Origin of the sequence: Methylobacterium sp. XJLW (assembly GCF_003254375.1) — a bacterium.
Classification (GTDB): domain Bacteria; phylum Pseudomonadota; class Alphaproteobacteria; order Rhizobiales; family Beijerinckiaceae; genus Methylobacterium; species Methylobacterium fujisawaense.
Genome location: NZ_CP016429.1, coordinates 2,893,313 through 3,007,310, shown reverse-complemented (window position 1 = coordinate 3,007,310; position 113,998 = coordinate 2,893,313). Strand labels below are relative to the sequence as shown.

Here is a 113,998-nt window from a genome sequence, read left to right as displayed (position 1 = left end):
TCGACCGGACGCCGGGCGGCCTCAAGCCGACCGATGCCGGCCGCGAGATGCTCTGGGCGATCGACAGCATCAACACCGTGCTGGAGACCTGCACCGACCGCCTGCGCACCCTGCGGGGCGCCGAGGGCGGGCGCGTGGCGCTGGGCGTCGTCTCCACCGCCAAGTACTTCGCCCCGCAGGTGATCGCGGGCTTCGTCAAGAAGCATCCCGGGGTCGAGATCAGCCTGTCGGTGCGCAACCGCGGCCAGACCGTGGAGGCTTTGCGCGGTTACGAGATCGACTTCGCCCTGATGGGCCGCCCGCCCCGGGACTTCCCGATCGAGGCCGCGACCTTCGGACCGCATCCGATCGTGCTGATCGCCCCGCCAAGCCATCCCCTCGCGGGCAAGACTGGCCTGAACCGCGAGGATCTCGCCGACCAGCCGTTCTTCCTGCGCGAGGAGGGCTCGGGCACGCGCATGGTCTTCGAGGAGTTCATGAGCGGCGTCCTGGTCAAGCGGGCGCCGCTGGACATCGACACCGGCTCGAACGAGACCATCAAGCAGGCGGTGATGGCCGGGCTCGGGATCGCGCTGCTCTCGGTGCACTCGGTGGCGGCCGAGCTGGAGAGCGGCCGCCTCGTCCTCCTGAACGTCAAGGGACTGCCGATCCGGCGCGACTGGTACGCGGTCCGGCGCGCCGACAAGGTGCTGGGTCCGGCCGCTTCCGCGGTCTGGTCCTATCTGATGTCGGAGGGTGCGCGCAGCCTGCCGGGCGTCGCGCAGAGCGGTCTCGTGCCGGCGGGAGCCAAGGCGTGAGTCCAGTCGGAATCGTCGTCGCGGGCGCCGGCCAGGCCGGCTTCCAACTCGCCGCCTCCCTGCGCGAGGGTGGGTTCAGGGATCCGATCACCCTGGTGGGCGACGAGGCCGCCCTTCCCTACCAGCGCCCGCCCCTGTCGAAGGCCTACCTCGCCGGCAAGACAGACCAGGAAGGCCTGTTCCTGCGCCCCCCCGGCTTCTTCGCCGAGCACGCCATCGCGCACCGGCCGGGGCTCCGCGCCGTCGCAATCGACCGGGCGGCACGTCTTCTGCAGCTGTCGGACGGCGGGCACCTGCCCTACGACCACCTCGTGATCGCCACCGGCGCCCGCAACCGGCCCCTGCCCGTACCTGGAGCGGAGCTCGACGGCGTGCGCCAGTTGCGCGGCCTCGCGGATGCCGACGCGCTCCGGGCGCAGATCGAGGCGGCCCGGGCGATCGTCGTGGTGGGCGCGGGCTTCATCGGGCTCGAATTCGCCGCCGTCGCGGCCGGTCGCGGCCTCTCCGTGACGGTGATCGAGGCGGCCGAGCGGCCTATGGCCCGGGCGGTCTCGGCCGAGATGGGCGCGTTCTTCCGCGGTGCGCAGGAAGCGATGGGCGTGCGCTTCGCCTTCGGGGCCGGCGTAACGGCGATCCTCGGGCGGGACGGCCGTGCCGTCGGCGTGGCCCTCGCGGACGGCCGGGAACTGCCCGCCGACCTCGTCCTGGTCGGCATCGGGGTACTGCCGAACCGGGAGCTCGCCTTGGAAGCGGGCCTGCCGGCCGAGGATGGGGTGCGGGTCGACGCGTTCCTGTCGACACCCGATCCGGCCATCTCGGCGATCGGCGATTGCGCCCGGTTTCCCAGTTCCTTCGCTCACGGGCTCACGCCGGACGGCACCGTGCGGATCGAGTCCGTGCAGAACGCCATCGACCAGGGGCGCTGCCTGGCGGCGCGGCTCACCGGCAAGCCGGCGGCCTACGGCGCGCTGCCCTGGTTCTGGAGCGACCAGGGCCGGCACAAGCTGCAGATCGCCGGATTGGCGGGCCCCACGGATGCCAGCGTGGTCCGCGGCTCCGGCTCCGCCTTCTCGGTCTTCCGATTCCGCGACGGACGCCTGAGCGCCGTCGAATCCGTCGACCGGGCGGGCGACCACATGATCGCCCGGCGGCTGCTCACGGCCGGAACGCCGCTGAGCCCGGATCAGGCGGCGGATCCGGGCTTCGACCTCAAGGCGCTGGCGCTGCAGCGGCCCTGAGGGTGCTCAGCCCGGGAACGCCACCGGGGCCGGCTTCTGCCGCAGGGCGATGGCGGTGCCGATCCCGAGCGCCAGGATCGTGACGGCGCATCCCAGGAGCGCGCCGAGCTGGCCGAACCCGAGCAGCGCCTGCCCGATCACCGCGACGCCGAGCGCCTGCCCGCAGAAGAACGAGAAGGCGTGGAGCGCCACCGCGGAGGCGCGGGCCTTGGGCGCCACCTCGGTGACCTGCGTCTGGTAGGTGTTGTGCAGCATGTAGAAGCCGAGCCCCATCGCGGTGAGCGCGGCGCAATCGACCTGCCACGTGCCGGCGAGCCCGACGACGGTGAGGGACGCACTACAGATCAGGCCGCCGCCGATGAGCATGCGCGGCAGGCCGAGCAGCCGCACCAGCAGCCCGACCAGGGCCGAGTAGAGCAGGCCGCCGACCGCGAACCCCGCCAGCACGAGGCCGGCCTCGCGCGGTCCCCCCTCCCCGCGGGCCTCGATCAGCGGGGCGAGGTGCGGAAACACGCCGAAGATCGCGATGGCCTCGATGAACACCGCCGAGAACAGCACCCGCGCCCGGGGATTGCGCAGGATCGTCCGGTAGCGGGTCACCGCCTCGCCGAAGGCCGGACGGCGCGCGGCGGGCCGGCCGGTCCGGTCGAACCCGAACACGGTCGCCGCGCAGGCGATGGCCGCCACCGCCGCGGTGACCGCGAAGACACCGCGCCAGCCGATCGCCGCCTCGATCAGGCCCGCGAAGGTCGAGCCGGAAAGCTGGCCGAGGATCACCGCCACCAGGAACCGGCCGATCGCCACCTGACGGCCCTCCATCGGCACCCGGTCACCCAGCAGCGCCAGGGACAGCGGAATGCAGCCCCCCGCCGCCGCCCCCGCCAGCATGCGCAGGCCGAACAGGCTGCCGATATCGGGGGCGATGCTGCACAGGGTCAGGGCGACGGCGAGCACCGCGAGGCAGGTGCTCATCACCCGCTCCTTGCCGAGCGCGTCGCCGATCGGGCCGAGCACCGGCTGGATGAAGGCGTAAGGCAGCGCGAAGGCGGTGGAGAGGAGCGCCACCGTGTGGGCGTCGCTCGCGAGATCCCGGGCGAGCACGCCGACGAGAGGCTCGACCGAGCGGAGCGCGAAGGTGCTGCCGAACCCCGCACAGGCCAGGACGACGATGAGACGCGGGATCGACGTCGGCGGCGACTTCGGCAGCGTCGCGGCGGGGACGAGAGCCGGCTCTGTGCTGTCGGTCATGAGGGACGCTGCGCGACGCGGGCCAAACCAGACTCGCGACATCGCATCTCCCCCGCCGGAGCGGAACCCCGTTGCGCGACAGATCCGTGCGCGTCGAACGCCGGATCCGGTGCGGGGGATCGCTGCCGCCCGAGCCCGGCGGCGCTCAGGCCGAGGCGGCCGCCTGATGCGCCTCCGCGAGCTGCGCATCCTCCGCCGCGACCATCCGGGCGGCCGGACGGGACCGGATGCGCTCGACATAGGCCGTCAGGACGGGCGCGGGCTCCACGAGGCCGAAGCCCGTCGTCCAGCCGAGGGCGCCGCCCCACAGGATGTCGGCGGCGCTGAAGCGCTCGCCGAGCAGGTACGGCCCCGGCGTCAGCGCCTCCTTCACCCGGGCGATCACGCTGTCGTAATCGGCATAGGCCGACATGGCGCGTGGGCCCGGCTCCCGCTTCAGGTGCCGATCGATCACCGCGGGCTCGAAGCAGGAGCCGTAGAACACCATCCAGCGCAGATAGGTGCCCCGGTCGGGCTCGGTGGGCGCCGGGGCGAGCCCGGCCTCGGGGAACAGGTCGGCGAGGTAGAGGTAGACGGCCGCCTGCTCGGTCACCACGGCCTCGCCGTGGCGGATCGCCGGCACCTTCGCCATCGGATTGACGGCACGGTAGGCCCCTTCGAGGTGCTCGCCGGCGCGCATGTTGAGCACGTGCAGCCGGTACGGGACACCGAGTTCCTCGAGCAGGACGCGCACCCCCGACGAGCGGGTATTGGGCGAATGAAAGAACTCGATGTCAGGCATATTGGTGGCTCCGCCCCCTGAGAGGATTGTCGATTCGCCGAAGCACACGCTCATACCGGCCGGAGGACGGGTCAACCTCGCACCGAAGCGCCCCTTCTCCAGGGACCGGAATCGGGGCAGGAGCGTTGGGCGATTGTGCGATGCCGCGCGTTGAGCTGCCGTCCGGCACGACGCGAGCCGGGGGTATGAGTTCTGATGGCGAAGATTCTGCTGGTCGAGGACCACGAAGAGATCTGGGACTTCCTGTCCCGCCGCCTCAAGCGGCGCGGGTACGAGGTGATCCTCGCACATGACGGCGAGGCCGGGGTCCGACAAGCCCGCTCGGGTCAGCCCGACGTGATCCTGCTCGACATGAACCTGCCGGTCCTGGACGGCTGGTCGGTCGCCCGGACGCTGAAGTCGGGCACCGACACGCGGGCGATCCCGATCATCGCGCTCACCGCCCACGCCATGTCGGGCGACCGCGACAAGGCGATCCAGGCCGGCTGCGACGACTACCACCCGAAGCCGGTCGATTTCTCGAAGCTTCTCAGCCAGATCAGCACCGCCCTGGGCGAGACCGCCCCGGCGAGCTGACCCGACCGCGGACGCGCGAATTGCGATCCCGAGACCTGATGTGAGTGGAGCGTGTCCGTGAGCGAGGATCCCGTCACTGCCCAGCGCCTGCGGCAGGGCCTGCCGGTCTTCGTGGCCTTGGCCTCGATCCTCCTCGTGGTCGCCACGCTGGCGGCCCTGTATCTCGGGCGCGAGATCCTCGTTCCGGTGACGCTGGCGATCCTCCTCAGCTTCGTGCTGGTGCCGGCCGTCCGGGTCCTGCGGCGGCTGCGCGTGCCGCGTGCGCCGGCGGTCCTCCTCGTGGTGGTGATCGTCTTCGGCGCCCTGTTCGGGATCGGCAGCCTGATCGCCAGCGAGGCGTCCCAGCTCGCCTCGGACCTGCCGCGCTACACGCAGGTGATGCGCACCAAGATCAAGGATCTGCGCGGGGCGACGGCCGGGACCGGCACCCTGTCGCGGATCGTCGACATGGTGCAGGACCTCAGCGCCACCCTGCAGCCGCCCCCGGCCGCGGAAGTCCGCGGCGAGCCGGGGTCGCGCACGCATCCCCTCACCGTGGAACTCACGCCCGCCCGCGCCAGCGTGGTCGACACGCTTCAGACCTTCGCGGGCCCGATCCTGCACCCGCTGGCCACGACGGGCCTGATCCTGATCTTCACGATCTTCATCCTGCTCCAGCGGGAGGATCTGCGAAACCGGGCGATCCGGCTCGCCGGCGGCTCGGGCGACCTGCGCCGCACCACGGCGGCGATCGACGATGCCACGAGCCGGCTCAGCCGCTTCTTCCTGGCCCAGCTCGCCCTCAACATCGCCTTCGGCCTCGTCATCGGCTTCGGACTCTGGATGATCGGCGTCCCGAGTCCGACCCTGTTCGGTGTCCTCGCGGCGATCCTGCGGTTCGTGCCCTATATCGGCGCGGCGATCAGCGCCCTTCTGCCGCTGATCCTCGCCGCCGCCGTCGATCCCGGCTGGGGCATGGTGATCGCCACCGCGGTCCTGTTCCTGGTGGTGGAGCCGATCTGCGGCCACGTGGTCGAGCCGCTCCTCTACGGCCACTCCACCGGCCTCTCGCCGGTCGCCGTCATCCTCGCGGCGACGATCTGGACGTTCCTGTGGGGGCCGATCGGCCTCGTCCTGGCCACGCCGCTCACCGTGTGCCTCGTGGTCCTCGGCCGGCACGTGGAGCGCCTCTGGTACCTCGACGTCCTGCTGGGCGATCAGCCAGCCTTGTCGCCGCCCGAGATCTTCTACCAGCGCATGCTGGCCGGCGATCCGGTCGAGGCGATCGACCAGGGCTGGCAGTTCCTCAAGGAGCGCGCCCTCGTCACCTACTACGACGAGGTCGCCCTCGCCGGCCTGCTGCTCGCGCAGGAGGATCTCTCGCGCGGCACCCTGGACCGCGAGCGGCAGGCGGAGGTCGGGGCGGCGATCCGCACGGTCGTCGACCGCCTCGGGACCGCTCCGATGACCCGGCGAAGCCGTCGAGGCTCCGGGCGCGGTCCCGATACCGAGACTGCGGCGGCGCTGGCCGCCATCGGGCCCGACCGGCAAGTGGCCGGAATCGTCCTCGAGCGCGAGGATCTCGCCCCCAACTGGCGCAGCGAGACGCCGGTGCTGTGCGTGTCGAGCCGCGGCCCGTTCGACGAGGCGGCGACGCTGATGCTGAGCCAGATCCTCGCCCGCCACGGGCTGGCCTCGCAGATTCTCTCGATGGCCGCGATCCGCGCCGGCGAGCGTCCCGACAATCCGGAGGGGCTCGCGCTGATCTGCTTCTCGTATCTCGAGCCGGTGAGCCTCTCGCAGATCCGCTTCACCGTCCGGCAGGCCCGTGCGGCGGTGCCGGGCGTGCGCATCCTCGTGGGCTTCTGGCGCGAGCGCGATCCGGCGACCCTGGAACGGCTGCGCCGGGCAACCTCGGCAGACTTCCTCGTGACATCGCTGAACGAGGCGCTCTCGGCTGTGCTCGGCGCCTGCCAGGAATCCGCACCCACCCGGCTCGTCCCGGCACCCGTGACTGCCCGCTCCAGTTCGGCGCAGCCGGCAGTGGCATGACGCGCCGTGCGACACCACCTCTGAGGACGGGCCGTCGACATCGCGCTCTCGACCGCTAGTGTTCCGTCCGCTTTTCGTGATCGGGCGCGCGCAAAATGCTTTTACGTCCCGGAGGCTGAACATCACCGCGCATGTCTGAGACCCCAGAAACACCGCCCTCCGGGCCGAGCCCTCCGATCAGGGACAGCGCGCCGAGTGACCTGACCGACCGCCGCAGCGATATCTTCTTCGCGGCGGTCGAGACGACGCGCATGCCGATGATCGTCACCGATCCGCGCCAGCCCGACAACCCGATCATCTTCGCCAATCGGGCGTTCCTGGCGATGACGGGCTATACGCCGGAAGAGCTGATCGGGCGCAATTGCCGCTTCCTTCAGGGCCCCGAAACCGACCGCGAGAGCGTCGCGCAGGTCCGGGCCGCGATCGCCGAGAAGCGCGAGTTCGCCACCGAGATCCTGAACTACCGCAAGAACGGCTCGACCTTCTGGAATGCCCTGTTCGTCTCGCCGGTCTACAATGCCGACGGCGAGCTCGTGTACTATTTCGGTTCTCAGCTCGACGTCTCGCGCCGCCGCGACGCCGAGGAGGCGCTGGGTCAGGCTCAGAAGATGGAGGCGCTGGGCCAGCTCACGGGCGGCATCGCGCACGACTTCAACAATCTCCTCCAGGTGATCGTCGGCTACGTCGACATCCTGGCGGCCGGGCTGGAGAAGCCCGATGCCGACCGCGCCCGGCTCGGCCGCGCCACCGAGAACATCCGCCAGGCTGCGGAGCGCGCGACGACGCTGACGCAGCAATTGCTGGCCTTCGCCCGCAAGCAGCGGCTGGACGGGCGCGCCGTCAATCTCAACACCCTGATCGAGGGGATGGGCGAGATGGTCGCCCGCTCCGTCGGCGAGGCCGTGAAGGTCGAACTCGATCTTGCGGAGGATCTCTGGAACTGCCGGGTCGATCCGACCCAGGCCGAGGTCGCGATCCTGAACGTCCTGATCAACGCCCGCGACGCGATGCCGGAGGGCGGCACCGTCCGGATCTCCACGGAGAACAGCGAGGTCGCCGCCCGCGGCCGGGAGCTCGGTCCGCTGCGCGACGGGCGCTATGTCAGCATCGCCATCAAGGACACGGGTACCGGCATCCCGCCGGCCGTGCTCGCCCGGGTGATGGACCCGTTCTTCACCACCAAGGAGGAGGGCAAGGGGACGGGGCTCGGCCTGTCGATGGTCTACGGCTTCGCCAAGCAGTCGGGCGGCGCGGCGCAGATCGAGTCGGCGGTGGGTGCGGGCACGACGGTGCGCCTGTCGTTCCCCGCGACCGACGGCGACGTCAATGCCCCTGCCAAGGTTTCGCTGCGGTCCGTTGATCGGCAGGGCTCCGAGACGATCCTCATCGTCGACGACCGCGAGGACGTGGCCGAACTCGCCCGCACCATCCTGCGGGACTTCGGCTACACGACGCTGGTGGCGAGCAATGCCCGCGAGGCCCTGGAGATCCTGGATTCGAGCGAGCGCATCGATCTGCTCTTCACCGACCTGATCATGCCCGGCGGCATGAACGGCGTGCTGCTGGCCCGCGAAGCCCGCCGCCGCCAGCCCAAGCTCAAGGTGCTGCTCGCCACGGGCTACGCGGAGGCGAGCCTGGAGCGAACCGATATCGGCGGCTCGGAGTTTGATCTCCTGAACAAGCCCTACCGGCGCACGGAGCTGGTCCGCCGCGTGCGCGCCATCCTCGACGGTCCGACCGGGGTGGGCTGAGCTTCGGGAGACGGCCCATGTCCCAGGGCGACAAATCGAAGTACACCGACAAGCAGAAGCGCAAGGCCGAGCACATCGCCGAGTCCTACGAGGCCCGCGGGGTGCCGGAGAAGGAGGCGGAGGCCAGGGCCTGGGCCACCGTCAACAAGGACGACGGCGGCGGCAAGAAGCCGGGCGGCTCGGGCCGCGGCAAGGCCACCGGACATCCGGCCGCCCACAAGGGCGGCGAATCCGGCGGCAAGGCCTCGGCCGGGCGGACGGCCGCGGAACGCTCCGCCTCCGCCAGGAAGGCCGCCGCGACCCGCAAGGCCAACGCCGCCGCACGGGCGTAGCCGGTCCCGTGCGAACCGGGCCGACCCCGCCTTCGCGAGGGCAGCGCAGCAATGCAGCGGCGCCGGACTCTCCGACGTCGCGCCACCCCGGGCCGCGTCGCTGCGCTCGGGGTGATGGTCCGGGCGCCGGAGAGCGATATCAGTCCTTGTGCTCGGCGAGCTTGACCAGCGTGTGCAGCAACCGGTTCGCCGGTGTCGGAATGCCGAGCGCCGCGCCCTTGCGCACGACGAAGCCGTTGAGGTGGTCGATCTCGCTGGCCCGGCCGCGGGCGAGGTCCTGGGCGGTGGACGAACGCTGCCCGGACATGGTGACACCGAGATCCAGCACGGTGTCGAGGATGTCGGGGGGCACCGACACCCCGTCGGCTTCGGCGACGGCGACGCATTCCCGAACGACATCCGTGATCGCCGCGACGACGCCCTCGCCCTGGAGCAGGCGACCGTAGGGACGCTGCGTCAGGGCCGAGAGGGCGTTGTAGGCGCAGTTCGTGATCAGTTTCGCCCAGAGCGCGTCGACCGCGCGCGCCGAGACCGTGGTGGGGATGCCGGCTGCCGTGAAAGCGGCGGCGATACGGTCGCTCGTCTCCGAGGCGCCGAGGATCAGGTCGCCGCGCCCGTTGTGCCGGACATGGCCGGGGCCGGCCATCGCGGTGGCGACGTAGACCGCCACCGGCACGACCGGCCGGTCCAGCACGGCGGCGAGCCGCTCCGCGTTGTCGACGCCGTTCTGGAGGCTGAGGATCGTCGCGGCAGGATCGAGATGGCCTGCGATCATCGCACCCGCCGCTTCGGTATCGCCGGACTTCACGCAGACCAGCACGAGGTCGGCGCCGGACACGCCGTCGCCGGCCTCGGTCGCCCGCACGGGGACCGAGGCCGTCCCGGCCGCGCGCTCCAGCACCAGCCCGGCCGCCCCCACGGCCTCGACCAGGGCGGGGCGTCCGATCAGCGTCACCGCGTGGCCGGCCTGCGCCAGGAGAAACCCGTAATAGCAGCCGACAGCGCCGGCCCCGACGACAGCGACGTTCATGGCAGATCTCATGGCGCCGCAGCCGCGGCGCGGGCGGGATGGAAGGCCGCAGCGCCGCCGGCATCCGCACGGACATGCTCAAGGAGCGCCTGGGCCGGGTGTCGCAGCCGCACGCCGTCGACCAGCGTGGCTTGGGACCGGCAGGAATATCCGTCCGCCAGCAGGGTGCAGCCGGGCGCCTCGGCCACGTGGCGGGCCCAGCTCAGGCCGTAGATCGCCTCGGAGGTGGCGCGCTGGCGCGCCTCGTGCCCGTAGGTCCCCGCCATGCCGCAGCAGCCGGCGGCCGGCACTTCGAGCCGCAGGCCGAGATGGGCGAACACGGCCTGCCAGTCCCGCACCGCGCCCGGAGCGTTGGTGCGCTCGGTGCAATGGGGCAGCAGCCGCATCGTGCGGCCGCCTTGGCCCGGCGCGATCCGGTCGAGCCGGGCGGCCAGCCATTCCTGGAGGAGATGGACCTTCGGGAGATCGTCGCCCAGAGCCTGCGCGTATTCGGACCGGTAGGTCAGCGTCATCGACGGATCGATCCCGACCAGGGGCACGCCGTGCCTGGCGAGATCGCGCAGCATCGCGGCATTGGACCGGGCGACGGCGGCAAACCGCGCCAGGAAGCCGTGCACGTGCAGCGGCTTGCCGTTCGGCCGGTAGGGCACGAGCCAGGGCCGGAAGCCGAGGGCGATGAGGAGTGCGCAGCTATCGGCCACGACGTCCGCGTCGAAATGAGTGGTGAAGGCGTCCTGCACCACCAGCACGGCCCGCGCCCGCTCCTGCGCATCCAGCCGGGCCAGGGCGTCCGGCGTCGCGACGGCGACCCCGAGATCCCCCAGCCGCTCCGTGAGAGCGACGGGCGACAGGGCCGGGATCGCCACCAGCCCGGCCCGGGCCAGAAGCAGCCGGGCCACCGGATTGGTCAGGACGACGTTGCTCAGGCGCGGCATCCGGGCCGCCAGCGGCAGCAGCGGCTCCAACGCCGCCACGAGGTGATCCTTCAGCGGCCGGGCGTAGCGCGTGTGATAGAGCGCCAGGAACTTGGCCCGGAAGGTCGGCACATCGACCTTGATCGGGCAGGACCCCGTGCAGGATTTGCAGGCGAGGCAGCCATCCATCGCCTCCTTGACGGCGTGGGAGAAATCGTCGGCCTCCGACCGGCGGCGGATACCGCTCCGCAAGGTCGCCGCCACGTCGTGCAGCCACCCGGCGCGCTGCCGCGCCAGCTCGGCGGCCGGGTCGATCCCCGCCTCCGCCGCACGGCGCAGCCACTCGCGCATCAGCGAGGCGCGACCCTTGGGCGAATGCCGGCGTTCCCGCGTCGCCTTCCAGGACGGGCACATGGCCTCGTCGGCATCGAACGAGAAGCAGGCGCCGTTGCCGTTGCAATGGAGCGCCTCGTCGAACCCCCGCCGGACCGTTGCCGGGATGGTGCGGTCCTGCTCGCCCCGGCGCGGCACGCCGTCGATCCGGGTCAGCCCCTCCCCCTTGGCCGAGGCGATCTTGCCCGGGTTCATCCGGTCGCCCGGATCGAAGGCGCGCTTGACCGCCTCCAGCGCCGGCATCAGCGGCCCGAAGATCGCGGGCACGAACTCCGACCGGAAGCCCTTGCCGTGCTCGCCCCAGAGCAGGCCGCCATACTTGGCGGTGAGCGCGACCACGCCTTCCGTGACCTCGCGGATCAGGCCGTTCTGGTCCGGATCCTTCAGGTCGATGGCCGGCCGGACATGCAGCACGCCGGCATCGACGTGGCCGAACATGCCGTAGCGCAGCCCCTTGCCGTCGAGGAGCGCCCGGAACTCCGCGATGAAATCGGCGAGCCGTTCCGGCGGGACGGCCGTATCCTCCACGAAGGGGATCGGGCGGGCATCGCCCTGGGCGGCGCCGAGGAGGCCCACCGCCTTCTTGCGCATGGTCCAGAGCCGCTCGATGGCGTCGCCCCGGGCGATGGTGAAGCCGAGGCGCTTCGTGTCGGTGCCGCGCTCGGCCTCCAGCAGGCCGGTGAGCCGCGCCAGGGCGGCCTCCACGGACGCCGCGTCGTCGCCGACGAATTCCACGAGATTGATGCCGTCCACCGGCCGTCCGGCCGGATCGTCGGGAAAGAAGGCCCGCACCTCGGCCCAGATCGGATCCTTGCGGGCGAGCGCCAGCACCGTGGAGTCGATGGTCTCCACCGAGGCGGCGCCGAAGGGCAGCAGCGCCTGCGCGTCGCGGAGCGCCGCATCGAAATCGACGTAGGACAGCGCGACCAGCACCGCGGCCTTCGGGATCGGCAGCACGTTGAGCCGCGCCTCGGCGATCAGCGCCAGGGTTCCTTCGGAGCCGCAGATCACGCTCTTGAGGTCGAACCGGCCGCTTGCGTCGCGCAGATGGGCGAGGTCGTAGCCGGTGAGGCAGCGGTTGAGCTTGGGAAAGCGCTCCGCGATGAGTGCCGCATTCGCGGTGACGACGGCATCGATGGTGCGGTGGATCGCCCCGACCCGGTCGTTGCGCCCCTTGGCGGCTTCAAGGCCTTCCGCGTCGAGGGGCTCGGCGGTCCAGACCGTGCCATCGGTGAGCACGCAGGTCAGCGCCAGGACGTGGTCCCGGGTCTTGCCGTAGAGGCACGAGCCCTGCCCGCAGGCATCGGTGGAGATCATGCCGCCGATCGTGGCGCGGTTCGAGGTGGAGAGTTCCGGGGCGAAGAACAGGCCGTGCTTGGCGAGCTCCCGGTTGAGCTGGTCCTTCACAACCCCCGGCTCGACCCGGACGAAGCGGTTCGCGACGTCGATCTCCAGGATGCGGTTCATATGCCGCGAGGTGTCGACCACGAGGCCGTGGCCCAGCGACTGGCCGTTGGTACCGGTCGCCCCGCCCCGGGGCCGGATCACGATCTCGGAAAAGCGCGGATCCTCGAGGAGCTTGGCGATGCGCACGAGATCGTCGCGGCTGCGGGGAAAGGCCACGGCCCCCGGCGCCACTTGGTAGATCGAGTTGTCGGTGGAGAAGACCGTGCGGTCGGCGTCCGACAGCGTCAGATCGCCCTCGAAGCCGCGCAGGCGCAACTCGGCGCAGGCGGCAACATAGAGCGGCACGGCCTCGGTGTGGCGGGTCAGGACCGGGATCATCCGCGCCTTCTACACCCGGCGGAGCGCGGGAGACCATCGGCGACTGGATGACGCGCGCGCTGGCATCCGGCTTGCCACGCACCCGCGATCTTCGGGACGGATACCCATGAACGCGAGCGTCGAACGGGTCAGGGATGCCCTGGCCGAGCTGATCAAGGCCGCCCTTCTCTCCGACGACGGCCTGAGCCGCGCGTGCCGCGATGCGGGTCGCGCCAAGCTCAGGGCCCTCGCGGACGATCCCCCCGAGCCGGAGAGCCTGCGGATGGACGGCGCCTGGACGCTCGCCATCCGGAAGGCCGAGACGCCGGAGCTGGCGCCGCAGGAAGGACGGGTGAACCTGACCCTGCCGCGCGCCTGTCCCTTCACCCTGGACGAGTTGCTCGCACCCGGCCTCGACATGGACCAAGCCGTGGCACGCATCCGGACGAGCGCCTCGACCGGCTGATTGCGCCTGTTGAGGAAAGCCGGGGCGGCGTTGCCGCGGGCGGGCGGGACCCCCATGTTAGGCCTACAGGACCGACGCCTCGGTCCCGCGCCCGCACGCGGGTCCCGTCTACCGCAGAACCGTCCGGCATCCCCCTTTTGGCACGACGCACCACCGCCCCCGCGGCCGAGCCCGATGCTCCTCCGCCCCTCCCCACCCGCGAGCAGATCCTCGCCTTCGTGGCCGAGTCGAAGGAACGCGTCGGCAAGCGGGAGATCGCCCAGGCCTTCGGCATCAAGGGGGCCGCCAAGATCGACCTGAAGCGCATCCTTAAGGAGATCGAGGCGGAGGGCGCCCTCGACCGTGGCCGCGGCGGCCTCGCCCCGGCGGGCCATCTGCCGCCGGTCGTGCTGGCCGACATCCGCTCCCGGGACCGCCACGGCGATTTCCTGGCGATACCGGTGGAATGGACCGGCACGGGCAAGCCGCCGGCCATCGTGCTGACGCAGCCGCGCGGCCCCCGCAAGGGCAGCCGGCCGGCCCCGGGCATCGGCGAACGCGCCCTGATCCGCGTCGAGCGCGACGCCGAGGGCGGCTACACCGGCCGGGTCGTCAAGGTCATCGGGAAGAACAAGGCCGAGGTCATCGGCGTCTACCGGGCCGGCGCGCAAGGCGGCCGGATCGTGCCCGTCGAGAAGCGCTCGCAGGGGCGCGAGATCCTGATCCCGCCCGGCGAAGAAGGGCAGGCCCGCGACGGCGACCTCGTCAGCGTCTCCCTGGAGCGCGAGACCCGCTTCGGCCTGCCGCGGGGCCGGGTCCGCGAGCGGCTCGGCTCACTCGGGTCCGAGAAGGCCGTCAGCCTGATCGCGCTGCACCTTCACAATATCCCGCACGTCTTCGCCGACACGACCCTGGCCGAGGCGGATGCCGCCGAGCCCGCCACGCTGAAGGGCCGCGAGGATTGGCGCGACCGCCCGCTCCTCACCATCGACCCGCCGGACGCCAAGGACCACGACGACGCCGTCATGGCCGAGGCCGATCCGGATCCGGCCAATGCCGGCGGCTTCATCCTCACCGTCGCCATCGCGGACGTGGCAGCCTATGTCCGCCCCGGCTCCAGCCTCGACCGCGAGGCGCTGGAGCGGGGCAACTCGGTCTATTTCCCCGACCGGGTCGTGCCGATGCTGCCCGAGCGGATCTCGAACGATCTCTGTTCCCTGCGCGAGGGCGAGGACCGGCCGGCGCTCGCCGTGCGCATGGTCATCGCCGCCGACGGCGAGATGCGCCGCCACGGCTTCCACCGGGTGATGATGCGCTCCCGGGCCAAGCTCGCCTACGCGCAGGCGCAACGAGCCATCGACGGGCAGCCGGATGACACGACCGGGCCGCTGCTGGAGACGGCGCTCCGCCCCCTCTGGGCGGCCTATGCGGCCCTGCGCGCGGCCCGTGACCGCCGGGGCCCGCTCGCCCTCGACCTGCCCGAGCGCAAGGTTCTCCTGAGCCCCGAGGGCGCGGTCGACCGGGTGATCGTGCCGGAGCGCCTCGACGCCCATCGGCTGATCGAGGAGTTCATGATCCAGGCGAACGTCGCCGCCGCCGAGACCCTGGAGCACGCCCGCCAGCCGCTGATCTACCGCGTCCACGACGAGCCCGCCCTGGAGAAGATGCGGGCGCTGGGCGAGGTCCTGGCCTCTGTGGGCATCAAGCTGCCCAAGGAAGGGGCGCTGCGACCCGCCCTGTTCAACCGGATCCTCGCCACGGCGGCCGAGACCGAGCACGGGGTCTTCCTCAACGAAGTGATCCTGCGCAGCCAGGCCCAGGCCGTCTACGCCCCCGAGAATCTCGGGCATTTCGGCCTGAACCTGCGCCGCTACGCGCACTTCACCTCGCCGATCCGGCGCTACGCCGACCTGATCGTGCACCGGGCGCTGATCACCGCCTGCCGGCTCGGCTCGGACGGGCTCGCGGGCGACGTCTCCCTCGGCGAGCTGGCGCAGATCGGCGAGCAGATCTCGGCTGCGGAGCGCCGCGCCATGGCGGCCGAGCGCGAGACCATCGACCGGCTGATCGCCCATCACCTCGCCGATCAGGTCGGGGCGACCTTCGCGGGCCAGATCGCTGGCGTGACCCGGGCCGGCCTGTTCATCAAGCTCGACCAGACCGGCGCCGACGGCTTCGTGCCGGTGTCGCAGCTCGGCGCCGACTATTTCCGCCACGAGGAGGGCCGCCACGCCCTGGTGGGGGAGCGGACCGGAGAGACGTTCCGCCTGGGCGATCGGGTCGAGGTCCGGCTCGTCGAGGCCGCGCCGGTGGCCGGGGCTCTGCGCTTCGAGCTGCTCAGCGAGGGGCGGACCCGCTCCGGCGCCCGGAACGCCGGGCCCGGCAAGAAATCCGGCGGCCGGCCCTTCAAGCCCGCGCCGCCCGGCCGCCCCCCCGGCATCCGCAACACCGGGTCGCGCCACCGCGGCTCGCGCCGCTGACCCGGCCGATGTACACCGATTCCATGACCGCCGATGCGATCCCGGCCCGCACCCGCCTGATCCCCGCGCTGGCCCGGGGCTTCGTCGGACGCTGCCCGCATTGCGGCCAGGGCCGGATCTTCGGCCGCTTCCTCAAGGTGCGGCCGGAATGCGACGTGTGCGGCCTGGAGCTGCACCACCACAGGGCCGACGACCTGCCGCCCTACGTGGTGATCTTCATCGTCGCCCACATCGTCGGCTACCTGATCCTGGAGACCGAGAGCGCCTACGACGTGCCTCTCTGGGTGGAGATGGGGGTCTGGCCGATCTTCACGCTCCTGTTCGCGCTGGTTTTGCTCCAGCCGGTGAAGGGCGCCGTCGTCGGACTGCAATACGCCCTTGGCATGCACGGCTTCGCCACGCTACCGCGGAGCCGCCCCGCCCCGGGGCCGGAGGAGACGCACCTTGCCGCTTCCGCAGCAGGAGCCCGAGATCGCCACAGCTCCTGAGGGCAAGCCGGCCGCTGCGCGCCTGCGGCCGCGGGACGCCGCGACCATGATCGTCATCGACCGGCGCGGAAAGGGCGGCCCGAAGGTCCTGATGGGCCGTCGCAACCCGAACCTCGCCTTCATGCCGGGGAAGTTCGTCTTCCCGGGCGGCCGGATCGAACTCGGCGACCGCCACATGCCGGTGGCCGGGGCGCTTCCCGATTACGCGGAGGCGGCGCTGACCCGGCAGGTCTCCCGGCCGCCGCACCATCTCGGCCGGGCCCTGGCGCTCGCCGCGATCCGCGAGACCTACGAAGAGACCGGCCTGCTGCTCGGCACGACCGAGCACGGCGCTCCCGAGGATCCCCCGGCGGGCTGGGAGGGCTTCGGCCGCCACGGCGTCCTCCCCGATCTCGAAGCGCTTCATCTCGTGGCCCGCGCGATCACCCCGCCGAAGCGCGTGCGCCGGTTCGACACGCGCTTCTTCGCGATCGACCGCCGCGGGGTGGCGGCCGAGGAGCCGGGACGGATTCAGGCCGACGCCGAGTTCACCGAACTGGCCTGGGTCCGGCTCGACGCCGCCCGCAAGCTCGACCTGCCGTACATAACCGGCGCGATCCTGGACGACCTGGAGGCCCAGATCGCTGCCGATTTCGCGCCCTACCGGATGATTCCCTTCCACTACGAGCGCTACGGGCGGCGCGAGCGGGTGGCCTTGTGAGCCGCCCGGACGGCTTGCAGCAGAACCAGCCGCGCGGGATCAGGTCGGAGGAGGTGGCGGCGATCGCGGCGGCCGTGACCTGCGTCACCGTCGTCGGCATCGGCCTGAGCCTGTCGATCCCGCTCCTCTCGATCGAGATGGAGCGGCGCGGCGCGTCGAGCACGCTGATCGGGCTCAACACCGCGGTGGCGGGGATCGCCAGCATCTGCACCGTGCCGTTCGTCCCGCGGCTCGCGGCACGCATCGGCGTCGCGCCTCTGCTCGGACTGGCGCTCGTCGTCGGAGCGGTCAGCCTCGCCCTGTTCCCGCTCCTGCCGGGCCTCGCCCTGTGGTTCCCCCTGCGCTTCGTCTTCTCGATAACGCTCGGCGCGCTGTTCGTCCTCTCCGAGTACTGGATCAACGCCGCCGCCCCGCCGGAGCGCCGCGGCCTCGTGATGGGCATCTACGCCACCGTCCTGGCGGCGGGCTTCGCGGTCGGTCCGCTCCTGCTGGCGCTGGTCGGGACCGAGGGACCGGCCCCCTACGTGACGGGAGCCGTCCTCATGCTGGCCGGCGGGTTGCCGATCCTTCTGGCCCGGGGGCTGTCGCCGACGATCGAGACGGGCTCCGGCCGCGGCATCCTCGGATACGTCCGGCTCGCCCCCGGCGCCCTGGCGGCGGCCCTCGCCTACGGCGCGGTGGAGACCGGCATCTTCGCCATACTGCCCCTGTACGGCCTGCGCCTCGGCTACGACGCGCAAGGAGCGGCTGGTCTCGTCAGTCTGATCGCGCTGGGCAACGTGCTGTTCCAGATCCCGTTCGGCTGGCTCGCGGACCGTCTCGACCGCGGCGCGGTGCTGCTCGGCGCGGGCCTCGCGGGCGCCGCGGGGTCGGCCCTGATCCCATTCGCGGCCGGCAACCCGGTGGCGTTCGGCCTGCTCCTCCTCGTCTGGGGCGGGATTGCCGGCACCCTCTACACGGTCGGCCTCGCGATGCTCGGCGACCGTACCCCCGCGAACGATCTCGCGGGGGCCAACGCGGCCTTCGTGGTGCTCTACAATGTCGGTCTGATGCTGGGTCCGCCGGTGATCGGCGGCGGGCTCGACCTCGTGCCGCCGCACGGCTTCGCCCTGGCGCTGCTCGCCCTGTTCCTGGCCTTCGCCGGCTGGCTCGCCGCGACGGAGCGATCGGGCCCACGCTCTTGACCTGCCGGGCCCGATCGGGCATTCACCCGCCCGTATTCGGCCGGGCTCTCCCGGCCATTTGCGTTTCGCTCACGCGGAATGCCGCACCCTGCAGGAGCGCCGCGCCATGGCCAAGGCCGTCACCGTCAAGATCAAGCTCGTCTCCACCGCCGACACGGGCTATTTCTACGTCACTAAGAAGAACTCCCGCACGCAGACCGAGAAGCTGACGATGCGCAAGTACGACCCGGTCGCGCGCAAGCACGTCGATTTCAAGGAAACCAAGATCAAGTAAGGTCGCTGGCTGCATCGCAGCCTGACCGCCGACGGGAAGCCGCTCCGGAAACGGGGCGGCTTTTTCTGTTCGGCACCGCCTCGCGCGACGATGGCGCGCGTTTCCGGCAGCTGTCCGGCCGCCGCCCGAGCGGCCGACAGCCTGGCGCCAGCACGACTCATTAACCCTCACTCGTCCCGGACGCTGCGCGATTCGCCGGCCGATTTCCGGCCCGCGGTTTCGGCCAGCCTGGCGGGCGGAGGGCGGGTTCGATGCAGCGGATCCTGCTGGCGATCCTCATCACCGGGGCGGTACTGGCGATCTGGCTTGTCCTGACGCTGCCGGTGCATGCCCTCGGCGCGGCCCGCCGATGGCTCCTGGAACGCCCCGCCCCGGTTCGGGCACGGAGCCGACCGCTCAGGCGGTCCCCGACGCGGCCAGATCCGGATCGAGCGTCCGCGCCAGGGACCGCGCGATAGCTACGAGGGCCGTCACCATCGGTGTGGACGGCTCGCGCCGCGGAGCGACCAAGCCGATCGTGTGCTCCAGGTCCGGGGCGGTGATCGGTATGGTGCGCACGCCCTCCATGGGCCCCAGGGCGTCGACCAGGATCTCCGGCATGATCGAGGCCCAGCGCAGGGTGCGGACATGGGTCAAAAGCACGATCATCGAGTTCGATTCGAGCGTTGCGGCGGGGTCAACACCCGCCTCCCGGATCTGGTGATCGATGATCCGCCGGTTCTGCATGTTCGGCGTGAGCAGGCAGAGGGGCAGGCTGCCGGTCTCGGCCCAGGTGACGCTGGACCGGCCGTCGAAGGGGCCGCCGATCGCCGTCACGAGGCGGTAGCGCTCCCGGTAGAGCGGCACGGAGACCACCCGCCCCAGGGGCTCGTTGTCGAGGTAGGTCAGGCCGGCATCCGCCTCCAGGTTCTCGATCAGCGAGAAGATGTCGGTCGAGGTGGCGGACTCGACCGTCAGCCGCACGTCCGGGTGGCGCTCGCGGTAGGGCGTGGTGAGGTTGACGATCATCGGCAGCGCCGTGGGGATGGCGGCGATGCGCAGGTGTCCGGTGAGGCCCCGGCGCAGGCCGGTGACCTCCTCGTGCATGGCCCGGGCATCGGCCACGATGCGCCGTGCCCATTCCAGCACCCGCTCGCCCTCGGGCGTGAAGCCCTGGAAGCGGGAGCCGCGCAGCACGAGCTGCACGCCGAAGCGGTTCTCCAGCTGCTTCACGCCGGCCGAGAGGGTCTGCTGGGTCACGCCGCAGGATTCGGCGGCGTGCCCGAAATGCTGCTCGCGAGCGAGCGCGAGCAGGAAGTCCAGCTTGTCGATCACGACGAAGGCATCCCGGCACGGCGAGGCGCCGGAAACCTAGCGACCCGCCGTGCCTGCCACAACCGAGCGATCGGGTTCAGCGGAACAGGATGAACGCCTTCGACAGGGTGATGCCGATGCCCCAGACGATCGGGATGCCGACCACCGCCCAGGCCAGGCCGGCGCCGGGGCTGAAGCCGCCGCGGCCGATGCCGAAGGAGCCCGACGGCCCGGAGGCCGTGGCGCCCGAGCGGACATCCAGGGAGGCCCGCTCGGAATCGGACATGAACCACCTTTGCGCCAGCGGCCGGACCAGCAGGTTGCAGAGGAACCCGACCGCCAGGAAGCTCGCGAGCACGTACATGGTGCGGCCGTAGAGGTCCGCCCCCTGCACGCCGGCCGCGACCTGCGCCTCGCGGATCTTGGTGATGACGAAGGGCCCGACGATGCCCGCCATCGACCACGCGGTGAGCAGGCGCCCGTGGATGGCGCCCACGAACTGCGTGCCGAACACGTCAGCGAGGTAGGCCGGGACCGTCGCGAAGCCGCCGCCATACATGGACAGGATCACGCAGAAGATCGCGACGAACAGCGCCTGCGAGCCGATGCCGGCGGCCCAGGGCGCGGCCGCATACAGGAGGCCGCCCAAGGCGAAGAAGATCGCGTAGGTGCCCTTCCGGCCGATCCGGTCCGACATCGAGGCCCAGAAGAACCGGCCCAGGATGTTGAACAGGGAGAGCAGGCCGACGAAACCCGCCGCGATGGCGGCGACCTGCGCCTTCTGGCCAGCGTCGAGGGCGGAAAAGCCGGTGCCCGGCAGGCCGATCAGCTCGCCGCCGAAAATCTCCTGGAGCATCGGCGAGGCCAGCGCCAGCACGCCGATGCCGGCGGACACGTTGAGGAACAGGACGAGCCAGATCATCCAGAACTGGAAGGTCTTGTGCGCGTCGCGCAGATGGACGTGGCCCGAGGCGATCATGGCGTTCTTGGCGGTCGGGTTGGTCCAGCCGTCCGGGCGCCAGCCGGCCGGGGGCACCCGGTAGCCGAAGGCGCCGCCCAGCATGAACAGGATGTACCCGACACCCATCACGGCGAGCGTCTGCCAGACACCGGCCGAATCCGCGGTCCGGAAGCTCTTGATCAGGCTGTCCGCCAGGGGCGAGCCGATCATCGCGCCGCCGCCGAAGCCCATGATCGCCATGCCGGTGGCCATGCCGCGGCGATCCGGGAACCATTTGATCAACGTGGACACCGGCGAGATGTAGCCGAGGCCCAGCCCGATGCCGCCGATCAGGCCCATGCCGAGCCAGACCAGCCAGAGCTGGTGGACGTAGACGCCGAAGGCGCCGATCAGGAAGCCGCCGCCCCAGCAGAGGGCCGCCGCGATGCCGGCCTTGCGCGGGCCGGCCCGTTCCAGCCAGCCGCCGAACAGGGCGGCCGAGAGGCCGAGCACGACGATGCCGATGGAGAACACGGTGACGAGGTCGCTCACCCGCCAGTCGCAGGTCGTCGTGAACAGGGCCGTCATCACGCCCATGTCGGGGCAGGCGGCAGGAGCCGGCTGACCCACGGAGAGCGCCCGGGTCAGCGGCAGCCAGAACACCGACAGGCCGTAGGCCATCCCGATACAGAGATGGATCGCCAGCGCCGCCGGCGGGACCAACCATCGGTTGAAGCCCGGCTTGGCGACGATCCGCTCGCGCGACAACAGATTCGGGATTCTCTCAGGCGCGATCGCGCCCGCCACTCCAGCGCCCATCTTGGATTCCTCCGCCGCAGCCTCGTTGACGGGCCGCTCGGCGGCGGAAGATGCGCGATTTGTGTGCACGGCACCAGCGCGTGGCACGCTGGGGAAGCAATTTTAATCCGTTCCCGCGCCGTTTGTATGCGCCTTCCCGGCGAATGGACCTTCGCCCCGCGAGGCGAGGCCGGACCGATTGACCCCCTCCCGGCGGCCCGAAGGCCTCCGCGACGCGGCTGCAGGGCGAAGATCGAACGTCGCCCCCAGGCCCTTGATCGGCCCGCGCGACGGAATGCGTCGGGCGGGCCGTCCGGCCTTACATGGGCGGGGTCAGGCCATCCTTGCCGACCGCGATGAGCTTGCCGTCGGCCTTGGCGCCATCCTTGGCGACCACGGCGAAGACCTTGGAGCCGGGCGTCAGGATCGCCTTGTCGGCGGGCTCGAACGCGACGATCGGCGCCGAGGAGGGCACCACGATCTCCTTGGAGCCGTCCTTGCCGTAGCTCACCGTCAGAGTGCGCTCGCCGCCGGAGGCCGCCTTGTCGGCCTTCACGGTGCCGTTGGTCATGGCGCTCTTCACCTTGGGCGCGCCCGACGTCTCGGCCTTCACGGTGCCGTTGGTCATGGCGCTCTTCACCTTGGCGCCGGCGCCCGCGGTCTGATCGGTGATCGTATCCCAGCCGTAATGGCCCTCGCCGGTGCCGCGCATCGACTCGGGGAAGAGCACGACCTCCAGGGCGGTCATCGGGTTCTCGCCCTTGGTGGCGGTGCCGATGAAGACGCCGTCCTTGATCTGGTCGAGGCTCGACGGGACCACCCAGGCGAACTTGGCGCCCGCGACATCCACCGTCTCCGACTTGCCGTCGTCGGTCTTGATCGTGAGCGTGCTGCCGTCGGCTTTGTCGACGGTACCGCGGACGCGCTCGACCTGCGCGGCGAAGGCCGCACTCGACAGGAGGGCGGTCAGGCCGGCGGCGGCGAGGGTCTTGCTGAGGTGCTTCATCGGGGTCCCATCCTGGATGCGGAAGCCCGGTTATGGGGCGACACGCGCGCGAAACAAGGTTGTGCGCAAGCGAAATCATCGCCCTGAGAAACAAATAAGGCGGCGCCCGGGGGACGCCGCCTCATCGGTCGCGGGGGCGGCCCGAGGACCGCCCGGTGCGTGGTCAGGCCGCGAGCGAGCGCAGCACGTAGGGCAGGATGCCGCCGTTGCGGAAGTATTCCAGCTCGTCGAGGGTATCGATCCGGCAGGTCAGCGGGACCTGCTTCACCGAACCGTCGGCGGACTTGATCTCCGCGGTGAGCGTCTGGCGGGGCTTCAATTCGCCGGCGAGGCCCTTGATGGTGACGGTCTCGTCACCCTTCAGGCCCAGCGACTGCCAGCTCGTGTCGCCCTGGAAGACCAGCGGCACCACACCCATGCCGACGAGGTTCGAGCGGTGGATGCGCTCGAAGCTCTCGGCCACCACGGCGCGGACGCCCAGCAGCTTCGTGCCCTTCGCCGCCCAGTCGCGCGACGAGCCGGTGCCGTATTCCTTGCCGGCGAAGATGACGAGCGGCGTGCCCTGTTCGGCGTATTTCATCGCCGCGTCGTAGATGAACATCTTCTCGCCGGAGGGCTGGAAGTGCGTCCACCCGCCCTCGACCACGCCGCCGGAGGCGTCCTTCACCATCTGGTTCTTGATGCGGATGTTGGCGAAGGTGCCCCGCATCATCACCTCGTGGTTGCCGCGCCGCGTGCCGTACTGGTTGAAGTCCTGCACGCGCACCTGATGCGACTGCAGGTACTCGCCGGCCGGCGAGGCCGCGCGGATGTTGCCCGCCGGCGAGATGTGGTCGGTGGTGATCGAGTCGAGGAACAGGCCGAGGATCCGGGCATCCGCGATGTCCTCGACCGGCTTCGGGGTCTTCTCCATGCCGACGAAGTAGGGCGGGTTCTGCACGTAGGTGGAGCCCGGGTTCCACGCGAAGGTCTCGGCCTCGGTGACCTCGACGTCCTTCCAGTTCTGGTCGCCGCCGAACACGTCCGCGTAGCGGGACTTGAACAGCGCCGAGGTGATGTTCTCCTCGATGAACTGCTGCACCTCGGCCGAGGACGGCCAGATGTCCTTGAGGTAGACCGGCTTGCCGTCCGAGCCCAGGCCGAGGGGCTCGGTGGTGATGTCGATCTGCATCGAGCCGGCCAGCGCGTAGGCGACCACGAGGGGCGGCGAAGCGAGGTAGTTCGCCCGCACGTCGGGGTTCACGCGGCCCTCGAAGTTGCGGTTGCCCGAGAGCACCGCCGCGGCCACGATGTCATTGTCGTTGATGGCCTTGGAGATCGCCTCCGGCAGCGGGCCGGAATTGCCGATGCAGGTGGTGCAGCCGAAGCCCACGAGGTTGAAGCCGAGCGCGTCGAGGGGGTCCTGCAGGCCGGATTTTTCGAGATATTCTCCGACCACCTGCGATCCTGGCGCGAGCGAAGTCTTCACCCAGGGCTTCGAGCGCAGGCCCTTGGCCACCGCATTGCGAGCCAGAAGCCCGGCGCCGATCATCACCGAGGGATTCGACGTGTTGGTGCAGCTGGTGATCGCGGCGATCACCACGTCGCCGTGCCCGAGGTCGAAGTTCGTGCCCTCGACGGGGTAGCGGCGCGCGATGTCGGCGGCCTTCTTGAACTCGGTCTCCATCGAGCCGGCGAAGCCCGGCTTGGCGCCGTCGAGGAGCACCCGGTCCTGCGGGCGCTTCGGGCCGGCAAGCGAGGGCCGGACCTCGCCCATGTCGAGTTCCAGCGTGTCGGTGAAGACCGGATCGGGGGTCTGGGCGTCGCGCCACATGCCCTGCGCCTTGGCGTAGGCCTCCACCAGGGCGATCCGGTCGTCGGAGCGGCCGGTGACCTTCAGGAAGTCGATGGTCTTCTGGTCGATCGGGAAGAAGCCGCAGGTGGCGCCGTATTCCGGAGCCATGTTGGAGATCGTGGCCCGGTCGGCGACCGCCATGTCGTCGAGGCCGGGGCCGTAGAACTCCACGAACTTGCCGACCACGCCCTTCTTGCGCAGCATCTGGGTGACGGTGAGCACGAGGTCGGTGGCGGTGGTGCCCTCGGGCAGCTTGCCCGACAGCTTGAAGCCCACGACCTCGGGAATCAGCATCGACAGCGGCTGGCCGAGCATGGCCGCCTCGGCCTCGATGCCGCCGACGCCCCAGCCCAGCACGGCCATGCCGTTGACCATGGTGGTGTGCGAATCGGTGCCGACCAGCGAATCGGGATAGGCCACCTCGGACCCGTCCTCGGACTTCGTCCAGACGGTCTGGGCGAGGTATTCCAGGTTCACCTGGTGGCAGATGCCGGTGCCCGGCGGGACCACGGAGAAGTTGTCGAAGGCCGACTGGCCCCACTTCAGGAAGGTGTAGCGCTCGCCGTTGCGCGAGTATTCCAGGGCAACGTTGTCGGCCAGCGCCTTCGGGGTGCCGAACTCGTCGACGATCACCGAGTGGTCGATGACGAGATCCACCGGCACCAGCGGGTTGATCTTCTGCGGGTCGCCGCCCAGCGCCACCATGGCGTCGCGCATGGCGGCGAGGTCGACCACCGCCGGCACGCCGGTGAAGTCCTGCATCAGCACGCGGGCGGGGCGGAACGCGATCTCGACCTCGGCCTTGCCCTTCTGGTCGAGCCAGCCGACGGCGGCCGCGATGTCGGCCTTCTTGACCGAGCGGTCGTCCTCGCAGCGCAGCAGGTTCTCCAGGATCACCTTCATGGAGAAGGGCAGCGCGGTGGCCGAGGCGAGGCCGTTCTTCTCGGCCGCGGGAATGGAATAGTAGGTGTAGGTCTTGCCGCCGGCTTCGAGCGTCTGGCGGGCCTTGAAGCTGTCGAGTGAGGGCACGGCTGGTTCTATCCTCGCTGCGGGTTGTCGAACACGCGCAGGCAAGACCTGCGCTACGAGATCCGTGTTCGGCCTGTGTAGCGCCCGACGGGCGCGCGCCGCCCCGGGAGTGCCCGGGCAGGACGATGCGCGGGGGCGATTTGGACGCCCGTGATGCCGCGCGGCGCAGCCGGGGAGGGATATAGAACTTTTCGAATCTGGCCGCTACCGGGTCGTCGTGACAGGTGCGTTTTCCTGTCGGGCACGGTGCGGAGGGGGCACGACGGCGGTGAGCGGGTGCACGCGCCGTCCCGTTCCGCGCATGGGGTCAGGCGACCTCTGCGTCGGGGTGCATCGTCGGTCGCGAACACTGAGGGCGGGCCCGGACCGGCGGGGTGACCGGCCGCCACGGGTTTCGGCGCAGATCGGACCGAAGAATCAGGCCGATGGGCCGTCGCGTCACCCCTGGCCCGGCGCCCCCATGCCGGACAACGACTTGGGCCGATTGGGCTGGGCCGCGAGCCGGCGCAGGGAGGCGACGTTCGTGGCCGCCTCCTCGGGGCTCATGTCGCGGCGCAGGACCGCCTCGGCATCGGCGAAGCGGCCTTTGAGGCCCAGGACCATGGCGAGATTCGCCCGCACCCGCGCGTCGGCGCCGGGCTGGTCGGCGGCCTGCCGGAGAGTCTGCTCCGCGAGATCGAGATTGCGCGACAGCGCGTAGGACAGGCCGAGATTGGACAGGAGCGAGGGCTCGTTCGGCCGGATCTTGAGGGCGGCCTCGTAGAAGCTCTGCGCACGCTCCTGCTCGCCGAGCTGGGCGGAGGCCGAGCCCTGTGCCGACAGGATGCGCCAGTCGGGATTGGCGGGCGTATGCGCGTTGGCGAGCACGTCGATCGCCTCGCGGAATCGACCCGCCTCGACCAGCGACTTGCCGTAGGCGCCGAGGAGGACCCGGTCGCGCGGGTTGCGCAGGGCCGCCTGCTGCAGCACCGCCGAGGCCTGGCTGATCTGATCGGTGGCCCGCAGGGCGCGGGCATAGGCGATCGCCGTGCGGCCGTCGGTGGGATCGGCGTTGAACCGCTCGGCCAGCCGGTCGATGTCCTGTCGCGCGGGCACCGCGGCGGCGGCCGGTGTGCCCTCGAGCGAGCCGATCGAGCCGGTCGTTTCCGGAGAGCGGGTGTTGCAGCCGGCAAGCCCCAGCGCGACGACGGCCGCCACCAGAGCGGCGCGGCCACCGGCATTGGCCTGGGATCGTGTGACCCGGATCAGGGCCGTCATCATGGTACGCTCCGCCGGCATCTGGCCTGGACGCGATGGCACGCGCTTCACGCTCCCGGCCGGCCGGTGATAGAGCGTTAACCCTAACCACCGGTTAAGCCGCCCATCCGGACGGCATGCGAGAGGCACATGACCCAGGCCGAGATTCCGGCGACGACCCTCGGGCTCCTGCCCGGCGACACGCAGGCCGTGCCGGTGAGCCTGGTCACGACCGGGAGCTGGGCAAAGGTCGAAGCCGGCCTGGAACCGGCCCAGCGGAGCTTCGCGCGGGCCATCGGCTTCAAGCCCAAGGCGGGCGGCCTCGCACTGCTGCCCGGCCCCGACGGCAGCCTCGCGCGGGTTCTGTTCGGCCTCGGCGATCCGGAGGCGGCAAGCCACGACCGGCTGCTCGTCGGCAAGCTGCCGGGGCTTCTGCCGGAGGGCGTGTTCCGGCTGGACGACGCGCCCGAGCCCACCGAGGCGGCGCTCGCCTGGCTGATGGGGAGCTACCGCTTCGGCCGCTACCGCTCCGGCGGCGGGAGCCAGGCCCGGCTCGTGGCGCCGGCCGGCATCGACGCGGCCGAGGTGGAGCGGATCGCCGCCGCGGTGGCGATGGGCCGCGATCTCGTCAACACGCCGGCCAACGATCTCGGCCCCGCCGAGATCGAGGCGGCGGCCCGGACGCTCGGCGCGCGCCACGGCGCCTCCGTCACCGTCACGCAGGGCGAGGCGCTCGCCACGGAGTATCCCCTGATCCACGCGGTGGGCGCCGCCTCGCCCCGGGCGCCACGGCTCATCGACCTGACCTGGGGGCCGGCGGATGCGCCGCGCGTGACCCTGGTCGGCAAGGGGGTGGCCTTCGACACCGGCGGCCTCGACATCAAGCCGTCGGCCGCGATGCTGCTGATGAAGAAGGACATGGGCGGGGCCGCCGCAGCGCTGGCCGCCGCCGACATGGTCATGGGCGCGCGCCTGCGCCTGCGCCTGCGCCTGCTGATCCCCGCGGTGGAGAACGCCGTATCGGGCAACGCCTTCCGCCCCGGCGACGTGCTGCCGAGCCGGGCCGGGCTCAGCGTCGAGATCGGCAACACCGATGCGGAAGGCCGGCTGATCCTGGCCGACGCGCTCGCCCTCGCGGACGCGGACTCCCCCGAACTGATCCTCGACTTCTCGACCCTCACCGGCGCCGCCCGGGTGGCCCTCGGGCCGGACCTGCCGGCCTTCTTCACGGAGGACGATGCGCTGGCCGAAGCGGTGGCACAGGCCGGCCGGGCGGCGATCGATCCGGTCTGGCGCATGCCGCTGCACGCGCCCTACGCGAGCCTCCTCGACTCCAAGGTGGCCGACCTCAACAACGTGTCCGGCGGGCCGTTCGCGGGGGCGATCACCGCGGCCCTGTTCCTGCGCCGCTTCGCACCCAACACCAAGGCGCACGGCCATTTCGATCTCTACGGCTGGAACCCCTCCACCAAGCCCGGGCGGCCCGAGGGCGGCGAGGTTCAGACCGCGCGGCTGACCTACACGCTGCTCAAGACGCGCTACGGGGGCTGATACGGCCTCCGCGAGGCTCGGGACGGCGGGGAGCCCGCTCAGGCGGTGAGCGGCAAGCCGGTCTCGATCAGGCGCGCCCACAGGGAAGCCCCGTACGGCGCGGCCGCGTCGTTGAAATCGTAATGCGGGTGATGGAGCGAGGCGCTGTCGCCGTTGCCGATGAACATGTAGGCGCCGGGGCGACGGCCGAGCATGTAGGAGAAATCCTCCGCGGTCATCATCGGCGCCACCGCGCGATCGACGTTCTCTCGCCCCACCAGGGCCTCGGCGACATCGGCCATGAAGTCGGTCTCGGCGGGATGGTTCTCGGTGACCGGATAGCTCGATCCGTACTCGACCCGGCCGCGGGCGCCGAAGCCGCCGGCGATGTCGGCCACGAGGGTCTCGATCCGTCCCTTGATCTGGCTGCGCACCGCCTGGGACAGCGTGCGCATGGTGCCGCGCATGGTCACGGTCTGCGGCAGGACGTTGAAGGCCTCGCCGGCCTCGAGCGCACAGACCGAGACCACCGCCTGCTGCACCGGGTCGAGGTTGCGCGACACGATGCTCTGCAGGGCGATGATTACGTGGCTCGACACGAGCACGCTGTCGATGGCGTTCTGCGGGAGCGCCGCGTGCCCGCCCCGCCCCTCGATGGTCACGGTGAAGCGGTCGGTGGAGGCCATGATCGGCCCCGGGCGGATCGCGAAGGTGCCGATCGCCATGCCGGGGATGTTGTGCATCCCGTAGACCGACTCGACGCCGAACCGCTCCATCAGGCCGTCCTCGACCATGGCCTCGCCGCCGCCCCCGCCCTCCTCGGCGGGCTGGAAGATCAGCACGGCCGCCCCGTCGAAGTCCCGGGTCTCAGAGAGGTACTTGGCGGCGCCGAGGAGCATGGTCGTGTGCCCGTCATGGCCGCAGGCGTGCATCTTGCCCGGCACGGTGGAGCGGTAGGGCAGGTCGCGCACCTCCTGGATCGGCAGGGCATCCATGTCGGCGCGCAGGCCGATGGCGCGGTTGGAGGCGCAGCCCTTGCCCCGGATCACGCCGACCACCCCGGTGCGGCCGATGCCGGTGACCACCTCGTCGCAGCCGAAGGACCGCAGCGTCTCGGCCACGAAGCCGGCGGTGCGGGTGACATCGTAGAGCAGCTCGGGATGGGCGTGCAGGTCGTGCCGCCACGCCGTCATCGTGTCGGCGAAGTCGCGGATCCGTTCGAGGACGGGCATCGGGTCGGGGCTTTCGTGGCCTTTGGGGTGGGCCGGACCAGCAAAGCCGGGGCCAGCGCCGCCGTCAACGGCCGCGCTTGGCGCATGCGCGGCGCCCAGGGCCCGATCCGGACAGCGCGCAGAGCCCGGCCGTCCGGATCAACCACCCGATCCGCGAGCGCCGCGCACAGACCTCGCAGGGGGATTCAACGGATCGCCCCGTTCTGAGAGGGAGGCGAGCCGGGTTCGTCGCGCGCCACCGAGCCTCCGCCGGCGGCCCAGTGCGCCGTTCCGGTCCGCTCACGCGGCCCCCCGCGCCGGTCCCCGCCCCGCCAGCCCGCGGCTGCGCCGCCGTGGTTCGGGCGGATGGTCGTCCGCGGCGAGATCGTCGAGGATCGGGCAATCCGGCCTCTCGTCGCCGCAGCAGGCCTCCGCCAGATGCTCCAGCGTCCGCGCCATCCCCTCCATCTCGGCGATGCGGCGGCGCAGATCGGCGATCTGCTCCTGCGCGATCGCCTTCACCCCGGCGCTCGGCCGGGCGCGGTCGCGCCAGAGCGCCAGCAGATCCGCGATCGCGTCGACGCTGAAGCCGAGGTCGCGGGCGCGGCGGATGAAGCGGAGCGTGTGGAGGTCGGCGTCGCCGTAATGGCGGTAGCCGGATTCGGACCGCGCGGCCGGCGGCAGCAGGCCGGTCGCCTCGTACCAGCGGATCATCTTGGCCGAGACGCCGGTGCGGCGCGCCGCCTCGCCGATCGTCAGACTCGCCGCGCTCATGCCGCCCTCGCGTTGAGCGCGGGCGCCGCGCCGGCCGCGGGCCGTCCGCCGGCCCGGCGCAGCCGCAGGGCATTGCCGAGGACGAACACGCTGGAAAACGCCATGGCGCCCGCGGCCAGGATCGGCGACAGGGCCGGGCCGCCGAACGGCACCAGCACGCCGGCCGCCACCGGGATCAAGGCGGCGTTGTAGGCGAAGGCCCAGAACAGGTTCTGGCGGATGTTGGCCATCACCGCCCGCGACAGCGCCAGGGCCTCGACCAGGGCCTCGAGGTCGCCCGACATCAGCACCACGTCGGCGCTCTCGACCGCGATGTCGGTGCCGGTGCCGATGGCCAGCCCGACATCGGCCTCCGCCAGCGCCGGCGCGTCGTTGATGCCGTCGCCCACGAAGGCCACCGGCCCGTGCTCGGCCCGGAACCGCTGGACGGCCTCGACCTTCCCGCCGGGCAATACCCCGGCGGCCACCGCGTCGATGCCGAGGCTCCGCGCCACGCCGGCGGCGGTGACGGGGTCGTCGCCCGTGACCATCGCCACCACGAGGCCGCGCGCCTTCAGGGCCGCCACGGCCGCACGGGCCCCCGCCTTCACGGGATCGGCCACCGCCAGGATCGCGGCATGGCGGCCGTCGAGGACGAGGTGGACCGGGCTGCGGCCCTGGCTGGCCAGCGTCTCGGCGCGGGCGGCGAGATCCGGGTTCAGGGCGACGCCGAGCCGTTCCAGGTAGCGCGGGGCGCCGACAGCCACGGCCCGGCCCGCGACCCGTCCGGAGATTCCGAAGCCCGCCACCGCCTCGAAGCGGTCCGGCTCGGGCATGGCGAGGCCGCGGTCGCGGGCGGCCGCCACCACGGCGCCGGCCAGCGGGTGCTCGGAGCGGGTCTCCAGCGCGGCCGCGAGGGCCAGGGCCTCGGCCTCGGCGATGCCCGGAGCCGGCACGATCTCGGTGAGCCGGGGGCGGCCCTCGGTCAGGGTACCGGTCTTGTCGAGGGCCACGACCCGCACGTCGCGCAGGCCCTGCAGCGCGGCGCCGTCACGGAACAGCACGCCGCGCGCCGCCGCGCGTCCGGTGCCGACCATGATGGCGGTGGGCGTCGCCAGACCCATGGCGCAGGGGCAGGCGATGATCAGCACCGCCACGGCGTTGACCAGGGCCGGCCCCAGCGAAGGGGCCGGCGCCAAGAGCAGCCACGCCAGGAAGGTCGCCGCGGCGATCCCGATCACCGCCGGCACGAACCGTCCCGTGACGCGGTCGACCAGGGCCTGGATCGGCAGCTTGCCGCTCTGGGCGCGCTCCACCATGGCGGCGATCTGCGCGACCACGGTGGCGCCGCCCACGGCCTCGACCCGCAGGTCGAGGCTGCCGCGGCCGTTGAGGGTGCCGCCGACCACGGTATCGCCCGGCCCCTTGCGCACTGGCGCGGGCTCGCCGGTCACCATGCTCTCGTCGACATGGCTGGTCCCGGAGACCACGGCGCCGTCCGCCGCCACCCGCTCGCCCGGACGCACCCGGACGACGTCGCCGAGGCGCAGGGCGTCGAGGAGCACCTCGGTCTCGGCGCCGTCGCGGACGATCCGGGCGGTCTTCGGGGTCAGGTCCATCAGCCGGGCGATCGCCTGGCCGGTCCGCCCCTTGGCCCGGGCCTCCAGGGTCCGGCCGAGCAGGATCAGCGTGACGATCAGGACGCTCGCCTCGAAGTAGAGGTGCGCGGCCCCCGCCGGCAGGAGGTCTGGCGCCAGGGTCGAGACCAGCGAGTACAGGTAGGCGGCCCCGGCCCCGAGGGCGACCAGGGCGTTCATGTCGGGATGGCCGCGCAGCAGGCCCGGGACGCCGCGCAGGAAGAAGCGCCGCCCCGGGCCTGCGAGGACCAGGGTGGCGAGGATCGCCTGGACCAGGGCCGTCACCGGGCCGCCATGCAGCCCGGGAAGAAGGTGGCCGCCCATGTCGAGGACGACGACGGGCGCCGAGAGCACGGCGGCCGCGATCAGGTCGCGGCGCAGGGCGCGGCCCTCCTCCGCCTGACGGACCGACGGGTCGGCCGGCTGGCCGGCCTCGACCGGGCGGGCGTCGTAGCCGGCCGCCGCCACGGCCGTCACCAGATCGTCCATCGACACGACGTCCTCGGGATGCCGGATCGCGGCCCGTCCGGCGGCGAGGTTGACGCTGGCTCCGGTCACCCCCGGCACCGCGGCCAGCGCCCGCTCGACGCGGCCCACGCAGCTCGCGCAGGACATCCCGTCCACGGCCAGCAGGCTCTGCGTCTCGGGGACGGGGTAGCCGGCCTCCGCCAGCGCCGTCGCGACTTCCACCGGGCTCGTGCCCCCATCGAGGACGAGGCTGGCACGCTGGGTGGCGAGGTTCACCGCCACGTCCCGGGTGCCGGGCAGCGCCGCGAGGGCGCGCTCCACGCGGCCGACGCAGGAGGCGCAGGACATGCCCGTGACGGGCAGGGTCAGGGCGACGGATTTCGACATGGCGGTGATCCGGTTCGAAGCATCCATGCCGGGTCAGATGGGGCTTCCCATCATGGGAAGGTCAAGGGCGCGCGGGCCGGATATCGGACAGATCCAGGCGATGGCGAGCCGCTTCGCCCGTTGTCGAATCGCTCGCGCCCGGCCAAGCTTCCCGCATACCGGAGCGACGAGGGCGCGGATGAGCGAACCGCTGACGATCTATGGCGACCCGGGCTCCGGGAACTGCCTCAAGGTCAAGTGGGTCGCGGCCCATCTCGGCATCCCGGCGGTCTGGCGCGACGTAGATGTCCCGGGCGGCGGGACCCGCACGCCCGAATTCCTGGCCCTGAACCCCGCCGGGCGGGTGCCGATCGTCGTCCTGCCCGACGGCGCCGTGCTGTCGGAATCGAACGCGATCATCGTCTATCTCGCGGAGGGCTCCGCGCTGATCCCTGAAGCGGCCCTGCCCCGTGCCCGGATGCTGCAGTGGATGTTCTGGGAGCAGTACAGCCACGAGCCCTACATCGCAGTCCGCCGCTACCAGCTCCATTACCTCAAGCGGGCGCCGGAGGATCTCGACCCGAAGCTCGCCGAGCGGGGCGCCGACGCCCTGCGGCTGATGGAGCGGACGCTGGCCTGTTCCGCCTTCCTGGCGGGCGAGGCCATGACCCTCGCCGATGTGGCGCTCGTCGCCTACACCCGCATGGCCCATGAGGGCGGCTTCGACCTCGCGGGCTACGGGGCCATCCGCGCCTGGATCGGGCGCGTCGAGGACGGCCTCGGGATCGGCCCCTATGCCGGGCCGGCCTGATCGGCCGGGGGCGGCAGCGCGGCGGTGCCGTATTCCGGCAGGCTGACCCGCACGGTGGTCCCCTCCCCCACCGCGCTCTCGATGGCGATGCGTCCGCGGTGGCGGTTGAGGCTGTGCTTGACGATGGCGAGCCCCAGGCCCGTGCCCCCGCGGGCGCGGCTCGACGCGACGTCGACCCGGTAGAAGCGCTCCGTGAGCCGCGGGATGTGCTCGGGCGGGATGCCCGGCCCGTCATCGACCACGGACAGGACGATCCGGGGCCCGAGCCGCGGATCGTCCTCGCGGGCGAGCCCGACGCTGATCCGGCCGCCGCCGTATTTGACGGCGTTCTCGATCAGGTTCTCGATCACCCGGGCGAGCTCGTCGGAATCGCCGGGGACCACGAAGGGGCCGGCGCCCTCCTCCAGGCGGATCGTGGCGCCCCGCGCCTCGGCGGGCGGGCCCTGGGCGTCGACCATCTGGCGGGCCAGCGCCGCGAGATCGACCACGGCGGTGGGGGCCACGTGCTCCCGCAGCTCGATCCGCGACAGCGACAGGAGATCGTCGATCAGCCGCGTCATGCGCAGGGCCTGGACGCGCATGATCTCCAGGAAGCGCTCCCGGGCCTGCGCGTCATCGCGGGCGGGGCCCTGCAGGGTCTCGATGAAGCCGATCAGGGTGGCCAGCGGCGTGCGCAGCTCGTGGCTCGCATTGGCGACGAAGTCGACCCGCATGGCCTCCAGACGCCGGGCCGAGGTGAGGTCGCGCAGGAACAGCAGCGCGCTGACGCCGGATCCGTCGGGCATCGGCAAGGCGCCGATCTGGACCTCGAAGGTCCGCTCCAGGGGCACCCGGGTCGACAGCGCGACGCGGCGCGGCAGGCCGGAACTCAGCACCGCCTCGACGCCGTCGAGGACCTCCGGGTCGCGGAGCGCAAAGGACAGGGGCCGGGCGTGGTGCAGGGCCGGCAGGAGGGCCCGGGCGGCGGGGTTCGCCTCCACCACCAGGGTGCGCCGGTCCACCAGGATCACCGGATCCGGCACGTGGGCCAGGAGCGCCTCGGCGACGGCGTGGCGCTGCGTGGTTGCAGCCGGACGCGGCACCGGAGCCTCGCGGCCGCGGCCGCCGAGCCAGCCGCCCAGGCAGACGGCCACGAGCCCGGTCAGGATCAGCGGGAGATCGAGCCGCCCGGCCAGCGCGGTGGCGAGCCCGAGCAGGCCCGCTGCGATCGCGGCGCCGGTCCAGGCGGGGGAGCTGCGCAGGCGACCGGACATGGCAGGCGCGGCGGATCAGCGGGTTTCGGACTCGTCGCGCCACGCCCGGCCGGACGGGCCGGCCGTGCCCTCCGGAGGCCCCGGATCGCGCGCGCCGCCCGCCCGCTTGACGATCTCGTACAGGCCGAGCATCGCCAGGGCGGTCACGAACGGGACGACGTAGTAGCAGCCCCGGAACAGCAGCAGCGAGGTCAGCACCTCGTTGCGCGGCAGGCTCGACAGGGCGAGCAGGACCGTCGCCTCGAACACCCCGATGCCGCCGGGGGCGTTCGACGCGATGCCCAGCATGGCGGCGAGCACGTAGATCGCCAGGAAGGTGGTGAAGCCGAGCGTCGTCTCCTGCGGCAGCAGCACGTAGAGCACGGCCGCCGCCGCGCAGACGTCGCCGATCCCGACGATCATCTGGCCGATGGAGACGGAGGCCCCGGGCAGTTCCAGGCGCCAGTGCTTGACGGTGATGCTGCGCTTCTTGGCCGAGACCCAGGCGAGGTAGCCGAGCACGAGGGCGAGCGCCGCGAGGCCGACGCCCTGGTTGATCCGGATCGACGTGAAGGCGAGCCCGGCGAGCTGGCCCGCCTCGATGATCAGGCTCAGACCCAGCACCACTCCCATGCCGAGCCAGAAGGTGAAGCCGGCGATCACGGTCAGAGCCGCGATCTTGGCGGTGGACAGGCCCTGCCGGGCATAGATCCAGTAGCGGATCGTGCCGGCGGTGAGCAGCGGGAAACCGAGGGTGAAGCTCACCGCGTAGCTCGTGAACGAGGCGAGCGCGGTGATCCGGTACGGCACCTTGATCTTGAGCTGGCGCAGGGCGAGCGCGTCGTAGCCGGTGAGGAACACGTAGCTGACGCCGACGAACAGGAAGGCGAGCCCGAGCTGCTCGGCGGTCGCGGCCGCGATGGCGCTGCGCACCTCCGCCCAGCTCACGCTCTGGACGAGCTTCCACAGGACGCCGAGGGAGACCGCGAACAGCACGATGCTGGCGCCCGTGCCGATCCAGGCATAGCGGCTGCGCCGGACCTTCCGCTTCGCGTCCGCGGCGGCATCGTGCTCAACCGGCTCGACCGGCTCGGCCGGGCTCCGGTGCTGTCCCTGAAAATTCATGCCGATCGGCGTCCGCCCTTCCGGCTGCGCGGCCCGGCCGAAGGCCGTCAGCCCGAGCCGGAAACTCCCGGACCGCGGCCCGTTGCCCCGCATGTAGGCCGAACCGGCGCCCAAGACCAGGGAAGCGGCCGCCGGGACAGGCGTTCTATCCTCAGCCGGGCATCCGCCCGAGCCGCGCCGCCGCCTCGGCGAGGCCCCGCCGGATCCGGGCCGGCACCTCCGGCGCGGTGCAGACATAGGTCGGACTCGGATGCGGCACCCGGATGACCGGCAGGTCGGGGCGGAGCACCGCGAGCGCCGGCGCCGCCTCGCCGGCGAAGCGGCCGGCCAGCACCGCCACGGCGAGGCGCGGCAGGAGGTCGAGGAGCGGGGCCAGATAGGGCGCGGCGGCCGCGACCTCCGCGCGGCGGGGTGCGCGGTTGCGTGCGCCCTCCTGGTGGATCAGCCAGGGGACGGTGTTCCAGATCAGCGTGTCGGCGCGGGCGATGCCGGCCTCGGCGAGGAAGCGGAACAGGTTCGCGGCGGTGCCGTTCGCGCTGTCGCGGGTCACGAAGCCGGTGCGCAGCACCGCCGGGCCCGGCGTCTCGAGGAGGAGCAGCATCCGGGCGTCGACGCCGCCATCCAGGGGGTCGGGCGCCGGGACCGGGGCGCCACGCTCGGCCGCAATGCGCGCGGCGAGGGCCCGGATCGGGGCGATGTGGGGGCTGCCGATCAGGGCGCGGCGTGCCGCGAGGGCGTCCGGATCGGCCAGGGCCCTCGGCGCCTGCGGCTCAGCCGGCATCGAGCCCGGGGACGGTCACGCCGAGCGGGCCGGACAGGCGGAAGCGCTCGAGGCCCTCCTCCCGGGCGAGGCGCGCGTCGAGGCCGGCCACGCCGCCGAACTGGAAACCGATCTGGCTGGCATAGGCCGCGCAGGCGGCGCGCTTGCGGGCTTGCGCCTCCGGATCGAGGCGCATCACCGGCTCGGGAAGCCCCGCGAACAGCGCGGCCAGCGGCGCCTTCGGCGCGGACTCCCGCACCGTGTAGGGAAAATCGCGCCACCACAGGATCGGCGACGGCACAGCGAGCCCGCGCAGCGCCCGGACCGCCTGGACGTGATCGACATGGCCGCCGATCGCCTGGGGGGCGAGGATCAGGTCGGGCTGCTCGGCGGCGATCAGATCCGCCAGGGCGGGGGCGAGGTCGCCCGCGATGCCGTCGTCGGCGCGGGTCTCGGAGAAGAGCTCCGGCGGCGCGCCGTAGCCCCGGTGCGGCGCCTCCCGGAACGGCAGGTGGACGGGCGGCGCGATGCCGAGCGCGGCGGCGGCGCGGACATCCTCGTCCCGGCGCAGGGCCATGTAGTCGACCTCCGGCGCCAAGCCCTTGTCGAGCTGGCAGGCGAGGGCGAAGCCCGTCGGGTCGGCGACGCTGCCGGTGAACAGGGTCGCCATCACCACGCGCCAGCCGTCCCGCGCCAGGCCCGCCAGGAGGCCGCCGCAGGAGAAGGCCGCATCATCGAGATGGGGGGACAGGGCGAGGGCGATCGGCATAGTTCAGAGCCTGTCGGCTGGGGGGATGCTCCAACCCCGAGCCTCATCCGGAGGTGCCGGAACGCAAAACCGGCGCGAGGGCGCCTTCGCGGCTTGCGCGTCGCGGGCGCACCTCAGGACGAGACCCCGGATGGGACGGCCCAAGTGCGAAGTCCCGTCAGAGCAGGTGTGGCTCGGCGCGGAACCGGCAGCTGGGATCGTCGGGCAGGTCCGTCGCAAAGTCGGTGGCCGGCGTCTCGGAGCGCACCCGCGCGTAGACCTCCATGATCTGCCGCCCGACCGCGTGCCAGGAATAGACCCGCCGGCACTCCTCCAGGCCGGCGCTCGCGATGCGGCGGCGGAGCGCCGCGTCCGTGATGATCCGGGTGAGCGCGGCGGCCTGCGCCGGCACGTCGCCCGGATTCACCAGCAGCCCGTTCTCCCCGTCGCGCAGGCAGTCCGACACGCCGACCGCGTGGCACGAGACGGTGGCGAGCCCGGCCGCCAGCGCCTCCAGGATCGTGTTCGAGAACCCCTCCGCGTAGGTCGGCGAGACGAACACGTCGGCGCGGCGGTAGAGGTCGGGCACGGAGCCGTACTCGGCATAGCCCGTGAAGGCGATCTCGCGCTCGGAGAAGGCGTGCTCCGCGGCGAGCGCCTTGGCCGGGTCCACGTCGGGCCCGATCCCCGAGATCGTGGCCGCGAAGGGCGTGCCCTGCCGGCGCAGGATCGCCAGGGCCTCGATGAAATCGAGCACGCCTTTCCGGCGGTCGACCCGGCCGTGGTAGAACAGCCGCACCGGCCCGCCATGGGGCGCCGGCAGCCCGTCGGGCGTGCCCTGCGCGAAGCGCTCGGTGTCGACCGCGCCGGGCACGATCGTGAAGCGGGCGGGGTCCGAGCCCAGGCGCTCGCAGACCTCGTCCACGAAGGAGGCGCCGCCGATCAGCAGGGCGTTGGCGTGAGCCAGCACCTCGCACATGGCGACCCGGTGCGTCTCGCAGCAGGAGCCGACCCAGTGGCCGTCGCCGCCCTGGATCGAGACGACGCTCGGCACCCCGAGCTTGCGGGCGGCCAGCAGCACCGCCCAGCCGGTCGGGTAGCCGTACTGCGCGTGCAGGATGTCGAAGGGGTTCTGGGCGTGCTCTTGGGCGATCGCGTCCACCATGGTGGCGATGTCGCGCTCGAAATCGCCCGACGTCTGCTCGCCGACCTGCTCCAGGCCGATCACCCGCACACCCGGCACCGGCGGCGGCGGCCCGCCGCCGTAAACGCGGGTGCCGAAGGCGTCGCCCCGGTACTGCGAGATCATCGTCACGTCGTGGCCGGCGCCGACCAACTCGCGCAGCAGGTTCTGCGCGTAGACGCTCATGCCCGATATGGCGGGGAAGTAGCGGCGGCTGAGGAAGAGGATTCTCATCGTGCCGCCCCATCGCGCAGACCGGGAGAGGCGCCGCGTGGCCCCCTCTCCCGCGCCGGCGTCCCGTCTCGCCCCGGCTCGTCTCTCACTGCCATTGCCGCCGCGTCTCCTGCTCGCCGGCCAGAACCGGGCCGGGGCGCCGGCAGCCGCGGAGGTAGTCGAGCGCCTGCGGGATCATCACGTCGGCCCGGTGGCTCTCGCGGGACAGCTCGACGCAGATCAGCTTGCCGAAGTTGATCGCCTCCAGCGCCTCCAGGACGCCCGGCACGTCCATGTCGCCCTCGCCGAAGGACAGGTGGATGTGGCTGCCGCGCTTCATGTCCTCGATCGCCACGGTGCCGATCCGGTCGGCGAATTCCCGCACGGCCGCCGCCGGCTCGCGCTCGCCCGTGACGAGGCAGTGGCCGGTATCGAGGGCGAGCTTCAGCCCCGGCACGTCGAGGGACGCGTAATCGTCGAGGGTCTCGATCAGCATGCCGGGCTCCGGCTCCAGGCAGGGGACGACGCCCGCCTCCGTGGCGAAGGCCGCGACTTCGTGCAGCCCCTCGGCCAGCCAGCGCCGGGCCTCGCCGGGATCGACGCCGGGCTTCGGCACGCCGGCCCAGAACGAGACCGCCTCGGCGCTCAGCATGCCGCCGATCTCGATCGCCCGCTTGAGGAAGCCGACCCGCCGGGCGCGGCCCGCGGCATCGGCCGTCACGAGCGTTGGCTCGTGCTTGGCGGTGGGGTCGAGGAGGAAGCGGGCGCCCGTCTCGATGACGCAGGTCAGCTCCAGCTTCTCCAGCAGGCTCGCCACCCGGCCGGCCTCCGCCGCCCAGGTTTCGGAGAACGGATCGAGGTGGTGGATGTCCAGCGTCAGGGCCACGCCGTCGTAGCCCGCGGCCTTGATCAGGTGGATCGCGTCGTCGAGGCGGTGGTTGGCCGCGCCGTTGGTGTTGTAGGCGAACCGAAGCGTCATGCCGCCCTCCCCTGACGCTGGGCGAGGCGGAACGGCGCGTGGTGCGATTCCGGCTCGCGATAGAGCGGATAGTGCCGCCCGACGATCCGCTCGGCCAGGGCGACGTCGAACAGCGGCTGGCCGCCGAACCGCTCCAGGGCCTCCGGCGTCAGGCGGACCGGCCGCAGGGTCTCGCTTTCGGTGCCGAACTTGATCAGCGGGTGGTCGCGGTCGATGAGCTTCTTCGTGTTGCGCTCGCCGATCCGGTAGTAGCTCATGGTCTCGACCTCGAGCCCCGGCACGATCGCCTTGACCACGCCGACCCCGCCGCCCGGGGGCGTGCAGTCGACGTAGAGGACGTCGAACCCGGCCTCCGTGAGCCGGTCGCAGGCGATCTTGCCCCTGGCATGCCCGTCCGCGGCCGGGGTCGAGGGCAGGTCCGCGAAGCGCTTGGTGCTCCGCTCCGAATAGACGGTGTCGGCCAGCACGCCGCGCAGGTCGGCGGCGGGCATCTCGATCCATTCGAGCATCGCCTGCAGGGCGCGGCTCTCCTCGAGGTCGAGGCTCGGAAGCGCCTTCTGGATGAAGGCGTCGATGTAGCCCGGCGGAGTCACCGTGGCGGCCATGTCGAGGGGGCCGTGGCCGAAGGTCTTGCGCACCCGCGCGGCCTGGAACTCGAGCAGCGCCTTGCGGAGGGCCCGCTCCCGGTCCGGATCGCAGGCCTCGCCGCAGGCCGACAGGGCGATCGGCGCCGGGGTGCGCGCCGGATCCGCGTCGTAGCCGACGACGTAGAGGTTGGTGAGGCCGAACTGGTCGGTGGCGAATTTCGGCAGCGCGTGGATCCCGAGCTCCTTGAGCCGGGCCAGCATCGCGGCGTTCTCCGGGCCGATGCCGTCGAGGTCGAGCATCACGCCCTGGTCGAGAGCCCGGAACAGCAGGCCGTTGCCGTCCCGCTGGAGCAGCTCAAGGACGCCGTGGCCCAGCGCGAAGGGCACGTCGGGCCCCGCGCCGAGACCGTTGGTGATCAGGTTGGTGAAGGGTTTGTAGCCCTCGGACAGCTCGAAATAGTCGGTGGCGGCGACGTCGAGCGGCATGAGCACGATCTCGCCCGTGGCGTGCCGGACGCTGGGCGTCCATTCGAGCACCGTGTCCCGGCCCACCGGGGAGCCGGCGGGCAGGCAGAGGGTCAGCGGGTCGGCGACGGATTTGGCGCCGTAGACGCGGGCGAGGTCGGCGTAGCTCGCCCGTTCCTTGGCCCGGGGCAGCACCGCGAGCGAGGGCATCAGGTTCTCGGCGATTTCGGCGACCGCGCCGATCAGCGCCTCGTCGTCGGTGGCGCCGTAGCCGATGCCCGACGGCATCGCGCCCACGAAAAACGGGTCGTCGAGGAACAGGGCCACGAACCAGACCGGGATGCCGGTGCGGTCGAGGGGCGCCAGCGGGAAGCCGACGATGCGCCCTTCCGGCAGGACGTCGAGATAGGCGCGCACGGGATCCGGCAGGGTCTCGGGCAGCCCCTCGATCGGCCGCTTGGCGCCGAAGCGATAGGGGCGCGGCGCCTTGATCCGCGCGTGCCGGGCGCGGTCGTCCTGGTCGTGGAAGCCGTCTGCGTTGCTCACGTCGTGTTCCCGTGTTCCTCGGACTGCCTGCTCACCTTCGTCCTACCCATCCCCTCATCCTGAGCTGCCGGAGCGCAGCGAAGGCCTCGAAGGAGGGCTCTGGACGGCACAGCGCTTCCTGGAGCCCTCCCACGAGGCCCGCTGGCGCGGGCACCTCAGGATGAGGGTGCGGCTTGGATTGGATAGGTAGCTGTCCGGTGTCTGCTCATCCTGTCCTGCGGTCGCTACCCCTGCCCATAGGCGTGGGCGACGAGTCGCATCGTGTGGAGATCGCGTGCGGCCGAGTACGCCCCCCGCTCCTCGGGCCGGCGCAGGGCCGAGCCGAAGGCGCGCACCTGCTCGGTGAAGGGGGAGCTGTCGGCGTCGAAGGCGAGCGGTTCGACGCGCCCGCTGGCGCCGTCGATGAAGGACAGCGATCCGCCGGCCGTCTGGCCCATGGTGTTCTCGGCGATCAGCATCCCCTTCGTACCGACCACCTCCAGGCGGCGGCGGGGCAGCGCGTCGGGGCAATTGTAGGCGACGTGCAGGCTCGCCAGCGCGCCGCCCGCGGTCCGCCCGATCAGCAGGGCGCCGTCATCGACGGAATAGTCCTGGGCCCGGCTCTGGGTCAGGGCCGCGAGGTCGGCGATCGGCTCGTCGAGCAGGAAATCCACGAGGTCGAGCCCGTGCGGGGCGAGGTCCATCAAGGCGCCGCCGCCGGCCTGGGCGGCATCGATCCGCCAGTTGGGCTGGCCGGCCTCCGACCAGTCGCGCCCGAGCCAGCAGGCGTAGACGATCCGCACCGTGGTGACGGTGCCGAGCCGCCCGGCCGCGACCTGGGCGCGGATCGTCCGATGGGCCGGGTGGTGACGCTGATCGAAGGCCGTCCCGTAGAAGATTTTTTGCGATTCGACCGCACGCGCGATGGCTTCCGCGTCCGCGAGCGTCGCCGCCATGGGCTTCTCGCAGAGCACCGCCTTGCCGGCGGCGGCGAGCGCCTCGACGGCGCCGCGGTGGAGATGGTTCGGCGTCGCCACGTAGACCGCCTCGACCCCGGGCTCGGCGATGAGACCGGCGAGATCGGCATGGCCGCGGGCGCCCGCCCGCTCGGCCGCGGCGCGGCATTCCGGGTTCGGATCGCAGACCGCCACCAGCCGGTGCCCGGCGGCGCGGATGCCCGGCTCCATGTAGTCGCGGGCGACCCAGCCGTAGCCGACGATGCCCCAGCCGACCGCGTCCATCACCACCGCTCCGGCAGGTCGACGAATTCGCGCACCCGGATACGCTGCGTCTCCGGGCTATCGAGCGTGCCGTCGAAGGTCAGATGCTCGGGGCCGGGCGAGCGCAGCGGGTAGGTGGCCCGGGAGGCGTATTCCGCCTCGTAGCGCTCCGAGGGCCAGCGGACGACGTAGCCGTCCCCCTCGGGCGCATAGAGCGGGTTGAGCCGCAGCACCGTGCCGGGCTTCGGCAGGGTCAGCCCGTCGACCAGAGCGCGCGGCGCCGGGCGCATGCCGGGGCCGCATACCACCGAGAACGCCTCGCAGGTCCGCAAGGCCCCAGGCTCCTGCGGGCCCGGCGCCCGCGCCTCGACGAGCGCCCGCGTGAGCTCCGCGTCGTCGTAGACCAGGGCGTCGGGGAAATACTCGGCGATCTCCTCGGCGGTCACCGCCCGGCCGGCCGAGAAGCCCGGGCAGTCGCGGTTGTGGATGTGGCTCAGCGCCAGCCAGCCGTCGTCGCCGGCATTCTGGCGGAGGTTCTCCAGCAATGCGGCCTTGTCGTCGAGGAAGTAGAAGGCGTCGTTGCACACGACGAGGTCGACCGGCGCGCCCGGGATGGGCCAGTGCGGCGAGCCGGCGTCGAAGCAGACGAGCTGCGCCTTCTCGTCCACCACCCAGTGGCGCGCGACCCAGAGCTTGGCGAAGACCACGTCGGCGCCGGCGACCTTGCAGCCGCGCCGCTGCAATTCCCGCAGGTAATGGCCGATTCCGCAGGCGAATTCGAAGACGCAGATGGGCTCGTTCCAATGCGCCTCCAGAAGCGACAGGCCGGCCAGGAAGGTCGGGTCGCTCCAGCGGTGCAGGAAGTAGTCGCCGACGCGGCCCCAGCCGAGACCCTGGACCGCGTCACGCAGCGTCGCGGTGCGGCGCTCCTTGATGAGGCGGATGACCCCGGCGGGATCGGCCGGGGGCCCGTTCCACCAATCGTCCTGATCGACGAGTAGAGCGGCCAGCGCCTCGTCGGGCTCGCCGGCGTCGAGATGGGCCAGAACCCGCTCGACCAGGGCCTCGCGGTTGATCCGCAGGTACGGGATGCCGTCGATCACGGGCCAGCGGGCGCCGGTCTCCGCATCGCGCAGGGCGTGCGGGCCGTCGGCCTTCAGCGGGTTGCCGGTGTCCGGCGAATGGAGTTCGAACGGGATCATGGTTCTCGGAGCCGCCCGGGCAGATGGGCGGCGGGGTCCGGCGATCAAGGGATGCGCATGTCGGCGAGGACACGATCATGGAAGCCCTTCACCGGGCCGGCATGGACCAGCTCCCACTCGTCGAGCACCATCCCCATCGTGGTCGAGGCCCCGCGCAGATGCTGGGCGATCTGGAGGACACGGTCGATGCAATCCGCCGCGTGGAAGGCGCGGCCCTCCGCGGTGGCGTCGTCGGGCAGCACCGCGCGGGCCCGCTCCACCTGACCCCGCAGGGGCTCGGCGAGCTCGGCCAGCGCCCAGGCGGTGGTGGTGGCCATGATCGGCCCGAGATGGTCGCCGAGCAGCATCTCGCCGGTGAAGCCGGCATCGGGCATCGCGGCGTTGTGGAAGTGATGCGCCATCGCGGCCAGGAACACGGTGCCGGGGTCGGCCCGGTAGAACGGGCTGAGGCAAACCCCGTAGACCGCCACGATGAGGCAGTGCTCGGCGTGGTTCTCCGGCGGCTCCAGCAGGATCCGGGCGCGGCCGGGACAGGTGACGCCCGCCCGCGGCTGCTGCGCCAGAGCGGCGACGAAGCCCGGCAGCGGTCCGGGCCTGCCGGCCGGTCGCGGCGCGAGCCGCCCGCGCAGGCGCTCGCGCAGAGCCGGGTCGAGCTCCTCGGTGACGGCGTCGAAGCCCGCCACCAGCACCGCCGAGGCCGCCTCCTCCGACAGCCCGGCCGCGGTCAGGAAGGCCGCGTCGAGATCGCAGAGGCGCGTCGCCGCGAGGGTGACGGCGGTGATGTCGAGGGCGACGTCATCGGGCGCGGCGCCCCCGGTGAGGAGGCCCCATCCCTGCGCGAACAGCCGCTCGGCGATCGACCCCTCGCGCCCCGCCGAGCGGACGCGCTTGAGGTCGTTCATCTCGATCAGGAGGTCGCGCAGCGCCTCGGGGGCAGCGCCGGAGGGAGGCGGCTGGTTCTCGCTTGGCATCGTCTCGCTCCGGAAGCCGCCCCTTGGTCGCGACGAGGCCTAGTGCACGCCCAGCCAGTCCCGGAGCATCTGCTCCTGCTTGCCGAAGGCGTGCTCCGGCCCATGGCCGTTCTTGACCATCGGGGCCTTGAAGAAGGTCGAGAGCTGCTCCTGCACGCCGCCGTCGCCGCGCGTGCGGGCGAGGTCGAGGACGCGGGCGATCTCGATGACCAAGGGCGCGGCCAGGATCGAGTCCTTGCAGAGGAAGTTCACCTTCACCTGCATCCGCTGGCCCATGAAGCCGGTGACGTCGATGTTGTCCCAGGCTTCCTTGTCGTCGCCGCGCGGGCGGTAATAGTGGATGTGCACGAGGTGGTCCTCGACCGGGTAGCCGAGGATCGAGTCGAGCACCGTGCCCTTGGTGTTGAGCTTCGACTGGAGGGAGTTCGGATCGTTCAGGGCGAGTCCGTCGCGGTTGCCCAGGATGTTGGTCGAGAACCAGCCGTCGACGTGGAGCGCCCGCGCCTTGAAGGCCGGGGCCAGCACCGTCTTCATCATGGTCTGGCCGGTCTTGCCGTCCTTGCCGGCCACCGGGACGTTCAGCTCCTTGGCGAGGTCCAGGAGGGCCGGGACGTCGGCCGCCACGCTCGGGGTGAAGTTGGCGTAGGGGATGCCGCTCTTGATCGCCGCGTAGGCGTAGAGCATCGCGGGCGAGATCGCCTCGTCGCTCGAATCGAGCCCCTTCTCGAAGGCGGCCGTGGAGTTCAGAGCCGGATCGTTCAGGTCCGGCCAGCGCTCGGTGGAGGCGAGGTTCACCACGACCACGTCGTCGAGGTTGCTCTCCTTCTGGAAGCGGCGGAGATCGTTGGCGATCACCGAGACCGCCTCGCGGTGGTCCTTGGCGACGATGCGGTTCTGGCCGTCGATGTTCTTGCAGAACTTGGCGCTGCCCACCGCCGGCCAGGGGGTGATGCCCTTCAGGGCCTGTGCGCCGCTCTCGATGTCGTCCTTCGAAAGCACGCCGTGGCCGCTCGCAGCGGACGCGAGGTCGTCGCCGTTGAGATCCCAGCCGCCGAAGACGAGGTCCTTGTAGTCGGCCATGCCGGCCACGGAGAGACCGGCGAGCGGCAGCCCGTCGAGGCGATTGGAGCCGGATTTGATCATTTCGATGCCGGCGATGGCAGTGGTGGCGACGGCGCCTCCCATGCCAACGAACGCGACACCGATGCGGCGACCGGACTGCATGCTCATCGGAAAATGATGTCCTTGTGCGGACGCGGGTGGCGTCTTGGGACGGAAAGTTCGACCCCCCCGGGGCCGTATCTAACTGGCTCGACGGTGCCGCGTTCCAACCCGAATGCGACAACATTGCCCCTCCGTCGTCCGAAGCGCGGCCGGTTCACGGTGTTAACGGCCCCCTAAGCGGCAGGGTTAACCCTTCGTTGACCGTGCCACGCTTGGATCACGGGGCCGTCCCATTCTGGTCACGGCCGGCGTCGATAGGGCCGCCGCTTCCGAAAAAACCCGGCCGTCAGAGCCGGGCGGACGCAAGGACCGATCTGAAGAGGACCAATGATGGGGGTTTTCCCGGAGCCGGCGCGTCGCGCCGACGACGTGAGCCGACTCGTGCCGCCGACCCTGAACGGCACGGGCCATATCGAGGATGAAGCCGTGGCATGGCTGCCGCGGGCCGGACGCGGGACAGGGCGCCGGTCACTTCGCCGCACCGGCCTCGGCCGGATTTCCGGGACGCTGGCCCTGGGGCTCGTCGCCGGGCTCGGCCTGCCGCAGGCCGCCTTCGCGCCGGCGTATTTCGCACCGGCCGCCCAGGCCCACGACCGGATCGACACCAGCCCGCGCGCCGCTCAGGTGCTCGCGCAGACGGCTTCCCAGCCCGCGGCCCCGACCGTCGCGCCGGACGAACCTGTCCAGAACACCTGGAACGGCCTGCCGGTTCCCGAGCAGGAGCCCGCCACCACGGCGCTGATTCAGGAAGACCTCGCGGCCCTGCCGCGGGTGACGCAGGAGCAGGGTCAGGACGCGGTCAAGTTCGGCGAGCGCAGCGTGCCGCGCAAGGTGGTCGACACGATCGTCAAGGCCTCCGACGAGGCCGGCGTCGACCCCGTCTACATGATGGCGCTGGCCGACAAGGAATCGAGCTTCGACACGGAGGCGAAGGCGGCGACCTCCTCGGCGGCGGGCCTGTTCCAGTTCGTCGCCCGCACCTGGCTGGAGATGATCCGTGATTACGGCGCCCGCTACGGGCTCGCCGAGGAGGCCGCCGCCGTGAAGGGCCGGGGCGCCGCGATCACCGTCACGGGCAGCATGCGCGGCCGGGTGCTCGGCCTGCGCAACGACCCGCGCGTCGCCGCCCTGATGGCGGCCGAGCTGATCAAGCGCGACCGTGAGCGGATCGAGGCCCGGGTCGGGCGCGCGCTGACCACGACCGAGCTGTACCTCGCCCATTTCCTCGGGACTGCGAGCGCCGGGCGCTTCCTGTCGCTCTCCTCCGAGAAGCCCGACGAGGTCGCAGGGCGCGAGTTCCGCACCGCGGCGCGGGCCAATCGCAGCCTGTTCACCGCGAAGACGGGCGGCAAGCGCCGCAGCCTGACCGTCGCGGAACTGCACGGACGGATCGACGACATGATCGACCGGCGGCTGACCCGCTACCAGGGCGTCGCGGCGGTCGCCGAGGCGCTCGACAAGGGCCAGTCCCAGAACGAGATCGTCAGCGCCGAGGAAACGGCGCCGGTGGCCGGCAACCGCCGCGTCGAGGTGACGGAGGCGTTGCCGCCGGACGGCGTGTGAGGATCGCGCAGGGGAAGCGGATCCTGTTGAGGCGCTCGATCGTCTCAACCGGGGCGCGGGGGGCTTCCAACGCGCCTCCCGCTCCCTTCAGGTCAGGGGACCCGAACCCGAAACCGGGGCTCCGGCGCCGGAGCCACCGGGTGATTTGCGCCAATCCGGGTGGGCGGGCGCGGCGCCTCGGGATGACGTCCAGCCAAGCCGATCCGCCTCAATGGCCCCCGGCCGGCGCCCCGCCGCCGAGCTTGACGCTCTTCAGGCTCAGCGCCAGCGGGACCGCGCAGGTGGCGACGAGGCCGAGCACCCAGAACACGTCGATATAGGCCCAGTACGCCACCTGGGTGCTGAGCACGCTCCCGATCCACGCGGTCGCCTGGCTCTGGGCCTCGACGCCGGCATAGCCGTGCTCGGAGAAGTACTGCGTCGCCTGCCGCATGGTCTCCTGATAGGCCGGCGCGGTCGGGTTGACGCTCTCCACCAGGCGGCTCTGATGGAACTGGCTCCGGTAGGCCAGGATGTTCTGGGCCAGCGAGACGCCCATCGAGCCGCCGACATTGCGGGCGACGTTGATCAGCGCCGAGGCCTGATCGGTCTGGTCCTTGCGGATTCCCTCGTACGAGGCCGAGGTGATCGACAGGAACACCATCGGCAGGCCGATCCCGATATAGACCCGCGACCACGCGAAGAACGAGAACGTCGTGGAGCCGTCGAGCCGCGTCAGGTCGACCATGCCCAAAGCCACGATGGTCATGCCGGCGGCGATCAGCCATTTCGGCTGCACGTAGGCGGAGACGCGGCCGGTGAGGAACATCATCACCACCGTGACGATGCCCCCCGGACCGAGCACGAGCCCCGACAGCGTGGCGGTGTAGCCGTAATATTCCTGCGTGATCTGCGGGATGAACTGCGTGGTGGCGATCAGGATCGCCCCGGTGAACATCATCACCAGGAAGCAGGAGCCGAACTGGCGGTTGCCGATGAGGCGGAGATCGACGGCCGGGTTCTTCTTGGTCAGGAGCCAGGGGATCATGGCCACGAACGACACGGCCATCAGCACGCCGGAGACGTTCATCAGCGTCGAGGTCCCGAACCAGTCCTTCCGCTGGCCCTCGTCGAGGATCACCTCCAGCGAGCCGAGGAACAGGGCGACCAGCACGAAGCCGACGATGTCGAAGCGGATCCCCTTCCGGACCAGCGCACGGCGCTCCTTCTTGGCCGCCGCGCTGTCCTCGATGAGCCAGTACATCAGCCCGAGGGCGATGACCCCCACCGGACCGTTGATCAGGAAGCACCAGTGCCAGGAGGCGTTGTCGGAGAGCCAGCCGCCGAGGGTCGGGCCGATCACCGGGGCCACCACGATGGCGACGCCGTAGAGCGCGAAGGCCTGGCCGCGCTTCTCGGGCGGGAAGGAATCCGCCAGGATCGACTGGGCGAGCGGCGCCATGCCGCCGCCGCCGAGCCCCTGCAGCACCCGGAACAGCAGAAGGGATTCCAGGCTCCAGGCGAAGCCGCACAGGATCGACGAGACGGTGAACAGGGCCACCGACCACATGAAGAACGCCTTGCGGCCGTAGCGCTTGGCCAGGAAGCTCGACGCCGTGAGCGTGATCGCGTTGGCCACGAGGTAACTCGTCACCACCCAGGCGGCCTCGTCGGGGCCGACCGCAAGGCCGCCCGAGATGTAGCGCAGCGCCACGTTGGCGATGGTGGTGTCGAGCACCTCCATGAAGGTCGCCAGCGCCACCACGCCGGCGATCAGCCACGGATTGTGGCCACCCGGCGCCTTCGCGGATGCCGTGCCGCCTCGCGCCTTGCCTCCTTGTGTCTTGCTTCCCTGCGCCTTGCCCGTGTTCGGCTTGCGTCCGGACGCGGCCGCACCGGTCCCGCCGGCCATGGCGCTCACCGCACCGTGACGGTCGGGACGATCGACATACCCGGGCCGATCGACACGTCCGTCGGCCAGTTCTTGACCACGATCTTGACCGGGATGCGCTGGGTCACCTTCACGTAATTGCCGGTGGCATTCTGTGCCGGCAGCAGGCTGAAGGCCGTACCCGAGCCCGGCTGCACCGAAGCCACCGTCCCCTGGATCTTGCGGCCCGGATAGGCGTCGATCTCGATGTCGACCGGCTGGTCCGGCCGCATGTCGGTGATCTGGGTCTCCTTGAAGTTCGCCGTGACCCAGATGTCGTCGGGCACGAGCATCGCCAGGCTCTGGCCGGCCTGGGCGAGCTGGCCGATGCCGCCGGTCAGCCGCACGACGCGGCCGGCCTGCACGGCGCGGACCGTCGTGTAGCCGAGGTTCAGTTCGGCCTGCTCCACCTGTGCCCGGTCGCGGGCGAGCTGCGCCTGGGTCGAGGCCTTCTGCGCCTGGAGGGCGCCGATCTGCTTCTGGGCCGCCACCACGCTCGCCTGGGCGCTCTGCAGGGAGGCCTGCCGCTGCTGCAGCGTCGAGGTCGCCGATTGCGATTGCTGGATCGAGCCGGAGCCGCGCTCGGCGAGGTCCTTGTAGCGGGCCGCATCCTCCTGGGCGAACTTCAGCGCCGCCTCGGCGGTGGCGACCTGCGCCTTGGACACGTCGATGTTGGCGTATTGCGCCTGGATCTGCGCGTCGATGTTCTTGATGCCGGCCTCGTCGGCCTCGATCTGCGCCTTCGCCTGATCGAGGGCGATCTGATAGTCGCGCTGGAAGATCTGGAACAGGATCTGGCCGGCCTCGACGTGCTGATTGTCGGTGACCGGCACATCGACGAGGTAGCCGCCGACCTTCGGCTGGATCGCAATGCTGCGCGCGTCGACGAAGGCATCGTCGGTGCTCTCGTAGGGGTGCATGTACAGCAACCAGTAGAAGAACACGCCGACGCAGAGCGCGACGACCGCGAGGCCGCCGAGCAGGAACGCGAACGGGTGGCGCCGCAGGACGTTCGGGCGCCGGGCGTCGTCCTCGCCGTCGTCGGCATCTTCCGCGGCGTCGTCGGATTGGCCGTCCTGAGCCTCTGCGTCGTCGGCCGCATCCTCCGTGCCCGGCTTGCGGCCGGTCTCCTGGGCGGCGCCAACGTCCCCGGCGGGCTTGGCTCGGCCGAGATCCAGCACGTCCCGTTCGCGGGCGGCCGGACGGCCGTCGGCGGGATGCGGGCGCGCCTCACCCTCGGAGGAAGGCCGCTGATCGTCAAACATGGGAAGTCGCCGCCCGATGGCCGGTCACCGCACGATGACCGGGCTTGTCGCATCGCCCGCCTCAGGCAGCAAAAGCCGGCCGCAGGCTCAAGGTTCCATGCGCGGAGCGGGCCACCGGAACGCAGGCGGCCCTGCGGCGTTCTGCGCCCGGAACCTTTGCCGTTCTCGGGCACCGAGCCCAGGAGTACGCCATGACGCACAGCCCATCCCCGACCCCGCAGAGCCCCGGCTCCGGCTCCGGCTCGCCGACCTCGCCCACCGGCATCCCGCTCGTCGGCGTCGCCCGCCTCGACGCCATGAGCGCGGCGCTGGCGCGGAACTGGTGGCTCGTGGCGCTGCGCGGCGTCATCGCGATCCTGTTCGGTGTCATCGCGTTCGTCGCCCCGGGCGCCTTCGTGCTCTCCCTGGTGCTGTTCTTCGCCGCCTACATGCTTGCCGACGGTATCATCGCCATCGTGGGCGCGGTCCGCGCGGCGCAGCGTCACGAGCGCTGGGGCTTCCTGCTGCTCGAGGGCGTCGTCGACATCGTCGTGGGCGTCGCCGCGGCGCTGGTGCCGGCCGCGGCCGTCTGGGCCTTCGTGCTGCTGCTCGCCGTGTGGGCGCTGGTGACCGGCGGCCTGATGATCGCAGCGGCCTTCCGCCTGCATCTGCATTACGGACGGTGGTGGCTCGTCCTCGGCGGGGTCGTGTCGATCCTGTTCGGCCTCGCGCTGCTCATCAACCCGGGCATGTCGGCCCTGGTGCTGACGTGGTGGATCGGCTCCTACACCTTCGCCTTCGGCATCCTGCTGCTGATCCTGGCCTTCCAGCTGCGCAGCCGGCACGGGGCGGCCGCGGAGCCGGGAACGCCGCTCGGCCGGTGAGCCGGTCCCGAACCGGATCGGGCCCCGTGGCCCGATCCACACGGTCGCGGTGCGATCGACGCGCCGGCCGCCCTGCGTCCCCGCACGCGCGGGACACGGGATCGGATGCGGCCTAGAAGGCTCCCTCGACCGGATCGATCGGTCCCGGAACCCGAACCACGATGACGCCCGACGCGCCGGAACGCGCCCCGGCCGACGGGCCGAACCCGCCGAAGCCGGCTCCAGCCGCCGAGTCCCCGGACCCGCGCCTCGCCGCCCGCGAGGCCGGGCGCGCCGCGCGCGACTTGGCCCGGCATCTCCGAACCCTGGTGACCGCGGCCGGCCTTGGCCTCGCGCGCGGTGGCCGGGCCATTTCCGCCCGCGCGGCGGCACGGGCGCGCACGCGGTCGGCTTCGGTCGAGAGGCCGGCCGACACCGGCGTCCCGGAGGTCGATGGGCGCGGCGTCGAGCGGCGGGGCGCCCGGACGATCCTCGGCCGCCGGCACCCGGCCCTGCTCGCCGCCGGCCTGGTGATCCTGCTGCCGGTCCTGGCGCTGGCGGTCTACCTGTTCGCGGCCCTGGTGACCCTGCCGCCGCTCGGGGGCGCCGTGGTCGAGACCGGCCAGCGGGCGATCACCGTGGAGGCCGACGACGGCCGGGTCTTCGCCACCCGCGGCAGCTTCCGCGGCCAGAAGCTCACGGCGGCCGACCTGCCGCCGCACCTCGCCCAGGCGATCGTGGCGATCGAGGACCGCCGCTTCTACAGCCACTGGGGCATCGACCTGCGCGGCCTCGCCCGGGCGGCGTGGCGCAATCTCCGCGGCGGCGGCGTGCGCGAGGGCGGCTCGACCATCACCCAGCAATATGTCCGCCTGACCTCCCTCAACCAGGAGAAGACGCTCTGGCGGAAGGTGCAGGAAGCCTTCCTGGCGCTGCGGGTCGAATCGACGATGAGCAAGGACGCGATCCTGCTCGGCTATCTCGATTCCGCCTATTTCGGCGCCGGCGCCTACGGGGCGGACGCGGCGGCGCGGCGCTATTTCGGCAAGCCCGCCAAGGCCCTGAACCTGCCGGAATCGGCGATGCTGGCCGGGCTGGTGCGGGCGCCCTCGCAGCTCGCCCCGACCCGCAACCTCGGCGGCGCCAAGGAGCGGGCCGACGTGGTGCTCCAGGCCATGGTCGAGACCGGCGCGATCACGCAAGCAGAGGCCGACGCCGCGCGCAAGCAGAGCGTGACCCTGAAATCGCCCCCTGAGGCGCCGCCCGGCACCAACTACTTCCTCGACATGATCGCGGGCGACGTGAAGCGCCTCGCCGGCACCGACGGCGACATGACGGTGCGCTCGACCCTCAACCTCGACCTGCAGAGTCTCGCCGAGGGCGTCGTCGCCCGCCGGCTCGACAAGGACGGCGCCCGCCGCAAGGTCGGCCAGGCCGCCATGGTGGTGCTGTCGAAGGAGGGCGCGATCCTCGCCATGGTCGGCGGCCGCGACTACGAGGACAGCCAGTTCAACCGCGCCGTCCAGGCCAAGCGCCAGCCCGGCTCCCTGTTCAAGCTCCTCGTCTACCTGACGGCCTACGAGAAGGGCTACACGCCGGAATCCGTGATGGTCGACCGTCCGGTCCAGATCGGCGACTGGGACCCGGAGAACGACGACGGGCGCTACCGCGGGCCGGTGCCGCTGCGGACCGCCTTCGCGCTCTCGATCAACACCGTAGCGGCCCAGCTCGGGCAGGATGTCGGCATCCCGGCGGTGATCGCCACCGCGCGCAAGCTCGGGATCCAGTCGGACCTGCCGAACGTGCCGAGCCTCGTTCTCGGCTCGGGCGCGGTGAGCCTCCTGGAGATGGCCCGCGCCTACGGCTCGGTCCTGTCCGGGCGCACGCCGCTCCAGGCCTACGGCATCCAGGCGATCCGCGGGGCCGCGCCGCAGCCGCTTTACGTCCGTGCCGACGCGGCCCCGGGCCAGACGTTGGCGCAGGGGCCGCGCACCATGATGCTCGACTCGCTCCAGGCGGTGGTGGAATCCGGCACCGGCCGCGCCGCGCGGGTGCCGGGGCAGATCATCGGCGGCAAGACGGGCACGAGCCAGGACTTCCGCGATGCGTGGTTCGTCGGGATGACCCCCGACCTCGTGGTCGGGATCTGGGTTGGCAACGACGACGACAGCCCGATGAACCGCATGTTCGGCGGCGAGATGCCGGCCGGGATCTTCCACGACTTCATCCAGCGCGCCTCCGAGAAGCTCGCCAAGGGCAAGCCCCGCCCCTCGGCGGAGCGGGCCGAGCCGCCCCGGGCGCCGGCGCCGGCCCCCACGGTCGAGCCGGCCGCGGCCGGCGAGGTCCGCGGCGTGCCGGAGGTGATCGACACCGGCACCCTCAACCTGCGCGGACGGGTCGTGCGCCTCCTCGGCGTCGTCGGCGAGCGCGGCCATCTCGCCCGCCAGCTCGCCAGCTACCTGCGCCGCCGCGAGGTGGTCTGCTCCGGCCTCTCCGACGGGGCCACGGCCCGCTGCCGCATCGAGGGCGACGACCTCGCCGGGCTGATCCTGGCGGCGGGCGGCGCACGGGCCACGGAGGACGCGCCCCCGGACCTCCTGGGCGCGGAGGAGCAGGCCCGCGCCGAGCGGGTCGGCCTGTGGGGCCGGTGAGGGCTTAGGCCGCCCCGACCTTCGCCAGCGTCCGCGGGTCGGGGACGCCGTCGAAGTAGCGCGCCAGCGCCGCGGCGAAGAGCGGCTCCTCGGGCGCGGCGCGGTCGAACAGCGTCATGCTCGAGCGGAACTTCAGATCGTCGGGCGACCCGAAGATCGCGTGGGCCGAGCGCCCGTCGACGGCGTTGACGGCGGCCGTGCAGGCGCGCAGGCGCGCGCCCAGCACCGGATGCGCCGCATAGGCCTCGGCCTCCGCCAGGGATCCGATCGCGTAGCGCTGCGCCATCGGGCTCGCCCCGAGCCCGGCGATCTGCGGGAAGACGAACCACATCCAGTGGCTGCGCTTCGCACCGGCCCGCAATTCCGCCAGCGCGCATTCGTAGATCTCCTCCTGCGCGTCGACGAAGCGGCCGAGTTGGTGGCTGTCGGTCATGGCGCTGCTCCGGTGCTCGGTCCCGCTCCGTCAACGACGTTGCGCCGGTCACGGATGCAGGCTGCGGAGACGGGCGGCCCCGATGGGTGTAAGGGCGGCCCATGCTCGGAACGCTTGTCGCCTTCATGGTCGCGAACCCCGCGATGAGCCACGCCCTGACGGCCACCCTCGAGACTGCCGGCCTGGCGGCCGCGCTGATCCTGCTGCGCAGTCCCCGCCCCGAAGGCATCGCGGCGCTGGTGGTCTCGACCTATTACTATGGCCGCGAGGCCGGGCAGCGGGAACACGACCTGAAGCATGCCGGCTGGGATGCCGTGCAGGCGCATCTCGGCGCCGAGTTCCTGTACGGGTGGTCGCTGCCGAACCTGCAGCAATGGGTGGCGCCGACCTGCGCCGCCTGGGTGGTGGCGGGGGCGATCTACCTGATCCGGTCACGGATGGCGCGCGCGGCGCCCCTTCAGCCGCCGCGCCGCGGGCGCTTCTGACGAGCCGCCCGGCCATCCGTCGCGCGATCAGGCGCGGCGCCGGGCGCCGCGTTCAGGCGTGGGTGAACGGACCATCCGACGGCCCGATCTCGCTGCGGTCGCCGAGAAGCCGCCGGCCCGAGGCGATGATCTGGACCGTCTCGCGGCTGCCGCATTGCCGCCGTGCCAGGGCTTCCAGGTCGCGCAGGTAGTCGATCACCGGACCCCGCTGCCGGTCGCCCCGGCCGATCACCGGCTCGACCTTGGCGGTCACAAGCCCGGCCACCGTGTCCCAGAACTCCGCCGGTCGGATCGCGGCATCGCCAGTCGAAGGGTCGTGCATCGCTCGTCTCCTCCTGCCTCGCGGCGCTCGTTGTCGGACGTTTCCCCCGCCGGTGCATTGACCCATGTTGAAGGCAGCACCCCGATCCGTGCCGGCGCCGGGGGGCTCGCGGCATCGTCATCCGCGCCCGGGCGGATCCGATGGGCCGCGTCCGGTGCGACGCCCATAACGGATCGTGCCGCCGCGCAATTGTTTCGCATGGACAACAGGGAGACCGTATCCCGCGGAGGCTGTGCCAGCTTATGACCCCCCCGCCGCCGCGCCCGCGGCGCAGACCGGCTCGTCCGCCCCCGTGACGCCCCCGCGCCGGCACAGGCCCCCGCGCGCGTCGGCGCCGACAGTCGCGCCGGCGTGACATCTGCGAAGACCTCGCGCGAAGGCCCTCGCGAAGACCTTGGACGGAGACAACCGCATGCCGCAGATCACAATCGGAGGGATCGGGTTCCGCTACCTCCTCGAGGGGCCGGAAGGCGCTCCCGCCGTCGCATTCTCGAACTCGCTGGGTGCGACCCTGGAGATGTGGGACGCGCTGGTGCCGGCCCTGACCGGGCGCTACCGCACCTTGCGCTACGACACGCGCGGCCACGGCGGCTCGGAAACCCGGGATCAGCCCATCACGGTGACGGATCTGGCCGGTGACCTCGCGGGGCTGCTCGACGCCCTCGGAATCGGCAGGGCCCATCTGGTGGGCCTCTCCCTCGGCGGCATGACCGTGCAGGCCCTCGCGAGCGCCGAGCCCGAACGCGCGCTCAGCGCCACCCTCATGGCGACGGCGGCCCATATGCCGAGCCCGCAGAGCTGGGAGGAGCGCGCCGCGACCGTTCGCGCCCAGGGACTGGCGGCCGTGGTCGAGGCGACGCTCGGGCGCTGGTTCACGCCCGGCTTCGCGCAGCGCGATCCTGCGGCGATCCAGGCGATCCGTGAACGCTTCGTCGCCTGCGATCCGGCGGGCTACGCGGTGTGCTGCGGGGCGATCGGGTGCATGGATCTCCGGCCGGCGCTCTCCGCGATCACCGCGCCGACCCTGGTGATCGCCGGGCGCGACGACCCTTCGACACCCCCGGCCATGGCCGAGGAGATCTGCGCCGGCATCGCCCAGGCCGAACTCCTCGTCCTGCCCCGCGCCGCCCATCTGCTGGCCGTCGAGCGCGCCGAGGCCGTCGGAGGCTATCTGCGGGCCTTCCTCGACCGCGCGTCCCGGGACGCCTAGGCGTCCCTCCGGGCCGCTCCGGTCGATGATGGCGGGCAGCGCCGCATCGACCGGTTGCCGCGGGAATCCCGTTTCAGTGACAGGATAGGCCGGCTTCCGCGGGCGACATCCCCCGCGCCAGCCGACGCCCGGTATGCAGCAGGGCCTGTCGGATGAGGGTCACGGTCGTCGGATCGCCGTCCTGAACCGCCAGACGATAGGCGACGATCAGCGTGTCGCCGATCTCGCCGAGCAGGTCCGCGGCGCCCGCATCGGCGGCCTGCCCGTCCCCTTCGGCGCCCAGGGCGGGCGCATCCTCCGCCGATGGCCGTGCGGCGTCCCCGTGCGGCGCCTCCGCGATGGCGCACAGATCCGCGAGCCCGAACCTGTTCGCTCCGTCTTCCGGTGGGTCGTTGCGCATCGTCTTGGCCCCTCAACCATCGTGAGGTTGCACTCACAGGTTGAGAAGCGTCAACCGGCCTCCGGGCCGTCGATGAGCGGTCGAGCGTCGCAGCCCGGTTGCGCCGCGCGGCTATCGGGCAGGCCCGTCCGGAACCTGGCGACAGGGCGGGGACAGGGGACGGGGGATAGAGGATTTTCGGGCCGCAGCCGAACCGGGTTGAGGATGGATCTGCGAATTTACCCGCGGTTAACCACAACTTTTACGTGCAGGCTCGGTCCTGCAGAGCCCCGCGCGAAGGTGAAGGCCCTGTCGAACGCAGAAGGGCTCCCGCGGCCATCTCCGCGGGAGCCCTTCTCATCGGTGCTCCACTGGGAGCGACCGGCCCGTTTTACTTGATGAGGGCGATGAGAGCCTTGCCGGCCTTGGAGTTCAGCTCCTTGGCATCGAGGGTGCCGTCATTGTCCGGATCGGCCATCTTGAAGCGCTCGCCGACCGCCGCGAGGTACTCCTTCTTGTCGAGGGTGCCGTCGCTGTCCGGATCGGCCCGCTTCACGCCGGCCTGGCTGAGGCGGCCCTTCAGCTCGCGGGCGTCGAGGGTCCCGTCGGCGTCCTTCTCGAGACGATCGAAGGTCGCGGAGGCCACCGCCTCCACTTCCTTCATGTCGACGGTGCCGTCGTTGTCGGTGTCGATCATCTTGACGGCGCTCGCTCCGCCCATCGGCTTCGCCAGCGCGGCCGGAGCAGAGAGGCCGCACACCGCGAGGGTCACTGCCGCGAAGCCACTGATGAAACGAAGGGTCATTGCCAGATGCTCCCGAAAAATTATGCCCGATCTTCCTAGTCGCCGACTCCTCATGCTGCAAGTGCGAAATTGCGCCCCGAGGGCAGATCGGCGCGGCTCGGGGGGCACGGACATAGAGAAAGGGGCCGGCTGCAGCCGACCCCTGAAGAGAGCGCATAGTCGCCGGACGGCGCGCGGCGGCGCGTTTCAGTATCCGTCGCCGCGCCGAATCACCGGAGCTTTACCGAATCACGGCCGGCGGCCCGGGCGATCCGCGAGAGAGGCGCCGGCGCCCCGGCGGGACAGCACGGGGCGCCGCTCCGCCCGGCGAGATGGATCCCGAAAGCCCTAACCGGCCGCGGGACCGCCGCCCGGCACAATTCCCACCGCACGTCCGGTCAGGCGAGGGTCGCGAGATCCTGGAACCAGTGCTGCGCCTGGATGTAGTTCTTCACCCGCGGCGAAAGCGCGTGCGGATTGGTGTCGTGGACCACCCAGACCTGCACGGCATCGTTGACGACGATCTCGTGGATGCGCGCCAGCAGCCTGTTCTGCTCAGCCACATCGAGGCTCGCCTTGACCTTGTCGCAGAGGGCGTCGACCTCGGGATTGCGGTAATGGCTCCAGTTCACCCCGTTCGGGGCGATCTGCCGCGAATCGTAGAAGCGCAGGATCGCGTAGAACGGGTCCGAGGTGACGTAGGCGATGTTGCCGGCGCTCACGCCCTTGAGGCTCGGATCCGCGGCGCCCTGGCGCCACGCGGTGTAGGCCACCTCCAGCTCGACGGTCTTGAACTCCACCTGGATGCCGACCTCCGCCCAGCTCTGCTGGACGAACTCGTTGATCGGCAGCGACAGCATCTGCCCCGTCCCCCCGGTCGGGATCAGCACCGTGGCCTTCACGGGGTTCTTGACCGAGTAGCCGGCCTCCTCGACGAGTTTGCGGGCCTGATCCACGTCGGTCTTGATCTTGAAGCTCGGCTTGCCGAACCACGGGCTCGATTCCTGCACCTGCCCGACGGCCGGCTGGGCGAGACCGCCCATCAGTTCGACGACGCCCGCGCGGTCGATGGCGAGGTTGGCGGCCTTGCGCAGGCGCAGGTCGCGCCAGGGGGAGCCCTCCAGCATCGACAGGTGGTAGTTCCAGACATGGGGCGTCTCGTTGCCCACCACCCGCATGCCGGCGGCCTTCAGGCGCGGCACCGCGTCGGGCGCGGGCGATTCGATCAGGTCGACGCTGCCCGACAGGAGCGCGTTCACCCGGGCGAGATCCTCGGGCACGCAGGTGAGGGTCAGCTTCGCGAGCTTCGGGACCCGCTTCGGGTTCCAGTAGCCGACGTTCGGCAGCAACTCGAGGCGCACCCGCGGCACCAGCTGCCCCAGCCGGAACGGCCCGGTCCCCGAGGGGTCGAAGGCGAACTTCGCCCAGTCCTTCCCGACCTTCTCGTACTGCGCCGGCGATGAGATCAGGAACCAGAGCATCTGGTAGGGGAACAGGCTGTCGGGCGTCTTCGTGACGACCTGGACGGTCTTCGCGTCGAGCTTCCGGTAGCTCGCGACCCCGGGCAGGCGCGGCCGGACCTGGGCGGCCTGCCGCTGGTCGAAATGCGGCGCCTCCTTGTTCAGCACCTTGTCGAAGTTCCAGATCACCGCGTCGGCATCGAAGGTCGAGCCGTCGTGGAAGGCCACGCCCTCCCGCAGGTGGAAGGTCCAGACCTTGGGATCGGCCGGATCGGCCTCCCAGGCGGTGGCGAGCCCGGGCACCATCCGGCCCGGCCGGTCCGCGACGTCGAGTTCCCAGGCGACCAGGGGATCGTAGAGGGTCAGGCCGGTGAACTGGTAGCCGCCGGCCCCCCGGTCGGGCTGACCGGTGGTGAGCGGCAGGTCGGTCATCGAGATGCCGTAGGTCAGGGTGCCGGGGGCCGCGCCCTGCGCGCCGGCCCGGCCCGCCGCCCCGAGCGCGGCGAGGGCGACGCCCCCGGCCATCAGGGATCGGCGTGTCGGCTTGATCGGGTCCATCGTGTCTCTCGGCTGAAGGCGCGGGCGTCGCAGGGCGCGGCACACGCCTTCAGGCGCGCGGCGGCGCTGTCCGGACCGTGCCCCCATGCGGCACACCGAATGATGCATGCATCATGCCCGACGGGCCGGGCCCCGGGTCCACTCTGGTCAGACCTCCCAGACCTGGCCGGGTCTGAGGGCGAGGAACCGCCCGGGCGCGATGCCGGCCCCGCCGAGGGCGGCCGTCAGCGCCTCCGCGGGCCGCTCGACGCCCTCGTCGGTGAGTTGGAACGTGCCCCAGTGGTGGCCGAGGGCCTGCTCGGCGCCGAGCAGCGCGAAGGCCCTCACCGCCTCGGCCGGATCGACGTGCTGGGCCTGCATGAACCAGCGCGGCTCGTAGGCCCCGATCGGCAGCGTCGCGAGGCGGGGCGGCCCGAAGCGGGCCCGGATGTCGGAAAAGAGCGATCCGTCGCCGAAGCCGGTATCGCCGACGTGGTAATGCACGCCGCGGGGCGAGGTGATCACGAAGGCGCACCACAGCGCCATCCGCCGGTCGTTCACGCCCCGGGCCGACCAGTGGTTGGCGGGGACGAGATGGACCTGCAGGCCGTCGCCGAGATCGACCGACTGCCCCCAGTCGCGGGTCTCGACATGCATCGTGTCGTCGTAGCCGCGCAGGATCGTGTCGTTGCCCAGCGGCGCCACGATCAGCGGCTGGTGCGCCTGCCAGATCCGGGCGAGGCTCGGCCCATCGAGATGGTCGTAGTGATTGTGGGTGACCAGCACCGCATCGATGGGCGGCAGGTCGGCGAAGGCGATGCCCGGCGGGTTGACGCGCTTCGGCCCGGCGAACCGGACCGGGCTCGCACGCTTGGCGAAAACCGGGTCGATCAGGATGTTCCGGCCGGCGACCTGCACGAGGTAGCTCGCATGGCCGATCAGCACGACCCGCAGGCCTGCCACGCGCTCGGGCGGCCGGTCGGCGGGATAGGGGCTGGGAAAACTCTTCGGCCAGGGCTCGCGCTGCCGCTTGGCCTGCCAGCGCAGCACGTCGGACAGCGCCTTGTCGGTGGCCTGCTCCGGCAGGAAGAACCGCAGACCGTCGAAATGGTCGGAGGTCGGGCCGCGGTAATAGGGATTCCGGCCGCGCCGGTGCGCGGCATAGCCGACACCGCCGAGCGTCATGACCGTGGCCGCACTCGCGACCGTGAGCAGGCTGCGCCGTTTCATGGATCCGAGATGGCCGGATCCGGGGGCCGGTCAAGCGCCCGGGTGGCGCGACGGGGAGCCTCAGGCGCCTGCGGGACGCCGCCGGCTCACTCCACCATCTCGGCGGCGAGCGATAGGCGCGCCCGGTAGACGATCTTGCCGACGCCGTCGCGGACGCAGGCGACATAGTCCTGACGCTCGACATCCGGCAGCATGTCGCGGGCGATCGCCGACATGATGCGGGTCACCTTGGCGCGGGCGGCGGGGAGGTCCGGCAGTTCGAAGCCGACCTCGTCATGGATCGGCTGCGAGCCGTCGTGCAGGTCGATGAAGAAGCGGGGCATCGGCTCGAAGCGTCTCAAAGAGAAGTCGTTCGCCGAGAAGATTGGTCTTGCTATGGTTAATGATGCCTTAAATTTCAGGTTTTGAGGCCGCTCGGTCGCTCGGCCGACGCCGCCGCTGCGACGGCCGGAGGGTGCGCATCGGGCAGTCCGGCGAAGGGCCCGTCCGGTGGATTGCGCCCGTCCTGGGCCTCAGACCGACGAGCTTTTTTCGGGATGAAGGGCGGACTGGAGATCCGCCGCCGCAGCGCCGATGGGCAGCGCGTTGGCCCGGGTTGGGCCCGTTCCGAGGGCCGGCTCGGCGCACGAGAGAACCGCGAGAGAGATTCGCGGGAGAAAACTAACGGAGCCGCGTCCGGCGCGGACGTCCCGGCCCGGACGAGCGAGGGCACGGGCTGCCTCGACTGGGCGACGACCGTTCGACAGGCCGCGCCCGACCCTTCAGCCGGGATCGTCGGCGGGCTTCTCGCCCGGGGGCGCGAACAGATCCTCCGGCGCCGCCACGGTGACGCGGCGCTGCGCCATGTCGAGCACCGGCACGAAGGCCTTGGTGAAGGGCAGGAGCGCCGTGGCGCCGCCGTTCGGAGGACGCAGCTCCAGAAGATCGCCGCCACCGTAGTTCGGCACGGCCACGATCGTCCCGACGAGTGTCCCGGCCTCGTCCACCGCCGTGGCGCCGATCAGGTCGGCCGTATAGACCTCGTCGTCGTCCTCGGGGGCCGTCAGGCGGTCGCGGGGGATGAACAGGGCGACGCGGTTGAGCGCCTCGGCGGCGCTGCGGCCGGAGACGCCCTTCACCCGGGCGATCAGCATGTCGGGTGATGAACCGGGGGCGAGACGCACGTCGGCGAGCGTCAACGACCGTCCGTCCGCGGTTAGCAGGGCGCCGTAGCCGGCGATCGCCCGCGGATCGCCGGTGTATGATTTGAGCCTCACCTCGCCGTTGAGGCCGTGCGCCCGCCCGAATTCGCCCAGCAGGACGAGGTTCGGATCGGGCGGCACGGGGAGCGGCGCCGGCTTGGGGGCCGGCGCCTTGGGCGAGGTCGCCGCATCGGGGGCGATCTTGCCGATCGCCGAGCTCGTGCGGCCGCGGCGGCCGCCGTCGCGGGGCGTGGAACCTGCGGGGCGGCGCGCCATGATCGGGCGCCTTACGCGGCGGCGTCCTCGGCGGGCGCCGCGGCCTTCTCGGCGCGCTTGGCGGCGCGCTCCTTGGCCTTCTCGCCCGGCTCGGCCTTCTGCGGGTTGTTGCGGGTCGGGCGCTTGGCGAGACCGGCCTGGTCGAGGAAGCGCAGGACGCGGTCGGTCGGCTGCGCGCCCTTGGCGAGCCAGCTCTGGATCTTCTCGTTGTCGAGCACGATGCGGGCCGGATCGTCCTTGGCCTTCATCGGGTCGTAGGCGCCGACCTTGTCGATGAAGCGGCCGTCGCGGGGGGCGCGGGCGTCGGCGACGACGATGCGGTAGTACGGGCGCTTCTTGGCGCCACCGCGGGTGAGACGGATCTTGAGGGCCATGGTCTGACTACTTTCGCTGTTGCTCGATCTGGGACTCGTGGTCCGCCTTGATCGACTGGTGGTGCCGAATGACTTCCTTGACCACGAAGGCCAGAAATTTCTCGGCGAAGTCGGGGTCGAGCTTGGCCTCGACCGCGAGCTTGCGGAGCCGGGCGACCTGACGGGCCTCCCGGTCCGGATCGGAAGGGGGGATCCCCTTTCGGGCCTTGAGCTCGCCGACCCGCTGCGTGCAGCGGAAGCGCTCGGCGAGAAGATGGATCAGCGCCGCATCGAAATTGTCGATGCTCTCCCGCAGGCGCGCGAGTTCGGGATCGACGGCTTGAGCGGAGAGGATGCTCATTTCTTCTTCCCCGGCATGAACCCACCGAGACCCGGCAGCTTCGGACCGCCCAGGCCCGGAAGTCCGGGAAGCTTAGGCATTCCGCCCCCGCCCAGGCCCGGCGGCATCGGCGGCAGCTTGCCGCCGAACTGCTTCTCAAGCTGCGCGATCTGCTCCGGCGTCGGCTCCGGCATGCCGGGGGGCAAGCCGGGCATGCCGCCGCCCATCCCACCGCCGCCGAGGCCGAACATCGAGCCGAGCGCCTGCCCGATCCCGCGCTTGCCCTGGCCCATCGCCTTCATCATGTCGGCCATGGTCCGGTGCATCTTGAGCAGCTTGTTGATCTCCGAGACGTCGACCCCCGAGCCCGCCGCGATGCGCTTCTTGCGGCTGTTCTTGAGGAGGTCGGGGTTCTTCCGCTCCTGCGGGGTCATCGACGAGATGATCGCCCGCTGGCGCTTGAACATCTTCTCGTCGAGGTTGGCGCCCTCGACCTGCTTCTTGATCGCGCCCATGCCGGGCAGCATGCCCATCAGGCCGCCGATGCCGCCCATCTTTTCCATCTGGGCGAGCTGCATCGACAAGTCCTCGAGATCGAACTTGCCCTTGCGCATCTTCTCCGCGGTGCGGAGCGCCTGCTCGTGGTCGATGGTCTCGGCCGCCTTCTCGACCAGCGAGACGATGTCGCCCATGCCGAGGATGCGGTTGGCGACGCGGGCCGGATGGAACTCCTCCAGGGCGTCGACCTTCTCGCCGACGCCGACGAGCTTGATCGGCTTGCCGGTGACCGCGCGCATGGAGAGCGCAGCGCCGCCGCGGGAATCGCCGTCCATGCGGGTCAGCACGATGCCGGTGACGCCGAGCCGCTCGTCGAAGGCGCGGGCGGTGTTGACCGCGTCCTGGCCGGTGAGCGCGTCGGCGACCAGCAGCACCTCGTGCGGCCGGGTCGCGGCCTTCACCTCGGCGGCCTCGGCCATGAGGCCCTCGTCCACCGTGGTGCGGCCGGCGGTGTCGAGCATCACCACGTCGAAGCCGCCGAGGCGGGCGGCGTCCATGGCGCGCTTGGCGATCTGCACCGCCGACTGGCCGGCGATGATCGGCAGGGATTCGACGCCGACCTGCTTGGCCAGCACCGCGAGCTGCTCCATGGCGGCCGGGCGGCGCGTGTCGAGGGAGGCGAGCAGCACCTTGCGCTTCTCGCGGTCGGAGAGGCGGCGGGCGATCTTGGCGGTCGTGGTGGTCTTGCCCGAGCCCTGCAGGCCGACCATCAGGATCGGCACCGGCGCGGGGGCGTTGAGGTCCACGGTCTCGGCATCGGTGCCGAGCATCGCCACGAGCTCGTCGTTGACGATCTTCACGACCATCTGGCCGGGCGTCACCGACTTCAGCACGACGGCGCCGACGGCCTTCTCCTTCACCCGGTCGGTGAAGCCGCGGACCACCTCCAGGGCGACGTCGGCCTCCAGCAGGGCGCGCCGCACCTCGCGCATGGCGGCGGTGACGTCGGCCTCGGTGAGCGCGCCGCGGCGCGTCAGCCCCGAGAGGATGCCGGAGAGGCGGTCGGACAGGCCTTCGAACATGATCCTAGAGCCCCGCCGTCACTGTTCGAGCCCGGCGCGCTCGACGCGGCGGGCCTGCAGGGCCGCCTCGAAGCCGCGCACCGCGCTCGCGAACTTGTCCCGGCACTCCGGGTTGCAGAAGCCGACCACGGCCCCGTTGTAGAGGGTCAGCGAATCCGCCGAGATCGGCTTGCCCGACCACGGGCAGGTCTCGTTGATCGCGTCCTCGATGTTCAACGCTTCTTGATCGCGCGTCATGGGATGCCTCGGCCGGCGGATCCCGTCGCCGCGAATCGGCCAACACCCATCGCGCCCGAGGGCGCGGACGCGCTGTCGGGCGTTGACCTCCGGTCTCATGGGACCGGTCGGCTTGGCATCGGTCGATCTGCAACGGATCGGGAGGGCGGGGCGTAGCGGTACACGGCCGGAAAGTCAATTTTCCGGCCCCGCCGCCGGCGGCGGCGTGCCGGAATGGGCGGCCGATCGAAGTGCGGCTTTACCGAACGTTAAGCATGTTCGGATTGTCTTCGTGCCATATTCGCTCAGGACGCCCTCCGATGTCGGAACCCGCCCGCTCCCTCTCGCCGACCGAGTCCGGCAGCTTCCCCGCCACCGGCCCGCTCCGCGACTGGCTGGCGGCGATGAAGGCCCACGCGCCGACGGAGACGCACGGCGACGCGCGGCCGGCCGAGGCCCAGCCGGAACCGAAGCGGGTCCGCGGCGGAGAGGCGGCATGGTCGCCCCGGGTCGTGCCGGCCCCCGAGGCGCCGCGGGTGGCGACCGAGGATCCCGACATCGCCGAGCTGATGGCCGAGAACCTGATGCTCAAGGCCAAGCTCCGCGTGGAAGCCGGGCGCCAGGACGAGTTGCAGGCGATCCTGGCCGAGGAGATCCGGACCCTGCGCGAGCACATCCGCGACGAGATCGGCTCGCTGGAGGATCTGCGGGCCGAGCAGGAAGAGATCCGCATCGAGCGCGAGGAGTTCCGCGGGGAGCGGGAGCGCTTCCGGATCGAGCGCGAGGAGATGCGCGCCGAGCGCGACCGGGCGCTTGCGGACCGCGACGCCCTGCGGTCCGAGCGGCTGACCCTGGTCGGCGAGCGCGATGGCCTGCGCGAGGAGCGCGACCTGTGGCGCGCCCGGACCGAGGCGCTGGCCCAGCCGCTGTTCCAATCCCAGCGGCGCTGACGCGGCATCCGAACCCCGAAACGACGAAGGGCCACCCGCGAGGGTGGCCCTTCCATTGCCGAACCGTGCTGTCCGGCGGAACTGTCCCGAGATCGGGTCTCTGACGCGTCTTAGAGCGACGCGCCGGAGGCGACGGTCCAGGTCCGATGAGCCGAGACACACGGCTGATGACAATGAGACACTGGATCACCTCCTTTCGTTGGTTGCGGGTGACGCGAAGGTAAGTGGCCGCGCCCGGCTTGTGAAGCCCCGCGCCTGCGCCCGTTTGTCCTCTCCCGGCCCGCGCTTCCCCGCATCTCCGGCGGGGCGTATGACGGGTGCCCCGAGGTCAGCCCGTACCGCCTTGAACGCGCCCTTCGCCAATCCGCAACGTCCCGCCGACGAGGCCGCGCTCGATCCCGACGCGATGCGCCAGCCTCTGGGCAATGCGTGGTACTGCGTCGGGCAGGCCCGGAGCCTCGGCACGGCAGGCAGCCGGACGGGCCTGCGGGCCGTGGAACTCAACGGCGAGCAGATCGTGCTGGGCCGCGCCCCCGACGGCACGCCATTCGCGCTGCGCGACCGCTGCCCCCATCGCGGCATGGCCCTGTCGAAGGGCCGCTTCGACGGCGATACCCTGATGTGCCCGTTCCACGGCTGGCGCTTCGGCACGGACGGGCGCTGCCGCGACGTCCCGACCCTGTCGGAGCACGACGCGGCCGACTTCTCCCGCATCCAGGTGCAGCGCTTCCCCATCCGCGAGAGCGCCGGCTTCCTCTGGGTCAACCCGCATATCGGTCCCGCCACCGGGACTGTGCCGGAGGTGCCCACACTGGATTTCGCGCCGGCCGGCTCCCTCGTGGTCGAACTCGTGGTCGAGGCCTCCTTCGACCTCACCACCCTGAGCCTCGTCGATCCCGGGCACGTCGCCTTCGTCCACGATTCGTGGTGGTTCCGGCCCTCGAAGCAGCTCCGCGAGAAGGTGAAGACCTTCCAGCCGGTGCCCCACGGCTTCGTGATGACGAGCCACGCCACCACGACGAGCTCGCCGGTCTACCGCCTGCTCGGCGGCGTCCCCGAGGTGGAGATCGAGTTCCGCCTGCCCGGCGTGCGGCTGGAGCGCATCCGCGCGGGTGAGAAGCGGGTGGCGAACTACACCTTCGCGACGCCGCTGACGCCGGACCGGACGCTGCTCACCAACGCCCTCTACTGGAGCATGCCGGCTCTGAACCTGCTCAAGCCGGTGGCGCGCCCGCTGATGCGGCAGTTCCTCACCCAGGACCAGCAGGTGCTTCAGCACGCGCAGGACGGGCTCGACCGCAAGCCCACCATGGTCCTGTTCGGCCAGGGCGACCTGCCCTCGCAATGGTATTTCCGGCTGAAGCGCGAGGCCCTGGAATCGGCCCGCGACGGGCGCCCGTTCGTCAATCCGCTGGAGCGCCGCGAGCTGCGCTGGCGCTCCTGAGGCGCGTCTACCGCGCCGTCGCGTCGTCCCGGCAGGGACGGATCGCCTCCGGCTTCGGGCGTGCCTCCGGCGCGGGCGCCGCGAAGACCGCCAGATAGGCCCCGTCGGTCAGCGGCTGGAAGCCGGTCTCCCGGTAGCCGGCGGCGGCGAGTTCGCAGCGCAGGAGCGCCGGCGGGGTGCCGTGCCGCGAGGGGATCGCGTCGGCATCCACGATCCCGACGCGCCCGCCCGGGCGCATCCCCGCAGCGAGATTGTGGAGCAGGCCGAAGGGCTGGGTGATCTCGTGGTACATGTGCACGAGGATCGCCGCATCCACCGAGGCCGGCGGCAGGCGCGGATCATGGGGCTCGCCCCGCACCACCGTGACGTTTTTCAGCGCCTTCACCCGCGTCTCCAGGGCCGACAGGTAGGCGGGCGTCACGTCCTCGGCGAGCACGCGGCCCGCCGACCCGACCCGGGGGCTCAGCCGCACCACGTAGTAGCCGCTGCCGGCGCCGATATCCGCCACGGTCTCGCCGGGGGCGATGCCCATCCCCTTGGCGACCTGCTCGAACTCGCCGGCTTTGTCCCGCTCGGCCTCCGAGGACCAGCGCGGCGCGACGATCTCGGCCACCGGCCGGTCGGGCCTGGGAAAGGCGCCCGCAGGCGCACCCGGGGGGCCCAGCGGCTCGGCGGCGAGGGCCGGGCCGGCCAGGGCGACGGAGAGGACAGCGAGGGCACGGATCATGGCCGACAACCCGCGGGGGGCCCCGACGGTGCCGGGTCCGTTGACCGTGCCGCACCCGGCACGCCATCAAGCGCCATGACACGCGCGGACACGCCCTGGCGGGCCACGATCCTCACCCTCTATCCGGAGATGTTCCCGGGCCCGCTGGGCGTCTCCCTGTCGGGCGATGCCCTGGCGCGCGGCGACTGGACCCTGGAGGCCCGCAACATCCGCGCGCACGGCCTCGGCCGCCACCGCTCCGTGGACGACACGCCGGCCGGCGGCGGCGCCGGGATGGTGCTGCGCTGCGACGTGCTCGGCGCCGCCATCGACGCCGCGACCGGGGCGGAGGATCCGCGCCCGCGCCTGCTGATGTCGCCGCGCGGCCGGCCGCTCACCCAGGCCCGCGTCCGCGACCTCGCGGCGGGACCGGGCGCGCTGATCGTCTGCGGCCGCTTCGAGGGCGTCGACGAGCGCGTGATCGCCGGACGCGGCCTGGAGGAAGTCTCGATCGGCGACTACGTCCTGTCCGGCGGCGAGATCGCCGCCCTGGTGGTGCTCGACGCCTGCGTGCGGCTCCTACCGGGCGTGATGGGCAAGATGGAATCCGGCGTCGAGGAGAGCTTCGAGGGCGGGCTTCTGGAATATCCGCACTACACGCGGCCCCGTGCGTGGGAGGGACGCGCGATCCCGGACGTCCTCTCCGGCGGCAACCATGCGGCCATCGCCCGCTGGCGGCGGGCGGAAGCCGAGCGGATCACCGCCGAGCGGCGCCCGGACCTGCGCGCCGGGGGCGACCCCGGTCAGGCCGGCTCGAGGTCGATCACCGGGCCGTCGCGGTCGTAGTCCAAGGGATCGAGCTGCAGCGGCTGCGGCACGAGCCGCGGCGTCCGGCTCGCCAGCACGACGCGGGGTATTAAGGCCCCAATAACCAAGAGAAGAACTGACCAAATCGCCAATATCGCGGCGCTGTGGAAAGACATCGGCGCACCTCAAACGCAACGCGGCACCGCATTAAGGCTAACGGGCCTGGATTAATCGACTGTTCCCCGCGTCTCGACGCATTGTCCCGGGCAGGGGCATCGACGCGAAGACTGCTGACGGAACAAGCGCTTGCAAGCCGGCGGGTTTCGGCGCATGCGCGAGCCGGGACACGTCTCCCCGCGGAGGAGCGTCCCTCTGCAAGGATGGATCCGTCATGACCAGCCGCCCCACGCAGCGCCCGCGCGTGCCTCATTTCTCCTCCGGCCCCTGCGCCAAGCGGCCCGGCTGGTCCCCGGCCGCCCTGGCCGACGCCGCGCTGGGCCGGTCGCACCGCTCGCCCCTCGGCAAGGCCAAGCTCGCCCGGGCCATCGACCTGACGCGGTCCGTCCTGCAGGTGCCCGCCGGGTACCGGATCGGCATCGTGCCGGCTTCCGACACCGGCGCCGTCGAGATGGCGATGTGGACGATGCTCGGGCCGAAGCCCGTCGAGGTCGCCGCCTGGGAGGCGTTCGGCAAGGAATGGGTCACCGACGCGCTGAAGCAGCTCAAGATCGCGCCCCGCATCCACCAGACGCCCTACGGGATCCTGCCGGACCTCGCGGCGATCGACACCCAGCGGAGCGACGTGGTCTTCACCTGGAACGGCACCGCGGCCGGGGTGAAGGTGCCGGACGGCGACTGGATCGCGGCGGACCGCGAGGGCCTGACGATCTGCGACGCGACCTCGGCGGCCTTCGCCCAACCCCTGCCCTGGGACAAGCTCGATGTCGTGACCTTCTCTTGGCAGAAGGTGATGGGCGGCGAGGCGGCGCACGGCATGCTGATCCTCTCGCCCCGCGCCGTGGCGCGGCTGGAGAGCCACACGCCGTCCTGGCCGCTGCCGAAGATCTTCCGCCTCACCAAGGACGGCAAGCTGATCGAGGGCATCTTCAAGGGCGACACGATCAACACGCCCTCGATGCTGGCGGTGGAGGACTACCTCGACACCCTGGACTGGGCCGAGCGGATCGGCGGCCTCCCGGCGCTGCACGCGCGGGCCGACGCCAACGCCCGGGCGATCTACGACTGGGTCGCCCGGACGCCCTGGATCGCGCCGCTGGCCGTCGATCCCGCCACCTACTCCAACACCGGCGTCTGCCTCGTGATCGCCGATCCGGACGTGCTCGCCCGGGGCGACGCGGCGGTCTCGGCCTTCGCGGCGGGGATCGTGGAGCGCCTCGACCGCGAGGGCGTCGCCCTCGACATCGGCGCCTATCGCGACGCCCCGGCGGGCCTGCGGATCTGGTGCGGCGCCACCGTGGAGACCGCCGATCTGGAGGCGCTGACGCCCTGGCTCGACTGGGCCTTCGCGGAGGAGAAGGCGGCGCTGACGCGGGCGGCGTAAAAGCGTCGGGGTCGATGCCCGGTCGCAGCCCCGCATCGTCATCGCGAGCGCGGCGCAGCGAAGCGGTGACGGCCTGACGCAAAAAACCCCGGCCCTTTCGGAGCCGGGGTTTTCGTTTGCCTGGACGCGGCCCCGCAGGGCCGCGCCGTCCCGTCTCAGTAATTGTAGGCGCGCTCGCCGTGATCGGCGATGTCGAGGCCCTCGCGCTCCTCTTCCTGCGTGACACGCAGGCCGATCGTCACGTCGACGAGCTTGTAGAGGATCGCCGAGCCGAGGCCCGACCACAGGAGCGTCAGGCCGACCGCCTCCGCCTGGATGATGACCTGGCTCACCATGTCGTAGGCACCGACCGCCAGCTCGCCCGGCTTCGAGGTGTAATCGGGGATGCCGACGCCGCCGAGGTTCGGATCGACCAGGATGCCGGTCGCGAGCGCGCCCAGGATGCCGCCGACGCAGTGGACGCCGAAGACGTCCAGGGAGTCGTCGTAGCCCAGCGCGTTCTTCACGGTGGAGCACATCACGAAGCAGACCACGCCGGCGACGAGGCCGAGCACGATCGAGCCCATGGGGCCGGCGAAGCCGGAGGCCGGGGTGACGGCCACGAGGCCGGCGACCGCGCCCGACAGCATGCCGAGCAGCGACGGCTTGCCCTTGAGCGCCCACTCGGCGAACAGCCACGCCACCGCGGCGCCGCAGGTCGCCACGAAGGTGTTGAGCATCGCCAGCGCGGCGGTGCCGTTGGACTCGAGGTTCGAGCCGGCATTGAAGCCGAACCAGCCGACCCACAGCAGGGAGGCGCCGATCATGGTCATGGTCAGCGAGTGCGGGGCGAGGAGGTCGCGGCCGTAACCGATGCGCTTGCCCATGATCAGGCAGCCGACGAAGCCCGCGATGCCCGCGTTGATGTGGACAACGGTGCCGCCGGCGAAGTCCAGGGCGCCCTTCTGGAAGAGGAAGCCGGCATCCTTGTTGACCGCGTCGAGGGCCGCCTGGGCGGTCGCCTTCGAGGCGTCGTCGGTGGCGGCGGCCAGCGCCTTGGCGGCGTTACCGACGGCGTCCGGGCCGGCCCAGTACCAGACCATGTGGGCCATGGGGAAATAGATGATCGTGACCCAGAGGATCGTGAACACCACCAGCGCGGAGAACTTCATCCGCTCGGCGAAGGCGCCGACGATCAGCGCGGGCGTGATCATGGCGAACGTCATCTGGAAGCACAGATAGGCGTATTCCGGGATCACGACGCCGTTCGAGAAGGTCGCCACCGTCGAGTTCGCGTCGATGCCCTTCAGGAAGGCCTTCGAGAGACCGCCAACGAAGTCGTTGAGGCCGCCGCCGTTGGTGAAGGCGAGGCTGTAGCCGTAGAACACCCAGAGCAGGCCGACGATCGACACGATCGCGAAGACCTGGGTCAGCACCGACAGCATATTCTTGGTGCGCACGAGGCCGCCGTAGAACAGCGCGAGGCCGGGGATGCTCATCATCAGCACCAGGGCCGAGGAGATCATCATCCAGGCCGTGTCGCCCTTGTTGGGGATCGGCGACGGCGGCGGCGAAGCGGCTTCCGGGGTCGGCGTCTGTGCGAGGGAGGGCTCGATCAGGAGGGCGGCGATGGCCGCCCCTCCCAAGCCGAGCATGAGGGCATGACGAAGTTTCATGGGCACGTGGCTCCCGGTCTTAAATCCGTGTTGTGTCAGAAGGTCTCGACATCGGCGGGCCCGGACGCGCCGGGCCGCGGATCAGAGGGCGTCGGCGTCGGTCTCGCCGGTCCGGATGCGCACCGCCTTCTCCAGCGGCATCACGAAGATCTTGCCGTCGCCGATCTGGCCGGTGCGGGCAGCCCCGGCGATGGCGTCGATCACGCTGGACGTCAGGTCGGAGGCGACGGCGACCTCGATCTTCAGCTTGGGCAGGAAGCTCACCGCGTATTCCGCGCCGCGGTAGATCTCGGTGTGGCCCTTCTGGCGGCCATAGCCCTTCACTTCCGTCACCGTCAGGCCGTGGACGCCGATTCCGGTGAGCGCGTCGCGCACCTCCTCGAGCTTGAACGGCTTGATGATGGCCATCACGATTTTCATGGGCGACGCCCCCTTCGAAGTCCTTGGGAACCGTTGCCGTCACCCGACTGCGGGATGGCCCGGCCCGGACCATCCGCAAGCTCGGGATGACCCGCGGTCGCAAGCCGCTATTCAAGGACTATGCCAGTCGCGCTTGGCTGGGAACATTTTCGCGGATCGTCATTCTGCCCATCGATTAGCCCGGATCGATCACATCCCGGGCAGACCCGGCGCAGGAGCCGCACAACGATAAGGCAAACTGCACGATTCCGTGCACACAGCGATGTTGCGGATCGGCAACGCACGCGCCGGATCGCGTTTTAATCCCGGATCGGGCGGATCAAACCCTCCTGGGCGACCGAGGCCACGAGGTTGCCGGCCCGGTCGAAGATCTGACCCCGCGCGAAGCCGCGGGCGCCGCCCGCGACCGGGCTGTCCTGCGCGTAGAGGAGCCAGTCGTCGATCCGGACGGGCCGGTGGAACCAGAGCGCGTGGTCGAGGCTCGCGGCCTGGATCGCCGGATCGAACACCGAGCGGGCGTGCGGGATCAGCGAGACGTCGAGCAGGGTCATGTCGGAGGCGTAGGCCAGCACGGCCCGGTGGAGCGCCGGATCGTCCGGCAGCGCCGAGGCCGCGCGCAGCCAGACATTGAAGATCGGGTCGGGGGCCCGGCCGCCCGCGCCCGCGGGCAGGTAGCGGTTCAGGTCGACCGGCCGCAGGGCGATCGGCCGCTCGCGACCGAAATAGGCCGCGATCGCCTCCGGCATCCCGGTGCAGCCGGCGGCCGCCAGGGCCTTGCCGTCGAGGAGACCCTCCGGTCCGGCCACCGCGGGCATCGCCGGCTGGTGCGTCAGGCCCTCTTCCACGACCTGATAGGAGACGGTCGTGGCGAAGATCGCCCGCCCGTGCTGGATCGCCTTGACCCGGCGGGTCGTGAAGCTCCGTCCGTCCCGGATGCGCTCGACCTCGTAGACGATCGGCGTCCGGGGGTCCCCGGGCAGGAGGAAGTAGGCGTGGAGGGAATGGGCCGGGCGGTCGTCCGGCACCGTCCGCGTCGCGGCGACCAGCGCCTGCGCCACCACCTGCCCGCCGAAGACCCGCCGCCAGCCCGTCTTGGGGTTCTGGCCGCGGAACAGGTCGACCTCCAGCCGCTCCAGATCGAGGATGGCGATCAGCTCGGCGACGGCATCCGTCATCGCGTCGGTGTTGGCGTCGGTCATGACCCGCGGGGTTTCCGTTCGTTGTCCGCGTGCGACATAGGCTTTTCGAATGCACCAATCCACGCGTCCCGCATGCGCGACCGAAGGAGATCCGCCACGATGACGGCCGAGACGCCCCGACCCGGCAGCCGCCGCCTCCTGATCGCCGGCGGCGGCCTGCCCAGCCTCGCCCTGGCCCTGGCGCTCAAGCAGGCCCATGGACCGGCGCTCGCCGTGACGGTGATCGATCCGGGCCGCGCCGATCCCGGGCGGCATCGCGGCCGCGCCTACGCCCTCGCGGCGGGCGGCCGGCGGATGCTCGACCGCCTCGGCCTGTGGCCCCGCGTCGCGGAGGCGGCCGAGCCGATCACCGAGATGGTCATCAGCGACAGCCGCCTCGCCGACCCGGTGCGGCCGGTCTTCCTGACCTTCGGCCGCGAGGCGGAGGACGACCGCGACCCCGGCGAACCCTTCGCCCACATGATCGAGGCGGAACCGCTGGCCGAAGCCCTGGCGGAGGCCTGCCGGGGGGCGGGGGTGTCGATCGTCGCCGCGGGGGTCGTGCGCGCGGTGCCGGAGGGTGCGGCGATCGGTGCGGTGCTGACGACCGGCGAGACCCTGCGGGGCGATCTGCTGGTGGCCGCCGACGGGGCGCGCTCGCGGCTGCGCGAGGCGGCGCGGATCGGCTGGGTCGGCTGGTCCTACCCGCAGGTCGGCATCGTGGCGACCATCGGCCATGCCCGGCCGCACGGGGGACGCGCCGTCGAGCATTTCCTGCCCGCAGGCCCGTTCGCGATCCTGCCGCTGCGGGACGGCGGCCCCCTGGGGCACCGCTCCTCCATCGTCTGGACCGAACGTTCGGACGACGCCGAGGCCCTGCTGTCCGGCGGGCCCGACGAGGTGCTGGCCGAGATCGAGCGGCGGTTCACCCTGGATCTCGGGACCCTCGCGCTGGAGCACGGCCCGAGCCGGCATCCCCTGGCCTTCGGCATCGCCCGCGCCTTCCGGGCCGAGCGCCTCGCCCTGCTGGGCGATGCCGCCCACGTGATCCATCCGATCGCCGGCCAGGGCCTTAATCTCGGGCTCGCGGATGCCGCGGCTTTGGCCGAGGCCGTGACCGAGGCGCTGCGTCTCGGGCTCGATCCCGGCGGACCCGACGTGCTGCGCGCCTACGAACGCGCCCGGCGCTTCGACAGCTTCGCCATGGCGGCGGCCACCGACGGGTTGAACCGTCTGTTCTCGAACGACGCCCTGCCGCTGCGCCTCGCCCGCGACCTCGGCCTCGGGATCGTGGACCGGCTGCCGGGGCTCAAGCGCTTCTTCATCGGCGAGGCCGCGGCCGCGCGCGGATCCCGGCCGCGTCTGATGCGGGGCGAAGCGCTCTGAGCGGGCGTCAGGCCCGCTCCGGAGCGGGACCGGACTCGGAGACGAGCGGGCGGTCGGCCTCCGGAGCCGGCCTCCCCCCGAGGGCCCGCGCGGCACAGATCGCCAGGGCGGCGACGACCAGTCCGGCGATCACGTCGACGAAGTAGTGGCCCCCGTCGATCGGCGTGGCGGCGATGAGAAGGGCGTTGACCAGGAGGGCCGGGAACCGCGCCGCGCGTACGCTCCAGAAGGCCCAGATGTAGAGGCCGCCCAAAGCCGCGTGGAAGCTCGGAAACGTGATGATGCCCTCGACACGATCGAGGGAGATCGTCCGGAGCGTGCCGTCGCGCAGGCCGGTCAGATCCGCGACATGGACGTCGGCCGCGGCCGGCTCCAGCTGGGGGAAGTCTGCCGGAGACAGTCCCAGGAACTCGAAGTTCGCCATAGCTGGCGTCAGCGCCGAGATGAGGACCGTCACGGTCCCGGCGATGGCGAAGGCGAGGACGAAGTCCTGCAGGGCCCGCAACCGGCCGCTGAAGCCCAGCAAGATGACCGCCAGCATGGTCTGCAGGATCAGGCTGCGATAGGCGAGCGAGAGCACCAGCCCGAGCCGCGGATGGCCGTCCACGAAGGCCAGGTAGGCGCGCCAGTCCAGACCGAGCCGCTGGTCCCAGGCGTAAAAGGTCGCGTCCCAGAGCGGCCCGCCGGTGCTCGCCACGGCGTAAGACAGGGCGGCCGCGCAGGCGCTGAAGGCGATGACCTGCGCTAGGCCGTCGAGCGTGGCCGCGATGCGCGGTTCGGGACGGCGCGTGCGATAGACCAGCGCCAGGGCTTCGAGGCCCAGGCAGGCGCCGAGGGTGACGAGCGCGCTGTCCCAGGCGAAGCTCAGCCCGGCGATCGCCATCCAGACGCCGGTCGCGACCAGCATGGCGGCGATCAGAGGCCAGCTGCCGACGCGACCTCGGGGGCGCTCAGCGAACATCGGGGCCGATCGCGTGTGGCGCTGTCATCGAAGGTCTTGAGGCCGGACTGGCCGGGGATGGTCCCGCACAAGTCTTAAGGATCCGCATCGGAAAAGCCCGGCTTCGCCGCGTCGATCCGGGCGCGTCGATCCGAGCCCGCAGGCGCCATCGGCCGGCCAGCCCGTCGACCACGCCCTCGGCGCCCCTGCGGACGGCCCGGATCGGCCCTCGCAGCGACAGGGCTACCAGCAGGTGCAGCGGCAGACCGACGGCGGCCAGCAGCACCAGAAGACCCCACCTGTCCCAGTCCGGACGATACGGCGCCAGGAGCAGGAAGGCGCCGCTGACGATGTAGAGATCGAAGCTCGTCCGCCCCAGGAAGGCCGCCACCGCGCGCGGCGGACCGCGCAGCCGGTCCGCGACCGCCAGCATGAACCCGCAGCCCGCCACGGCCGTGACGGCGAAGAGCGCCGGGTTGCCGTACTGCCCCGTCGCGACATGGACGAAGTTCCGCGGCGCGCAGAGGAGGAGCACGGCCAGACCGCAGACGCCGAGCAGCGCGGACGCGTCGAGCGCGCGCCGGCCGAGCCGCCGGCCCGCGACGTAGAACGGCAGGGCGCCGAGGAGCGCGTGGATCTGCCAGAACGGGAAGGCCTGCGCGCTGCAGATCCAGGACACGGCCAGGGCGGCGCCCAGAACGACCCAATAGGCATGGGGAAAGGTCAGGGCGAGCGCGGCGGCGTAGACCACCCGCACCAGCCCCAGGGCGACCAGGAACCAGAGCACGCTCAGGCTGAGGTCACGGGCGCGCAGCATGTCGAGGAGTGCGCTCCCCGGCGAAACGGTGCCGTCGAGAAGCGGCGGGATCAGCGCGAGGGTGCTGAACGCCAGCGCCGTGAGGACGAGCTTCAGGGCGGAGAGGCTCGCCGCGGCGATATCCTCATCCCCCCTGACCCGGTCGACCATCCCGCAGAGCAGGAAGAAGAACGGCATGTGGAAGGCGTAGATGACCCGCCAGACCGCGAGGGCGGGCCCCGGGTTGGGCCCCGACGGGCCGTAGAAGACGGGCTGCAGGAGGTGGCCGAAGAGGACCAGCAGCACGGCGAGGCCGCGCGCGGCGTCGAGCTGCGTGTCGCGGTGTCGGGCCATGAGATCGGTTCGCGGCATCGGAAACCGGATGATGCCGCGCCATGTTTTAGCAAGCCGTATCACCCGCTTGCGGAATCCACCCTCGACGGCGCCCGCGCAGCGCCGCGCGTCGGGACGCACCGGCGGGCCGCGCCTTGATCTCAGCCGGTGACGAGGGCGCGGGCCCGGCGCAGCCAGCGCAGGGACGCCTCGATCAGGGTGGGGCTGCGATGCTTGAGGATGGCCGATTTCAGCAGCGTCCGGGGCACCTCCCAGAGCTGGACGGATCCCACGGGGAAATGCGCCACGTCGCCCGGCGTCAGGTGATGGCGCCGGCCATCCGCGTCGGTGATGAAGACCTCGCCGTCGAGGATGGTGACGATCTCGTCGGCGTGGTGGGTCCAGCGGAACGTGCTGGCCGTGGTGCGCCACAGGTAGACCTGCGCGCTCCCGTCATGGGTCTGCGCGACTTCCGCGACCTCGGTGACCGGATCGCCCGCGACGACCCAGTGCGCCGGGATTGGCGCCGGGGCAAAGGCGGCCCCGCCGGGCCGGATCGCCGTGCTGGCGACGGGACGCCCCTGCTCGTGCAGCTGGATCTCGGCGAAGGCGCCGGCGCCGACCAGAACCGGCAGGATGGCGGCGGCGACGAGAAACTTCTTCACGGTCAGCTCCGCACCTCGGCGCGCGGCCCGCTTTCAGGCGAAGACAAGACTATCCGCGCATTGCCTGCGCAGGGGTAGCGGCTCGGGCGACCCTGTTCCAGCACAGCCCCAAGATCTTCTTGGGTCGTCCTTAATGCGCCCGCGCCGGAGCGGACGCGGCCCGGGCCGCCCGTGCGATCCGGCTCAGGCCGCGTCGGCCCGGCGCTCCGTGATCCATCGCGTCGCGTCGGCCCGCGGGGCGACGACATCGGTGTCGATGCGCAGTTGCGGGCTGTAGGCAGGATCCTCCGCGATGACGTCGCCCCAGCGGCGCAGGAAGCGTGCGATCTGCGAGCCCGGCGCGAAGCTGGTCTGCCGCGAGGCGCTCTCGTGATGCGCCATCTCGGCGAACGGCGTGTAGACGATGCGGTAGCCGAGTTGCCGCATCTTCAGGCACAGGTCGACGTCGTTGAAGTCGAGGGCGAAGGCCTCGTCGAAGCCGTTCACGGCCTCCAGCACCGCCTTGCGGGTGGCGAAGAGCGCGCCGGTCACCGCCGAGCAGTCGCGCTGCGTCAGGGCCCAGTCGCCGTAGGTCGGCTCGGCCGCGTCCCGGTTGTACCAGGGGTGGGCGAACACGTCGAAGATGCCGCCGGTCATGCCGGCATGCTGGATCTTGCCCGTGGGAAACAGCAGCCGGCCGCCGACCCCGCCGACGCCGCGGTCCAGCGCGAAGGCCAGGAGCGCCTCGATCCAGCCGGGCCGGCGCACGACGAGATCGTCGTTCATCAGGATGACCAGATCCGTCTCGGCCGCGCGCCAGAGCGTGTTCATCTTGGCCGCGTAGTTGAACCGCTCCCCCGGAGCCCGGGTGGTCAGCAGGCGGGTTACGGCGAACCGGTCGGAGCGTCCGCGATAGATCGCGTCGTCGGCCACGTCGTCGCCGATCAGCACGCGGATCCTGTCGGCCGGGTAGGTGCTGCGGCCGAGGCTGTCGAGCAGGTTGATCACATGCGGCTTGGCGCCCTCCACGACGCGGCCCTGATCGTCCTTCGGGCGGCTCTGGTTGGTCGGCACCACCAGGGTCACGCTGGGACGGGCGTCGAAGGTCCGGCGGATCTCCAGCGTGTCCGCGGTCAGCCCGGGGGCGGCGCGCAGGGGCATGCCGGACGCGTCGAACCACCGGTCGAGGGCGTGGGCGCGGGCCGTACGCGTCGCCTTCGGGCGCTGCAGCGGCGAGGCGATCAGCGTTTGGGGGATCCGGTCGATGCCGATCCCGGCGGAGATCGCGCCGAGCAGGACGCGGAACCACGCGGCGCTGCCGTGGCGCTTCCCGAAATCCGGGCTCAGACCGGCCAGGGCCGAGACCCGGATGAGGAGCGGGAAGCCGATATAATCGTCGGCCATGAGGAGGGCCGGGTTGAAGGTCGGCTTGCAATGGACGCTGCGGACCTGACCCGCGCCGTCCACCACGGCGTCATCGCCGTAGAAGATGCCGATATCGGGCCGCTCGGCCATCGCGCGCGTGAGATGCGCCACGAGGTCGGGGCACAGCTCGGAGGCTGCGGGAGCCACGAACACGGCCCGGCAGGCGGGCATCTGACCGGCCGCGATCTGGCCGAGCCGGCGCTCGTCGAGGGGACGGACCTGCGCGTCGAGGGGCAGCGGCAGGATCGCGTCCGGCCACGGGAGCGTGCCCCACGAGGCCGACGGGGCCGGAACCGGCTTCTTCTTCAACACGGGTCGCGTCTCCGGGGAATCAGGACCGTTCGGCGGCGAGCAGGCGGGTCAGGCTCGCCTCCATAGCGGTCGCCACCGCGCCGATGGACAGCCGCTCGCGGATGCGCGCCCTTGCGGCGGCGCCGATCCGGGCCGCGTCGCCGCCGGTCACCGCCCGGGCCGCGTCGTTGAGGGCCCGGGTGAGGTCCGCCTCGTCCACCTGGCCCCATTCGGCGCCGCGCAGATACGGGCCGTAGGTCTGGTCGAGGGCCGTGACCTCCGCCTTCACGGGGAAGCCGCAGGTGGCGTCGAGGAAGTCGCGGCAGCCGCCGTAATCGGTGGCGACCACGACCTTGCCCATCTCCATCGCCTCGGCGATCGTGAGGCCGAAGCCCTCCGAGGAGTGCGACGAGGCGTAGACCGCGCAGAGGTCGAACAGTGCGCCGAGCTCGTTCTGGGAGAGCGGCTGGTCGATCACAACCACGTCGCCCGCCGTTCCGACGAGGTCGAGGAGCTTCTTGCCCTCCTCGGGCAGGTCGAAGACGTGCTTGGTCTTCAGCACCAGTTGCCAGCCCGCCTGCCCGAGCCCGGCCGCCCGGAAGGCCCGGATCAGGGCGTGCGGGTTCTTGCGGGCGAGATAGCTCGAGCCGTCGAAGGCGTAGAGGATCACCCGCTTGGACGGGTCGATAGCGAAGGCCTTGCGCAGGTTCGCCTTGGCGGCGGCGCTCGCCGGCTCGCCGGCCTCGTTCTCGACCACGTAGGGCACGACGTCGACCGGGATGTCGGTGATCTGCCGGAAGATCGCCGCGCAGAACTCCGTGGGGGCCCAGATCGCGTCGAGCCCGTCGACGGTGGGCAGCCAGCCGCCGGGCACGTGGGAGGTCTCCCAGACGAACAGCCCGATCTTCAGCCGCGCCGCCGCGGCGATCGCCCGCTGCCGGTCGCTCATCAGCGAGTGCCAGCTGTCGCCGTTGAAGTGCACCAGCGCGACGTCCGCGGGCCCCGAGAAGGTCCGGGCCTGCCACGCGGGCGCCACCCGGGCATGGACGTGGAACGGCCGCTCCATCGGGTGGACGTTCAGCGCGAAGGGCGCGCGGTGCAGGGCGCGGGCGTAGCTGCGGGCCGCGACGCCGAGCCCGTTGGCGTAGTTCATCGGCGAGACGAAGGCGACGCGCAGCGGCCGCTCCGGCGCCTGGGGCTTGCGCAGGTCCGCCCAGACCCTGCCGCCCGGATACGTGTAGGTCACGTCGAGCCGGTCGAGGTCGAAGCCGCGCTCGGCGATCGCCTCCCGCACCGCCGCCCCGCCGATCGCGGCGTGCTCGCCCAGCAGCGAGCGCTTCACGAACGGGAAGCCCTGGGCCAGCATGTTCTCCCAGTCGAACAGGGTGCGGTTGTTGCGCGGGTCGTTGACCAGCGACATGTGCTTGTTCTGGGCCGAGAACAGGCTGCGCATGCCGAGGCCGGCAGCGCGCATCCGTCCCGAGAAGGTCAGCTCGCACTCGGTGATCACCGCGTTCTTGTCCGGCCAGTTCGCTACGGCCTGGAGGAACTGGCTGAACGCGTAGGAGGACAGGCAGCGCTTCTTCAGGGCCAGGAAGAAGCTCTGGAGGTGGTGGCTGTAGTAGAAGTTGTCGGCGAGCCCGATCACCGCCTCCGGGAAGGCGTCGATCTTGGCGAGCAGGCCGGCGAAGTCGGCGCGGTCGAGGGGCCCGACGAGGCTGTCGTTGGCGAGGTAGAGCGTCTCGGAATCGAGGAGGTCGGTGTCCTCCAGGAGGACATGCGCCCAGGCGGCGAAGTCGAAGCCGCGGTTCTCGCGGAGATAGACGGAGGCGCAGAGATCCAGGATCGCCTGGGGCACGGCGTTCTTGTGCTGGTCGGCGGCGATGATCAGGACGAGGTCGGTCCCGTTCTCCGCGAAGGCCCTCAGGTAGGGCTCGACATGGCCGCGGATCCGCCCCTCGGGGCAGTGGGTGATGAACAGGGCCGTGCGGCCGTGCCGGCGGGCCGTGCGCTTCAGGCAAGAGAGGCGCGCGTCGGAGGCTTCCGGCACAGCGGCGCCGGGGACGCGGCGGGTCAGGCGGCCCGCCTCCAGGCCGGTGGTGACGTAGTCGACCAGCGGGTTGAGGCCCAGCGCGGCGACCTTCGGGTAGCGGGCGCGGTACCAGGGCGCGTCGAAGCGCGGCGACGGGCTCGTCGTGCGCCCGCCATCGGCGAGGAAATGCGCCAGCGGGTTCTGCCCGGCCGCGTCGTCGGCCGCGCGGGTCGCCAAGTAGGTCTCGGCGTACCAGCGCGTGTCGAACCAGGGCCCGGGATCGAGCCCCTCGGCGGCGCCGTGCTCCAGGTAGTGGACCAGGGGGTTGAGGCTGTCGGCCCGGACCGCGGCGGATTGCGCCGCGTACCAGTCGGGATCGAACAGCGGATGGGGCGCGTAGCGGCGGTAGCCGCCGGCCATCACGTAGTGCTCCAGCGGATCGAGCCCGCTGGTCTCCGCCTCGGGGCAGCGCGCCCGGTAGAACGCCGCGTCGAACAGGCCCGACCGGCGGATCAGGTCGACATGCCGGGACAGGCCGGCGAATTCCTCCGGGTTGCGCAGGTAGCCCTGCTTCCGGCCGGTCTCGAAGAAGTGGCTGAGGGCGTTGCCGCCGGCCGCGCGGGCATCCGGGTAGCGGGACAGGTACCAGGCGGTGTCGAACAGCGGCGACGGGTCGGTGTCGGACCGGGACAGGAAATCGGAGAACGCCCGGGCGCGGTGCTCGGCGCCGCCGAGATAGCGCTCCGCGTACCAGTCCGGATCGAACAGGGGGTTGGGCCGGAGACCCGCCGCGGCGCCGCGGTCGATATAGTGGAGCAGGGGGTTGATGCCCTCGGCCCGGAGGCCGGGAACGGAATCGAGGTAGAGATCGCCGTGGAACAGCGGGTGCGGCCAGCGGCCCTCGCGGCCGCCATGGACCGCGTAGTGGAGCGCGGGATCGAGTCCCTCGCCGACGACGTCGGGATAGCGCCGCGCGTACCAGGCCGGATCGAACAGGCCGGATTCCTTGACCGCGCGGACGAGGTCCGCCTGACGGGGCTCGCTGCGGCGGCGGCGCTTCAGGCGCCGGGTCAGCGGGCGCGCGAGGGATTGCGCCGCACCGGCGAGGCCGGCCTTCTCCGACGATCCGACGACGAACACATCTCGAAGGCGCATGGTCAGGTCCGGATACGCGGGAAGCCCGCAAAGCTGCCCACGCCGCGATCCGCGAGAGACATCAGAGGGTTCGGCCGGCCCGGCGCTCGCGGGTGAGGACCGCCCCGGCTTGGGCGCCTTCCTAAAGGTCCGGGTCGCCGACGCCAAGACCTGCGCCCGGGGAGGCGGTTTCGCTTCGGGTCGTGGTGTCGGGTCCACGCCGCGATAGCGGCGCCGCGGACCGAATCATCCGGGCAAAATCGTGCGACGATGGCGTGCGGCGATCCCGACCTTGCCAGCCCGGCACCAGAAGCCCCACACTTGTCGGAATGGCCAGAGGGGTCCCGCGGGGCTCCGGACAGGAGATGGATAGCGGCATGACGCAGGGGATCAGCCCGGCCACGACCCTCGACGACGGCATCGTGGCGACCGCGGAGAGCTGCCTCGCTGCCGTCGGCGCGGCCCGCGAGGCGATCCACGGGGTGATCTTCGGCCAGGAGAAGGTCGTCGATCTCGCCCTCGTGACCATCCTGGCCGGCGGCCACGGGCTGCTGGTGGGCCTGCCGGGATTGGCCAAGACCAAGCTCGTGGAGACGCTCGGCACCGTGCTGGGCCTCGACGCGCGGCGCGTGCAGTTCACCCCGGACCTGATGCCCTCCGACATCCTCGGCACCGAGATCCTGGAGGAGGATGCCGAGCGTCGCCGCGCCTTCCGGTTCGTGCAGGGGCCGGTCTTCACGCAGCTCCTGATGGCCGACGAGATCAACCGGGCGAGCCCGCGCACGCAGTCGGCCCTGCTCCAGGCCATGCAGGAGGGCCACGTCTCGGTGGCGGGCGCCCGCCACGACCTGCCGCGGCCGTTCCACGTGCTGGCGACGCAGAACCCGATCGAGCAGGAGGGCACCTACCCCCTGCCCGAGGCGCAGCTCGACCGCTTCCTTCTGGAGATCGACGTCGGCTATCCCGACCGCGCCGCCGAGCGGCGGATCCTGATCGAGACCACCGGCGTCGACGAGGCGCGGCCGCGCGCGGTGATGTCCACCGAGCAGCTGCTCACCGCCCAGCGCCTCGTGCGCCGGCTGCCCGTGGGGGAGGCCGTGGTCGAGGCGATCCTCGACCTCGTCCGCGCGGCCCGGCCGGATAGCGGCGACGCCCTGGTGAAGGACAAGCTCCTCTGGGGGCCGGGCCCCCGCGCCAGCCAGGCCCTGACGCTCGCCGCCCGCGCCCGGGCCCTGATCGAGGGCCGGGTCGCGCCCTCCGTGGCCGACGTGAAGGCGCTGGCCGAGCCGGTGCTCAAGCACCGCATGGCGCTGAGCTACACCGCCCGCGCCGACGGCGAGACCATCGAGGGCCTGATCGCCAAGCTTGCGGAGAAGCTCTGAGCCTTCGGCAGTATCGAGTGAGGCGGATGCCGGCGAACGTGAAGAACATGCGTGGTCCAAAGCCGTCATCAGCGCGGAACCCCGCCGAAGGACTGCGCTGACGATGGTGGCGACGAACGCCCTCGACGCGGGCAGGCGCACCCCCGGCCGGCGCGAGAGCGAGGGCGCGGCCGCCCTCTCCGACAAGTTGCCCCGCCTCGTCCTGGAGGCGCGGCGCGTGTCGAGCCTGCTCGCCCACGGCCTCCACGGCCGCCGCCGGGCCGGGCCGGGCGAAAGCTTCTGGCAGTTCCGCCCCTTCGTCACCGGCGAGGCCGCCGCCCGAGTCGACTGGCGCCGCTCGGCCCGGGACGACCGGCTCTACGTGCGCGAACGGGAATGGGAGGCCGCCCACAACATCTGGCTGTGGATCGACCGCTCGGCCTCGATGGGCTTCGTTTCGGATCTCGCGTCGGCGTCCAAGATCGAGCGGGCTCTGGTCCTCGGTCTGGCCCTGGCGGACGCCTTCGTCGAAGGCGGCGAGCGGGTGGGCCTCCTCGGGTTGACCCGTGCAAGCGCGTCGCGGGGGATCGTCGAGCGTCTGGCCCAGGCGCTGGTGGCCGACCCTGCGGGCCTCACCCAGGACCTGCCGCCCCGGGCCAATCCCGCCCGCTTCGACGAGGTGGTGCTCATCGGCGACTTTCTGACCGCGCCGGACCGGATCGCCGCCGCCGTGCAGAACCTCGCCGGCCGCGGCAGCCGCGGCCATCTCCTGATGGTGGTGGACCCGATCGAGGAGACCTTCCCCTTCACCGGGCAGGCGGTCCTGCACGATCTGGAGGGCGGTCTCAGCCTCGATATCGGCGACGCCGATGCCTGGGGGGCGCGTTACCGCGCCCGGATCGCCGAGCACCGGGCCGCCCTTTCGGCGATCACCCGCGGCCAGGGCTGGACGCTGACGATCCATCGGACGGACCGGCCGGCGAGCGAGGCGGCCCTGCGGCTCGCCACGCTGATCGCCGCCCGCGGCACGGAGTGAGGTGGCCATGCTGGGTCTGACCTTCGCCGCCCCGCTGGCGCTCGCCGCCCTGATCGGCCTGCCGGCCCTGTGGTTCCTGCTGCGGGTGACCCCGCCGCGCCCGCGGCGGATCAATTTCCCGCCGCTGAAGCTCGTCGCGGACCTGATGCCGCAGCGGCAGACCCCGGCGCGGACGCCGCCCTGGCTGCTGATCCTCCGGCTTCTGATCGCTGCCGCCCTGATCCTGGCGGTGGCCGGCCCGGTCTGGAATGCCGGGGGCATCGGGGCCGGTGGCGGCCGCAGCGCCCTCCTCGTGCTCCTCGACAACGGCTTCCCCGCCGCCCACGACTGGCGCGACCGGCTGCGCGTCGCCACCGACGCCGTGGAGGGCGCGGCCCGTGACGGCCGTCCGGTGGCGGTGATCGGGCTCGCCGACGCGCCATCGGCCTTCGAGGCGAAGACGCCGGCCGCCGCCCTGGAGCGTCTGCGCGCCCTGGCGCCGCGCCCGATCCTCCCCGCCCGCGACGCGCATCTCGCCACGATCGAGACGTTCCTGGACAAGAACCGGGGTGCCGCCCTCGTCTGGATCAGCGACGGTGTCGCCGGCGCGAACGATACGCGCTTCGCAAAGGGTCTCGCCGATCTCGCCGGCGACAAGGGCGCCGCCCTCACGGTGCTGCGCGCCGACAGGCCGCCGGCCCTGGCCCTCACCGCCACCGAGAACGCCGGCAAGCTCGTCACGCACGCCCTGCGGGCCGCGCCGAACGGGCGCGATACCGGTTTGATCCGGGCGCTCGACCAGAAGGGCCTGCCGCTCGCCGAGCGCGACTTCGCCTTCGCGGCCGACGCCATCGAGGCGGACGCGACCTTCGAGCTGCCGGTGGAGCTGCGCAACAGCATCAGCCGGCTTGAGATCGCGGGCGAGCGCTCGGCCGGCGCGGTGGTGCTGCAGGACGAGCGCGGCAAGCGGCGCCGGGTCGGCCTCGTCTTCGGCGGCACCCTCGACCAGGCACAGCCCCTGCTGGCGCCGACCTACTACCTGTCCCGGGCGCTCCAGCCCTTCGCGGACGTTCAGGAGCCGCGGGGCGCCAAGGGGATCGCCGAGTCGATCAACCAGCTCCTCGACAATCAGGTCTCGGTCCTCGTTCTGGCCGATGTCGGCGCGCTGGACGAGAAGACCACCGCCCGGATCGAGAGCTTCGTGAAGGAGGGCGGGATGCTGCTGCGCTTCGCCGGCCCGCGGCTCGCTGCCGGCAACGATCCGCTGGTGCCGGTGCGGTTGCGCCGGGGCGGCCGGACGCTCGGCGGCACCCTCTCGTGGGACAGCCCCAAGACCTTGGCGCCGTTCCCGCCCGAGAGCCCCTTCGCGGGCCTGACGCCGCCGGCCGATATCGGCGTGCGCCGCCAGATCCTGGCCGAGCCGGACGGCGACCTGCCGAACCGGACCTGGGCCTCCCTCCAGGACGGCACCCCGATCGTCACCGCGCAGAAGCGCGGCCAGGGCACGATCGTGCTGTTCCACGTCACCGCCGACACGACGTGGTCGAACCTTCCACTCTCGGGCCTGTTCATCGACATGCTCCGACGCGTCGTGGCGTTGGCTGGCGCCTCGGCGCCGGTGCAGGGGGATCCTTCCCGGGCCACCGCGCCGGTGCTCGCCCCGCGGGTGACCCTCGACGGGTTCGGCGCATTGGGCTCGCCGCCGGCTTCGGCCACCGCGGTGTCGGCCGACTACGCCGACCGGGCGACCCTTGAGCATCCGCCGGGCTTCTACGGCCCGCCGGACGGAGGCATCAGTGTGAACGCCCTGAAACCGGATGATCGGTTGAAGCCCCTCGACGCCGCAGCCCTCGACGGCGCCCGGTTCGGATCCCTGGCGGGCGCCGAGACCCTGGACCTGCGACCGAGCCTGTTCACCTTGGCGCTGCTTCTGCTGGCCCTCGACACCCTGGCGGGCCTGTGGCTCGGCGGCTTCCTGCGTCGCGGCGGCCTGGCGGCTCGCCTCCGCGCGCGGCCGGCCGCTCTGGCTCTCGGCGCCCTGCTCCTGCTCGCCGCCCTGCCAGTGCGCCCTGCCCAGGCCGAGGAGCCGCCGGCCAACCGGCCGAACGGCGTCGAATCGGCACTGGTCACGCGCCTCGCCTACGTGATCACGGGCGACGCCGCCGTCGACGAGGCGAGCCGGACCGGCCTCACCGGGCTGACCCAAATGCTCGCCGCGCGCTCCGCCCTGGAGCCGGGTGAGCCCGCCGGCATCGATCCGGCCAAGGACGAGTTGGCCTTCTACCCGCTGATCTACTGGCCGATCGCCCCGAACCGGCCGCAGCCCTCGGACGTGGCGATCCGCAAGATCGACGCGTTCATGCGCAACGGCGGGACCGTCCTATTCGACACCCGGGACGGGCTCACCGCCCGTCCTGGCGGTCCGCCCACCCCGGAGGCCGCGTATCTCCGCAAGATGCTGGCGACGCTCGAGGTCCCGGAGCTGGAGCCGGTGCCCCTCGACCACGTGCTGACCAAGGCGTTCTACCTGGTGGACAGCTTTCCGGGTCGCTACGCCACCGGCCAGACCTGGGTGGAGGCTCTGCCACCGGCCGCCGATGGCGTCGAACGCCGTCCCGCCCGGGCCGGCGACGGCGTGAGCCCGATCATCATCACGAGCAACGACCTCGCCGCCGCCTGGGCGGTGGGGCGTCGGGGCGAGCCGCTCTATCCCGTCGTGGGCGGTGACCAGCGCCAGCGCGAGATGGCGTTCCGGGGCGGCGTGAACATCGTGATGTACACGCTCACCGGCAACTACAAGGCGGATCAGGTCCATGTGCCCGCGCTGCTGGAGCGGTTGGGGCAGTGACGACCGTCGCGACGTTCCCAAGGCCGCGCGTGCTCCCATCCATCGTCCTCGTCCTGAGGTGCGGCCGCGCAGCGGGCGCCTCGAAGGAGCCCTCCAGAGGTCTCGGCGATCCCTGGAGCCCTCCTTCGAGGCCGCCGACGCGGCGCCTCAGGATGAGGGGATTTGATCGGTCGACCGCCTCGTCCCGCATAAGCATCCCGGAGGCCGGACCATCATGCTGAGCCTCAGCTTCACCCCGCTCCTGCCCTGGCCGGCGATCGCCGTCCTGGGCCTCATCGTCATCGTCCTGGCGGTGTTCGCCGTCCTGGCCCGGGGCCGGACCGCTCTGCTGCGCGTGCTCGTCCTCGCTCTCGTTCTGGCAGCGCTCACCAACCCGGCGCTGGTGCGCGAGGACCGGGAGCCCGTGAAGGACGTCGCCGCCATCGTGGTCGACCGGTCCGGATCCCAGGCCCTGGGCGACCGGCCGCAGATGACCGACGCGGTCCGTGCCGAGTTGCAGCGCCGGTTCGGTGCGCTCGCTGACATCGAGCCCCGCTTCATCGACGTGCCGGATTCCAAGGACGGCGATGACGGCACCAAGCTGTTCACGGCCCTGAGCCAGGCCCTCGCCGACGTGCCGCCGGAACGCCTGGCCGGGATCGTGATGCTCACCGACGGCGTGGTGCACGACATTCCCGCCTCCCTGGCGCAGCTCGGCATCAAGGCGCCGCTCCACGTCCTCGTCACCGGTCATCCGGACGAGCGCGACCGGCAGATCAAGCTCCTGGAGGCGCCCCGCTTCGGCATCGTCGGCAAGGATCTGACGATCCGCGCCGAGGTCATGGAGCGCGGCGGGACCGGCCACGCCGTCGTCACCGTGCGCCGCGACGGCGAGGAGATCGGCCGGCGGGACGTCGCCACCGACAAGCCGTTCTCCCTCAACCTGCGCATCGAGCATGGCGGCCCGAACGTCGTCGAGATCGAGGTCGAGCCGCTGCCGGGCGAGCTGACCACGGTGAACAACCGCGCGGTCCTGCCCATCGAGGGGATCCGCGAGAAGCTCAGGGTGCTCCTCGTCTCCGGCGAGCCGCACCAGGGCGAGCGCACATGGCGCAACCTCCTGAAGTCGGACGCCAATGTCGACCTCGTCCACTTCACCATCCTGCGCCCTCCGGAGAAGCAGGACGGCACGCCGATCTCGGAACTCTCCCTGATCGCCTTCCCGACGCGCGAGCTGTTCGTCCAGAAGATCAAGGACTTCGACCTGATCATCTTCGACCGCTACGCCAATCAGAGCGTGCTGCCGCAGGCCTATTTCGACAACATCGTCCGCTACGTCCGCGAGGGCGGCGCGCTCCTCATCGCGGCCGGGCCCGAATTCGCCGGACCGGCGAGCCTGGCGCGCACCCGGCTGGCCGGGATCCTGCCGGGCGACCCGGACGGGCGCGTGGTCGAGAAGCCCTACAAGGCGACGCCGACGCAGGTCGGCCAGCGCCACCCGGTGACCCGCGCCCTGCCGGGCTCGGATGCGAACCCGCCCGCCTGGGGCGACTGGCTGCGCATCGTGGAGGCGCGCACCCGCCCCGGCATCCAGCCGATCCTGTCGGGGGCCGAGGGGCTGCCGCTGCTCGCCCTCTCGCGCGAGGACAAGGGCCGGGTCGCCCTGCTCCTGTCCGACCACGCCTGGCTCTGGGCCCGGGGCTACCAGGAGGGCGGGCCGTATCTGGATCTGCTGCGCCGCCTCGGCCACTGGCTCATGAAGGAGCCGGCCCTGGAGGAGGAGGCGCTGCGCGCGCAGACCACCGGACGCGGCCGCGAGGTCCGGGTGGAGCGCCAGACCATGGCGGATCAGGCCGAGCCAGTGACCGTTACCGGTCCCACGGGCAAGGTGACGACCCTCACCTTGAAGCCCGGTGAACCGGGTCTGTTCACTGCGACCTTCGATGCGGAAACACTGGGGCTGCACACGCTGCGCTCGGGAAACCTCGTTGCCTTCGTCAGCGTCGGCCCGGCCAATCCGCGCGAACTCGCCGACGTGTTCAGCGACACCGACCGCCTGAAGGCCGTGGCCGACGGATCGAGCGGCTCGGTGCGCCGGGTCGCCGAGGCCGGCGGCGGCATCCAGGTGCCGCGCCTCGCCCTGGTGCGCGGCGGTCGCCTCGCGGGCAGCGACTGGATCGGCTTCCGGCCGAGCGACAGCGCCAGTATCCGCGGCGTCGAGGTCTATCCCCTGGCACTCGGCCTCGCGGCGCTGGCCGCCCTGGCGGCCGCCCTGCTCGCCATGTGGCTGGTCGAGGGCAGACGGGGCCGGGCGGCGTGACAGGCCTTCGGATGAGGAATGGCCGTCGCTCGCGCCGGGCGGCGTGCGGCCCCGCATGGTCGACGGATGGCGGCCCGCGTCCTATGACCGCCTGATATTTTCAAGTTGTCCGCGCCCGCGCGGGCCCGATGCAACGGAGACAGCCTGCCCGTGACAGCGCAGACCGTGACTGGACGCCTCCTCGCCGCGACGCTCCTCCTCGCCTGCCTCCAGCTCGGTCCGGCCCACGCGCAGGAACCGGTCGCGATGCCGTCGACGCCGGCCACCCTGCCGGCCGCCAACGGCCAGTGGACCCACGCGATCACGCTGATGGGCCAGCCGAAATACGGCCCCGACTTCAAGCATTTCGACTATGCCGACCCGGCCGCGCCCAAGGGCGGGATGGTCCGGTTCGGGGCCCAGGGCGGCTTCGACAATTTCAACATCGTCGTCGCCGGCCTGAAGGGCGACCTCGAGAACGGCATCCAGCAGATCTACGATTCGCTGATGACCGAGTCCTCGGACGAGCCGTTCACCTCCTACGGCCTGCTCGCCGAGGCTGTGCGGATCGCCCCCGATCTCGGCTCGGTCTCGTACCGGCTGCGCGAAAACGCCCGCTGGCATGACGGCAAGCCGATCACCCCCGAGGACGTGGTCTGGTCTTTCGACGTGCTGAAGACCAACAGCCCGTTCTACGCCGCCTATTACCAGACCGTGGCCAAGGCCGCGGTGACCGGGCCGCGCGAGGTGACCTTCACCTTCACGGAGACCGGCAACCGCGAGCTGCCGCAGGTGATCGGGCAGCTGCGCGTCCTGCCCAAGCACTGGTGGACCGCCCAGGACGCCAACGGCAAGCCGCGCAGCGTCACCGAGACCACCCTGGAGCCGCCGCTCGGCTCGGGCCCCTACCGGCTCGCGAAGTTCGAGCCGGGCCGCACCACGACCTACACCCGCGTCCCCGACTACTGGGGCAAGGACCTGCCGGTGAATGCCGGGCGCTACAACTTCGACACCGAGCGCTACGAGTATTTCCGCGACGGCACCGTGCTGGTCGAGGCGCTGAAAGGCGATCTCTACGACTTCCGCGTGGAGAACATCGCCCGGAACTGGGCGACCGCCTACGAGGATTTCCCGGCCGTGAAGGAGGGGCGGCTGATCAAGGAGGCCTTCCCCGAGCGCGGCATGGGCATCATGCAGGCCTTCGCGTTCAACACCCGCCGGGACAAGTTCAAGGACCCGCGCGTCCGCCGGGCCTTCAACCTCGCGATGAACTACGAGGAGATGAACAAGGCCCTGTTCTACGGCCTGTACAAGCGCATCAACTCCTACTTCTTCGGCTCGGAACTCGCCTCATCGGGCCTACCGGAGGGCGAGGAGAAGGCGATCCTCGAGAGCGTCCGGGACAAGGTCCCGCCTGCCGTCTTCACCACGCCCTACGCCAACCCCGTCAACGACGGCCCGGAGGCGGTGCGCAAGAACCTGCGGGAGGCCGTCGGCCTGCTGCGCGAGGCCGGCTTCGAGCTGCGCAGCGGCAAGATGGTCAGCAAGGCGACCGGCGAGCCGCTGACCGTCGAGTTCCTGGAGTTCCAGAACACGTTCGAGCGCGTGATCCTGCCGTTCTCGGCGCAGTTGAAGCTGATCGGCATCGACGCCACCCTCCGGGTGATCGATCAGGCCCAATACCAGAACCGCATCCGCAACTTCGATTTCGATGTCACCACGACGTCGTGGGGCGAGTCGCTCTCGCCGGGCAACGAGCAGCGCGAGTACTGGGGCTCGGCGGCGGCCGACAAGCCCGGTTCGCGCAACCTGATCGGCATCAAGGATCCCGGAATCGACGCCCTGATCGAGAAGGTGATCTTCGCCAAGGACCGGCACACCGTGATCGCGGCGACGCGGGCCCTCGACCGCGTGCTCCTGGCGCATGATTACGTCGTCCCGCAATGGTCCTCCGACCAGCAGCGGACGCTGCGCTGGAACCGGTTCGGCCACCCGGCGATCCTGCCGCTCTATGCCAGCTCCGGCTTCCCGACGACGTGGTGGTACGACGAGAAGCTCGCGGCCAAGACCGGGGCGCCCCGTTGACGGGCGGTCCCGGGTTGCCGACCCGGCGCGGGCTGGTCCTCGGCGCCGGCGCCCTGGCGGCGATGCCGCCGTGGCGCCGCGCCAAGGCGGCCGACGCCGCCGAGCGCCACGGCCTGTCCAGCTTCGGCGAGCTGAAATACGGACCCGACTTCGCGCATTTCGACTACGTGAATCCGATGGCGCCCCGCGGCGGGCGCTTCTCGGCGCAGCTCGCCGCGACGACCGGAAACCAGTCGCTCAACACCTTCAACACGCTCAACATCTACGTGCTGCGCGGCGACGGGGCCGCCGGCATGCCCTTGACCTTCGACAGCCTGATGGTCCGGGCCCTCGACGAGCCGGACGCCCTCTACGGGCTGGTGGCGCGCGCCGTCACGGTCAGTCCGGACGGCCTGACCTACACGTTCGCCCTGCGCCCGCAGGCGCGGTTCCACGACGGCTCGCCGCTGACCGCGCGGGACGCGGCCTTCAGCCTCAAGCTCCTGCGCGACAAGGGCCACCCCGAGATCGCCGAGGTGATCCGGCCCATGACCGATGCCCGGGCCGAGGGCGACGGGCGGCTGGTGGTGACCTTCGCGCCGGGCCGCGCCCGGGACCTGCCACTGTTCGTAGCGCAGCTGCCGCTCTTCTCCGCCGCCTACTACGCCGGCCGGGACTTCGAGGCCTCGACCCTGGACGTGCCCCTCGGCTCCGGGCCCTACCGGGTCGGCACGGTCGATCCGGGCCGGTCCATCGGCCTGGAGCGCGTGCCGGATTACTGGGCCGCCGAGCTGCCGGTGAATGTCGGCCAGAACAATTTCGACGCGATCCGCTACGAGTATTTCCGCGACCGCACCGTGGCGTTCGAGGCGTTCAAGAGCGGCGCCTTCACGTTCCGCGAGGAGTTCACCGCCCGGGTCTGGGCGACCGGATACGATTTCCCGGCGATGACCGAGGGCCGCGTGGTCCGGGAGATGGTGCCGGATGCCCGGCCGAGCGGCACCCAGGGCTGGTGGATCAACACCCGCCGCGCGGCGTTCCGCGACCCGCGGGTGCGCGAGGCGATCGGCCTGTGCTTCGATTTCGAATGGTCGAACCGCAACCTGATGTACGGCGCCTACACGCGGACGGCCTCGTTCTTCGAGAATTCCGACCTCAAGGCGACCGGCAAGCCCTCGGCCGAGGAACTCGCCCTGCTGGAGCCGTTCAAGGACCTGCCGCCGGAGGTATTCGGCGAGGCCTGGACGCCGCCGGTCTCCGACGGGTCCGGCCAGGACCGGGCGCTGCTCAAGCGCGCCGACGCGCTCCTGCGGGAGGCCGGCTGCACCCGCCAGGGTGGCAGCCTCATGCTGCCCGGCGGCCAGCCCCTGACCCTCGAGTTCCTCGACGAGGATCCGGTCTTCCAGGCGGTCACCCAGCCCTTCATCCGCAACCTGGGCCTGCTCGGCATCAAGGCGAGCCTGCGCACGGTCGACCCGTCCCAGTACCAGGCGCGGCTCAAGGATTTCGACTTCGACGTCACGCCGCGCCGCTACAGCAGCGGGCTCACCCCCGGCGCGGAGCTGCGCGAGACCTACGGCTCCCGATCCGCCGGGACCTCGGGCTCCAACAACCTCTCGGGGATCGCGAACCCGGCGATCGACGCGCTGCTCACCGCCGTCGCCGACGCGACGTCGCGGGCGGACCTGACCACCGCCTGCCGGGCTCTGGACCGGGTCCTGCGGGCCGGGCGCTACTGGGTGCCGATGTGGTATGCCTCGACCCACCGCCTCGCCCTGTGGGACGTGTTCGGCCGCCCGGCCACGCCGCCGAAATACGATCTCGGTGCCCCCGGGACGTGGTGGTTCGACGCCGATAAGGCCAAGCGAATCGGCCGGGACTGACGCCATGCTCGCCTACATCCTGCGCCGCATCGGTCTGATGATCCCGACCCTGTTCGGGATCATGCTGATCACCTTCACGATCGTGCAGTTCGCCCCAGGCGGCCCGGTGGAGCGGGTTCTGTCGCAGCTCCAGGGCCAGCGCGACGGAGCCATGTCCCGCGTCACCGGCGGATCGGGCGACCTCGGCGGCGCCAGCCGGCCGTCGGGCGGTGGCGGCGACGCCAGCTCCCGCTATCGCGGCGCTCAAGGATTGAGCCCGGAATTCATCGCCAAGCTCGAGAAGCAGTTCGGCTTCGACAAGCCTGCACCCGAGCGCTTCGCCAAGATGCTCTGGGACTATGTCCGGTTCGATTTCGGACGCAGCTACTTCCGCGATGTCAGCGTCATCCAGCTGATCAAGGAGCGGCTGCCGGTCTCGATCTCGCTCGGCCTGTGGATGACGCTCCTGTCCTACGCGATCTCGATCCCGCTGGGCATCCGCAAGGCGGTGGCGGACGGCACGCAGTTCGACCGCGCGACCTCCTTCGTGGTGATCATCGGCTACGCGATCCCGGGCTTCATGTTCGGACTGATGCTCATCATCCTCTTCGCCGGCGGATCGTTCTACCAATGGTTCCCGCTGCGCGGGCTGACCAGCGAAGGCTGGGAGAGCTTCTCGACCTGGCACAAGGTGACCGACTACGCGTGGCACATGGTGTTGCCGCTCACAGCCCTGGTGATCGGCGCCTTCGCAACCTCGACCCTGCTCACGAAGAACTCGTTCCTCGACGAGATCCGCAAGCAATACGTGCTCACCGCACGGATGAAGGGGCTCTCCGAGCGGCGCGTGCTCTACGGCCACGTGTTCCGCAACGCCATGCTGATCGTGATCGCGGGCTTCCCCGGGGCCTTCATCTCGGCCTTCTTCACCGGCTCGCTGCTGATCGAGACGATCTTCTCCCTCGACGGCCTGGGCGAGCTGTCGTTCCGGGCGATCGTCGGGCGCGACTATCCGGTGGTGTTCGCCACCCTCTACATCTTCTCGCTGCTTGGTCTCGCGGTGAACCTGCTCTCCGACCTGATCTACGTCTGGATCGACCCGCGGATCGACTTCTCCGCGCGGGCGACGTGAAGATTTTCCAGGGCGCCCACACCATACGAAAGGATACGGATCGCTGAAATTTCTTCCGCATCCCGCGGGACAGAAAAGATTCACCCCGACCCAGACCCCTTCAACACGCATACGCCGGCTGACACAGACCGCCTTTGCTGGCAATGTCAGGGCAGGATCGATCCTGATCCGCGACTTTAGGCAGACGGGTCGTGGCATTGTCTTCTGGCGCAGGCTCGTCGTCGATGTCGGACCAGCACGAAAGCTTGGAAGCCGGGCCGCACCCCGCTCCCATTGCCGTCATCGGGGCAGGCTTCAGCGGCACGATGGCGGCGATACAGCTGCTCGCCCGCTTGCCGCCGCACCAGTCGGTTCTGTTGTGTGAACGGGCGGAGCGCTTCGGGAGCGGTCGCGCCTACGCCACCGGGAACCCCGACCACCTGCTCAACGTGCGCGCCGCCAACATGAGCGCCTATCCCGACCGGCCCTCCCATTTCGAAGACTGGCTTTCGAAGATCGCCGCGGGTGAGGCGGGCACCGGTGCCGGCAACCCCGCGATCGGGCACGGTCATGTGGGCATCTGGCGGACCCCGGCCGGGACCTTCGCGGCACGCGGGCTATACGGAGATTATCTGGCGGCGCTTCTGACCGAAGCGGTGACAGGCGGTTCGACGCCGCGGCTGCACCTGATCAACGACATGATCATCGACCTCGTGCCGGACGAGGACCGTCTGATCATGGTTGCCGAGGGCGGCCGACGCGTCGATGTCGCGGGTGCGGTGCTGGCGATGGGCAACCTCGCCCTGCCCCAGGAACCGGAAAGCCGCTTCCGGGGCGATCCGTGGAATCCGGAGCATGACGCGCGGCTGCATCCGGATCATCCGGTTCTCATCATCGGGACCGGTCTCAGCATGGTCGATGCGGTGATCAGTCTTCGGCGCCATGGCTTTCGCGGGCAGATCATCGCGCTCTCGCGGCGGGGGCGGATCCCGGCCGTGCACGTACGCGCCGACCCCTGGCCGCGTCCGGACTTCACGGCCGCAGAGACCCGTTCGATCACCCGGCTTCTGGGCCGGATCCGCCGGGAGGTCGCCTCCGCGGCGGAGGCTCGCATCGCCTGGCACGGGGTGATCGACGCTCTGCGGCCGGTTACGGACGCCCTCTGGCTCGGCTTGCCGCCAGCCGACCAGGCGCGCTTCCTGCGCCATCTCCGCCCGTTCTGGGACACGCATCGGCACCGCTCCGCACCGCCCACGGGCGCGGCCATCGCCGACGAGATCGAAGCCGGCTCGCTTCAGGTGCTCGCCGGAAAGCTGGTGGCGATCGAGGATCAGACCGGTGAAGCGCGCGTCACGTACCGGCCGCGGGGGGCATCCGAACCCAGAACCCTCGGCGTGCAGCGCATCTTCGATGTTCGCGGCGTCGGACGGGTCGCGGATACGACCGACCCGCTTCTGCGCAATCTGATCGGTCGCGGCCTTGTCCGAGCCGGTCCGTTCGGCCTCGGTCTTGCCGTGCGCCCCGATCTGACGGTCCTGGGTGCATCCGATACAGCGGCGCGCCTCTGGACTCTGGGCCCGTTGCTCCGCGGCGCATACTGGGAATGCACGGCCGTGCCGGACATCCGCAACCAAGCCGTCGACCTGGCTCGGTCCGTCGCGGCGGCGCAGGAACCGTCCGCATCGCTTGAGCCCTCTGCACAGGCTTGAGAGTCGGTCCCGATCAGGTTGCCGAGCGGGGATGGTGAGCGTCGAGCACCCGCGCCACTGTCAGTCGTAGTGTCTGGACACTTCGATACCCCACCGCCGCCGCCACAACCCGGGGCGGGCGTCCTTCGGCCGCAAGCGCGAGTGCGCGGATCACCCGGGCCCGGGCCCGCCAATCACCGAAACTCAGGCCCGTCTCGGCGCGGAACCCCCGGGTCAGCGTCCGCCGGCTCGCCCCGGCCCGGTCGGCCCAGGCATCGAGGTCGTCCTCCGAGGCCGGATTCTCGATCAGCTCCAGGCAGACCCGGCGCAGGCGTGCGTCGCGCGGGAGTGGCAGGGCGAGCGGCGTGGCGGGGGCCCGGCCGATCTCGTCGAGGACCAGAGCGGCGAGATGGCCGCCACGGCCATCCTCTGCGTAAAGCACAGGCTCCTCGGCCAGCGCCGTAAGCGCGGAGGCGAGGAGCCGCGACACCGCGATCACCCGGCAACTCGCCGGGAAGGACCGAACCGCGGCGGGATCCAGATAGGCCGAGCACATCGAGACGGCGCCGTGGGTCGCGACCGCGTGCGGCAGCCGCGGCGGGATCCAGAGCGCGTGCCCCTCGGGAACCACCCAGGTGCCGTCCTCCGCGAACGCCATCATCAGCCCGGCCGTGGCGTAGAGCAGCTGCGCGCGGGGATGGAAGTGCCGGGCGAGATGCATCCCGGCCGCGTAGGTCTTGGGCATCACTGCGACCGGGCGCGGGACGTCCTGATAGTCGGCCGCCTCGGTCGACCGCTTCGCGGCGACAGGTGCCTCCGTCAACATTGGCCCGTTCGCATACATATCCGGCCCAACACCACCATCGGGTCAGGCTATCAGCGCGCAGTCCCGGAGGATACGCCGCGATGGATTCCGATACGCTGTCCCGCCGCACCCTGCGCTTCGTCAACGTCGCGCATGCCCTCGACCATTTCGTACTGCTGATTTACCCGACCGCCGTCATCGCCATCGCGGCCCAGACGGGGCTCGGCTACGGCGAGCTGATCGGGCTCGCCACCGGCGCCTTCGTGGCCTTCGGCCTGTGCTCCCTCCCGATGGGTTCGCTCGCCGACCGGTTCGGGCGGCGCAACATGCTGGCGGTGTTCTTCTTCGGTTACGGCCTGTCCTGCCTCGGCGTCGCGAGCGCCTCGACGCCGCTGGCCTTCGCCCTCTGGCTCTGCGTGCTCGGGCTCGCCTCGGCGATCTACCACCCGGTCGGCTCGGCCATGCTGGTGACCCATGCCCGCCGGCTCGGGCGCGACCTCGGCATCAACGGCGTCTGGGGCAATTTCGGCGCGGCCTCGGCTTCCGGACTCACGGCGCTGCTCGCCGCCACCGTCAGTTGGCGCGCGGCCTTCGTGGTCCCGGGCCTCGTCTGCCTCGCCTGCGGGGCCGCCTTCCTGGCCCTGGTGCCGGGCGACGGGGACGGCTCGGGACAGAAGGCCGGCGGCGCGGCGGTGATCCCGGTGACCCGGCCCTGGGCGCTGCTGGCGATGTTCGCCCTGTCGATCTTCGCGGGCGGCCTGACCTTCAACCTGACGACGATCAGCCTGCCGAAGGTGATCGACGAGGGCGTCGGGCAGGCGCTGCCCCTGGCGCTCACCGGCTCCCTCGCCACCGGCGTGTTCCTGTTCGGCGCGCTGATGCAGTTGGCCATGGGCCGCCTCATCGACCGCTACAGCCTGCCGTCCCTGTTCGTGGCGCTCTCGGTGCTGCAGCCGGTGGGGCTCGGGATCGCCGCCCTCTCCACCGGCCTGCCGCTGCTCGCCGGGCTCGTGCTGGCCATGACGGCGATCTACGGGCAGGTGGTGATCAACGACGCGATGATCGCCCGCTACGTCCCGCCCGTCTACCGGGCCCGGGCCTACAGCCTGCGCTACTTCGTGGGCTTCACGGCGAGCGGCTTCGTGGTGCCGGCGATCGCCCTCCTGCATGACCGCGGCGGCTTCGCGCTGGTTCTCGGCGTCGCCTCCGCCTGCGGCGCGGTGATCTGGCTCTCGGCCCTCGGCTTCCTGCGGCTGACCCAGGGCGGCGGACGGCCCACTCTGGCGGCCGCCGAGTAGCGCGGCGGTTTGCGGGTCCGGCCCGGCGCTGCTACGCGGCGCCGGTCCGAGCCGCGAGCAACCCGTGACCGATCTGTCCCTCGTCATCCGGCCCGAGCGGCCGGAGGATGCCCCCGCCATCGAGCGGCTCCATGCCCGGGCCTTCGGCCCCGGCCGCTTCGCCCGTACCGCCTACCGCCTCCGCGAGGGCGCGGCCGAGCGGATCGATCTCGGCATCACCGCCTCGGTGGGCAGCTTCCTCGTCGGCTCGGTCCGGATGGGGCCCGTGCGGACCGGGGCGACATCCTTCGTGATGCTCGGTCCGCTGGCCGTCGATCCGAGCTTCGCGGGCCGCGGCATCGGCGGTACCCTGACCCGCGCGGCGATCGAGGGGGCGCGGCAGGCGGGCGAGGGTCTCGTGATCCTCGTCGGCGACGCGCCCTACTACGCCCGCTTCGGCTTCACGCCGGTCCCGCCCGGGCGCCTGAGCCTGCCGGGACCGGTCGACCCCGCGCGCCTGCTGTGGCTGGAACTGGCCGACGGCTTCAGCGCAGGCGCGTCCGGCCTCGTCGAGGCCCGCGGCGCGTCGCTTTAAGGGACGCCGCCGCGCGCCTCCGGCAGCGCGCGGGGACCATGGCGGCAACGGAAACTGACGCCGTCGGCGAGCGCGAGCCCGTCAGGCCCGCCGGAGCGCCAGCGCGGCGATCAGCCCGGCGGAGAGGAGCGCCAGCGCCACCGGCGTCGCCGAGGTCGCGGGCCAGGCGGAGGCGGCCGCCGTGAACAGCGCCCCGAAGGTCATCTGCGTGAAGCCGTAGAGGCTCGAGGCGGACCCGGCCGCGTGCGGATCGACGTTCATCAGCCCCGCCACCGCGTTGGGGCTGAGCAGGCCGACGCCCACCGCGTAGGCGAAGAGCGGCACGATCAGGCTGACGACGCCGAGCATCCCGGTGCGGTCCACGATCAGCAGCGTCAGCGCCGCGGCGATGCAGAGGAGATTGCCGCTCCGCGCCGCCTTTCGGATCGGCACCCTGGCGGCGAGCCGGCTCGCCAGGACGGCCCCGCCGACCATGCCGAACACGACGATCAGGCAGTCGAATCCCACCTCCTGAGAGGAGCGCCCGAGCCGGTCCACGAGGAGGAACGGCGCCACGGCCAGGAAGGCGTAGAGGCTCGTCCCGCCGCAGGCCCCCGCCACCAGATAGGCGCGGAACACGGGGATCCGCACGAGCCGGAGGTAGCCGGACAGAACCGCGACGAATCCCGGCAGCGCCACCTTGTGGCGGTTGGTCTCGGGCAGGGTGAAGACCACGAGCGCGCCCAGCAGGGCGACGAGGCCGGCCAGCACCACGAACACGGCGCGCCAGCCGAAGGCCTCGGTCACGACGCCGCCGATCGCCGGCGCCAGGGCGGGCGTGAGCGTCATCGCGGTGGTGAGGATCGCGAGCTTCCGGGCGGCGTCCTCGCGGGTGGAGACGTCGCGCACCATCGCCCGGCCGATCACCAGGGAGCCGCAGGCGCCGAGCGATTGCAGGACCCTGGCGACGAGCAGGACGCCGATGTTCGGCGCCGGGATCGCGAGCAGCAATCCGGCGAGATAGAGGCCGAGGCCGCCGATCAGGACCGGCCGCCGGCCGTACCGGTCCGAGAGCGGGCCGTAGAGCAGCTGACCGCCCGCAAGCCCGATCAGGTAGACGGTGATCGTCAGTTGCGCGCCGGCGGCGTTGGTGCCGAGGTCCACGGCCGCCGCCGCCAGCGCCGGCACGAAGATGTGCAGCGCCACCGTCCCGGTCATGGTCACGGCAACGAGCAGCGGGAGGGGCGCCCGGCGCTCCTCCCCAACGGAACTTCGGTCAGCCAAGGGGTCCTACGCGGTTTTCAATCCGGCACGATGCCGGGGCGCGGCCGCCTTAGAGCAAGGGGCGCGCCCGGAGCCATGCCGGCGGAACGCGCCTGACACGCGAGGGGCGGGACCGTCCGGAGCCCCGCGCCCGGCCCGTGCCTCTACTCCTTCGGAAGCGGCTGCGGCGTCGGCAGCGGCGCGTTCAGGTCCTTGGTCGGGCCGCCGACCTCGAGATCCTTCGCCCGGTCGACCGCCTCGGGATTGGCCTGCGCGGGAGGCTCCTTGGCGGCCGGCGCCGTCGGCGCGGTCGGCTCGGCGGGGATCAGGCTCGAAGGCTGGCCCTGCTGGTCGCTGTCATGGGCGCCGGCCGGCGGAGCTGGGGCGTTCCGGTCGCTCGATTCACCGGTCGTCCGCGGGCTGCCGGGCGACTTCGCCTCGACCGGCTTGGCGGTGCCGGTATCGGCGGGCTTGGCCGGGCTGTCCTTGCCTTCGGACGCCTTGCCGGCGGCGGGCTTGTCGGCGGACGGCTTCTCGGCGGGCGCAGCCGCGGGCTTGTCGTCAGGCTTCGCCGCCGCAGGCGCAGCCGACGGGGCCTCGTCCTTATCGACAGCGGGGAGCGGCTTCGGCGTCTCGGCCAGGGTTCGCAGATAGGCGATGACGTTGGCCCGCTCCTGCGGCGAAGCGATGCCGGCGTAGGCCATCTTCGTGCCCTTCACGTAGCCCTTCGGGTTGGTGAGGAACCCGTCGAGGTCGGCATAGGTCCACGTGCCGCCCTTCTCCTTCAGGGCCGCTGAATAGTCGAAGCCCGGATGTGAGGCCTTCGGCCGTTCCACGACCCCGTACAGGTCGGGCCCGACCTTGTTCGGGCCGCCCTTCTCGAAATTGTGGCAGGCATGGCAGGCCTTGGTGCCGGCCTCGCCCTTCTCGACATTGGCGCTGGCGAGGCGGACGGCGATCGGCTCGACCTTGGCCTCGGGGGCCGCGGCGGCGGCCTCGGGCTGCGGCTCGGGGAGGTCGTAGCCGGCGTTGCCCGCCGGCTTCGGGTGGTAGATCAATTCGGCGACGAAACCCGATCCGGCCGCGAACAGAAGGGCGCCGAGGACCGCACCCAGGACCTTGTTCACCTCGAACGAGTTCATGCTCTTCTCGCAACTCGGCCGTGCCGATCGCGCGCCTGACACGGGCGAGCGGGCTCGGACACCGGACATTGGAAGATTTCGAGGTTGCCTTAGCGGTTCCGGGCGGCTCCTGACAATGCCACCAGAGGGCTCCGCGTCGCTCCAGCGCAGGATTGTTCCACTGAATTGCCCAGCTTGTCACCGAGTGGCACATTTTCTCCACTGCGCTCCGGCCCGTCTCCGGGGGGACGACAATCGGGGGCCGGCCTGTTAAGCAGCCGGCCGCCTGCCGCCGCGGCCCCGATCCGCGCATCCGGATCCGAATCTCGATGTCCGATCCCCTGGTCCTGATCCCGGCCCGCCTCGCCGCGACCCGCCTGCCGAACAAGCCGCTGGCCGACATCGCCGGCGAGGCCATGATCGTCCATGTCTGGCGCCGGGCCATGGAGGCCGGCATCGGCCCCGTGGTGGTGGCCACCGACACGGCGGAGATCGCCCGGACGGTCGAGGCCGCGGGCGGCCTCGCGGTGATGACTCGGGCCGATCACCCGTCGGGCTCCGACCGCCTCGCCGAGGCGCTCGACATCGTCGACCCGGAAGGTCGCCACGACGTGGTCGTCAACGTCCAGGGCGACCTGCCGACCATCGACCCGGCGATCATCGGCGCCTCCATCGTGCCGCTGACCGACCGCACCGTCGACATCGTCACCCTCTGTGCGCCGATCACCGACCCCCACGAGGCCGACAACCCGAACGTGGTCAAGCTCGTCGGCCACATGGTCGGTCCCGGGCGCCTGCGCGCCCTGTACTTCACCCGCGCCCGGGCTCCCTGGGGCGACGGGCCGCTCTGGCACCATATCGGCCTGTACGCCTACCGGCGCAGGGCGCTCAGCCGATTCGTGGCCTTGCCGCCCGGCGAGCTGGAGATGCGCGAGAAGCTGGAGCAGCTGCGGGCGCTCGAAGCCGGCATGCGCATCGACGCCGCCATCGTCGACGACCTGCCGCTGGGCGTCGACACCCCCGCCGACCTGGAGCGCGCCCGCGCCCTGCTCCAGAGCCGGCGCCTGAACTGACCCGACGAACGAATCCAGACCGCCATGACAGACCGCACCATCGCCTATCAGGGGGAGCCCGGGGCGAACTCGCACATCATCTGCGCGGAGGCGTATCCGGACTGGACGCCGCTGCCCTGCCCGACCTTCGAGGACGCTTTCGCGGCGGTGACAGAGGGGCGCGCCCAGCGGGCGATGATCCCGATCGAGAACTCGATCGCGGGCCGCGTCGCCGACATCCACCACCTGATCCCGATCTCGCCGCTGCACATCGTGGCCGAGCACTTCCTGCCGATCCACTTTCAGCTGATGGTCCTGCCGGGCACGCAGCGCGAGGCTTTGAAGAGCGTCCACAGCCACGTCCATGCCCTGGGCCAGTGCCGCCGGATCATCCGCCGGCTCGGCCTGAAGGCCGTGGTCGCCGGCGACACCGCCGGGGCCGCCCGCGAGATCGCCGAGATCGGCGACCCGAGCCGGGCGGCTCTGGCGCCCGCACTCGCCGCCGGAGTCTACGGCCTCGACATCCTGGAGCGCGACGTCGAGGACGAGGCGCACAACACCACCCGGTTCGTGGTGTTCTCCCCGGAGCCCCAGCCGGTGGAACAGGGCACCGTGCCCTGTGTGACGAGCTTCGTGTTCCGCGTGCGCAACATCCCGGCCGCGCTCTACAAGGCGCTCGGCGGATTCGCGACCAACGGCGTCAACATGTCGAAGCTCGAGAGCTACATGGTCGACGGCGAATTCACCGCCACGCAGTTCTACGCCGAGGTCGACGGCCATCCGGACGATCCGGGCCTCAGCCGGGCGCTGGACGAACTCGGCTACTTCTCGCGCGAATTGCGGGTGATCGGCACCTACCCGGCCCACCCCTTCCGCGAGATGGCGCGGCCGGCGGCGGAGTGATCCTCACTCCCGCCGGAGCACCCGGTCCACCGCCAGATCCGACCAGAAGCCCGGCCGGAAATCGCGCTTGAGCGCCTCGGGGTCGTAGACGGTCTCGACCCAGGTCAGGAAGTCGAGCCCCTTCGCCTCGCCCTCGAGGCGATACCGGGCGAAGAACGCGTCGAGGATGCCGGTCTTGGCGAAACGGAGATGGCCGTAGCGGGCGGAGAGCTGCCGGGCGGCCTCGGCCACCGGGCGCCCCTCGTGCAGGATCAGGTAGAGGGCCGAGGCGAGGCCGGCCCGGTCGGCGCCGGACTTGCAGTGCATCACCGCCGGGTACTCGATGCCGGCGAAGAAGGCCTTGGCGCCGAGGATGGTGGCCCGGTCCGGCGCTTCCCGCGAGCGGAGCACGAACTCGACCAGCTTGAGCCCGTGGCGCTCGCAGGCCTCGCGCTGCAGCGGCCAGGATCCGTGCTCGCGCCCGCCGCGCAGGGAGATGATCGTCCGCACGCCCTCGGCCCGGAAGCGGGCGAGCTGATGGGGGCCGGGCTGGGCCGAGCGCCAGAGGGCGCCGGAGCCGACGCGGTGCCGGTTGAGATAGGCGAGGCGGAAGACGCCGTGGTCGATCAGCAGCATGCTGGCCCAGGCCATGAGCCGGTCGCCGGGGCCGGCTATCGGCCGCTCGAAGCGGGCGATCCGGGCCATGCGGCGCGCGTAGCGCCTCTCGGGCTTGAGGAAGCGGTTGAACAAGGCCGTGCTGCCGGGGGAACCGAGCCCGGGCTCTATCAGCCGCCCGCCGGCCCGGCAATTCGCGGGCCGGCGGGCCGGCACCGGCATCACGCGACGTCACGCAGGCCGACGCGACGCGGCGCCATTCTTGCCTTCACTCCGCCTGGATCGGCATCGAACCTGCGCGGGCCGCGCGGGTTATCCGCCGGTCGGACGACGGGAGGCCCGAAGCCCATGAGCACGCGCACCACGAGCATCCGCCGGGCCCGCGAGGCCGATCTCGGCGGCTTGTCCAAGGTGTTCGATGCCTCCTGGCGCGAGGCCTATCGCGGCATCATCCCGGGCGTCGCCCTGGAGCGGGTGATCTCGACCCGGGACCGGGCCTGGTGGCAGAGCGCCCTGCGTCGCGGCCGGCCGATCGCGGTGGTGGAGACGGGCGAACTCGTCGTCGGCTACGCGGCCTACGGACGGACGCGCAGCCGGGCGCTCGGCACCGAGGCCGAGATCGACGAACTCTACCTGTTGCCGGAGTATCAGGGCGTCGGCCTCGGCCGGCGCCTGTTCCGGGCGGTGCGCAACGACCTCGCGGATCACGGCCTCACGCGGCTGGGCGTGTGGAGCCTGGAGGACAATGTCCGCGCCGGCGCCTTCTACGAGGGGCTCGGCGGCGTCGCCGGCCCGCGGGCGCTGGACCGCGTGGCGGGCATCCCGCTCCCCAAGGTGGGCTTCCTGTTCGGCTAACGTTTTCCAGCGCTCGTTGCCGGGCCGCACCATCGGCCGATTTGCTTTGCCAAGCGGCGCCACTAAGAGATCCGGGAAGCGGACGAGACCGCATTCCGGAAGCGACACGCCATGAAGATCGACGCCATCCCGCTCGGCAAGAAGCCGCCGCACGACGTCAACGTGATCGTCGAGGTGCCGCTCGGCGGCGAACCGATCAAGTACGAGATGGACAAGGAATCCGGCGCGCTGGTCGTCGACCGGTTTCTCTACACCCCGATGTTCTATCCGGGGAATTACGGCTTCATCCCCCACACCCTGTCGGGCGACGGCGATCCCTGTGACGTGCTGGTGGCCAACACCCGCGCCGTGCTGCCGGGCGCGATCATCAGCGCGCGTCCCGTGGGCGTGATGGTGATGCAGGACGAGGGCGGCGAAGACGAGAAGATCATCGCGGTGCCCTCGCGCCACCTGACCAAGCGGTACGACCGGGTCGAGAACTACACCGACCTGCCCGAGATCACGATCCAGCAGATCCAGCACTTCTTCGAGCACTACAAGGATCTGGAACCCGGCAAGTGGGTCAAGTTCGTCCGCTGGGGCGACAAGGAAGAGGCCCACCGGCTGATCGAGGAAGCGATCGAGCGCGCCAAGGCCAAGAAGTAAGCGGGCCGGCCGCTCCCGCCCGGGAGCGGCCCATGTCCCTCAGCCGTCGATGCGGCGCAGCCCGGCCTTGTAGCGCCGGGCATTCTCCACGTAGCGCAGGGCGGCCTGCCGCAGCCCCTCGACCGCGGCCTCGTCGAGGGTGCGCACGGCCTTGGCCGGCGCCCCGACGATCAGGCTGTGATCCGGGAATTCCTTGCCCTCGGTGACCAGCGCGTTGGCGCCGATGAGGCAGCCGCGGCCGATCCGGGCGCCGTTCAGGACCGTCGCCCCCATGCCGACGAGGCTGCCGTCGCCGATGGTGCAGCCGTGCACGATCGCGCCGTGGCCGACCGTGACGTCGCTGCCGATGACGAGGGGAAACCCGGGATCGACGTGCATGATCACGCCCTCCTGGACATTGGTGCGATCGCCGATGCGGATCGGCTCGTTGTCGCCGCGCAGAGCCGCGCCGAACCAGATGCCGACATCGAGGCCGAGATGCACGCGGCCGACCACCTGCGCGTCGGGCGCGATCCAGACCCGGGCGGGGTCGGCGAGGTCGGGGACGTGATCGTCGAGGGCGTAGAGCGGCATGGCGGCCTTTCGTGGGGATCGGGCTTAACGGCCGCGCGATGCGGCCGGGATCGCGACGGATGACGCGCATCGCCTGTCGCGGGAATGGTACGGCGCGTCCAGGCTGCCAATGCTAGGCTGGTTCCGCAAGCAGCCTCGACCTGGACGGGAAACAGAGATGGCGCGATTCCCGGCTCTGATCGGTCTGACGGTGATCCTGCTGACGCAGGGGGCGGGGGCGGCGGACCTGCGGGAGCGGTCGCCCCTGGGCCGGTTCCGGGCGACCTGCGAGGATCTCGCGACCTTCTGCTTCGCCGATGCCTGCGGCGGCGACCAGATCGCCGCGGCCCAGGGCTGCCGGGCGCGCTGCCCGAGCGCGTCGATCATCGATGTCGTGCCGAGCGTCTGCCGGCCGCCCGACGTCCAACCGGCGATGGGTCTCCGGCGCCGGGGCTGAGTTTCCGTCGCGTCCGGTCTCCGGGAGAAAATTCCGCCCGCTGCGGCAACGAAACGCGGAGCGCGGCATTGACCGGTCTCGGACAGTTGAACAACGGGGACGCGCACAGATGCTCGTGAACGCGCGCGAGGCCCGCCGTCGCACTCTGCTGACAAGCAATCTTCATCCGCCCGAGGGCGGCCTGAACGCCGATCCAATTCTATATGGTGTCGCCGCGGGTTTGGCCTCGCTGTTTCCGCCCGTAACGGCGCAAGCGCAGGATCGTTCCGAACCGCGCGGACATGCCGAGGGCGACCGGCCCGGGGACAGGACGGCGTCCCGGTAAGACGCCGCCAGCGCTGTCCGTCAGGAAGCCAGCCGCGCGAGAAGGAGCAGCGTCGCCACAGCCGGCACGGCGGTGGCGAGCCATAGGGCGCCGGGATGAAACCCCGCGGGCCCCGTGAAACGGAGGCTCCGCGTCACCGCGGGACGCGAGGGGTCCCCGCGTCCGATCCCGATTCCGACTGGCATCCGTGGCCTCCTCGATACACGAGGAATGAGCCCCGGCGCCCCTCAAGGCCGTCTGAATCGGCGGCCGCCATCATGCGGCGTGGTGAACCGCTCCTTAAAGGGCGCGGTCGAACTTCAGCTCGCCGTTCGGGCTCTTGAGCACGAGCTGCGAGCCGACCAAGTCCCACACCGCCGAGGTGCGCAGGGCGATGAAGAACGCCTGTTCGGCGGCGGCGAGGCCCTTGTCGCAGCTCTTCTTGGTGAGTGCGAGCGGGCCCACGGCGATGTGCTGCTCCTTGAGCGGGAATGCGGTCGCCGCGAAGGTGTTGCAACCGCCGTAGCCGCGGGCGCGGTACTGCTTGTCGATGATGAAGCTCGGCCGGTCGCCACCCGTGAAGGGCTTTCCGTTGAGGCTCACGGCGGTCCAGGTCGAGTCGAGCGGGAAGATCTTCTCGCTGGCCTTGGTCCCCGGCACGTACTGGGGCTTCTTCTCCTCTTCGCCGCCGGGGCGGCGATTGCCCCGGCCGAAGCCCGTCGGCGAACCGCCCATCTGGGCCTGCGCCTGCGTCACCGCGGATAGGTCCATGGCCAGCACGGCACAGGCCAAGCTCGCGATCAGCACCCCTCTCATCGTCCAGTCCCCATGTCGCGCGCACCGCGCGCAGGTTGTCCCGGTCCGGAGGCACCACGCCGGCCGCGCAGCACGGCCCCGCGAGAGACCGCTCCGAATCCTTGCGCCTTGGCGGATGCGACAGGATTTCAGCACAATTATGGTCGCGCTCCGACTGGATGTGCCCGGAAACGATCCGCGACCGCAATCGTTGTTGATGATCGCCGAGGAGGAGAGTGAGCGTGGCAGGATCGGACGAGGGCGCACAGAGCGGAACGCAGGCGCCCATCATGAGCCCCGCGCAGTCTCGGGCGGCCCGTGGGCTGCTCGGCTGGTCGCAGGCCGATCTCGCGGGCAAAGTCGGCCTGGACGAGCACTTCGTGCGGGATTTCGAGGGCGGCTACAGCGACCCGCCGAGCGGGCAGATCGAGGTCCTGCGGAGCGCCCTCAGCGCAGCCGGCGCGGTGTTCACCGACGCTCCGACCCTCGGCGTCCATCTGGCGGCCGGACCGGGCGTCGACGAGGGCACCCGCGCCGACGCACTCACCACCGAGAACGATCGGTAACGCCCGCCGGAACTCCGGAACGCGCCGCTCATGGCGTGTTCATGCGCAGGATCCGAGAACCAGGGACGCCCGAACCCGCGCACCGTCCTTGGAGCGTCCCGTGATCGATCTCGTCAGCAGCCCGTCGCCGCGCGACCGGCGTCCTGTCTTCGAACGGACCGGAGGCCAGTGATGCGCGCCGACGCCTTTCTGGCCGCCGCCGACGCGTTGCCCCTGGCGAGCCTCGATGCCCTCCTGGGGAGCCGGGGGCTGGTGGTCGTCGCGCCCCACCCCGATGACGAGAGCCTCGGATGCGGCGGCCTGATCGCAGCCGCCCGGGCGTCCGGGCGGCCCGTTCACCTCGTGGTGGTCAGCGACGGATGCGGCTCGCACACGCAGTCCCGCCTCTATCCGCCGGAGAAGCTGCGCGCCCTGCGCGAGGCGGAGACGCAGCGGGCCGGAGCGGTGCTCGGCCTCGGATCCGGGGACGTGACCTTCCTGCGCCTGCCCGACGCGCATGTCCCGAGCGACGGGCCGGAGGCCGACGCGGCTGCGGCGGCCGTGGCCCGCGCGGCCGCGGCGATCGGGGCCGGCGCGGTCTTCGTCACGTGGCGCCACGATCCCCATTGCGATCACAAGGCGGCCGCCGCGATCGTCGCCCGCGCCCGACCGCAGATGCCGGGAGTCCGGGTCTACGAGTATCCCGTCTGGGGCTGGACCCTACCGCCCGAGACCGAGGTCGGCCCAAGCCCGACCGGCCTGCGCCTCGACGTCTCCGCCTATCGCGAGACCAAGGCGCGGGCCGTGGCGGCGCACGAATCGCAGACCACCGACCTGATCGCGGACGATCCCCAGGGCTTCCGGCTCGAGCCCGCCATGATCGACCGGCTCTGCGGTCCCTACGAGCGCTTCGTCGCGATCCCCGCATGACCCGGCGGACACAGACATTGCCGGAGGATTACTTCCGCGGCATCTACGCCAGCGACCCGGATCCCTGGCATTTCACCTCCTCGCCCTACGAACGCGAGAAATACGCGGCGACGCTCGCGGCCCTTCCCCAGCCGCGCTACCGGTCCGCCTTCGAGCCGGCCTGCTCGATCGGCGTCTTCACCCGCGCCCTCTCGGAACGCTGCGCCCGGCTCCTCGCCACCGATCTCGTCCCGGCCGCCGCGGAGGCCGCCCGGGCGCGATGCGCGGATCGTCCCCAGGTCGAGATCCGGCAGGGGACCATGCCGGCGGACTGGCCGACCGGGCCCTTCGACCTGATCGTCCTCTCCGAGTTCCTGTACTTCCTGGCCCCGCCGGATTTCGCCGAGCTCGTACGCCGGGCCGGCGAGACGATCGCGCCCGGCGGGGACATCGTTCTGGTGCACTGGCTGGGCGAGACCGACTACCCGCTTTCGGGCGATGGTGCCGCCGATGGCTTCATCCGCCTCTCCGCCGCCTTCGCCCAGGTCCTGAGTCAGTCGCGGACCCCCGATTATCGGATCGATGTCCTGCGCGCCGGAGCCGCCTCGTGAGCATCGCGGTCATCACGCTCAACAAAGGTCGACGCGCACACCTGACCCGCCTGCTCGACGGTCTCGGTCGCGGCGATCCGCCCGATCGCTGCGTCGTCGTCGAGATCGGCGGCGATGAGGCGCCCTACCCGGCGCTGCCCTTCCCGGTGGAGCGCGTCGCGTTCCCGCATGCCGGCCTGCCCCTCGCGGCGGCGCGCAATGCCGGGCGCCGGGCGGCCCAGGCCGAGACGCTGATCTTCCTCGACGTCGATTGCATCCCCTCGGCGGGGCTCGTCGCGGGCCTGTCGCGGGCGGTGGCCGAGCAGGACGGCCTGATCTGCTGCGAGATCGGCTACCTGCCGGCCGGCGCGGTGGCGGATGGATGGTGCGCGGCGGATCTGGAGCGGTTCGGCCAGCCGCACCCGGTGCGGGCCTTCCCGCCCGCAGGCGTGGTGGCGCCGGCACCGCAGGCCGGGCTGTTCTGGTCGCTCGCCTTCGCGGTGCGCGCCGAGACCTATGACCGCCTCGGCGGGTTCGACGAAACCTTTTCCGGCTACGGCGCGGAGGACACCGATCTGGCGTTCCGGGCGGAGAAGGCGGGGGTGCCGATCCTGTTCCTGGGAGGCCCCCGGGCCTACCACCAGCATCATCCGGGCTACGACCCGCCCCTGCAGCATTTCCGCGACATCGTCGCCAACGCGGCCCGCTTTCACGACCGGCACGGGATCTGGCCGATGGACGGCTGGCTCGACGGGTTCGCCCGGCTCGGGCTGATCGCGGCGGATTGGTCGAACGGGATCGTCATCCATCGCGACCCGACGCCGGACGAGATGGCTGCGGCGCGGCTGCCGGACGATCGGCCGTTCTAGGGCCGTCGCGGCCGCCGCGCCGCAGAGTTTGTCCCTTCTCCCGAAGAGACTGGTGAGGGGTGAACCCGCTCCGGGGCCTTCTCCAACCCTCATCCGAACCTGTCACGCGGTCACGGGCTTGCCCGCGATCCGCTCTGATCTTCCCCGGGGCCCGGCAAGCCCGGCCCCGGTCATGCAGCTGCTTGGCGCGCCGTTCGGGCGGCCTCAGCCCTTCATGGCGTTCGCCTTCTCGATCAGCGCTTCGGCCATGCGGATCGAGGCGATGTCGATGAGGCGTCCGTCCAGGGACACGGCGCCGCGGCCGGCCTTGGCGGCCTCTTCCATGGCCTCGAGAATGCGGCGGGCCTTGGTGACCTCGGCCTCCGAGGGGGTGAACACCTCGTTGGCGAGATCGATCTGCGACGGGTGGATCGCCCACTTCCCTTCGAAGCCGAGGGCGGCGCAGCGGCGGGCCGCCGAGCGGTAGCCGTCCGGATCCGAGAAGTCGCCGAACGGTCCGTCGATCGGGCGCAGGCCGTAGGCGCGGCAGGCCACCAGCATGCGGTTCTGAGCGAACAGCCACGGATCCTGCCAGTGGGTCTGGCGATTGCCGGCCTCGTCCTTGTCGGTGAGCACCGAGAAGTCGGGGTTCACGCCGCCGATCACCGTCGAGCGGGCGCGGGTCGAGGCGGCGTAATCGGCCACGCCGAAGGACATCGCCTCCAGGCGCTTCGACGACTGGGCGATCGCCTCGACATTGGCCATGCCGAGCGCGGTCTCGATCAGCACCTCGAAGCCGATCTGCTTGTCACGCTTCTTGGCCTGCTCGATCTGGGTGACCAGCACGTCGATGGCGTAGACGTCGGCCGGCACGCCGACCTTCGGGATCAGCACCATGTCGAGGCGCGGGCAGGCTTCGACGATGTCGACCACATCGCGGTACATGTAGTGGGTGTCGAGACCGTTGATGCGGATCATCATGGTCTTGTTGCCCCAATCCAGGTCGTTGAGCGCCTGGATGATGTTGGTGCGGGCCTTCTCCTTGTCGTCGGGGGCGACCGCGTCCTCGAGGTCGAGGAAGATCACGTCGGCGGCCGACTGCGCCGACTTCTCCATGAAGGTCGGGTTGGAGCCGGGGACCGCGAGTTCGGACCGGTGCAGGCGCGGCTTGGCCTGCTGGATCAGGGTGAAGCTCATCTTGGATTCTCTCTCCTGGTGACGGTTCTGATGCCGTTGCGGGGCTGGACCCCGTTCACCGGCGGCAAATGGCGCGCACTGGGCTGCCTGACAGGGCGCGCAGGCGCGTTTCGATCCGATCCCTCAACGTGCGAGGCCCGCACCGCCTCACCCGGTCGCCCCGAAGCCGACCGCGATGCAGTTGATGGACAGGAGCAGGGCCGATTTCACCGCCTCGCGCCGGTCCTCGTCGGTCTCGGCGCGGTAGCGGGCGAGCAGTTCCACCTGCTCGCGGCTGACCTGGTTGATGGTCGGAAGCCGCCCCTTCAGGCGGTCCCGGAACAGGGGGAAGCGCTCGGCGAGATCCGCGCCGCCGCTCACCCGCAGCACCATCTCCCGGGTCAGTGCGTATTCGGCCTCGATCATCGAGAAGATCCGGTCCCGGATCGCCGCATCCGGGACGAGGCCCGCATAGGCGCGGGCGATGTCGAGATCGACCATCATCAGCGTCTTCTCGACCTCGTCGAGGACGAGGCGGAGGATGCGGGATTCGTTGAACAGCCGCTTGAGGGTCGCCTCGCCGTCGCGGCCGCGCACGTCGATGAAGCTCGCGAGCCCGGACCCGACCCCGTACCAGCCGGTGATCACGTGCCGGTTCTGCGACCACGCGAACACCCAGGGGATCGCCCGCAGGTCCGAGAGCGAGCGGGCGCCGAACCGGCGGGCCGGCCGCGAGCCGATGTTGAGGAGCGCGATCTCGTCCAGCGGGCTCGCCGCCTGGAAGTAATCGACGAGGCCGTCGGTCTGGAGCAGCTGGACGTAGGCCGCCCGGGACGCGCCGGCCAGCGCCTCCAGGGCGTCGTCGTGGCCGGGGCCCGCCCGCTCGCCGTCGCCGGCGAGCGCGTGCTCGAACACCGAGGCGGCGAGCAGCTCCATCTGGTAGGCGGCGGTGCCGCGGTTGGCGTACTTGAACGAGACGACCTCGCCCTGCTCGGTGGTGCGGAACCGGCCGCGGATCGAGCCCGGCGGCTGGGCCATGATGCCGCGATGGGTCGGCACGCCGCCGCGGCTCACCGAGCCGCCGCGCCCGTGGAAGAAGGCGATGCCGACACCGAGTTCCTCGCCGAGCCGGGTCAGCTTGCTCTGCGCCTTGTAGAGCTCCCAGTTGGCGGCGACGAAGCCGCCGTCCTTGTTGGAGTCGGAATAGCCGATCATGACCTCCTGCACCCCGCCCTGCCAGCGGGTGGAGCGGCGCACCACCGGCACGCCGAGCAGCGCCCGCATGATCGCCGGGGCGGCACGCAGGTCGTCGATGGTCTCGAACAGGGGCACGATCGGCAGCGGGCAGATCTCCGTCCCGGCCGCGTCGAGGAACACCCCCGCCTCCTTGGCCAGCAGGTAGGCGCCGAGGACGTCCTCCACCGAGCGGGTCATCGACAGCACGAAGGCGCCGAACGCCTCCCGGTCGAGGGCCTCGCGCATCTCGGCGACGAGGGCGAAGGTGGCGAGCGTCTCCCGGGCGGCGTCGGGCAGGTCCTCGAAGGACCGCTCGGGATCACGGGGCCGGGCGAGTTCGGTATCGAGCCACTGGCGCCACGCGGTCGAACCGAGGGCCGGCGGCTCGCCGTCGCCGTTGCGCTGGCGCCAGAGGGCGTGGAGCGTGTCGGTGGTCCGCGTGGTGTTCTCGCGCAGGTCGAGCCGGACCGTCGAGAAGCGGAAGATCTCCACCATGCGCCGGACAGGGCGGACGAGATCCCGCGCCAGCGCCCCGCACTTGGCCTCCGTCAGGCCGCGCTCCAGCGTGCGCAGGTCCTCGATCAAGCCGTCCGCGCTGGCGTAGTCGGGACCGGACGGGTGCTCACCTTCGTTGCGGGCGATCGTCGCCTCGATCTTGCGCAGGACGCAGGAGAGATACTGGCGATAAGGCTCGCCCGGGTTGCGCCGGGTGATGGCGCGGGCCTGGCCGCTCTCGGCGAGCTGCCGTTCGAGTTCCGCGTGAAAGCTTTCGGGCAGCGG

The 113,998-nt window shown here is 71.4% G+C and carries 97 protein-coding genes (2 of these 97 cut by a window edge); 43 read left to right on the top strand and 54 right to left on the bottom strand.

All coding sequences use genetic code 11. From position 1 onward, the window contains the following. On the top strand, positions 1-797 hold the 3' portion of the coding sequence (locus A3862_RS13915) for a LysR family transcriptional regulator (RefSeq protein ID WP_043349301.1). It extends 151 nt beyond the left edge of the window; 797 of the gene's 948 nt are visible here — the last part of the coding sequence; its start codon lies off the left edge, out of view; the stop codon is at positions 795-797. After that, positions 794-2,035, top strand: a complete 1,242-nt coding sequence (locus A3862_RS13910) for an NAD(P)/FAD-dependent oxidoreductase (protein ID WP_043758895.1) — start codon at positions 794-796, stop codon at positions 2,033-2,035. Before A3862_RS13915 ends, A3862_RS13910 begins: the two co-directional genes overlap by 4 nt. A gap of 6 nt (positions 2,036-2,041) precedes the next feature. Here A3862_RS13910 and A3862_RS13905 read toward each other — a convergent pair whose 3' ends face one another. After that, entirely contained in the window at positions 2,042-3,283 is a 1,242-nt protein-coding gene (locus A3862_RS13905) for an MFS transporter (RefSeq protein WP_043349283.1), read from the bottom strand. Between the two features lie 145 nt (positions 3,284-3,428). Then, positions 3,429-4,064 carry a glutathione S-transferase family protein gene (locus A3862_RS13900; RefSeq protein ID WP_043758897.1) on the bottom strand — a complete coding sequence of 212 codons (636 nt, stop codon included), beginning with the start codon at positions 4,062-4,064 and terminating at the stop codon, positions 3,429-3,431. 195 nt (positions 4,065-4,259) lie between these two features. Here A3862_RS13900 and A3862_RS13895 point away from each other — a divergent pair, with 195 nt between their 5' ends. From A3862_RS13895 to A3862_RS13880, 4 genes are all read left to right on the top strand, one after another. Beyond that, complete coding sequence (locus A3862_RS13895; protein WP_043355299.1) at positions 4,260-4,640, top strand: response regulator; 381 nt, start codon at positions 4,260-4,262, stop codon at positions 4,638-4,640. Positions 4,641-4,697: 57 nt separating this feature from the next. Next, positions 4,698-6,671, top strand: a complete 1,974-nt coding sequence (locus A3862_RS13890; RefSeq protein ID WP_043758898.1) for an AI-2E family transporter — start codon at positions 4,698-4,700, stop codon at positions 6,669-6,671. Between the two features lie 131 nt (positions 6,672-6,802). After that, positions 6,803-8,422: a hybrid sensor histidine kinase/response regulator gene (locus tag A3862_RS13885; protein WP_043381097.1), complete on the top strand. Its 1,620-nt coding sequence runs from the start codon at positions 6,803-6,805 to the stop codon at positions 8,420-8,422. A 17-nt stretch (positions 8,423-8,439) separates the two neighbouring features. Beyond that, entirely contained in the window at positions 8,440-8,754 is a 315-nt protein-coding gene (locus A3862_RS13880) for a hypothetical protein (RefSeq protein WP_043355295.1), read from the top strand. A gap of 139 nt (positions 8,755-8,893) precedes the next feature. Here the strand turns inward: A3862_RS13880 and A3862_RS13875 are convergent, their stop codons facing one another. Beyond that, the gene (locus A3862_RS13875; protein WP_043758900.1) at positions 8,894-9,784 is read right to left on the bottom strand and encodes a ketopantoate reductase family protein; all 891 of its coding nucleotides are present in this window, start codon (positions 9,782-9,784) and stop codon (positions 8,894-8,896) included. Positions 9,785-9,792: 8 nt separating this feature from the next. Continuing rightward, positions 9,793-12,876: a D-2-hydroxyglutarate dehydrogenase YdiJ gene (gene ydiJ, locus A3862_RS13870; protein WP_111473655.1), complete on the bottom strand. Its 3,084-nt coding sequence runs from the start codon at positions 12,874-12,876 to the stop codon at positions 9,793-9,795. Between the two features lie 106 nt (positions 12,877-12,982). Between ydiJ and A3862_RS13865 the strand changes: the two genes are divergently transcribed. The 6 genes from A3862_RS13865 (at position 12,983) to rpmG (ending at position 18,426) form a co-directional block, all read left to right on the top strand. Further along, the gene (locus tag A3862_RS13865; RefSeq protein WP_043355289.1) at positions 12,983-13,321 is read left to right on the top strand and encodes a hypothetical protein; all 339 of its coding nucleotides are present in this window, start codon (positions 12,983-12,985) and stop codon (positions 13,319-13,321) included. A 137-nt stretch (positions 13,322-13,458) separates the two neighbouring features. Further along, complete coding sequence (rnr, locus tag A3862_RS13860) at positions 13,459-15,780, top strand: ribonuclease R (RefSeq protein ID WP_111473654.1); 2,322 nt, start codon at positions 13,459-13,461, stop codon at positions 15,778-15,780. Positions 15,781-15,803: 23 nt separating this feature from the next. Further along, on the top strand, positions 15,804-16,268 hold the full coding sequence (locus A3862_RS13855; RefSeq protein WP_111474342.1) for a DUF983 domain-containing protein: 465 nt from the start codon (positions 15,804-15,806) through the stop codon (positions 16,266-16,268). After that, positions 16,225-16,968, top strand: coding sequence for an NUDIX hydrolase (locus A3862_RS13850; RefSeq protein WP_111473653.1), 744 nt, complete (start codon positions 16,225-16,227; stop codon positions 16,966-16,968). Before A3862_RS13855 ends, A3862_RS13850 begins: the two co-directional genes overlap by 44 nt. Continuing rightward, positions 16,965-18,152, top strand: a complete 1,188-nt coding sequence (locus tag A3862_RS13845) for an MFS transporter (RefSeq protein WP_236961988.1) — start codon at positions 16,965-16,967, stop codon at positions 18,150-18,152. The genes A3862_RS13850 and A3862_RS13845 overlap by 4 nt, the downstream gene beginning before the upstream one ends. A gap of 106 nt (positions 18,153-18,258) precedes the next feature. Further along, positions 18,259-18,426 (top strand): 50S ribosomal protein L33, encoded by a 168-nt coding sequence (gene rpmG / locus A3862_RS13840; RefSeq protein ID WP_020092568.1) that lies wholly within the window; start codon positions 18,259-18,261, stop codon positions 18,424-18,426. A 396-nt stretch (positions 18,427-18,822) separates the two neighbouring features. On the opposite strand, the gene A3862_RS13835 is transcribed toward rpmG, so the two are convergent. The 5 genes from A3862_RS13835 to A3862_RS13815 form a co-directional block, all read right to left on the bottom strand. Next, positions 18,823-19,740, bottom strand: coding sequence for a LysR family transcriptional regulator (locus A3862_RS13835; protein ID WP_043381106.1), 918 nt, complete (start codon positions 19,738-19,740; stop codon positions 18,823-18,825). Between the two features lie 76 nt (positions 19,741-19,816). Next, complete coding sequence (locus A3862_RS13830; RefSeq protein ID WP_052083660.1) at positions 19,817-21,478, bottom strand: OFA family MFS transporter; 1,662 nt, start codon at positions 21,476-21,478, stop codon at positions 19,817-19,819. Between the two features lie 298 nt (positions 21,479-21,776). Beyond that, a complete protein-coding gene (locus A3862_RS13825; protein WP_043758906.1) occupies positions 21,777-22,463 on the bottom strand; it encodes a hypothetical protein in 687 nt (228 codons plus the stop codon). Between the two features lie 163 nt (positions 22,464-22,626). Further along, a complete protein-coding gene (gene acnA / locus A3862_RS13820) occupies positions 22,627-25,326 on the bottom strand; it encodes an aconitate hydratase AcnA (RefSeq protein ID WP_043356884.1) in 2,700 nt (899 codons plus the stop codon). A gap of 438 nt (positions 25,327-25,764) precedes the next feature. Then, positions 25,765-26,583 carry a tetratricopeptide repeat protein gene (locus A3862_RS13815; RefSeq protein WP_043761377.1) on the bottom strand — a complete coding sequence of 273 codons (819 nt, stop codon included), beginning with the start codon at positions 26,581-26,583 and terminating at the stop codon, positions 25,765-25,767. Positions 26,584-26,712: 129 nt separating this feature from the next. On the opposite strand from A3862_RS13815, the gene A3862_RS13810 reads away from it, so the two are divergent. Continuing rightward, positions 26,713-28,113: a leucyl aminopeptidase family protein gene (locus tag A3862_RS13810; protein ID WP_043758908.1), complete on the top strand. Its 1,401-nt coding sequence runs from the start codon at positions 26,713-26,715 to the stop codon at positions 28,111-28,113. A 38-nt stretch (positions 28,114-28,151) separates the two neighbouring features. On the opposite strand, the gene A3862_RS13805 is transcribed toward A3862_RS13810, so the two are convergent. The 3 genes from A3862_RS13805 to A3862_RS13795 form a co-directional block, all read right to left on the bottom strand. Next, the gene (locus A3862_RS13805; protein WP_043381111.1) at positions 28,152-29,324 is read right to left on the bottom strand and encodes a M20 aminoacylase family protein; all 1,173 of its coding nucleotides are present in this window, start codon (positions 29,322-29,324) and stop codon (positions 28,152-28,154) included. A gap of 279 nt (positions 29,325-29,603) precedes the next feature. Beyond that, the gene (gene cueR / locus A3862_RS13800; RefSeq protein ID WP_043356871.1) at positions 29,604-30,077 is read right to left on the bottom strand and encodes a Cu(I)-responsive transcriptional regulator; all 474 of its coding nucleotides are present in this window, start codon (positions 30,075-30,077) and stop codon (positions 29,604-29,606) included. Beyond that, complete coding sequence (locus A3862_RS13795) at positions 30,074-32,548, bottom strand: heavy metal translocating P-type ATPase (RefSeq protein WP_043761379.1); 2,475 nt, start codon at positions 32,546-32,548, stop codon at positions 30,074-30,076. Before A3862_RS13795 ends, cueR begins: the two co-directional genes overlap by 4 nt. Before the next feature lie 178 nt (positions 32,549-32,726). Here A3862_RS13795 and A3862_RS13790 point away from each other — a divergent pair, with 178 nt between their 5' ends. Then, positions 32,727-33,338 carry a glutathione S-transferase family protein gene (locus A3862_RS13790; RefSeq protein ID WP_043758910.1) on the top strand — a complete coding sequence of 204 codons (612 nt, stop codon included), beginning with the start codon at positions 32,727-32,729 and terminating at the stop codon, positions 33,336-33,338. Here A3862_RS13790 and A3862_RS13785 read toward each other — a convergent pair. The 11 genes from A3862_RS13785 to A3862_RS13735 form a co-directional block, all read right to left on the bottom strand. Next, positions 33,320-34,591, bottom strand: coding sequence for an ATP-binding protein (locus tag A3862_RS13785; protein ID WP_193376699.1), 1,272 nt, complete (start codon positions 34,589-34,591; stop codon positions 33,320-33,322). The two genes, A3862_RS13790 and A3862_RS13785, sit on opposite strands and share 19 nt — an antisense overlap. A 15-nt stretch (positions 34,592-34,606) precedes the next feature. Beyond that, on the bottom strand, positions 34,607-35,695 hold the full coding sequence (locus tag A3862_RS13780) for a lysylphosphatidylglycerol synthase domain-containing protein (protein WP_043350479.1): 1,089 nt from the start codon (positions 35,693-35,695) through the stop codon (positions 34,607-34,609). Positions 35,696-35,846: 151 nt separating this feature from the next. Next, a complete protein-coding gene (locus A3862_RS13775; protein WP_043758912.1) occupies positions 35,847-36,476 on the bottom strand; it encodes a uracil-DNA glycosylase in 630 nt (209 codons plus the stop codon). Next, positions 36,466-37,224: a PIG-L deacetylase family protein gene (locus tag A3862_RS13770; protein ID WP_043758914.1), complete on the bottom strand. Its 759-nt coding sequence runs from the start codon at positions 37,222-37,224 to the stop codon at positions 36,466-36,468. The genes A3862_RS13775 and A3862_RS13770 overlap by 11 nt, the downstream gene beginning before the upstream one ends. A gap of 157 nt (positions 37,225-37,381) precedes the next feature. Continuing rightward, positions 37,382-38,620 (bottom strand): glycosyltransferase family 4 protein, encoded by a 1,239-nt coding sequence (locus A3862_RS13765; protein WP_043758915.1) that lies wholly within the window; start codon positions 38,618-38,620, stop codon positions 37,382-37,384. An 85-nt stretch (positions 38,621-38,705) separates the two neighbouring features. After that, complete coding sequence (locus A3862_RS13760; protein WP_043758918.1) at positions 38,706-39,578, bottom strand: sugar phosphate isomerase/epimerase family protein; 873 nt, start codon at positions 39,576-39,578, stop codon at positions 38,706-38,708. Beyond that, a complete protein-coding gene (locus A3862_RS13755) occupies positions 39,575-41,176 on the bottom strand; it encodes a YcaO-like family protein (protein WP_043758919.1) in 1,602 nt (533 codons plus the stop codon). Before A3862_RS13755 ends, A3862_RS13760 begins: the two co-directional genes overlap by 4 nt. A 224-nt stretch (positions 41,177-41,400) precedes the next feature. Beyond that, on the bottom strand, positions 41,401-42,396 hold the full coding sequence (locus tag A3862_RS13750) for a Gfo/Idh/MocA family protein (protein ID WP_043758920.1): 996 nt from the start codon (positions 42,394-42,396) through the stop codon (positions 41,401-41,403). Further along, positions 42,396-43,577, bottom strand: a complete 1,182-nt coding sequence (locus tag A3862_RS13745) for a class I SAM-dependent methyltransferase (RefSeq protein ID WP_043381132.1) — start codon at positions 43,575-43,577, stop codon at positions 42,396-42,398. Before A3862_RS13745 ends, A3862_RS13750 begins: the two co-directional genes overlap by 1 nt. 44 nt (positions 43,578-43,621) lie before the next feature. Further along, positions 43,622-44,548, bottom strand: a complete 927-nt coding sequence (locus tag A3862_RS13740; protein ID WP_111473652.1) for a hypothetical protein — start codon at positions 44,546-44,548, stop codon at positions 43,622-43,624. Between the two features lie 39 nt (positions 44,549-44,587). Continuing rightward, positions 44,588-45,778, bottom strand: a complete 1,191-nt coding sequence (locus tag A3862_RS13735) for an inositol-3-phosphate synthase (RefSeq protein WP_043381133.1) — start codon at positions 45,776-45,778, stop codon at positions 44,588-44,590. Positions 45,779-46,102: 324 nt separating this feature from the next. Here A3862_RS13735 and A3862_RS13730 point away from each other — a divergent pair, with 324 nt between their 5' ends. Beyond that, positions 46,103-47,335 (top strand): transglycosylase SLT domain-containing protein, encoded by a 1,233-nt coding sequence (locus tag A3862_RS13730; RefSeq protein WP_043761383.1) that lies wholly within the window; start codon positions 46,103-46,105, stop codon positions 47,333-47,335. Between the two features lie 208 nt (positions 47,336-47,543). On the opposite strand, the gene A3862_RS13725 is transcribed toward A3862_RS13730, so the two are convergent. Continuing rightward, positions 47,544-49,226: a DHA2 family efflux MFS transporter permease subunit gene (locus A3862_RS13725; protein ID WP_236961986.1), complete on the bottom strand. Its 1,683-nt coding sequence runs from the start codon at positions 49,224-49,226 to the stop codon at positions 47,544-47,546. A gap of 5 nt (positions 49,227-49,231) precedes the next feature. Next, positions 49,232-50,509 (bottom strand): HlyD family secretion protein, encoded by a 1,278-nt coding sequence (locus A3862_RS13720; RefSeq protein WP_043758923.1) that lies wholly within the window; start codon positions 50,507-50,509, stop codon positions 49,232-49,234. A gap of 191 nt (positions 50,510-50,700) precedes the next feature. Here A3862_RS13720 and A3862_RS13715 point away from each other — a divergent pair, with 191 nt between their 5' ends. After that, positions 50,701-51,372 (top strand): HdeD family acid-resistance protein, encoded by a 672-nt coding sequence (locus A3862_RS13715; protein ID WP_043758925.1) that lies wholly within the window; start codon positions 50,701-50,703, stop codon positions 51,370-51,372. A 161-nt stretch (positions 51,373-51,533) separates the two neighbouring features. Beyond that, on the top strand, positions 51,534-54,002 hold the full coding sequence (locus A3862_RS13710; protein WP_043758927.1) for a PBP1A family penicillin-binding protein: 2,469 nt from the start codon (positions 51,534-51,536) through the stop codon (positions 54,000-54,002). A gap of 4 nt (positions 54,003-54,006) precedes the next feature. On the opposite strand, the gene A3862_RS13705 is transcribed toward A3862_RS13710, so the two are convergent. Beyond that, complete coding sequence (locus A3862_RS13705) at positions 54,007-54,435, bottom strand: DUF1810 domain-containing protein (RefSeq protein WP_043758929.1); 429 nt, start codon at positions 54,433-54,435, stop codon at positions 54,007-54,009. Between the two features lie 101 nt (positions 54,436-54,536). Between A3862_RS13705 and A3862_RS13700 the strand changes: the two genes are divergently transcribed. Next, complete coding sequence (locus tag A3862_RS13700; RefSeq protein WP_043345682.1) at positions 54,537-54,920, top strand: hypothetical protein; 384 nt, start codon at positions 54,537-54,539, stop codon at positions 54,918-54,920. 52 nt (positions 54,921-54,972) lie between these two features. Here the strand turns inward: A3862_RS13700 and A3862_RS13695 are convergent, their stop codons facing one another. After that, entirely contained in the window at positions 54,973-55,242 is a 270-nt protein-coding gene (locus A3862_RS13695; RefSeq protein ID WP_043381144.1) for a hypothetical protein, read from the bottom strand. A 412-nt stretch (positions 55,243-55,654) separates the two neighbouring features. Here A3862_RS13695 and pcaD point away from each other — a divergent pair, with 412 nt between their 5' ends. Then, a complete protein-coding gene (gene pcaD / locus A3862_RS13690; RefSeq protein WP_111473651.1) occupies positions 55,655-56,452 on the top strand; it encodes a 3-oxoadipate enol-lactonase in 798 nt (265 codons plus the stop codon). Between the two features lie 73 nt (positions 56,453-56,525). Here the strand turns inward: pcaD and A3862_RS13685 are convergent, their stop codons facing one another. The 10 genes from A3862_RS13685 to A3862_RS13640 all read right to left on the bottom strand — a co-directional run bounded on the left by A3862_RS13685 (position 56,526) and on the right by A3862_RS13640 (position 64,809). After that, a complete protein-coding gene (locus A3862_RS13685) occupies positions 56,526-56,852 on the bottom strand; it encodes a hypothetical protein (protein WP_043381150.1) in 327 nt (108 codons plus the stop codon). Between the two features lie 370 nt (positions 56,853-57,222). After that, positions 57,223-57,636, bottom strand: coding sequence for a histidine kinase (locus A3862_RS13680; protein ID WP_043349950.1), 414 nt, complete (start codon positions 57,634-57,636; stop codon positions 57,223-57,225). Positions 57,637-58,013: 377 nt separating this feature from the next. Next, the gene (locus A3862_RS13675; protein WP_111473650.1) at positions 58,014-59,633 is read right to left on the bottom strand and encodes an ABC transporter substrate-binding protein; all 1,620 of its coding nucleotides are present in this window, start codon (positions 59,631-59,633) and stop codon (positions 58,014-58,016) included. A gap of 147 nt (positions 59,634-59,780) precedes the next feature. After that, positions 59,781-60,842, bottom strand: coding sequence for an MBL fold metallo-hydrolase (locus A3862_RS13670; protein ID WP_043349954.1), 1,062 nt, complete (start codon positions 60,840-60,842; stop codon positions 59,781-59,783). Positions 60,843-60,928: 86 nt separating this feature from the next. Then, positions 60,929-61,165 carry a DUF6894 family protein gene (locus A3862_RS13665; protein ID WP_111473649.1) on the bottom strand — a complete coding sequence of 79 codons (237 nt, stop codon included), beginning with the start codon at positions 61,163-61,165 and terminating at the stop codon, positions 60,929-60,931. 438 nt (positions 61,166-61,603) lie between these two features. Beyond that, a complete protein-coding gene (rimM, locus tag A3862_RS13660) occupies positions 61,604-62,299 on the bottom strand; it encodes a ribosome maturation factor RimM (protein ID WP_043349959.1) in 696 nt (231 codons plus the stop codon). An 11-nt stretch (positions 62,300-62,310) separates the two neighbouring features. After that, on the bottom strand, positions 62,311-62,673 hold the full coding sequence (gene rpsP, locus A3862_RS13655) for a 30S ribosomal protein S16 (protein ID WP_020092607.1): 363 nt from the start codon (positions 62,671-62,673) through the stop codon (positions 62,311-62,313). 7 nt (positions 62,674-62,680) lie between these two features. Continuing rightward, on the bottom strand, positions 62,681-63,013 hold the full coding sequence (locus tag A3862_RS13650; RefSeq protein ID WP_043349961.1) for a chorismate mutase: 333 nt from the start codon (positions 63,011-63,013) through the stop codon (positions 62,681-62,683). Continuing rightward, positions 63,010-64,572 (bottom strand): signal recognition particle protein, encoded by a 1,563-nt coding sequence (gene ffh / locus A3862_RS13645; RefSeq protein WP_043349964.1) that lies wholly within the window; start codon positions 64,570-64,572, stop codon positions 63,010-63,012. The genes A3862_RS13650 and ffh overlap by 4 nt, the downstream gene beginning before the upstream one ends. Before the next feature lie 18 nt (positions 64,573-64,590). Then, entirely contained in the window at positions 64,591-64,809 is a 219-nt protein-coding gene (locus A3862_RS13640) for a glutathione S-transferase (protein WP_043381159.1), read from the bottom strand. A gap of 299 nt (positions 64,810-65,108) precedes the next feature. Between A3862_RS13640 and A3862_RS13635 the strand changes: the two genes are divergently transcribed. Both A3862_RS13635 and A3862_RS13630 read left to right on the top strand, forming a co-directional pair. Beyond that, a complete protein-coding gene (locus A3862_RS13635) occupies positions 65,109-65,738 on the top strand; it encodes a hypothetical protein (protein ID WP_043381161.1) in 630 nt (209 codons plus the stop codon). A gap of 406 nt (positions 65,739-66,144) precedes the next feature. Further along, positions 66,145-67,182, top strand: a complete 1,038-nt coding sequence (locus A3862_RS13630) for an aromatic ring-hydroxylating oxygenase subunit alpha (RefSeq protein WP_052083878.1) — start codon at positions 66,145-66,147, stop codon at positions 67,180-67,182. A gap of 7 nt (positions 67,183-67,189) precedes the next feature. Here the strand turns inward: A3862_RS13630 and A3862_RS13625 are convergent, their stop codons facing one another. After that, positions 67,190-67,909: a class I SAM-dependent methyltransferase gene (locus tag A3862_RS13625; protein ID WP_043758939.1), complete on the bottom strand. Its 720-nt coding sequence runs from the start codon at positions 67,907-67,909 to the stop codon at positions 67,190-67,192. Positions 67,910-67,984: 75 nt separating this feature from the next. On the opposite strand from A3862_RS13625, the gene trmD reads away from it, so the two are divergent. Together trmD and A3862_RS13610 are read left to right on the top strand one after the other, a co-directional pair. Continuing rightward, a complete protein-coding gene (gene trmD, locus A3862_RS13620) occupies positions 67,985-68,734 on the top strand; it encodes a tRNA (guanosine(37)-N1)-methyltransferase TrmD (RefSeq protein ID WP_043381166.1) in 750 nt (249 codons plus the stop codon). Positions 68,735-69,086: 352 nt separating this feature from the next. Further along, the gene (locus A3862_RS13610) at positions 69,087-70,256 is read left to right on the top strand and encodes a phosphoserine transaminase (protein ID WP_043758940.1); all 1,170 of its coding nucleotides are present in this window, start codon (positions 69,087-69,089) and stop codon (positions 70,254-70,256) included. A gap of 155 nt (positions 70,257-70,411) precedes the next feature. Here A3862_RS13610 and A3862_RS13605 read toward each other — a convergent pair whose 3' ends face one another. The 3 genes from A3862_RS13605 to tesB all read right to left on the bottom strand — a co-directional run bounded on the left by A3862_RS13605 (position 70,412) and on the right by tesB (position 73,530). Next, positions 70,412-71,911, bottom strand: coding sequence for an ammonium transporter (locus A3862_RS13605; RefSeq protein ID WP_043381174.1), 1,500 nt, complete (start codon positions 71,909-71,911; stop codon positions 70,412-70,414). 81 nt (positions 71,912-71,992) lie between these two features. Then, positions 71,993-72,331, bottom strand: a complete 339-nt coding sequence (locus tag A3862_RS13600) for a P-II family nitrogen regulator (protein WP_010683623.1) — start codon at positions 72,329-72,331, stop codon at positions 71,993-71,995. Between the two features lie 299 nt (positions 72,332-72,630). Next, the gene (tesB, locus tag A3862_RS13595) at positions 72,631-73,530 is read right to left on the bottom strand and encodes an acyl-CoA thioesterase II (RefSeq protein WP_100794001.1); all 900 of its coding nucleotides are present in this window, start codon (positions 73,528-73,530) and stop codon (positions 72,631-72,633) included. A 99-nt stretch (positions 73,531-73,629) separates the two neighbouring features. Between tesB and A3862_RS13590 the strand changes: the two genes are divergently transcribed. Then, complete coding sequence (locus A3862_RS13590) at positions 73,630-74,895, top strand: FAD-dependent monooxygenase (protein WP_043758941.1); 1,266 nt, start codon at positions 73,630-73,632, stop codon at positions 74,893-74,895. A 7-nt stretch (positions 74,896-74,902) separates the two neighbouring features. On the opposite strand, the gene A3862_RS13585 is transcribed toward A3862_RS13590, so the two are convergent. From A3862_RS13585 to A3862_RS13565, 5 genes are all read right to left on the bottom strand, one after another. Next, entirely contained in the window at positions 74,903-75,802 is a 900-nt protein-coding gene (locus tag A3862_RS13585; RefSeq protein WP_236961981.1) for a phosphatase PAP2 family protein, read from the bottom strand. 43 nt (positions 75,803-75,845) lie between these two features. Beyond that, positions 75,846-76,985, bottom strand: a complete 1,140-nt coding sequence (locus A3862_RS13580; RefSeq protein ID WP_100794002.1) for an acyltransferase family protein — start codon at positions 76,983-76,985, stop codon at positions 75,846-75,848. A 140-nt stretch (positions 76,986-77,125) separates the two neighbouring features. Beyond that, positions 77,126-77,629, bottom strand: a complete 504-nt coding sequence (locus A3862_RS13575) for a cupin domain-containing protein (RefSeq protein WP_111473648.1) — start codon at positions 77,627-77,629, stop codon at positions 77,126-77,128. Positions 77,630-77,812: 183 nt separating this feature from the next. Continuing rightward, entirely contained in the window at positions 77,813-79,345 is a 1,533-nt protein-coding gene (locus A3862_RS13570) for a glycosyltransferase family 2 protein (RefSeq protein WP_043758945.1), read from the bottom strand. Positions 79,346-79,364: 19 nt separating this feature from the next. Continuing rightward, positions 79,365-82,511, bottom strand: coding sequence for a rhamnan synthesis F family protein (locus A3862_RS13565; protein ID WP_043758947.1), 3,147 nt, complete (start codon positions 82,509-82,511; stop codon positions 79,365-79,367). A gap of 356 nt (positions 82,512-82,867) precedes the next feature. Here A3862_RS13565 and A3862_RS13560 point away from each other — a divergent pair, with 356 nt between their 5' ends. From A3862_RS13560 to A3862_RS13520, 8 genes are all read left to right on the top strand, one after another. Then, positions 82,868-83,872, top strand: a complete 1,005-nt coding sequence (locus A3862_RS13560) for an AAA family ATPase (RefSeq protein ID WP_043381190.1) — start codon at positions 82,868-82,870, stop codon at positions 83,870-83,872. A 103-nt stretch (positions 83,873-83,975) separates the two neighbouring features. Continuing rightward, the gene (locus A3862_RS13555) at positions 83,976-84,887 is read left to right on the top strand and encodes a DUF58 domain-containing protein (protein ID WP_043758949.1); all 912 of its coding nucleotides are present in this window, start codon (positions 83,976-83,978) and stop codon (positions 84,885-84,887) included. Between the two features lie 7 nt (positions 84,888-84,894). Continuing rightward, positions 84,895-87,714, top strand: coding sequence for a DUF4159 domain-containing protein (locus tag A3862_RS13550; protein ID WP_043758951.1), 2,820 nt, complete (start codon positions 84,895-84,897; stop codon positions 87,712-87,714). A 214-nt stretch (positions 87,715-87,928) separates the two neighbouring features. Then, positions 87,929-90,013: a membrane protein gene (locus A3862_RS13540; RefSeq protein WP_043758954.1), complete on the top strand. Its 2,085-nt coding sequence runs from the start codon at positions 87,929-87,931 to the stop codon at positions 90,011-90,013. 150 nt (positions 90,014-90,163) lie between these two features. Next, positions 90,164-92,077, top strand: a complete 1,914-nt coding sequence (locus A3862_RS13535; RefSeq protein WP_100794003.1) for an extracellular solute-binding protein — start codon at positions 90,164-90,166, stop codon at positions 92,075-92,077. Positions 92,078-92,139: 62 nt separating this feature from the next. Continuing rightward, the gene (locus tag A3862_RS13530) at positions 92,140-93,939 is read left to right on the top strand and encodes an extracellular solute-binding protein (RefSeq protein WP_236962096.1); all 1,800 of its coding nucleotides are present in this window, start codon (positions 92,140-92,142) and stop codon (positions 93,937-93,939) included. 4 nt (positions 93,940-93,943) lie between these two features. Beyond that, a complete protein-coding gene (locus A3862_RS13525) occupies positions 93,944-95,050 on the top strand; it encodes a microcin C ABC transporter permease YejB (RefSeq protein ID WP_043381203.1) in 1,107 nt (368 codons plus the stop codon). A gap of 305 nt (positions 95,051-95,355) precedes the next feature. Beyond that, complete coding sequence (locus A3862_RS13520; protein WP_236961979.1) at positions 95,356-96,738, top strand: FAD/NAD(P)-binding protein; 1,383 nt, start codon at positions 95,356-95,358, stop codon at positions 96,736-96,738. Positions 96,739-96,751: 13 nt separating this feature from the next. Here A3862_RS13520 and A3862_RS13515 read toward each other — a convergent pair whose 3' ends face one another. After that, positions 96,752-97,543, bottom strand: a complete 792-nt coding sequence (locus A3862_RS13515; protein WP_236961977.1) for an AraC family transcriptional regulator — start codon at positions 97,541-97,543, stop codon at positions 96,752-96,754. Positions 97,544-97,623: 80 nt separating this feature from the next. Between A3862_RS13515 and A3862_RS13510 the strand changes: the two genes are divergently transcribed. After that, complete coding sequence (locus A3862_RS13510) at positions 97,624-98,820, top strand: MFS transporter (protein ID WP_043350026.1); 1,197 nt, start codon at positions 97,624-97,626, stop codon at positions 98,818-98,820. A 64-nt stretch (positions 98,821-98,884) separates the two neighbouring features. Continuing rightward, on the top strand, positions 98,885-99,394 hold the full coding sequence (locus A3862_RS13505) for a GNAT family N-acetyltransferase (RefSeq protein ID WP_043350027.1): 510 nt from the start codon (positions 98,885-98,887) through the stop codon (positions 99,392-99,394). An 81-nt stretch (positions 99,395-99,475) separates the two neighbouring features. Here A3862_RS13505 and A3862_RS13500 read toward each other — a convergent pair whose 3' ends face one another. Together A3862_RS13500 and A3862_RS13495 are read right to left on the bottom strand one after the other, a co-directional pair. Further along, on the bottom strand, positions 99,476-100,591 hold the full coding sequence (locus tag A3862_RS13500; protein WP_051044765.1) for a multidrug effflux MFS transporter: 1,116 nt from the start codon (positions 100,589-100,591) through the stop codon (positions 99,476-99,478). Between the two features lie 209 nt (positions 100,592-100,800). Then, complete coding sequence (locus A3862_RS13495) at positions 100,801-101,778, bottom strand: c-type cytochrome (RefSeq protein WP_111473645.1); 978 nt, start codon at positions 101,776-101,778, stop codon at positions 100,801-100,803. Between the two features lie 308 nt (positions 101,779-102,086). Here A3862_RS13495 and A3862_RS13490 point away from each other — a divergent pair, with 308 nt between their 5' ends. Both A3862_RS13490 and A3862_RS13485 read left to right on the top strand, forming a co-directional pair. Then, complete coding sequence (locus A3862_RS13490) at positions 102,087-102,830, top strand: 3-deoxy-manno-octulosonate cytidylyltransferase (protein WP_111473644.1); 744 nt, start codon at positions 102,087-102,089, stop codon at positions 102,828-102,830. 24 nt (positions 102,831-102,854) lie between these two features. After that, positions 102,855-103,712 (top strand): prephenate dehydratase, encoded by an 858-nt coding sequence (locus A3862_RS13485; RefSeq protein WP_043347099.1) that lies wholly within the window; start codon positions 102,855-102,857, stop codon positions 103,710-103,712. Positions 103,713-103,715: 3 nt separating this feature from the next. Here the strand turns inward: A3862_RS13485 and A3862_RS13480 are convergent, their stop codons facing one another. Further along, positions 103,716-104,441: a tyrosine-protein phosphatase gene (locus A3862_RS13480; RefSeq protein ID WP_043347101.1), complete on the bottom strand. Its 726-nt coding sequence runs from the start codon at positions 104,439-104,441 to the stop codon at positions 103,716-103,718. 213 nt (positions 104,442-104,654) lie between these two features. Between A3862_RS13480 and A3862_RS13475 the strand changes: the two genes are divergently transcribed. Both A3862_RS13475 and ppa read left to right on the top strand, forming a co-directional pair. Further along, positions 104,655-105,161, top strand: a complete 507-nt coding sequence (locus A3862_RS13475; protein WP_043347102.1) for a GNAT family N-acetyltransferase — start codon at positions 104,655-104,657, stop codon at positions 105,159-105,161. Between the two features lie 111 nt (positions 105,162-105,272). Continuing rightward, positions 105,273-105,806, top strand: coding sequence for an inorganic diphosphatase (gene ppa, locus A3862_RS13470; RefSeq protein WP_043347104.1), 534 nt, complete (start codon positions 105,273-105,275; stop codon positions 105,804-105,806). Positions 105,807-105,845: 39 nt separating this feature from the next. Here the strand turns inward: ppa and A3862_RS13465 are convergent, their stop codons facing one another. Beyond that, entirely contained in the window at positions 105,846-106,379 is a 534-nt protein-coding gene (locus A3862_RS13465) for a gamma carbonic anhydrase family protein (protein WP_053609025.1), read from the bottom strand. A gap of 157 nt (positions 106,380-106,536) precedes the next feature. On the opposite strand from A3862_RS13465, the gene A3862_RS13460 reads away from it, so the two are divergent. Next, positions 106,537-106,815 (top strand): hypothetical protein, encoded by a 279-nt coding sequence (locus A3862_RS13460; RefSeq protein ID WP_043758962.1) that lies wholly within the window; start codon positions 106,537-106,539, stop codon positions 106,813-106,815. 604 nt (positions 106,816-107,419) lie between these two features. On the opposite strand, the gene A3862_RS13450 is transcribed toward A3862_RS13460, so the two are convergent. Continuing rightward, positions 107,420-107,935: an META domain-containing protein gene (locus A3862_RS13450; RefSeq protein ID WP_043381219.1), complete on the bottom strand. Its 516-nt coding sequence runs from the start codon at positions 107,933-107,935 to the stop codon at positions 107,420-107,422. A 221-nt stretch (positions 107,936-108,156) separates the two neighbouring features. Between A3862_RS13450 and A3862_RS13445 the strand changes: the two genes are divergently transcribed. From A3862_RS13445 to A3862_RS13430, 4 genes are all read left to right on the top strand, one after another. Beyond that, positions 108,157-108,480: a helix-turn-helix domain-containing protein gene (locus tag A3862_RS13445; protein WP_111473643.1), complete on the top strand. Its 324-nt coding sequence runs from the start codon at positions 108,157-108,159 to the stop codon at positions 108,478-108,480. Between the two features lie 171 nt (positions 108,481-108,651). Then, complete coding sequence (locus A3862_RS13440; RefSeq protein WP_043355972.1) at positions 108,652-109,389, top strand: PIG-L deacetylase family protein; 738 nt, start codon at positions 108,652-108,654, stop codon at positions 109,387-109,389. Then, complete coding sequence (locus tag A3862_RS13435) at positions 109,386-109,979, top strand: class I SAM-dependent methyltransferase (protein WP_043758965.1); 594 nt, start codon at positions 109,386-109,388, stop codon at positions 109,977-109,979. The genes A3862_RS13440 and A3862_RS13435 overlap by 4 nt, the downstream gene beginning before the upstream one ends. Beyond that, positions 109,976-110,827, top strand: a complete 852-nt coding sequence (locus A3862_RS13430) for a glycosyltransferase family 2 protein (RefSeq protein WP_043758967.1) — start codon at positions 109,976-109,978, stop codon at positions 110,825-110,827. The genes A3862_RS13435 and A3862_RS13430 overlap by 4 nt, the downstream gene beginning before the upstream one ends. 204 nt (positions 110,828-111,031) lie before the next feature. Here the strand turns inward: A3862_RS13430 and A3862_RS13425 are convergent, their stop codons facing one another. Both A3862_RS13425 and A3862_RS13420 read right to left on the bottom strand, forming a co-directional pair. Next, entirely contained in the window at positions 111,032-112,003 is a 972-nt protein-coding gene (locus A3862_RS13425; protein WP_043355694.1) for an HpcH/HpaI aldolase/citrate lyase family protein, read from the bottom strand. Positions 112,004-112,150: 147 nt separating this feature from the next. After that, on the bottom strand, positions 112,151-113,998 hold the 3' portion of the coding sequence (locus A3862_RS13420; protein WP_111473642.1) for a phosphoenolpyruvate carboxylase. 903 nt of this gene lie beyond the right edge of the window; 1,848 of the gene's 2,751 nt are visible here — the last part of the coding sequence; its start codon lies off the right edge, out of view — the gene reads right to left on this strand; the stop codon is at positions 112,151-112,153.

Excerpts from the sequence above, each read along its gene's own strand:
- A3862_RS13905 (WP_043349283.1), bottom strand. The coding sequence starts at position 3,283 with ATGACCGACAGCACAGAGCCGGCTCTCGTCCCCGCCGCGACGCTGCCG.
- A3862_RS13900 (WP_043758897.1), bottom strand. The coding sequence starts at position 4,064 with ATGCCTGACATCGAGTTCTTTCATTCGCCCAATACCCGCTCGTCGGGG.
- A3862_RS13895 (WP_043355299.1), top strand. The coding sequence starts at position 4,260 with ATGGCGAAGATTCTGCTGGTCGAGGACCACGAAGAGATCTGGGACTTC.
- A3862_RS13885 (WP_043381097.1), top strand. The coding sequence starts at position 6,803 with ATGTCTGAGACCCCAGAAACACCGCCCTCCGGGCCGAGCCCTCCGATC.
- A3862_RS13880 (WP_043355295.1), top strand. The coding sequence starts at position 8,440 with ATGTCCCAGGGCGACAAATCGAAGTACACCGACAAGCAGAAGCGCAAG.
- A3862_RS13875 (WP_043758900.1), bottom strand. The coding sequence starts at position 9,784 with ATGAACGTCGCTGTCGTCGGGGCCGGCGCTGTCGGCTGCTATTACGGG.
- ydiJ (WP_111473655.1), bottom strand. The coding sequence starts at position 12,876 with ATGATCCCGGTCCTGACCCGCCACACCGAGGCCGTGCCGCTCTATGTT.
- A3862_RS13865 (WP_043355289.1), top strand. The coding sequence starts at position 12,983 with ATGAACGCGAGCGTCGAACGGGTCAGGGATGCCCTGGCCGAGCTGATC.
- A3862_RS13855 (WP_111474342.1), top strand. The coding sequence starts at position 15,804 with ATGACCGCCGATGCGATCCCGGCCCGCACCCGCCTGATCCCCGCGCTG.
- rpmG (WP_020092568.1), top strand. The coding sequence starts at position 18,259 with ATGGCCAAGGCCGTCACCGTCAAGATCAAGCTCGTCTCCACCGCCGAC.
- A3862_RS13830 (WP_052083660.1), bottom strand. The coding sequence starts at position 21,478 with ATGGGCGCTGGAGTGGCGGGCGCGATCGCGCCTGAGAGAATCCCGAAT.
- A3862_RS13825 (WP_043758906.1), bottom strand. The coding sequence starts at position 22,463 with ATGAAGCACCTCAGCAAGACCCTCGCCGCCGCCGGCCTGACCGCCCTC.
- A3862_RS13815 (WP_043761377.1), bottom strand. The coding sequence starts at position 26,583 with ATGACGGCCCTGATCCGGGTCACACGATCCCAGGCCAATGCCGGTGGC.
- A3862_RS13810 (WP_043758908.1), top strand. The coding sequence starts at position 26,713 with ATGACCCAGGCCGAGATTCCGGCGACGACCCTCGGGCTCCTGCCCGGC.
- A3862_RS13805 (WP_043381111.1), bottom strand. The coding sequence starts at position 29,324 with ATGCCCGTCCTCGAACGGATCCGCGACTTCGCCGACACGATGACGGCG.
- cueR (WP_043356871.1), bottom strand. The coding sequence starts at position 30,077 with ATGAGCGCGGCGAGTCTGACGATCGGCGAGGCGGCGCGCCGCACCGGC.
- A3862_RS13795 (WP_043761379.1), bottom strand. The coding sequence starts at position 32,548 with ATGTCGAAATCCGTCGCCCTGACCCTGCCCGTCACGGGCATGTCCTGC.
- A3862_RS13790 (WP_043758910.1), top strand. The coding sequence starts at position 32,727 with ATGAGCGAACCGCTGACGATCTATGGCGACCCGGGCTCCGGGAACTGC.
- A3862_RS13785 (WP_193376699.1), bottom strand. The coding sequence starts at position 34,591 with ATGTCCGGTCGCCTGCGCAGCTCCCCCGCCTGGACCGGCGCCGCGATC.
- A3862_RS13780 (WP_043350479.1), bottom strand. The coding sequence starts at position 35,695 with ATGAATTTTCAGGGACAGCACCGGAGCCCGGCCGAGCCGGTCGAGCCG.
- A3862_RS13775 (WP_043758912.1), bottom strand. The coding sequence starts at position 36,476 with ATGCCGGCTGAGCCGCAGGCGCCGAGGGCCCTGGCCGATCCGGACGCC.
- A3862_RS13770 (WP_043758914.1), bottom strand. The coding sequence starts at position 37,224 with ATGCCGATCGCCCTCGCCCTGTCCCCCCATCTCGATGATGCGGCCTTC.
- A3862_RS13765 (WP_043758915.1), bottom strand. The coding sequence starts at position 38,620 with ATGAGAATCCTCTTCCTCAGCCGCCGCTACTTCCCCGCCATATCGGGC.
- A3862_RS13760 (WP_043758918.1), bottom strand. The coding sequence starts at position 39,578 with ATGACGCTTCGGTTCGCCTACAACACCAACGGCGCGGCCAACCACCGC.
- A3862_RS13750 (WP_043758920.1), bottom strand. The coding sequence starts at position 42,396 with ATGGACGCGGTCGGCTGGGGCATCGTCGGCTACGGCTGGGTCGCCCGC.
- A3862_RS13745 (WP_043381132.1), bottom strand. The coding sequence starts at position 43,577 with ATGATCCCGTTCGAACTCCATTCGCCGGACACCGGCAACCCGCTGAAG.
- A3862_RS13740 (WP_111473652.1), bottom strand. The coding sequence starts at position 44,548 with ATGCCAAGCGAGAACCAGCCGCCTCCCTCCGGCGCTGCCCCCGAGGCG.
- A3862_RS13735 (WP_043381133.1), bottom strand. The coding sequence starts at position 45,778 with ATGAGCATGCAGTCCGGTCGCCGCATCGGTGTCGCGTTCGTTGGCATG.
- A3862_RS13730 (WP_043761383.1), top strand. The coding sequence starts at position 46,103 with ATGGGGGTTTTCCCGGAGCCGGCGCGTCGCGCCGACGACGTGAGCCGA.
- A3862_RS13725 (WP_236961986.1), bottom strand. The coding sequence starts at position 49,226 with ATGGCCGGCGGGACCGGTGCGGCCGCGTCCGGACGCAAGCCGAACACG.
- A3862_RS13720 (WP_043758923.1), bottom strand. The coding sequence starts at position 50,509 with ATGTTTGACGATCAGCGGCCTTCCTCCGAGGGTGAGGCGCGCCCGCAT.
- A3862_RS13715 (WP_043758925.1), top strand. The coding sequence starts at position 50,701 with ATGACGCACAGCCCATCCCCGACCCCGCAGAGCCCCGGCTCCGGCTCC.
- A3862_RS13710 (WP_043758927.1), top strand. The coding sequence starts at position 51,534 with ATGACGCCCGACGCGCCGGAACGCGCCCCGGCCGACGGGCCGAACCCG.
- A3862_RS13705 (WP_043758929.1), bottom strand. The coding sequence starts at position 54,435 with ATGACCGACAGCCACCAACTCGGCCGCTTCGTCGACGCGCAGGAGGAG.
- A3862_RS13700 (WP_043345682.1), top strand. The coding sequence starts at position 54,537 with ATGCTCGGAACGCTTGTCGCCTTCATGGTCGCGAACCCCGCGATGAGC.
- A3862_RS13695 (WP_043381144.1), bottom strand. The coding sequence starts at position 55,242 with ATGCACGACCCTTCGACTGGCGATGCCGCGATCCGACCGGCGGAGTTC.
- pcaD (WP_111473651.1), top strand. The coding sequence starts at position 55,655 with ATGCCGCAGATCACAATCGGAGGGATCGGGTTCCGCTACCTCCTCGAG.
- A3862_RS13685 (WP_043381150.1), bottom strand. The coding sequence starts at position 56,852 with ATGCGCAACGACCCACCGGAAGACGGAGCGAACAGGTTCGGGCTCGCG.
- A3862_RS13680 (WP_043349950.1), bottom strand. The coding sequence starts at position 57,636 with ATGACCCTTCGTTTCATCAGTGGCTTCGCGGCAGTGACCCTCGCGGTG.
- A3862_RS13675 (WP_111473650.1), bottom strand. The coding sequence starts at position 59,633 with ATGGACCCGATCAAGCCGACACGCCGATCCCTGATGGCCGGGGGCGTC.
- A3862_RS13670 (WP_043349954.1), bottom strand. The coding sequence starts at position 60,842 with ATGAAACGGCGCAGCCTGCTCACGGTCGCGAGTGCGGCCACGGTCATG.
- A3862_RS13665 (WP_111473649.1), bottom strand. The coding sequence starts at position 61,165 with ATGCCCCGCTTCTTCATCGACCTGCACGACGGCTCGCAGCCGATCCAT.
- rimM (WP_043349959.1), bottom strand. The coding sequence starts at position 62,299 with ATGGCGCGCCGCCCCGCAGGTTCCACGCCCCGCGACGGCGGCCGCCGC.
- rpsP (WP_020092607.1), bottom strand. The coding sequence starts at position 62,673 with ATGGCCCTCAAGATCCGTCTCACCCGCGGTGGCGCCAAGAAGCGCCCG.
- A3862_RS13650 (WP_043349961.1), bottom strand. The coding sequence starts at position 63,013 with ATGAGCATCCTCTCCGCTCAAGCCGTCGATCCCGAACTCGCGCGCCTG.
- ffh (WP_043349964.1), bottom strand. The coding sequence starts at position 64,572 with ATGTTCGAAGGCCTGTCCGACCGCCTCTCCGGCATCCTCTCGGGGCTG.
- A3862_RS13640 (WP_043381159.1), bottom strand. The coding sequence starts at position 64,809 with ATGACGCGCGATCAAGAAGCGTTGAACATCGAGGACGCGATCAACGAG.
- A3862_RS13635 (WP_043381161.1), top strand. The coding sequence starts at position 65,109 with ATGTCGGAACCCGCCCGCTCCCTCTCGCCGACCGAGTCCGGCAGCTTC.
- A3862_RS13630 (WP_052083878.1), top strand. The coding sequence starts at position 66,145 with ATGCGCCAGCCTCTGGGCAATGCGTGGTACTGCGTCGGGCAGGCCCGG.
- A3862_RS13625 (WP_043758939.1), bottom strand. The coding sequence starts at position 67,909 with ATGATCCGTGCCCTCGCTGTCCTCTCCGTCGCCCTGGCCGGCCCGGCC.
- trmD (WP_043381166.1), top strand. The coding sequence starts at position 67,985 with ATGACACGCGCGGACACGCCCTGGCGGGCCACGATCCTCACCCTCTAT.
- A3862_RS13610 (WP_043758940.1), top strand. The coding sequence starts at position 69,087 with ATGACCAGCCGCCCCACGCAGCGCCCGCGCGTGCCTCATTTCTCCTCC.
- A3862_RS13605 (WP_043381174.1), bottom strand. The coding sequence starts at position 71,911 with ATGAAACTTCGTCATGCCCTCATGCTCGGCTTGGGAGGGGCGGCCATC.
- A3862_RS13600 (WP_010683623.1), bottom strand. The coding sequence starts at position 72,331 with ATGAAAATCGTGATGGCCATCATCAAGCCGTTCAAGCTCGAGGAGGTG.
- tesB (WP_100794001.1), bottom strand. The coding sequence starts at position 73,530 with ATGACCGACGCCAACACCGACGCGATGACGGATGCCGTCGCCGAGCTG.
- A3862_RS13590 (WP_043758941.1), top strand. The coding sequence starts at position 73,630 with ATGACGGCCGAGACGCCCCGACCCGGCAGCCGCCGCCTCCTGATCGCC.
- A3862_RS13585 (WP_236961981.1), bottom strand. The coding sequence starts at position 75,802 with ATGCTGGTCGCGACCGGCGTCTGGATGGCGATCGCCGGGCTGAGCTTC.
- A3862_RS13580 (WP_100794002.1), bottom strand. The coding sequence starts at position 76,985 with ATGGCCCGACACCGCGACACGCAGCTCGACGCCGCGCGCGGCCTCGCC.
- A3862_RS13565 (WP_043758947.1), bottom strand. The coding sequence starts at position 82,511 with ATGCGCCTTCGAGATGTGTTCGTCGTCGGATCGTCGGAGAAGGCCGGC.
- A3862_RS13560 (WP_043381190.1), top strand. The coding sequence starts at position 82,868 with ATGACGCAGGGGATCAGCCCGGCCACGACCCTCGACGACGGCATCGTG.
- A3862_RS13555 (WP_043758949.1), top strand. The coding sequence starts at position 83,976 with ATGGTGGCGACGAACGCCCTCGACGCGGGCAGGCGCACCCCCGGCCGG.
- A3862_RS13550 (WP_043758951.1), top strand. The coding sequence starts at position 84,895 with ATGCTGGGTCTGACCTTCGCCGCCCCGCTGGCGCTCGCCGCCCTGATC.
- A3862_RS13540 (WP_043758954.1), top strand. The coding sequence starts at position 87,929 with ATGCTGAGCCTCAGCTTCACCCCGCTCCTGCCCTGGCCGGCGATCGCC.
- A3862_RS13530 (WP_236962096.1), top strand. The coding sequence starts at position 92,140 with ATGCCGCCGTGGCGCCGCGCCAAGGCGGCCGACGCCGCCGAGCGCCAC.
- A3862_RS13525 (WP_043381203.1), top strand. The coding sequence starts at position 93,944 with ATGCTCGCCTACATCCTGCGCCGCATCGGTCTGATGATCCCGACCCTG.
- A3862_RS13520 (WP_236961979.1), top strand. The coding sequence starts at position 95,356 with ATGGCGGCGATACAGCTGCTCGCCCGCTTGCCGCCGCACCAGTCGGTT.
- A3862_RS13515 (WP_236961977.1), bottom strand. The coding sequence starts at position 97,543 with ATGTTGACGGAGGCACCTGTCGCCGCGAAGCGGTCGACCGAGGCGGCC.
- A3862_RS13510 (WP_043350026.1), top strand. The coding sequence starts at position 97,624 with ATGGATTCCGATACGCTGTCCCGCCGCACCCTGCGCTTCGTCAACGTC.
- A3862_RS13500 (WP_051044765.1), bottom strand. The coding sequence starts at position 100,591 with ATGACCGGGACGGTGGCGCTGCACATCTTCGTGCCGGCGCTGGCGGCG.
- A3862_RS13495 (WP_111473645.1), bottom strand. The coding sequence starts at position 101,778 with ATGAACTCGTTCGAGGTGAACAAGGTCCTGGGTGCGGTCCTCGGCGCC.
- A3862_RS13490 (WP_111473644.1), top strand. The coding sequence starts at position 102,087 with ATGTCCGATCCCCTGGTCCTGATCCCGGCCCGCCTCGCCGCGACCCGC.
- A3862_RS13485 (WP_043347099.1), top strand. The coding sequence starts at position 102,855 with ATGACAGACCGCACCATCGCCTATCAGGGGGAGCCCGGGGCGAACTCG.
- A3862_RS13475 (WP_043347102.1), top strand. The coding sequence starts at position 104,655 with ATGAGCACGCGCACCACGAGCATCCGCCGGGCCCGCGAGGCCGATCTC.
- ppa (WP_043347104.1), top strand. The coding sequence starts at position 105,273 with ATGAAGATCGACGCCATCCCGCTCGGCAAGAAGCCGCCGCACGACGTC.
- A3862_RS13465 (WP_053609025.1), bottom strand. The coding sequence starts at position 106,379 with ATGCCGCTCTACGCCCTCGACGATCACGTCCCCGACCTCGCCGACCCC.
- A3862_RS13460 (WP_043758962.1), top strand. The coding sequence starts at position 106,537 with ATGGCGCGATTCCCGGCTCTGATCGGTCTGACGGTGATCCTGCTGACG.
- A3862_RS13450 (WP_043381219.1), bottom strand. The coding sequence starts at position 107,935 with ATGAGAGGGGTGCTGATCGCGAGCTTGGCCTGTGCCGTGCTGGCCATG.
- A3862_RS13440 (WP_043355972.1), top strand. The coding sequence starts at position 108,652 with ATGCGCGCCGACGCCTTTCTGGCCGCCGCCGACGCGTTGCCCCTGGCG.
- A3862_RS13435 (WP_043758965.1), top strand. The coding sequence starts at position 109,386 with ATGACCCGGCGGACACAGACATTGCCGGAGGATTACTTCCGCGGCATC.
- A3862_RS13425 (WP_043355694.1), bottom strand. The coding sequence starts at position 112,003 with ATGAGCTTCACCCTGATCCAGCAGGCCAAGCCGCGCCTGCACCGGTCC.